This window comes from Streptomyces sp. SID13666, assembly GCF_010548325.1.
In the GTDB taxonomy this organism is placed as follows: domain Bacteria; phylum Actinomycetota; class Actinomycetes; order Streptomycetales; family Streptomycetaceae; genus Actinacidiphila; species Actinacidiphila fildesensis.
Window position 1 is genome coordinate 1 of record NZ_JAAGLX010000037.1, and the last position, 84,869, is coordinate 84,869.

Consider the following 84,869-nt stretch of genomic DNA (forward strand, 5'->3'; position numbering starts at 1 on the left):
CGCCTTCTCCATGGTGGTGGCGTCGGCGAGCGCCTGGGTGCGCAGCGACTGCGGCATGGGCGCGTAGCCGGGCGGCAGCTGGCCCGCCGACACGCCGGGCGTCTGGCCCGGCCCCGCCGCGTACCGCATGAGCCGGCTGTACGCCGCGCGGTCCGCCGCGGGCCGGCCGGTCGAGGCGGCGGCGTACGTGACGGTGGTCAGCGGGTACGCCCCGCCCCTGGCGCTCGCGGGGTCGGGGGTCAGCACCCCGGGGACGGCCGACGGCCGCATCGTGCCGACGCCCTTGGCGAGCGCGTCGTTCGTCGGCTTCACGAACGTGCCGTCGGCGGTGCGCAGCGCGGCGGTCCGCAGTCCGTACCGGGCCGCGGAGGCGGAGTCGACGAGGGCGATGACGGCCCGGTCGCCGGGCTTGGAGGCCTGGCTGACCAGCTTCGCCTTGTGGGCGTTGCTGTCGAGCTCGGCGACGATCGTCCGCCCGGTGTTGCCGCGCCGGGTGCGCTGGGCGCTGTCGTGCATGTCCTGGGTGTACGGGTCCAGGTCGGTGATCCCGTACTGGAGCGGGTCGTTCGGGGGTACGGAGAGCGCGGGCGACAGCGTCGGGTCGGACTTGGGGAAGTCGGTCAGGCCGGTGTCCTTGTCCAGGGTCAGGCTGCCGAAGTACGGATTGATCTTCGCGCCCCAGGGATCCGGCTTCCCGGCGAGGAAGTCCCTGGCCTCCGGGTCCGACCGCAGCCACTGCCAGACCAGGCGCGCGGTGTCGGTCTCGTCCAGCGGCACCAGCAGGGAAAGCGGCCGGGCCGCGTCGACCGCCCAGTTCTTGTACTGCGGATTGAGGGCGATGAATTCCGGGTCGTTGCGCAGGGACGCCGGATTCTTCGCCACATGTGCGGGCGGCTGCGCCAATTGCCAGCCCGGCACGTCACGGATATAGGAATGCGTGAGCATTTTCGCGACGAGCCGTGGCGTCAGTCTCATTTCCTGCAGTTCGCCGGAGCCCGGTGTCTCGATGTAGAACCCGAGGGTGAGGCCGGAGACCGCGACCGGCGCGTGCACGACGGGTGGCCCGCCTTCCGCGGCCTCCACCGGGTCGAGGGTGAAGGCCAGACCGGGGGCGTCGGCGGCGGCCGCCGTCACCTGGCGGCGGGCGTAGGGCTCGCCGCTCTGGCTGAACCCGAAGGTCGTACCAGTGCTCTGGCAGAGCGTGGGCTGCCAGGACGTGAGGGCGTCCGTCACCATCTCCGAACCGATGGTGCGGGACTCGGGCTGGCCGATCGGGCAGTAGGAGCCGGTGGCCAGGAAGTCCAGCCGGAAGACGAGCCGTTGTTCCCAGCTGGTGGTGGACAGCCCGGACGCGTCGACCTTGTCCCCGGCGGTCGCCGTCGTACCGTCCGTGTCGTGCGCCCCGCGCGGCACGACGACCAGCCAGCAGTGCCGCGGGCCGGCGGCCGTGGCGTCGCCGCAGCCGAGATGGGGCGCCTGGACGACGGTCTGCGCCTCGAAGACCGACTCCCCGGTGCCGTCGGCCCCGACGCGTACGAACGGCTGCTCGTTGGTGTCGATCGGCCCGAAGTAGGTGAAGTCCGTGGACGACTTGGTCGGCTTTCCCTTGACCGGGCGGAACGGCACGAAGGGGTTGTCGAAGGGGTGCGCCGGATCCAGGACGTACGTCTTCTCGCCTGGGTCGACCTGGTCGGGCAGCGCCCGCTGGCCGGCCCACCGGCCGCCGGTGCCGCCGATGCCCGAGGCACCGAACTCGCAGTTCTCCCGGTCGGGCCCGTTCCGGCCGTCCCCCCAGCACTGCATGATCTGCAGGTAGTTGGAGGTGAACTCGGTGTCGGTGGTCGGCGCCCCGCCGGTCCAGGTCACCCGGACGCCCTGTGCCCGCAGCTTCTTCGTCTGGTGGACGGTGACCTTCAGCGCGGAGAAGTCGTCGTAGCGGCCCTTGCTGCCGGAGAGCGTGACGGCCGACTCCTCGCCGTCGGCGGCGCTGGCCTGGGACGTGGTGACGGGCAGCGGCAGCAGGGCGATGACGAGGGCCGCGAGGAGAGCGGCGAACCCGAGGATCTGCCGGCCCGGACGCCTGCTCGCGCGCTTGCTGTTGAGCCTGTTCATGCGTCCGCTCCCTTGCCCGGGGTGCGGGCGGTGCGGCCGCTGCGCGCGCCCAGTGCGCGGGCGGCGATCGGCGGGCCGACGACCACACCGAGCAGCAGGATCGCGGAGAGCGCCATCAGCGTGGTGCGCAGCGCGCCCTGTCCGTCGGCGGCGAGCGAGACGGGGTTGCCCGCCACGGTCGCGTCGCCGCCACCGCCGCTGTCGGCCGGCAGCTGCTCCCCGGTGTCCGGGTCGATGGCCGTGGCGCCAGTGGTGCCGGTCGTCGCGCCCGCCGTCGTGGCGCCGGCGGTGGTCCCGCCCGCCGCGGTGCCGCCGGACGTGCCGGCAGTCGTCCCGCCGGTGGTTCCGGACGAACTGCCGGACGAACTGCCGGACGAGCTGCCGCCGTTGGCGCCGGACTTCACCGGCGTCTGCTGGTTCCTGGCACCCGCCGTGCCCGTCGAGCACTGCGTCGTCCCGCGCTTGTCGCAGGGCTGTGGGTACGGGGCGTTCTTGGCGAGGGTGTTGGAGCCGTCGGAGGAGAAGGTGGGGTTGCGGCAGCCCTTGATGTCGACGTTCTTGGCCTCGACGCCGGGGATCCGGCGGACCTGCGAGAGCCCGGCCTGCACCAGGTTGATGGGCAGCGGCGAGTAGCCGAGCTGGTCGGCCTGCTGCTGCCCCTCGCAGAGGAAGTAGTAGGCGAAGGCCCCGAGCGTTCTGCCCTTGTCCTCGGTGAACGGCGCCTCGTTCGTGGTCGGGACGATCATGTAGCTGTAGCTGGACAGCGGGTAGGCCCGGCGGTCACCGGAGCGGTAGACGTTGTCGAGGATCTGCGTCAGATAGTCCGTGGAGTTCTTGTCGTCGTTGATCCGGGCGGACATCAGGCCCACAGCGACGCTGGAGGCCGTCGGCTCGACGTAGTAGCCGCTGCTGTTGAGCAGCTTGGCGACGGGAAAGCCGGTCTTGATCGCGTACGAGTACTCGACGTACGTGATCGCGCCCTCCGCCTGGGGCTGCCGGACGTAGCCGGAGACGCCGAGCGAGCCGGACTGGGCGGTGAACCCGGAGCCGGGGATGACCGGGTAGTACGACGTCAGGCCGCAGGGCGTCGGCTTGCCGGCGCGGCGGCAGTAGTCGTTCCACAGGGCGCTCTGCTCCTTGGCCATCCAGGTGCTGAACTGCGCGGTGGTGCCGGAACCGTCGGAGCGGACGACGGGGATGACCCGGCGGGCCGGGAGCGTCAGGCCGGGGTTGTCGGCCGCGACCTCGGGTGCGTTCCACATGGTGATCTTCCCCGTGAAGATCTTGGTGAGCACCGCGCCGGACAGCCGCAGGTTGGTGACCCGCTTGCCGCCGATCTTGAGGTTGTACATGAACGAGGTGCCGCCCGCCACGATCGGCATATAGGCGTAGCCGCGCTTCGGCGGCGCCTCCTTCACGCCGAACTCGGTCAGCCCGTACGGGATTTCCGAGACGCCGAAGTCCGAGACCCCGTTCTTGAACTGCTCGCGCCCGACGGACGATCCGACCGCCGCGTAGTTCACCGTCATCCCGTACTGGGTGACGTTGCGGCGCCACTGGTCCAGCGCGTTGGAGCTCCAGGTGGACCCCGCCCCGCTGATCTTGGTGTACGAGTCGGCGTGTGCGGCGGGTGCCGCGGGCAGCTCGACGGCGAGCAGCACGCAGAGGAGCGCGAGGAGCGCGGCGACGGCGCGGGCGGCGCGGATGCGGCGGGCATCAGCGGGCGGTAGTACGGGTGCGGGTATCACGAAGCACTCCTGGTCGGGGCGGATGCACGGGAGCCGGAGTCGAGCTGTTCCTCGGCGCGGGCGGCGAACCGGGCCGCGTCGCGGCGCGAGGCCAGCACACGGCGGTGTTCCTGGCGGCGGGGCAGCCGGCCGGGGCCGCGCCCGCCGATCACCCGGGCGGCGACGAACAGCAGCAGGACGAGCGCCATCAGCACGGCGGCCGTGCCGAATCCGCGGGCGATCATCGTCGGCTCGGGCGACTTGATGAACTCGAACGTGGCCAGTGGCAGCGAGATCTGCGGCCCCGACAGCGGATCGGTGTTGGTGACGGCGGTGAATCCGGCGGTGAGCAGCACCGGCGAGGTCTCCCCGATGCCGCGCGCGGTGCCGAGGATCACGGACGTGGTGAGCCCGGACCTGGCGGTGGGCAGCACCACGTGCCACACCGTCCGCCAGCGCGAGGTGCCGAGGGCGTACGCGGCCTCGCGCAGCGGGCCGGGCACCAGCCGGATGACGACGTCGGCGGCGCGGATGATGATCGGCAGCATCATCACGGAGAGCGCGAGGGCGGCGGCCAGTCCTGAGCGGTCGAGACCGAGGGTGAGGATCGCGGTGGCGTAGATGAACAGGCCCGCGACGATCGACGGCAGGGCCGTCATGGCCTCCACGATGGTCCGCACGAAGCGCGCGAACCGGCCCGGCACCTCGTTGAGGAACACCGCGCACAGCAGCCCGGTCGGAACGGTGACCACCAGCGCGATCCCGATCTGCTCCAGCGTGCCGGTGATCGCGTGCAGGATCCCGCCCGCCGCCAGCGGGTCGAGGGGCCCGGCCGACGCCATGTCCTGCGTGTAGAAGTTCAGGTGCGGCAGCGCCTTGCGGCCCTCCCACAGGGTGTAGACGACGACGAAGGCGAGCGCGGCGAGCATCAGCAGGCCCAGGCTCTGGGCGAGGACGGCCGCCACCCGGTCGCGGACGGCGGGACCGTCCTCGTCGAAGGAGACCAGCAGCGCGTACAGCCCGAGGAAGAGCCCGTACGCCACGAGCGTGAAGCCGAGCCCGCCGCTGAACGGCAGCAGCCGGGTGAAGAGCAGCGCGGTGATGCTCAGCGAGGCCGCCGCGGCGCCCAGCACCGCGTACACATCGGTGGCACGCAGCAGCGCGAGCCGGCGGCGCGGCTCGCGGGGGCTCCCGGCGTCGGGTGACGTCGACTTCGAGGGAAGAGTGGTGCGCGGGGAGTTCTGGGCGCTCATGGCGTTGTCTCCGCGCGGCGGGGCGACGAGGGTCATCGGGCCTTCCTCAGGAGTCGCTGGCCGCGCCGGACCGGCTGCGGGCGACGATCGACGATGCGGCGAAGTTGACGACGAGGGTCATCAGGAAGAGCGCGAGGCCCGCGGCCATCAGCGCGGACATGCCGAACTCGCTGGCCTCGCCGTACCGCAGGGCGATCAGCGAGGAGACGGAGCTGGAGCCGTTCTGCAGGATGTGCGGCTGGACCACGAAGACCGGCGAGATGATCAGGTACACGCCGATGGTCTCGCCGAGCGCGCGGCCCAGGCCCAGCATCGTGCCGCCGATCATGCCGCCCTTGCCGAACGGCAGCACGACGCTGCGGATCATGCCCCAGCGCGTCGCACCGAGCGCGTAGGCGCCCTCCCGCTCACCGACCGGCGCCTGCGAGAAGACCTCCCGCATCACCGAGCAGGCGATCGGCGCGACCATCAGCGCGACGACGATGCCCGCGACGAAGGTGGAGGAGGTGTAGACGGTGGCGGTCGCGAGCGGGTCCGACGGGTCGGCGCCGTCGACCTTGAACAGCGGGAACCAGCCGAAGTACCGGGCGATCCAGCGCGCCGTGCCCAGCACGTGCCCCTGGAGGAAGAACAGCCCCCACAGCCCGTAGACCACCGAGGGCACGGCGGCCATCAGGTCGACCAGACTGATCAGCGTCTGGCGCAGCCGGGGCGGCGAGTACTCGCAGATGTAGAGCGCCGTACCGATGGCGAGCGGTACGGCGAAGCAGATCGCGACGAGGGCGATGAGCACGGTGCCGGTGAGGACGGCCGCGATGCCGAAGTTCCCGGCGTCGGGCTCCCACGCCTCCGTGGTGAGGAACGAGAAGCCGGCCTTCGACAGCGCCTGCCACGCCCGGTAGAGCAGAAACCCGCCGACCAGCAGCATCACCGCCAGCACGAACCCCCCACCGCCTCGGGCCACCGCCCGGAAGACACGGTCGGGCAGCCCGGGATCCGCGTGCAGCCGCCTCGGTACATCCTCGGCGGCGGCTGCCGCGGGTGGTCGGTCATGCGTTCGCGTCGTCACATGGCTGACGTTCACGGGGTGCGGTGGACGCGTGCGCAAGGCGATGTGAACGAGGGGCCCCGTAGAGGCAACTTCGGTTCACATGGCGTCAGTTACCGCACATCGACTCCTTCGGAGAGACCGTTGTCCACCTGTTCGGTCCCGGCGGCACCGATCTCGGCAAGCAGCGCGCGGAAGCGGTCGTAGGCGGTTTGGCAGGTCGAATGCCGCTCATAGGCCCGCGACGAGACGGCGACCGTCTGCCCGTCCGCACCGCGCAGCCGCCACACCCAGCCGTTGCTGTCGGCGGCGTGCTGCACTCCCCCGGGCAGCCCCTCCGACCCGGCACACAACCGCCCGAACGCCCGCAGGCACTCCCCGTAGTCCGGGTAAGCGGTTGCGCCGACCGCTACCGTCCGCCCGTTCTGGGCGGTGAGCCGCCAGGAGTGAAATCCCTCGTCATCGATGTCTATCCGACAGCGCGCACCGACCCCGGCCGCGCCCCCCGTGTCCCCTGCTGCCATCCCCCACCCCTGCTGGCCGTCTCAAGGAAGGCTGCATATGCGGCAGACATGCAGCACACGCAATGTAATGAGACTGCGCAGACAAAGGGCGTACTCACAGGAGCACCACAGCATGCCTTCACCACGAAGTTGCCCCTCGTTCACCCCACCCGAGCAAGCGCTCTCCGCCCTCCGGTTCAGCGGATCCCGGAGCGGACCCGCTGACGAAGTCGCTCATCGGCAAGGGTCGGCGCGTCACGCCAAGCGAAGTCGGTCACCTCTTCGGCCTGCAGTTCCCTCACATCGGCCGCGGTGCGGAAGAGGAACCGGAAGTCGATGTGCCGGTGGCCGGGTTCGCCCTTGGCGGCGTTGGCCGGGATCGGATGAGTATCGATGTGAACGGGCCGGTCGCCGACCGAGGTGACCGATTCCATGGCGATACCCGTTTCCTCGGTGAGTTCCCGCAGGGCCGCGTCATGCAGCGTGGTGTCCTGCGGTTCGAGGTGGCCGCCGGGCAGCAGCCACGTGTCCAGAGCCAGATGGTGAATGTGCAGGACCTCGCCCTCCCGGTTGACGAGAACCGCGCCGGCCGTGGCATGCCCGCGGAACTCCTGACGGCTGCTGAGGTCGGCCCCGTCGTCAAGCAGCCCGAGCACGACGGACAGCGCGTCCTTCTCCTCAGGGTGCGCGTCCAGGTACGCGTCAACGGTGGCACGGATGTGTTCGGACGTGATGGCCAAGTCGATCACCTGTTGAAGTAGTTGAGCCAGATCGCCGCGATGGCGGCGCGGTCGGTCGCGCTGACCTCGTGCATACCGGGTTCGAGATCACCGCGGGTGAGCATCCTGATGGCCGCCAGGATCTCGGCCTGCACCAGGAAGATGAAAGGCCCCACGCTGGCGCCGTGCAGAAAGTTGACGGCGTTGCCGCCGTTGGCCAGATAGAAGTAGTGGCCCGTGGTCCGGTAGCGGGTCACGTGCTCGCTCACCGTCGCTCGGGTGTAGACGTCCGGCAGTCCGAGCAGTTCCAATTCATCCTCACTGCTCGTCACGGTGGCGACGTACGCTCCATTGCGCAAATGCGGGAAGTCCTCCCCGCGTAACGAGATCGCGCCCGTGGCGCAGAGCACCAGCCCTGCCCCGTTCAGCGCGCTCTCCCGGTCCCGGGCGACGGTGAAGCCCTGAGACAGCGCCTGCGTCCGGCGGACGGGGTCGATGTCGAAGACGGTCACATGGACGCCCTTGGCGTGCAGCAGCCGGGCAATGCTCGATCCGAGCTTGCCGAACCCGATCACGAGGGCCGGGCGCCCGTGCAGGATGTCGCCCCGCCCGCGCATCACCGCCTCGGTGGAGAAGACCACGGATTGGCCGACCAGGAAGTCTTCGGGGTCCTTCAACGGTGAGCGGGCGACCGAGACGACCGGGCAGGGCAGTTTGGCCAGATCCTCGTACCGCCGGTGGCCGTTCTCGGTGTCCTCGATCACCCCGACGAGACGACCGGAGAAACGCTCCTGGAGATTCGGAATCGTCGGAGCGAAGTAGCCACCGACATCAAGGAGCGCGACCGCCTCTCCGGCGGCGCGTGACTCGAAGTACTCCAGTGCGCTGTCGGCGCCCGCGAACACAACTCGGGAGAGAACGTCACAGGCGAAGCTCCTCTCCACCTCTCGCCGGGCCGAATGATTCACGGACTTCGGCTTGGGCAGGACGGCACGTAACCGGGACATCGCGCCCACCGCCCGCACGAACGCGGGCCTCTCGGGCAGCAGGTGCGTCACCAGGAAGGACGACGCGAACTCGTCCGGGGCGAACCGGGCGGCAATCTTGGCGAAGTAGGCGTCCAGCCGAGCTCGCTCGAAGGATTCCATGGCAACCTCGCTCATTTCAGGGCCGGAAGGATGGAGTTGGATTCGGGGTCGGGCCGGGCGTCGGTGCTGGCGCCCGCTCCGGATTCGGACGCGGACTCGGCCCTGAATCGCGACCAGACCACCTTGCCGATCGGTTCGCGGTCCTCGACGCCCCAACCGTCGGAGAGCTCATCGACGATCAGCAGGCCGCGCCCGGAGATGTCCGTAGAGCCGGACCGCCGAATGCGCGGCACGGTCCTACTGCCGTCGTGGACCTCGATTCGGACCCACCCACCGGCGGCGGCCACCTTCACGAGAATTCCGCGGCCGGGGGCGGCGGCGTGGGTGAGGGCGTTGGAGGCGAGCTCGGAGACGCAGAGCCGTACGTCATCGGCTCGTCCTGACAGGCCCCAGGCCGCCAGAGTTGTGGTCGCGAAGTCGCGGGCTATGGCGATCGATGCCGGTACGGCGTCGAAGAATCGTTGCGCGGCCCCCGACGGGACGGGCTCGGAATGCATTGGGTCCATCGATCCCCCTGCAGCAGTGCCTCGCAAGGGTGTTGCGAAGCTCACAGCAAACCTTAAGGTGAATCGACTTAAGGTTGCAAGGTGTCAGCAACTCCGCCTCCACGGCTCCTGGCGATACGTTGGAGGTCCGCCGATGGAAGGAACGGCCCTTGACGAACGAGGAATGGGAGAGCGAATCGACGCGGTACCTGACTCCCCGTGGGCAGGGCCGGTCGGACGCGTGGACGGAGGAGGCCGCGGAGAACAACCGTCGCGGCGGACAGCGACTTCTCGCTGCGGGGATGGTCGTGCCTCCGCTTGAAGTCGCCCGGGCCCTACGCCTCCCGGAGGGCGAGCAGGTGGTCGTACGACGACGCCTGATCCTGCTTGATGGCCTGCCCGTGGAGCTCGCGGACTCGTACTACCCGGCCCGCATCGCGGCCGGCACCGAGCTCGCCGAGCAGAGGAAGGTGCCCGGAGGAGCAGTCACGCTGCTCGCCCGGCTCGGCCATGTGGCGGGGCACGTCGAGGAATCGGTCACCGCACGTATGCCCACCGAAGTGGAACGGGAAGCCCTTCAACTCGGCGAACAGGACCCGGTGATCCTCCTGTCGCGGCTTATCCTCTCCGGTGACGATCAACCGATGGAGGCCTGCGTGATGACCATGACCGCAAGCGATCGCGTGCTGCGCTACCGGCTCCGGCTCGGCTGACGCATGCCCCACTGGAACGACACCCGGCCCGCCCATCAGCAGATCGCTGCGGAACTGCGTGACCGGATCATGGCGCGCCGATTGGAGCCGGGCAGCAAGCTGCCTTCCACACAACAGCTCATGAACGAGTTCGGCGTGGTCGGCACCACCGTCCAGAAGGCGCTCCAGATCCTGAAGGCCGAGGGCTTCGCCGTCGGGCATCCCGGAAAAGGGGTCTTCGTCCGCGAGCAGCCGAACCACACCATTGTTCCGGCCTCGTACATCCCGCCGCCGGAGAGCGGCGCGCCGGATCGCTGGATGGAGCAGGCGGCAGCCCGTTCGCGGACCGGAGCGACCCGGATCCTCGATGTCGCGGAGGTTACGGCCCCGCATGATGTCGCGGAGGCGCTCGGACTGGCGGACGGCGGGACCGCCGTACTCCGGTCCCGGCTCATGCTGCTCGACGACGAGCCGTCGGAGCTCGTGCGCTCCTACTACCCGGTCGAACTGGCCCGGGGCACTCGTCTCACCGACCGCCGACGCATCCGCGGTGGATCACCGACGCTCCTCGCCGAGCTGGGCCATCCGCCCCGGGAGTTCGTCGACCGGGTCTCCGCGCGTCCGCCGACGTCCGAGGAATTCACCCTGCTGGAGCTGCCCGCCGAGGTGTGCGTGCTGCGCACCTTCCGGGTGGTCCACTCCGATGGTGGCCGCCCTATCGAGGCTTCCGTGATGGTGAAGGCAGGCCACCTGTACGAACTCGAATACCGCCTGCCCGTGATGCCCGTGATCTGACGCCGGCCGTCGGAGCGGCCGGGGGTCAGCCGATGGCGAGGAGGACGGCCAGGACGATGGCGCCGGTGATGATCGGGGCGATGACCTCGTAGGCCCAGCGGACGCTGACCTCGCCCTGGGCGCCGGGCTTGGCGGCGTTGGTCTCGGCGAGCTCGCGGAGTTCGTCGACGGCCTGGTCGGACCAGGCGCGGGGCGGGATCTCCGGGGCGTTGAGGGCGGAGGACTGGCGGGCCGTCGCGGTGGCGGCGCGGGCGGTCTGGCGGGCGACGCGCTTGCGGGCGCGCAGCGAGACCGGGATCGCCCAGAGTTGGAAGCGCTGGCCGCCGGCGACGACCTCGGTGGAGTAGCCGGCCCGCAGGTGTTCCACGGCCGACCACGGCACGGTGATCGTCCGGAAGGGATTGCGGATGCGGAGCCGTTCCTCGCCCGCGAAGACGGCGGGCCGGATCGTGAAGGCCGCCAGCAGGGGCAGGGCCGCCAGGAGCCCGGCGAGGGTCAGCCACGGGGTGCGTCCCGAGCCGCGGAGCACCGCGTCGCCGCCGAGCCACAGGGAGAGCGCGATCAGCAGCGCGCCGGTGACGATGCCGGCCACCGACCGGTAGGCGCGGTCGTCGTACTTCGGCCGGTCCGGCTGCGGGGTCGGCGTGGGGTCGTCGGAACTCGTCATAAGGCCCGATTCTGCCTGACGGGTGCCGCGCGGCCGGTCGCGCACAGGTTGCGGTACGGCATCGGGACAGATCGGTACGGCGTCGGCATGGATCGAGAGAACAGCGCGGCAGCAGGAAGCGGTGGTAGGAAAAGGGGCCGGCCATCCCCCCTGTGGCCTTGCGGCGCGGGCCCTGTGCGCCCACCCGGCCCCACGGCCGCCACGGCAGCCGACACCGCAGCGCACACAGCCCCGGAGGCACCCGCCCGCCCCGCCCCGAACACGCCCGGGTGTGGCGAACCAATCAGGGGGGTGGTGGTGACAGGTCGCTACGCGCGTAGATATGCTCATGTGGTGACCATGCCCACTGTTCCCGCTTTCGGCCCAGAAGCCGCGGCCCGGCTGGCGACGATGGCGGACGTGACCGCCTCGGACACCGCACTCCGCCGCTTCCTCCACGGACTGCCCGGTGTCGATGCCGTCGGCCTCGAAGCCCGCGCCGCCACGCTCGGCACCCGTTCGATCAAGACGACGGCGAAGTCCTACGCCATCGACCTGGCGATCTCCATGATCGATCTGACCACGCTCGAAGGCGCGGACACCCCCGGCAAGGTCCGGGCGCTGTGCGCCAAGGGCATCCATCCGGATCCCACCGACCGCACGGCCCCCAAGGTCGCCGCGATCTGTGTCTACCCCGACATGGTGAAGACCGCGAAGGAGGCGCTGCGCGGATCCGGCATCAACGTCGCCTCCGTCGCCACCGCCTTCCCGGCCGGCCGCACCGCGCTGCCGGTGAAGCTCGCCGACACCGCCGACGCGGTGGCCGCGGGCGCGGACGAGATCGACATGGTCATCGACCGTGGTGCGTTCCTCACCGGCCGCTACCTGCAGGTCTTCGAGGAGATCAGGGCCGTCAAGGCGGCCTGCGTGAGGCCGGACGGCAGCGCCGCCCACCTCAAGGTGATCTTCGAGAACGGCGAGCTGGCGACGTACGACAACATCCGCCGCTGCTCCTGGCTCGCGATGCTCGCCGGCGCCGACTTCATCAAGACCTCGACGGGCAAGGTCGCGGTCAACGCGACCCCGCCGAACACGCTGCTGATGCTGGAGGCCGTCCGCGACTTCCGCGACGCGGTGGGTGTACAAGTGGGAGTGAAGCCGGCCGGCGGCATCCGCACCACGAAGGACGCCATCAAGTACCTGGTGATGGTCAACGAGACGCTCGGCGAGGAGTGGCTGTCCCCGCACTGGTTCCGATTCGGTGCATCCAGCCTGCTCAACGATCTGTTGATGCAGCGCCAGAAGCTCAGCACCGGGCGTTACTCCGGTCCCGACTACGTGACGGTGGACTGACCGACATGGCATTTGAATACGCACCCGCACCCGAGTCCCGCGCGGTCGTCGACATCGCGCCGTCGTACGGGCTCTTCATCGACGGCCAGTTCTCCGAGGCCGCCGACGGCAAGGTCTTCAAGACCGTTTCGCCCTCCTCGGAGGAGGTCCTCTCCGAGGTCGCCCAGGCCGGGGCCGAGGACGTCGACCGGGCGGTGAAGGCCGCCCGCAAGGCGTTCGAGAAGTGGTCCGCGCTGCCCGGCGCCGAGCGCGCCAAGTACCTGTTCCGGATCGCCCGCATCGTGCAGGAGCGCTCCCGCGAGCTGGCCGTGCTGGAGTCGCTGGACAACGGCAAGCCGATCCGAGAGACCCGCGACACCGACCTGCCGCTGGTCGCCGCGCACTTCTTCTACTACGCGGGCTGGGCCGACAAGCTCGGCCACGCCGGCTACGGCGCCGACCCGCGCCCGCTGGGCGTGGCCGGCCAGGTCATCCCGTGGAACTTCCCGCTGCTGATGCTGGCGTGGAAGATCGCCCCGGCGCTCGCCGCGGGCAACACGGTGGTGCTCAAGCCCGCCGAGACGACCCCGCTCAGCGCCCTGTTCTTCGCGGACATCTGCCGCCAGGCCGGGCTGCCCAAGGGCGTCGTCAACATCATCACGGGCGACGGCGCCACCGGCGCGGCGCTCGTGGAGCACCCCGACATCAACAAGGTCGCCTTCACCGGCTCCACCGAGGTCGGCAAGGCCATCGCCCGCTCCATCGCCGGCACGGACAAGAAGATCACGCTGGAGCTGGGTGGCAAGGCCGCCAACATCGTCTTCGACGACGCGCCGGTCGACCAGGCCGTCGAGGGCATCGTCAACGGCATCTTCTTCAACCAGGGGCACGTCTGCTGCGCCGGCTCCCGCCTCCTGGTCCAGGAGTCGGTGGCCGAGGAGGTGCTGGACGCGCTCAAGCGCCGTATGCAGACGCTGCGCGTCGGCGACCCGCTGGACAAGAACACCGACATCGGCGCCATCAATTCCGCCGAGCAGCTGGCCCGCATCACCGAGCTCACCGAGGCCGGCGAGGCCGAGGGCGCCGATCGCTGGGCCCCGGCCTGCGACCTGCCGTCCGCCGGCTACTGGTTCCGCCCGACGCTCTTCACGAACGTCACCCAGGCGCACCGGATCGCCCGCGAGGAGATCTTCGGCCCGGTGCTGTCCGTGCTGACGTTCCGCACCCCGGCCGAAGCCGTCGAGAAGGCGAACAACACGCAGTACGGCCTGTCGGCCGGCATCTGGACGGAGAAGGGCTCGCGCATCCTGTGGATGGCGAACCAGCTCCGCGCGGGCGTCGTCTGGGCCAACACGTTCAACAAGTTCGACCCGACCTCGCCCTTCGGCGGCTACAAGGAATCGGGCTTCGGCCGCGAAGGCGGCCGTCACGGCCTGGAGGCGTACCTCGATGTCTGAGAAGTCTGAAAAGTCCGAGCGGCTCAGCGTTTTCAAGACGTACAAGCTTTACGTCGGGGGCAAGTTCCCCCGCAGCGAGAGCGGGCGGGTGTACGAGGTGACCGACTCCAAGGGCAACTGGCTCGCCAACGCGCCGCTGTCGTCCCGCAAGGACGCGCGGGACGCGGTGGTGGCCGCCCGCAAGGCGTTCGGCGGCTGGTCGGGCGCCACCGCGTACAACCGCGGCCAGGTGCTCTACCGCGTCGCCGAGATGCTGGACGGTCGGCGTGAGCAGTTCGCCGCCGAGGTCGCGGCGGCCGAGGGCATCTCGAAGGCCAAGGCCGCGGCGCAGGTGGACGCGGCCGTCGACCGCTGGATCTGGTACGCGGGCTGGACCGACAAGATCGGCCAGATCGTCGGCTCGGCGAACCCCGTCGCCGGACCGTTCTTCAACCTCTCCACCCCGGAGCCGACCGGCGTCGTGGTCGTCCTCGCCCCCCAGGCGTCGTCGTTCCTCGGCCTGGTCTCGGTGATCGCCCCGGCCATCGCCACCGGCAACACGGTGATCGTCGTGGCGAGCGAGAAGTCGCCGCTGCCCGCGCTGGCGCTGGGCGAGGTGCTCGCCACCTCGGACCTGCCCGGTGGCGTGGTCAACATCCTGTCCGGGCGGACGGCGGAGATCTCGCCGTCGCTCGCCTCGCACCAGGACGTCAACGCGATCGACCTGACGGGCGCGGACGACGGTCTGGCGAAGGATCTGCAGATCGCCGCGGCCGACAACATGAAGCGCGTCCTGCGCCCCCGCGGCGCGAAGGACGGCGACTGGTCCGCCGACCCCGGCCTGGACCGCCTCAAGGCGTTCCTGGAGACGAAGACCGTCTGGCACCCGATCGGCGTCTGACGGGCCTGCGCTCGACCTCAGGCGGAGATCCAGGCTCACGCACGCACCAGGGCGTGTGAGCAAGGTCTCCGTCCACCGGCACCCCTCGCGGGGCAGGCTTGACCCGCGGGGGGTGTTGCGTTTTCAGGTACCTGTTCACCGCGCCGCCGTGTCTCCCGCGTCAGTGCGCCACCGTCGGAGGATCCCTGTGTGGGACGGCTTCACCGGGGTTCTTCCCTACGTCGCCTTCAGCGCGTTCCTGTGCTTCCTGGTGCCGTCCGTCCCGGTGTGGCTCGGGCGCCGCAAGGCCCGCGCGATCGCCGCCGGCCGGCCGATACGGATCCGCAGCCGGCTGCGCGTCGACGAGCCGCCGTCCGCATCCCCTGACGCCGGCCCGTCCAGTACCTCCGAGCGCGGTGAACTGGTGGCGCTGCCCGGCGGGCCGCTGTACTTCCTGTCGTCGGACGGCCCGGTACCGGTGCTGGAACTGCCGCCCGGCGGCACCTTCGAGCGCACCCTGTACGCCCGCGCCGGCTCCGCGCCCGGCTCGGGCCGCCGGATCGTGCGGACCGCGCTCGTCCACCGCACGCCGTCGGGCGGCAGCCTGCGCGTCGAGACCGCCCGCGGCGACAGCCGTGCCCTGCGGGCCGCCCTCCAGGCGCCTCCCGCCGGACGGCCGGCCCCACGCGCCCTGCCGGCCCGGCTGCCGGTCTGGTGCGCCGTCCTGGCCGTCCTGGCGCTGCTCGGCGCCGTACCGGTGGCCTCGATCGCCGTGTTCGGCAAGCAGGTCACCGCCCATGTCACGTCGAACACCGGGGACGACTACTGCGGTGTCGGCTGGGCCGACCCCTGGGACGGCTCCCGCAGGGACGCCGAGGTCGACTGCATCCGGGCGGACGACGGGCACTACCGGCGCGGCGACACCATCGACGTCATCGCCCTGCCCCGGCCGCTGCGCGGCAACGCCTTCGACACCGACAGCCTGCCGATCCTCGGCGTGCTCTGCGCGGCCGAACTGCTGGTGAGCGCGCTGGGCTTCGGGCTCTCGCAGCTGCGCTGGAGCCGCCACTGGCGGCCCTCGGAAGCCGTCCCCGCCACCGTCACGACACCCGAGCAGCCCGAGCGGCCGTCCACCGACCCGGTGCTGTCGCTGGCCCGGCCCCTCGACCGGCTGCTGGCCCGCCGTCTCCATCTGCCGCCGGACTTCCACGACTCGCCCTGGTGGCGGGTTTCCGTACTGCGGAAGCTCGCCGTCCGCGACGGCGTCTCGTTCGGCGGCCTGACGCTCCTCGGCCTGGCCCTGGTGCTCCTGCGCGACCTGTGGACCCACGACAGCGACGCCACCGTCTGGATCATCGTGGCGGCGCTCACCGCTCTGGGGGCCGCCGCGCGCGTCGTGCACCGCGCCGTGGACGCCACCCGCGTCGTCCGCACCCTGCTGCGCGCCGTCCGCTCCGGCGACCCGCAGGAGGTCCGCTACGCCCTGCTGTACGTCGCGGAGGCCGCCGACACCAGCTGCCTGTGCCCGGACGACGCCGACGGCCGGCGCGCGGAAGTGGCCGTCGCGACGGCCTCGATCGGCATCGCGACCCCGGCCGCGGCCGTGCCGAAGGCCAGGAGCGGAGCGGGAGCGGGCACCGCACCCGGCCGGCAGGGGGCGGCGTACGTGGAGGAGGGTTCCTCAGCCGGGCAGGAGGGTGGACAGCTGGCCCACGAGCGGCAGCTCTGACACCGAATCCCCCTGGGAGAGCGGCCCGGTCACGGCGCCCGTCGACACCGGCTTGAAGTCCGCCACCTGCGGGGTGACCACGTTGTCCAGCGGGTCCACCCCGGTCTGCGCCAGCGGGTTGATCGTCAGGTGCTTGACCGGGCCCAGCGCGTAACCCAGGGCGGAATCGGAACCCAGCGTCGAGCCGACGGCCGCATCGGAGCCGAGGGCCGAATCGGTGAGGGCCGGCGCCGTGCCGGCCGACGCCGAGCCGCTCGCCGCGAGGGCGGCGGCCGCCGCGGCGACGGTGACGGTGGCCGCGGTGCGCAGCAGGGAGTTCAGCTTCGGACGGGCGTGGTTCGGCATGGCCACCTGCTTGGCATAGAAGTGCGGTGATCTGGTGGAACACGGCACGGGGACGCGTCCCGGCGACACCTCACGGCGCGGCACCGCGGAGGATCGCCATTCGACTACACAAGGTAGTTGGACGAGTGCACAGCGTCCAAACCTGCGCCCGGGGGGTCACCCGGTCGGCGCAATGCCGCACACTGTTCTCTCGTGAGTTCCTCTCCGTCCACCGCGCGCGTGATCCTGCTGGCCGGCCCTTCCGGGTCCGGCAAGTCGTCCCTGGCCGCCCGTACCGGGCTGCCGGTGCTGCACCTCGACGACTTCTACAAGGAGGGCGACGACCCGACCCTCCCGCAACTGGCGCACGGCGCCGGCACGGACTGGGACTCGGCGCTCTCCTGGGACGCGGACGCGGCGGTGGCGGCGATCAGCACGCTGTGCGCGACCGGCACCGCCTCGGTGCCGGAGTACGACATCGCGTCGAGCTCCATCACCGGCGAGATCCATGTCGAACTGACGGGCTCCCCCGTCTTCGTCGCCGAGGGCATCTTCGCGGCCGACATCACCGACCGCTGCCGCGAACTGGGACTGCTGGCGGACACCCTGTGCCTGCGCGGCAGTCCGGCCGTCACGGCCTGGCGGCGGTTCCGCCGCGATCTGGCCGAGGGCCGCAAGTCCGTGACGGTCCTGCTGCGCAGGGGCTGGCGGCTGATGCGCGGCGAGCGGGCGATCGTGGCCCGGCAGACCGCACTGGGCGCCTACCCGTGCGGCCAGGACGAAGCACTGCGCCGCATCACCGCGCTGCCGCCGCCCGCACCGCGCGCGGCGGCGGACCAGCCGACCGACATACCCGTGGACGCGTAACCGCCCCGAACGACGGCCCCGGCCCCCGCCCCGCACGCGCAAACAGGTGCGGGACCAAGCAGTCCCCCCGGACTGCCCGGTCCCGCACCCACCGCGCTCCCCCGACCGCGGCTTTCCCCCGTACCCCCCGGTTTTTCCCCCGCTCCCCGTTCCCCCGTATCCCCCGTATCCCCCGTTCCCCCCGCTTCCCCGTTCCCCCCACCGGTCCCCCGACCGGCGTTCTGTGGACGGTCCGAATCGTCAGGCCACCAGCTCGCCGAACGACTCCTCCTCGTCGCGGCCGAAGCTCAGCGCCTCGTCCTCGCGCATCCGGCGCAGCGAGCGCCAGATGCTGCTCTTGACCGTGCCGACGCTGATGCCGAGGATGTCGGCGATCTCCGGGTCGGTGCGGCCTTCGTAGTAGCGGAGCACCAGCATGGTGCGCTGGGTCTCGGGAACCTTGGCCAGCGCCTGCCACAGCACGGCGCGCAGTTCGGTGCCGCCCATCGCGTCCGACTCGCCCACCGTCTCCGGCAGTTCCTCGGTCGGGTACTCGTTGAGCTTGCGGCGGCGCCAGGCGCTGATGTGCAGGTTGGTCATGGTGCGGCGCAGGTAGCCGCCGACGGCCGCCTTGTCGCTGATCCGGTCCCAGGCGCGGTAGGTGGAGAACAGCGCGCTCTGCAGCAGGTCCTCGGCCTCGTAACGGTCACCGGTCAGGTGGTAAGCGGTGGCGTAGAGGGAGGCGCGGCGCTCCTTGACGTAGGCGGTGAACTCCGCCTCCGCCAGGCTGTCGTGCCGCGGTACCGGAATGGTGGCCGTTGCGGTGGCCGTGGCGGCCGGTGCACCGGCGCCGCCCTCGATCGCCGTCATGTACGGCGGCCGGTTGCGGGTCACCTGGCCGGTGCTCTGTGCCGTCTGTCGTCCGGTGCCGCGAGCGCACCCCCGTCCGTTCGCGGCACCGGACTTCCCGTCGTTCCGGCCGGCGGTGTGCTGGCGCGGCTGAAGGACTGCGGTGGTGGTGGTGCTGTGCAGTGCGTTCATGTCGCGCCCCCGTCGGTGGAACCGTCTTGGTGATATTCGGCGTCGGTCTCCGTGTGGATGCCGCTGCCTTAGGTCCATAAGACTGCCGGGCCAGTTTCATGGCGCTGTCCGCCGAGTGTCACAGGCCCGTCACAGAGACTTCCGGTACACGCAGAGTGAGCCCGGGGCCGATCCTTGAGGTGAGATCCCCCCGTGCTCGATACATGGGCATCCGGTAGGTCACAATGACCGGCGTGCCTTTCCTGTTGCTTATCGAGGATGACGACGCCATCCGTACCGGCCTCGAACTCGGCCTGTCCCGCCAGGGCCACCGTGTGGTTGCCGCGGCGACGGGCGAGGACGGCCTGAAGCTGCTCAAGGAGCAGCGCCCCGACCTGATCGTGCTGGATGTGATGCTGCCGGGCATCGACGGCTTCGAGGTGTGCCGCCGGATCCGGCGCACCGACCAGTTGCCGATCATCCTGCTGACCGCCCGCAGCGACGACATCGATGTCGTCGTGGGGCTGGAGTCGGGGGCCGACGACTATGTCATCAAGCCCGTCCAGCCCCGGGTGCTCGACGCCCGCATCCGCGCCGTGCTGCGCCGCGGTGAGCGCGACAGCACGGATTCCGCGGCCTTCGGCTCCATCGTGATCGACCGTTCGGCGATGACGGTGACGAAGGACGGCGAGGATCTGCAGCTGACGCCGACCGAGCTGCGGCTGCTGCTGGAGCTGAGCCGCCGGCCCGGCCAGGCCCTGTCCCGGCAGCAGTTGCTGCGGCTGGTGTGGGAGCACGACTACCTCGGTGACTCGCGGCTGGTCGACGCCTGTGTGCAGCGGCTGCGCGCGAAGATCGAGGACGTTCCGTCGTCACCGACCCTCATCCGTACGGTCCGCGGTGTCGGGTACCGCCTGGACACGCCGCAGTGACGGACCGGTTCTTCGGCTGGGCCACCGGCATGCTGCGCTGGACCAGCCTGCGGCTGCGGCTGGTCGCGGTGTTCGCCGCGGTGGCGCTGACGGCCGCCGTGTCCGCCTCCGGGATCGCGTACTGGCTGAACCGTGACGCGGTGCTGACCCGTGCGCAGAACTCCGCGCTCAACGACTTCCGCGACTCGCTGCAGCGCAACGCGGCCTCGCTGCCGGTCAACCCGCCGTGCGAGGGGCTGAAGGACGCCGCCGACGAGATGGGCGGCCCCGGCAGCTACGCGGTGCTGCTCATCGACAGGACCCCGGACAACGGGCCGTGCGCGGCGCCGTCCAGCCGCGACGTCTTCACCCTGGACGATGTGCCGAAGGCACTGCAGGACGCGGTGAACACCCGGCACAAGCAACAGGACAACAAGTACCACCTGCACTGGCTGCGGATCTCGCTGCACGGCACGCCGTACCTGGTGGCCGGCGCGAAGATCATGGATGACGGCCCGACCGGCTACATGCTCAAGTCGCTGGACGCGGAGCGCAAGGACCTCAACTCCCTGGCCTGGTCGCTGGGGATCGCCACGATGCTCGCGCTGATCGGCTCCGCCCTGCTGGCCCAGGCCGCCGCCTCGACGGTGCTGCGGCCCGTCCAGCGGCTCGGTGTCGCGGCGCAGCAGCTCGGCGAGGGCCGGCTCGGCACCCGGCTGAAGGTGTCGGGCACGGACGAGCTGGCGGAACTGTCCAGGACGTTCAACAAGGCGGCGGAGGCCCTGGAGACGCGGGTGGAGGAGCTGAGCGCGCGGGAGGCCGCCAGCCGCCGCTTCGTCGCCGACATGTCGCACGAGCTGCGCACCCCGCTCACCGCGATCACCGCCGTGACCGAGGTGCTGGAGGACGAGGCCGACTCCCTCGACCCGATGATCGCGCCCGCCGTGCGCCTGGTGGTCAGTGAGACCCGCCGGCTCAACGAGCTGGTGGAGAACCTGATGGAGGTCACCCGCTTCGACGCGGGCACCGCCCGGCTGCTGCTCGACGAGGTCGACGTGGCCGACATGGTGACGGCGTGCATGGACGCGCGGGCCTGGCTGGACTCCGTCGAGCTGGACGCGCCGCGCGGCATCTTCGTCCGCCTGGACCCGCGCCGGCTCGATGTGATCATGGCGAATCTGATCGGGAACGCGCTCAAGCACGGCGGCTCCCCGGTCCGGGTGTCGGTGCGGACCGCCGAGGACCAGCTGGTCATCACCGTCGCGGACAACGGTCCCGGCATCCCCGAGGACGTGCTGCCGCACGTCTTCGACCGTTTCTACAAGGCGGACGCGTCCCGCGCCCGTTCGGAGGGCAGCGGGCTCGGCCTGTCGATCGCGATGGAGAACGCACACATCCACGACGGCGACATCACCGCCGCGAACGCGCCGGGCGGCGGCGCCGTCTTCACCCTGTACCTGCCGGTGCGGCCCGCCGAGGCACTGCCCGAGGGCGACGAGGACGGCCGACCGTGACGACCATGACGTCCCTCCTGCGGAACGGCCTGCGCTCCTCGCGGGCCGGAACACTCCGCACCGCCGCGCTGCTCGCGGCCCTCGTCACCGCCGCCACCTGCGGCTGCGGCATCCGGACGACCACCGTGCCGGTGGACGCGGGACCCGCGCCCACCCGGGTGTCGTGCGCCGTGCCCCAGGCGACCGTCCCGCCGGAGACGCCCGGCGCCACCGTCGTGAAGGTGTACCTGGTGTGCAGCGCGCTGGCCGCGCAGGTCACCCGGACCGTCACCAGCTCCGACGTCACCGGGGCGCGCCCCGCTCCGGCGAGCCGGCTGGTCGCCGCCCATGAGCTGCTCGACCAGCTGAAGCGCCGGCCGTCGGCCGGGGAGGCGGAGGCCGGGTTCGCCACCGAGGTGCCCGGCAACCTGAACCTCACCGGCCCCAGGCCGGGTGATCCGAAGGACTCGCTGCGGCTGAACCTGTCGCTGGACGAACTGCCGTCCTTCGCGCTGGCCCAGCTGGTGTGCACCTTCACGGCCGCGCCCGGTGTCGGCCTCGCGGACCGCTCCGTACTGCTCGGCGGTCCGGATGCCGCGGACCCCGTCAAGCGCTACCTCTGCACGTCCGCACTGCGCACCAGGCCGGACGCGGCGGACACGGCGGGAACCGTCGTCAAGTGAATGGCGTCATTCCCCTCGTGCAGCCTGAAGCCCCGATCCTGAAGGCACGCGCGATGGGCCTGGTGCTCACCGCCGTGCATCTGTCCTTCGTCGGATGGCTGATGCTCCGGCCGCACTACGTTCCCTGGGTGGCGGCGCCCAATCTGCGGCCGCTCGACACCATCCACGCCGACCTGGCCATGAGCCCGTTCGAGGCGGCGCGGCGGCTGCTCGCGGGACTGCTGCTGCTCGCCCCGCTCGGTGTCCTGCTGCCGATGACGGGCGGCCGGATCCGCACCCCCGGGGTCGGCTCCTTCGCCCGCACGGTCTTCGCCGGACTGATGGTGTCGCTGTCCGTGGAGTTCCTGCAGACGGTGGTGCCGGGCCAGATCTTCGACATCGACGCGCTGCTGCTGAACACGGCGGGCGTCGCCCTGGCGTATCTGGCGGTCGTCCCCGCGGCCCGGCGGCTGCTGCGCCGCCGCGGGTTCGGTGCCCTCACCGGGCCCGGACCCCGGGCCCGGTCTCAGGGGTCGTCCCCGACGACTCCCAGGGTCGGGATCGCCCCGTAGAGCGATGATTCGACGGGATATGTACTCGTAGCGTTGGAGACATCGGAACACCGGAAACCTCCGGCATCCGACCTTCCGACAGGAGTACGAGATGAGCGCCCTCGCCCGCCCCACCAACGGCCGCATGATCGGCGGTGTCTGCGCCGCGCTGGCCAACCGGTTCGGCACCTCCGCCACGACGATGCGGGTGATCTTCCTGCTGTCGTGCCTGCTTCCCGGCCCGCAGTTCCTGCTCTACATCGCCCTGTGGGTGATGCTCCCGGCGGAGAAGTCCGCTACCGCCGCTTGGTGACCGGCGCGCCCAGCTTCTTCAGCTGCGCGGTGACCACGGCCGGCGGCACGTCGTAGCTCTTCGCCAGGGTGACGTCCGCGCCGCGGAAGATGCTGACGGTCGAGCGGGTACGGATCACGACGAAGTCCTGCCGTGCGCCGCTGCCGCCGGCCGCGAAGCCGAGCGCGAACCGCAGATCGTCGTCGCCCAGTTCGAGCGCGGGCCGCGGGGCGACCGCCACCGGCACTCCGGTGACGCCCCCGATGACCGGCTTGAACCCGGCCGCGCACGCGTGAACCGCGGTCCGCAGGGCCGCGACCGCCTTCTGCGCTCCCCCGCTGCCATAGGCGGAGAGCGTGACGGTGACGCCCGCGCCGGGCATCTTCTGCCCGGCCGGGGCGAGCGCCCTCGGGACGGTCTCCTTGGCACCGGCCGGCGGACGCCCGGAGAGCAGATCGGCGAGCGGCTGGCACGCGCGCTTGTCGGCCGCCGTGGCGTCGGCGGCCGCACCGGCGGCATCGCCCGCCGTCACCGTGAAGCCCGGCACGTCCCCCGGCACGAGCGCCGTCCGCTCCAGCGCCGTGCGCGCGGGCAGCACGGCCGGCGTGGTGGCGCCGGGCCCGGTGGAGGCCCCGGCCGTGTCGCCGCCGGACGATCCGCTGCAGGCCGTGACCAGCAACAGGGGCGCGAGCAGCGCGAACCCGGCGATCCTCTGGGGAATGTGCACGCGCGGAGCGTAGCAAGAGCGACGGGCCGTACCCCGCCGGGAAGGCAGGGTACGGCCCGTCGCCGCGTCACGATGCGCGTAGCGGTCGCTGGTCGGTCCGCGGCTGGGCACCGCGGGGTCGGTGCTGTGGTGCGGGAGGGTCAGCCGCCGAGCAGGCCGCCGGGCAGCGCGTTGGTGGCCACCGGGCCGGTCGGCAGGCTGTTGGTCGTCACGCCCTTGGCCACCGGCAGACCGCCGAGGAGGCCGCCGACCGGGTCCTTCTGGGCCTCCGGCAGCATGGAGCCACTTCCGGTGAGCACCGTCTTGGTGGACTCGGTGGCCGTGCTGAGGCCGGGCAGGGTGTCGGTGACCTGGCCGGTCGGCAGCTGGCCGGCGAGCTGGCCGACCGTGCCCAGGGCGTCGACGGCGGGGAGGGCGGCGGCCGAGGCGGAGCCGGCGGCAGCGGCGGCGAAGGCGACGCCGAGAGCGGCGGCACCAAGGGTCTTCATGGTTCGGGTCGTCATGGCTCCGGAACGTAGTCATGACATCACGAAGGGTGCAAGCGGGGAAAATATGTACGGGCGTGGCCGTAACCCGGGGGTCACGGCCACGCCCGAAGGTTTTCCGATCAGCCCTGCGGTGTGGCAGAACCGCTGGCCAGCGCCGGTGTGGCGGCGGCCTGCTGGAACAGCCACTCCGCCTTCAGCTCGGCGTATCCGGGCTTGATTACGTCATTGATCATCGCGAGACGTTCATCGAAAGGGATGAATGCTGATTTCATCGCATTGACCGTAAACCACTGCAGGTCATCGAGGGAGTACGCGAAAGCCTCGACCAGGTGCTCGAACTCACGGCTCATGCTCGTACCGCTCATCAGCCGGTTGTCGGTGTTCACCGTGACCCGGAAGTGCAGCCGGCGCAGCAGCCCGATGGGGTGCTCGGCGTATGAGGCGGCCGCCGCCGTCTGCAGGTTGGACGACGGGCACATCTCCAGCGGGATCCGCTTGTCGCGGACGTAGCTGGCGAGCGGGCCCAGCTTGACCGCACCGTCCTCGGCGACCTGGATGTCGTCGATGATGCGCACCCCGTGGCCGAGCCGGTCGGCGCCGCACCACTGCAGCGCCTGCCAGATCGACGGCAGCCCGAAGGCCTCACCGGCGTGGATCGTGAAGTGGTTGTTCTCCCGCTTGAGGTACTCGAAGGCGTCCAGGTGCCGGGTGGGCGGGAAGCCCGCCTCGGCGCCCGCGATGTCGAAGCCGACGACGCCGTGGTCCCGGTAGCGGTTGGCGAGTTCGGCGATCTCCAGCGAGCGGGCCGCGTGCCGCATCGCGGTCAGCAGCGCGCCGACGCGGATGCGGTTGCCGTCCTCACGGGCCCGGCGCTCGCCCTCACGGAAGCCCTCGTTGACCGCTTCGACGACCTCTTCGAGGGTCAGTCCGGCTTCGAGGTGCTGCTCGGGGGCGTAGCGGATCTCCGCGTACACGACACCGTCGGCCGCGAGGTCCTCGGCACACTCGGCGGCGACCCGCACCAGCGCCTCGCGGGTCTGCATGACCGCGCAGGTGTGGGCGAACGTCTCCAGGTACCGCTCCAGGGAGCCGGAGTCGGCGGCCTCGCGGAACCAGGTGCCGAGCTTGTCCGGATCGGACTCGGGGAGACCGGCGTAGCCGGATTCGCGGGCGAGATCGACGATCGTGCCGGGACGCAGCCCGCCGTCGAGGTGGTCATGGAGGAGCACCTTGGGCGCGCGACGGATCTGGTCCGGGGTCGGGGTGCTCGTTTTCTGGCTCTGCATTCACGAACGATACCGCCTACGCGCGTAGATCACCTCCCGGGGCGGATTATTTTCCGCACGGACATGTAGCGCACACCCCTCCGTCTGCCATCGTTGGGCCATGGCTTCGCAAGCATTAACGGCGCGGGATGCCCGGCTCGGCCGGCCGGTCGCGCCAGGACTCGTTCCCGCCCCGCGGCGCGAGACCGGAGAGACGGTCCGCGCCGTCGTCCTTGTCCTCCCCGGCGGTGACGCCACCAGCACCCGCCGCCGCTCCCCGCTGGCCGCCGCCCTCATGTGGCCGCTCGCCCGCCATCTGGTGCGCGAAGGCCGGGCCGACGGTCTCGCCGCCCATGTCGTCCACTACCGCTACCGCGGCTGGAACGGCGGCAACGCCCATCCGGCGGAGGACGCCGCATGGGCCGTCGGCGAGATCGTCCGCCGCTACGGCGACGTCCCGGTCTGCCTCGTCGGCATGGACATGGGCGCCCGCGCGGCGCTGCACGCCGCGGGCCACCCCGCCGTCAACTCCGTTGTGGCGCTGTCCCCTTGGCTGCCGCCCGGCGAGGAACCCGATCCGGTGAAACAGCTCATCGGCCGCCAGGTCCTCATAGCCCACGGCACCGACGACTTCGCCACCGATCCCGAACTCTCCTACCTCCTCGCGGAACGCGCCAAGAAGGTCAACCGCGACGTGTGCCGCTTCGAGGTCCACACCGACGGCCACACCCTCCACCAACACCGCGCCGAGATCTTCGCCCTCACCACCGACTTCACCCTGGGCGCCCTCCTCGACCGCCCCTTCGCCCGCCCCATCGCGGACGCACTGGCGGCACCACCACCGCTGGGCCTGCGAATGCCACTCGCCTCCGGCTTCGGCCAGTCCCTCCACCACTAGGGCCTGGCCCTGGGCCGCGGCCTACCGCGGCAGCAGCTGCCCCCGGCGCGACAGCAGGAACTTCTTGAACGCCGCCACCGGCGCCGTGTCCGGATGCCCGTCCAGCCACGCCACCCCGATGTACCGCACCGCGCGCGGCGCCGACACCGTCAGCTCGACCACCCCCGGCCGCGGCACCGCCGGCGGCGGCAACAGAGCCACGCCCAGCCCCGCCGCCACCAACCCGCGCAACGTCTCCGCCTCCTCGCCCTCGAACGCGAGGCGCGGTACGAAGCCCGCCTCGGCGCAGAGGTCGTCGGTGATCCGCCGCAGCCCGTAGCCCGGTTCGAGGGCGACGAACAGATCGCCCGCGGCCTCGTCCAGCCGGACCCGCTTACGGTTCGCCAGCCGGTGGTCGGCCGGGACCACCAGCCGCAGCCGCTGCTCGTCGAGCCGCCGGACCACCAGGTCCGGCGCGTCCGGCGGCGGCGACGTCAGGCACAGGTCCAGCTCGCCGGCGCGCAGCCGCTCCAGCATCGCCTCGGCGTAGTTCTGCACCAGCTGGAACTGCACGCGCGGATAGTCCGCGCGGAAGCCGCGCAACAGCGACGGGACGGTCTCGGACCCGAGCGTGTGCAGAAAGCCGAACGCCACCTTGCCCGTATGCGGATCGGCGTCCACCCGTACCGCCTCGGCGGACCGCTCCACCTCGCCGAGCGCCCGCTCCGCCGACGCCAGGAAGGTGTGACCCGCGCGGGTCAGCTGGACGTTGCGGCCCCGGCGGGCGAACAGCGCGACCCCCAGATCCTGCTCCAGCCGGACCATCGCACGGCTCAACGTCGACTGCGGCATCCCGAGTTGCTGCGCGGCGCGCGTCACGTGCTCGTGCCGCGCCACGGCGGCGAACTGGGCGAGGCGCGGCGCCAGCACCGCCGCCCAGGACTCGCCGTCCAGGTCCGCGACGGTCGGCGCCGCGACCGGCGGCCGGCCTGTTACGGAAGTGTCTTTTCCGTTGCGGGGCGATGACATCGACCCAGCTGACCTCTGCTCATGCGTCACAGCATCAATACTGCACTGTTTGTGCATTGGACGCATAAAACCGGCGGTCCTAGATTCATGGCATGCCTCCCGCCGATACGGAGGCGTCCGCCGCACTGCGCGCGGGCGCCTCTGCTCCGCCGTCCCCCGACACCACCGCCAAGCTCAGCCCCGGCAGCCCCGGGTACCGCCGCGCCAACTTCGCGCTCTTCGCCGCCGGTCTCGCCACGTTCGCGCTCCTGTACTCCACGCAGGCACTGCTCCCCGCGATCTCCGCCGACCTCGCGCTGACCCCCGCACAGGCGAGCCTCACGGTCACCGCCACCACCGCCGCCCTCGCCATCGCGCTGCTGCCGGTGAGCGCGCTCAGCGAGAAGTACGGCCGTACGGCGGTCATGACCGCCTCCGTCTTCAGCGCGGCTCTCCTGGCCCTCGTGATCCCGTTCGCCCCGGACCTCACCACGCTCGTCGTGCTGCGTGCCGTGCAGGGCGTGGCACTGGCCGGGCTCCCCGCGACCGCCATGGCGTACCTCGCCGAGGAGATCCACCCCAAGGCGGTGGCCTCCGCGATCGGCCTGTACGTGGCGGGCAACAGCATCGGCGGCATGAGCTCGCGGGTGTTCTCCGGAGCGGTCTCCCAGGCACTCGGCTGGCGCACCGCCCTCTTCGTCGTCGGCCTCGTCGCGCTCGCCTGCGCCGCCGCGTTCCGCGTGCTCATCCCGAAGGCCCGGCACTTCCAGCCCGGCCCGGTGAACCCGCGCGCCCTGTGGCGCACCATCACCGGCCACCTCGGCAACCCGCTGCTGCGTCGGCTCTACGCGATCGGCCTGCTCTTCATGGCCGTGTTCGGCGCGGTCTACACGGTGCTCGGGTATCGGCTGATGGCTGAGCCGTTCGGGCTCTCGCAGACCGCGGTCGGCCTGATCTTCCTCGTGTACCTGGTGGGAACGGCGGCCTCGGCGGGCTCCGGTGCGCTTCTTGGCCGGGTCGGCCGCCGGGGGTCGCTCTACGTCGCGGTGAGTCTGGCGGCGGCCGGCCTGCTGCTGACTCTGTCGACGTCGCTGGTTCTGGTGCTTGCCGGCCTCGTACTGATCACCGGTGGCTTCTTCACCGGCCACGCCGTGGCGTCGTCTTCCGTGAGCCGGACGGCGACGACGGGTCGGGCGCAGGCGTCGGCGCTGTACCTGACGGCGTACTACATAGGGAACAGCGTGGGCGGCACGGTGGGCGCTTCCGCTTTCAACGCGGCAGGGTGGGAGGGGACGGTGGCCCTCAGCCTTTCGGCGCTGGTTGGGGTGGCGGGGATCACCCTCTACGCCACGCGGCGCGCTGTGCTTACTGCTCGGGCCGGTGGTGGGTCGGGGGCCGGGCCTTCCGGTGCAGGGGTCCGAAATCGACTATTTACGGGCGTGGCCGCCCACAAATAGCTCGGCAGCATTTCGGACCCCTGCACCTCCAGCCCCGTCCCCCTCACGTCCAAGCCCCGGCGTCGGCTGAGCCCGGCATCTAGCCGACGGGGAACGATCCCGTCGCCAGCGTGATCCCGAACGGCGCGGGCAGCTCGATCGGATCGCCGAACTTCACGGCGTGGTGAGACCGGTAGACATCACCCTCCGGCTCGCTGAACAGGGTGACGGTCGGACCGCCAGGTGCCCAGGAGTCGATCAGCAGATACAGCGGCACCCCGGCGCACGCGTAGGCGGCGGGTTTGCTGATCCGATCATGACCCGGGTTGCTCGGCGAGGTGATCTCGGCGATGAGCCGGGCCTCACTCGCGGCGATGAAATGACCGGGCCTCTGCAGCGCCGCCTTCGGCACAACCGCCAGGTCAGGGATGAAGAGGCCCTTGCGCGACGGCACTGCGAGCCCCTGCGTTTGAAAGATGCCCCAGTCTCGGGGGATCACCCGATACAGCTCACGTTGCAGATCATCCGCAATGTTGTTGTGGTCATTGGCGCGCGGTGGTGCCACGGTGACGATCCCCTCGATGATCTCCACCGTGCAGCCCTCGGGTACGTCCGTCTCTTCCCAGATACGGACGAGGTCGTCCCAGCCGTAGCCGCTGTGCGACTCCGGCTCGACGTTGAGTGCGCTCATGGTGTGCTCCTCGTTCGGTACGTCACCGATCCCAGCATGCCGAACGGGATCGGTGGACGTCCACCGATCCCGTTCACCCAAACGAGGAAACCGCAGGCCAGGGCCTCATCAGCGGCGGCTGGGGTCGGCGGCCACCTGGGCCCAGACGAGTTTGCCGACGCCCTGGCGGGTGTTCACGCCCCAGCATCCGCGGGTGAGCTCCTGCACCAGCGCGAGGCCGCGCCCCCATTCGTCGTCCTCGGACGGCTGCCGCATCTCCGGCCGCTTCCCGTTCGCGTCATGCACCTCGATGCGCACGCCGCCGGGCAGACGGATGACCCGCGTCTCGACCCGTCGCCCCGGCACCCGTCCGTGCACCACGGCATTCGTCATCAGTTCGGAGATGACGAGCACAGCCGGTTCGGCGAGGCCTGCCAATCCCCAGTCGTTGAGCGTCTCCTCCAGCAGGTGCCGGGCTTGGCCGACCGAGCGGGGTGAGGACGGCCACCGCGTTGTCACCACGGAGGCCCCATCGCGAACTCCGCCCCTGGGCGGTACCTGTTGCATCGTCGTGCCTCCGTCATCCCGGAGCCGTTACTCTCGGCGAAGTCGTGCGTGCTCTATGTGAGCAACCGCATGCAAGCGTGGCACTCCCGGCGCTACGGTGATAGCGCTCCAGCGGAATTCTGCCGTCAACTTTTCGCGTGAACTTCGTTGTCCCACCAGGGATTTCACACCCCACGACGACATCTCCCGCTGTGGCGCAGAAGGTTCCTTGCACGCGCGGAACCTTCCCCCACACACTGGAACACTGCGCGGAGGAGAAGCAGATGATCACAGACGTGGAGGCGGCAACGCCCGCTCTCTGCCGCCTCCAGTTAGGCAGCGAACTGCGCCAACTGCGGCTGGCCGCCGGCCTCAAGGGTGCCCAAGTGGTCAAGAAGCTGATCTGGAGCCCCTCGAAGCTCACCCGGCTGGAAACCGGGGAGAATTCGTCTGTCGAGACCGCTGATGTGATGGCCCTCTGCGAGATCTACGGAGCTGATCCGGAGACCCGGGCTCGGCTGCAGGGCTACGCGGGCGTCACGAAGACGAAGAAGGATTGGTGGCTGACGCCGGAATACCGGCCGGTCATCCGGCCCGGCTTCAAGGCCTACCTCGATCTGGAGGCCACCGCCGCGGTACTCCAGAACTACGAAGCCGAATTCGTCCCTGGCCTGTTGCAGACCGAGGCATACGTCCACGCGATCTATCAGGCGGACGCGGCCCTCTCGGCCGATGACATCGATCGACTGGTCGCCATTCGGACGACCCGGCAGGAAGTTCTGCACCGTGCGAAGACACCGCTGAAGTTCACGGCGATCATCAACGAGGCCGTGCTGCGTCGCTGCGTCGGCGGAGCGACGGTCATGCGGGAGCAACTCACCCACATCGTGAACGTCACGGAGTCCCGGCCCAACGTACGGGTGCAGATCGTGCCGTTCCGGGCCGGGGTTCATTCGGGAATGAGCGGGTCGTTCTTCGTCCTGCACTTTCCTGAACGGCTCGCCCTGAAGCCGATGGCCTACATGGAGAACCTGACGGACGCGGTCGTCAAACGCAGCGACGGTGCCGTCGAGCGATACGCGGACGCGTTCTCCGAACTGCAAGCCCTTGCTCCGGGACCGCAGGAGTCCCTGAGCATGATCAAGGAAGCGATCAAGGAGCATTGATACAGATGACCACCAAGGCCGACACCCTCAACGATGCCGCCTGGTTCAAATCCAGCTACAGCGACAACCAGGGCGGCGCATGCGTCGAGGGCGCCCGCCTTCCGGACGGCTCGATGGCCGTCCGCGACTCCAAGGACCCGCACGGCCCCGCCCTGATCTTCACCGCCGACGCATGGCAGTCGTTCGCGTCCGCGACCCAAAACGGCGAGTTCCCCGCAGCTTAAGGAGCATTGATACCGATGATCATCAAGGCTGCGGCCCTGAGCGGCGCCGAGTGGTTCAAGTCGAGTTATAGCAATGACCATGGCGGCGACTGCGTCGAGGCCGCCCGCCTTCCGGACGGATCGATGGCCGTCCGCGACTCCAAGGACCCGCACGGGCCCGCCCTGGTCTTCACCGCCGACGCATGGCGGTCATTCGCGGCCGCAGTCGGGTACGGCGAGTTCCCCGACGCCTGAGTACGGACGGAGGGGGACGGGGGCGGAGGGGGTGGGGTTCGAAATGCTGCCGAGCTATTTGTGGGCCGCCAGGCCCGTAAATAGTCGATTTCGAACCCCACCCCCGGAGTCACCGGCCCCCGGCCCGCCCACGCACCCGCAGGTCAGGCGATCCGGTCCAAGACAATCGGCTTGGGCTCGAACGCCGCGCCCGGCGCCCCCACCAGCACCCCACCGTCCAGCGCGTCCAGCGCGTACGCGAACTTCTCCGGCGTGTCCGTGTGCAGCGTCATGAGGGGCTGGCCCGCCACGACGGAGTCGCCCGGCTTGGCGTGGAGCTCGACGCCCGCGCCGAGCTGGACCACGTCCTCCTTGCGCGCGCGCCCGGCGCCGAGGCGCCACGCCGCGATGCCGACGGCGTACGCGTCGAGGACTTCGAGGACGCCGCTCGTCGAGGCGTGCACGACGTGCTGTTCCCGCGCCACCGGCAACGTGGCGTCGGGGTCGCCGCCCTGGGCGGCGATCATGCGGCGCCAGACGTCCATCGCGGAGCCGTCCGCGAGGGCCTTTGCCGGGTCGGCGTCGGGCAGACCGGCCGCGTCGAGCATCTCGCGCGCCAGCGCCAGCGTGAGCTCGACGACGTCGGAAGGCCCACCGCCCGCCAACACCTCGACAGACTCCCGCACCTCCAGCGCGTTACCGGCCGTGAGGCCGAGCGGCGTGGACATGTCCGTCAGCAGCGCGACCGTGCGCACGCCGTGGTCCGTGCCGAGGCCGACCATCGTCGACGCCAGCTCGCGCGCGTCCTCGATCGTCTTCATGAAGGCGCCGGTGCCGACCTTCACGTCGAGCACGAGCGACCCCGTGCCCTCGGCGATCTTCTTCGACATGATCGAGGAGGCGATGAGCGGGATCGCCTCGACGGTGCCGGTGACGTCGCGCAGCGCGTAGAGCTTCTTGTCGGCGGGGGCGAGGCCGTCGCCCGCGGCGCAGATGACGGCGCCGGTGCCGCGCAGCACGTCGAGCATCTCGGCGTTGGTCAGCGACGCGCGCCAGCCCGGGATGGACTCCAGCTTGTCGAGGGTGCCGCCGGTGTGGCCGAGGCCGCGGCCGGACAGCTGCGGCACGGCCGCGCCGCAGGCGGCCACGAGCGGGGCCAGCGGCAGCGTGATCTTGTCGCCGACGCCACCGGTGGAGTGCTTGTCGGAGGTGGGGCGCGGGAGGGAGGAGAAGTCCATCCGCTCACCGGAGTTGATCATCGCGGCGGTCCAGCGGGCGATCTCGGCACGGTCCATGCCGTTGAGGAGGATCGCCATGGCGAGCGCGGACATCTGCTCGTCGGCCACGACACCGCGCGTGTACGCGTCGATGACCCAGTCGATCTGCTCGTCGCTGAGGCGGCCGCGGTCGCGCTTGGTGCGGATGACGGAAATGACGTCCATGACAGGGGTTTCCTTAGCGGTTCAGGTCTTCGGAGCCGAAGGCGTCCGGCAGGACTTCGCTCATCGGGACGACGCCGCGCGGCGTGTCGACGAGGAGGCCGGGGCCGCCGTTCTCCCACAGCAGCTGGCGGCACCGGCCGCACGGCATGAGGAGGTTGCCGCGCAGGTCCACGCAGGTGAAGGCGGTGAGCCGGCCGCCGCCGGAGGCGTGCAGCGCGGAGACGAGTCCGCATTCGGCGCAGAGCGCGACGCCGTAGGAAGCGTTCTCGACGTTGCAGCCGACGACGACACGGCCGTCGTCGACGAGGGCGGCGGCGCCGACCGGGAAGTGCGAGTACGGGGCGTAGGCCCGGGACATGATGTCCCGGGCCTGCTTCCGCAAGCCCTCCCAGTCGACGGAGTCGACGGCCCCGGAGCCGGCCTCGGCACCAGCACCGGCCTCGGCACCAGCACCCGCACCAACACCGGCACCGGCACCGGCACCGGCACCCGCAGGCTCGTCGAAGCCCTCGGCAGGAGGATGCGTCACTTGCCCTGGCCCTTCCGGTACGGCTGGCCGTCGGCCGCCGGCATCCGCAGTCGCTGCGAGGCGAGCGCGAGCACCAGCAGGGTGACGATGTACGGCGTGGCCCCGACGAGCTGGTCCGGGACCGTGTCGGTCAGGGAGTACCAGACGACCAGCAGCGCGGCGACGGCGCCGCCCACCACGGCCGGCAGGTACTTCTTCTGGTAGAGCCGCCAGGCGGCCAGCGCGGCCAGGCCGACCGCGAGGGCGAGCAGCAGGGCGTGCACGGTCTCGCCGCCGTTGCGGAGCTGGAGGCTGTCGGAGTAGCCGAACAGGCCCGCGCCCATGGCGAGCCCGCCGGGCCGCCAGTTACCGAAGATCATGGCGGCGAGGCCGATGTAGCCGCGGCCGCCGGTCTGGCCCTCGTTGTAGATGTGCGAGGGGACGATGGCGAGGAACGCGCCGCCGAGGCCGGCGAGACCGCCGGAGGCGATGACCGCCAGGTACTTGTACTTGTAGACGTTGACGCCCAGCGACTCGGCGGCGATCGGGTTCTCACCGCAGGAGCGCAGCCGCAGACCGAACGCGGTCCGCCACAGGACGAAGAACGTGGCCACGAAGAGCGCCGCGGCCAGGATGGTGAGCGACGACAGGTCCGTGACGAGGCCGCCGATGATCCCGGCGATGTCCGAGATCAGGAACCAGTGGTGGCCTTCGAGGGTGTGCATCCAGTCGGAGAGGCCGGGGACGGTGAACGACTTGATGTCGTCCATCGGCGGCGACTGCTTGGGGCTGCCACCCGCGGCCGCGGCCTTGCCCATGCTGAACCAGATCTTGGCCAGGTACTGGGTGGTACCCAGCGCCAGGATGTTGATCGCCACACCGGAGACGATGTGGTCGACGCCGAAGGTAACGGTCACGACGGCGTGGATCAGGCCGCCGGCCGCGCCACCGAGGATGCCGGCGAGGACGGCGAGCCACGGGTTGGTCTGCCAGCCCGCCCATGCTCCGAAGAACATGCCGAGCATCATCATGCCCTCGAGGCCGATGTTGACGACGCCGGCCCGCTCCGACCACAGGCCGCCGAGTCCGGCGAGGCCGATCGGCACGGCCATGGTCAGGGCGCCGGAGATCTGCCCGGAGGATGTCATGTCGTTGGCGCCGGTGATGGCGCGTACAGCGGAGATGAGGATCAGCGCGCCCGCGATGATCAGCAGCACACGGGAGAACGTGAGCTTGGCGCGGATCTTCGCCGCGGGGCTCTTGGCGGTCTTGCCGGGGGTAGCCGTGGCGCTCACGCTGCCGCCTCCTGCTTGGTGCGGGCCTGGGCGGCGAGTTCTTCGCCGACCTTCTGTTGCTGGCGTTTGATGCCGTAGCGGCGGACGACCTCGTAGGCGATGACGACGCAGAGCACGATGATGCCCTGCATGACGCCGACGATTTCCTTGTCGTAGTCCTCGAACTCCAGCTTGCTGGACGCGATTTCCAACCAGCCCCACAGCAGCGCGGCCAGCGCGATACCGATCGGGTGGTTCCGGCCGAGCAGCGCCACGGCGATGCCCGTGAAGCCGATACCGGCCGGGAACTCGGTGCTGAACTGGTGCGCGTCGTTGAGCAGCACCGGCATGCCGACAAGACCGGCGATGGCGCCCGAGAGCAGCATGCTGGTGATGATCATGCGCTTGACGTTGACCCCGCTGGCGCCGGCCGCGGACTCCGAGCGGCCGACCGTCCGCAGGTCGAAGCCGAAGCGGGTGCGGGAGAGGCCGAACCAGTAGAGGACGCCGACGAGGACGGCGATGACGATGAAGCCCCAGATCGTGCCGTCCGTGCCCATGTCGAACCCGAAGAAGTGCCCCGAGGAGGGGATTTCCTTGGTGGAGACCGAGTTGGTGTCCGCGTGCAGCTGGGCGAGCCGGCCGGGGATCATGAAGTAGCCGATCACCGCGGTGGCGATGGCGTTCAGCATGATCGTGGTGATGACCTCGCTGACCCCGCGGGTCACCTTGAGCACACCCGCGATGCCCGCCCACATCGCGCCGACGAGCATCGCGGTGAGGATGATCAGCGGGATCTGGATGACGGAGGGCAGGTTCACCGCGCCGCCGACGACGGCCGCGAAGAAGGCCGCGAGGCGGTACTGGCCGTCGACGCCGATGTTGAACAGGTTCATCCGGAAGCCGATGGCCACCGCGATGCCGGCGAGGTAGTACGGCGTCGCCTTGTTGAGGATGAAGACCTGGCTGTCGCTCGTCAGGCCCTTGTCGAACATCACGTTGAACGCGTGGAACGGTTCCTTGCCGGTGGCCAGGAGCACGAGCGCGGTGAGGACGAAGGCGGCGACGATCGCCAGTACGGGAGCGGCCAGGCCGAGGATCAGCCGATCCTTGTCGAACTTCTTCATCGGTCCTCTCCTTCGGCGTCCGTGTGCTCGAGGTGGCCGGAAGCGGCGCCGGTCATGGCGGAACCCAGCTCCTCAGGAGTGATCGTGGCGGGGTCGGCGTCCGCGACCAGGTGGCCGCGGTACATCACCCGCAGGGTGTCGGACAGGCCGATCAGTTCGTCCAGGTCGGCGGAGATCAGCAGCACGGCGAGGCCCTCGCGGCGGGCCTGCCGGATCTGGTCCCAGATCTGCGCCTGCGCGCCGACGTCCACACCGCGGGTCGGGTGCGCGGCGATCAGCAGCTTGGGCAGGTGGCTCATCTCGCGGCCGACGATCAGCTTCTGCTGGTTGCCGCCGGAGAGGGACGCCGCGGTGACCTCGATGCCGGGCGTACGGACGTCGTACTCCTTGACGATCCGTTCGGTGTCGCGGCGGGCCGCGGTCAGGTCCAGCAGCGCGCCGCGGCTGTTGGGCTTCTCGGTGACGTGGCCGAGGATGCGGTTCTCCCACAGCGTGCCTTCGAGGAGCAGGCCGTGCCGGTGGCGGTCCTCGGGGATGTACCCGATGCCGTCCTCGCGCCGCTTGCGGGTGGGGGCGGTGGAGATGTCGGCGCCGTCCAGGGTGATCACGCCGGCGTCGGGGGTCCGCATGCCCATGATGGCCTCGACCAGTTCGGCCTGGCCGTTGCCCTCGACCCCGGCGATGCCGAGCACTTCGCCCTTGTGGATCGTCAGGCTGACGTCGCCGAGCACGGTGCGCTCGATGCCCTCGGCGTCGACGGCGGCCAGCTTCAGCCCCTTGACGTCCAGCAGGACCTCGCTGGTCACCGTGGACTCGCGGGTCTCCGGCGACGGCAGTTCACTGCCGACCATGAGCTCGGCGAGCTGCTTGACGGTGACCGACTTCGGGTCGGCGTCGCCGACCGTCGTACCGCGGCGGATGACCGTGATCGCGTCGGCGACCGAGAGCACCTCGCCCAGCTTGTGCGAGATGAAGATGATCGTCAGGCCCTCGGACTTGAGCTCGCGGAGGTTGGCGAAGAGCGCCTCGACCTCCTGCGGCACGAGGACCGCGGTCGGCTCGTCCAGGATCAGGGTGCGGGCGCCGCGGTAGAGGACCTTGAGGATCTCCACGCGCTGCCGGTCGGCCACCCCGAGGTCCTCGACGAGGAGGTCGGGGCGGACGCCGAGGCCGTAGGCGTCGGAGAGCTCCTTGATCTTGGCGCGGGCCTTGCCGCCGATGCCGTGCAACTGCTCGGCGCCGAGAACGATGTTCTCCAGCACGGTGAGGTTGTCGGCCAGCATGAAGTGCTGGTGCACCATCCCGATGCCGAGCCGGATGGCGTCGGCCGGGGTGTGCAGGTCCGCCTTCTCGCCGTCGAGGGTGATGGTCCCCTCGTCGGGGCGCTGCATCCCGTAAAGGATCTTCATGAGGGTCGACTTGCCCGCGCCGTTCTCGCCGACCAGGGCGTGGACGGTGCCACGGAGCACGGTGATGTCGATGTCGCGGTTGGCGACGACGCCGGGGAAGCGTTTGGTGATGCCGCGGAGTTCGACGGCGGGGGGACTGCTGGACGCGTTGATGACGCACTCTCCTCGCGGGGCAGAGCGGAGCGATGGGGGTGAACGTATCGCGAGGATCGGACTCTACGCGCGTAGCGGCGCCAGATCCACAGTTGTCGCGGGATACATACGGCACGGTGGCCGCACAAGGCACGAGGCCCGGCAGGGAGCGTGACGTTCCCTGCCGGGCCTCGCGTCGGTGATCAGCTGGTCGGAGTCGTCCGGACCGTCAGCGTGCCGTCGGTGATCTTCTTCTTCGCGGCGTCGAGCTGGGCCTGGATGTCATCGATGTAGCCACCGGAGGTGGCCAGGCCGACGCCACCCGCCTTGAGGTTGTAGACGTGCGTGCCGGTCAGCGGCTTGCCGTCCTTGACGCTCTTGATGACGTCGTAGACCGAACCGTCGACGTTCTTGACGGCGGAGGTCAGGATCGCGGTCTTCCACTGCGCCAGGCCCTTGTCCTGGTACTGGTCGCCGTCGACGCCGATCGCCCAGGTGCCCTTCTTGCCCGCGACGGCCTCGATGGCGCCGGCGCCGGAGCTGCCCGCGGCCGCGTAGATCACGTCGATGCCGCGGTCGAGCATGCCCTTGGCCTTGGCCTTGCCCTCAGCCGGCTTCGCGAAGCCGGAGAAGTCGCCGCCCTGGGTGATGTACTCGATGTCGACCGAGACGTCGGGCTTGGTGTCCTTGACGCCCTGCTGGTAGCCGGCCGCGAACTTCTTGATCAGCGTGGTGTCCACGCCGCCGATGAAGCCGACCTTGTTGGTCTTGGTCTTCAGCGCCGCGGCGACACCCGCGAGGTAGGAGCTCTGCTCCTCGGTGAAGTTGATGCTGTCGATGTTCGCGCCCTCGACCACGGAGTCGACGATCGCGAAGGTCGTCTTCGGGAACTTCTTCGAGACGGCCTTCACCGAGTCGGCATAGGCGAAGCCGACACCGATGACCGGGTTGTAGCCCGCACCGGCGAGGTCGTTGAGCTTCTGCTCGCGGTCCGCCTCGGTGTCGGTGTTCTTGGCGGTGAGCTCCTTGCTGCCCAGGTTGAACTCGGCCTTGGCCTTGTCCAGTCCCTTGGCGGCGGAGTCGTTGAAGGAGTGGTCGCCTCGGCCGCCGACGTCGTAGGCGATACCGACGCCCTTGTCCTTGCTGTCGTCGGAGCTGCTGCTGCCACACGCGGTGGCGGTGAGGGCGAGGGCCGCGGACGCGACACCCGCAGCAACGATCTTGGTAACCCGGCGCACGAGGGTCCCCTTCATTCGAAAGCGCCCCGTCCGGCGCTGGCTAAGCGGGAGCTTAACGCGCGTAGATGTCAGGTAAAGGCTGAATGAAGACCTGTTATCGGATCGACGCATTTCGGCCAGGTGAACCACCCGTAAGCACCACGCCACCCACCGTCAGACCAGCAGCGCAGCCCCTGCGAGCAGCTCGGCGCCGATCACGACCGGGTCCTCGGCGTCCTGGGATTCACCCGGATGGACGCCGTGTCGCGCCGGCCCGTCGGCGGGTCGCAGACCGAGCCTGGCGAGCGCTCCCGGCACGTGCTCCAGGTACCAGGCGAAGTCCGCGCAGCCGAGGCTCTGACCGGTGTCCTCGACGGCGTGCGCGCCGCGGCTCAGCGTGATCGCCTCGCGCAGCAGCTCCGTCGACTCCACCTCGTTGACGACCGGCGGGACGACCCGCTGGTACCGGATCTCGCACTTCGCCCGGTACATGCCGGCCACCTGGTCGATCACCTCGTGCACCAGGTCGGGCGCGTCGTTCCAGGCCGCCAGGTCCAGGCAGCGGACGGTGCCCTCCAGCTCCGCGTGCTGCGGGATCACGTTGCAGGCGTGGCCGGCCTCGATGCGGTCCCACACGACCCGGACGCCGGAGCGCGGGTCCATCCGGCGGGCCAGCACGGCCGGCAGTTCGGTGGCCATCTTGGCGGTGGCCATCACCAGGTCGGTCGTCAGATGCGGGCGGGCGCTGTGGCCGCCCGCGCCGTCGAGCTTCAGGACCAGACGGCCGACGGCCGCGGTGATCGGGCCCTGCCGCAGACCGATCCGTCCGGCGTCGGTGTCCAGGTCGCCGTGCACGGCGAGGATCCGGCCGACGCCCTCCAGCACCTCCGCCTCGATGGCGCCGAGCGCTCCGCCCGGGGTCGCCTCCTCCGTCGGCTGCAGGATCAGCCGCACCGGGCGCGGCAGCCTGCCCTCGCGTTCCAGGGCGGCGAGCGCCAGAGCGGCGCCGAGCAGCACCGCGTCGATGTCGCTGTGCAGTGCCAGACGCGGACGGGCGGGGTCGGTGGCGCCGATGTCACAGACGATTCCGGTTCCGCCGGGCAGTACCCGCGGCCGTAGACCGTCCTGCTCCAGCCGGGCCAGAACGGCCGCGGCGGCGGCCTCGGCGTCGTGGGAGTCCGGCCGGCCCGTTGCGGGGCGGCGGCTCAAGTCCCGGCGGAACGCGATCAGTTCAGCGCGCAGCCCGGCGGGCAGCGCGCCGGATGGCACTGCGGGTGAGTCGTTCACCTCCGACAGCGTAGGCCCCATGGGAGATCCTCCAGCGTTGATCGAGAGAAATTCATTCCTGTTGAAGGAGAAGAAATCACCCGATCGGCGCATACCCAATCCCTCTGGGGGGTATCTCAGCCTCTTGGGCCTTCACCACCCATCCCATCCTCGCTCAACGATCCATCGATCGCGAGGCAACGGCTCCGGCGCAGGGGGTGTCCCGTGCCACACCGGGGTCCGGTGGCCCGGAGCGTAGGGGCCGGGCATCGCGGCCCACTGGATCCGCGGGGGGATCCGGGCCTGGACACAGCCCCCTAAGCGGTCGCGGTGACGGAGGTCAGGCCGTGCAGGTCCCTGGCGGTGCCGGTGATGCCGGAGAGGAAGCCCTGCGCGCGGGGTGAGGCGGTGTGGGTGAGCCAGCCGTCGTCGATGTCGCGGACGACGACCTTGACCCCGGTGCCGGCCAGCGCGAGCGGCAGCGTGTGGACGACCGTGGACGGGAAGCTGAGCACGGTGTGACCGATCGGCCCCCGGCGGGCGACCAGTTCCAGCGGCAGGTCGGGGCGGACGATCTCCAGCCCGGTCTGGACGGCGAGCCGGTGCAGCTTGGCCGTGTCCTCGCGGCGGTGCGCGAAGTAGCGGGTGGCGCCGTGGGATTCGGCGAGGGTGGCGACCGCGGCGAGGTAACGGTCGAGGTCGACGACCCCGGTCTCGACGAGGGACGTGCCGATGATGTCGGTGCCGGCGGTGATCCGCGGCGGCCCGAAGCGCGACCGCGTCCACGCGAACCGGTTGGCGCGCAGCGCCATCCCGGCCGGCGGTGTCGCGGGCATCGCGCTGAAGAGTTCGACGGTGCGGCGGCGGCCGGGGGTCAGCCGGCGGCGGGCGGCCGAGGCGAAGACCGCGAAAGCCGCGTCGACGGGCGACCGGCGGCCCGCGCGATGCCAGCGCACCAGACGGCCGCCCCTGCTCAGGATCTCGGTGAACTCCATGGTGGCGGTGCCGTCGTCGACCACGGTGATCTCCCGGGCCCGGCACAGCGGCAGGAGCACCTGCACCAGCCGGGAGAACGGATCACCGATGACGAGGTGGCGTACGCGCAGCAGCAGCGGCGCCAGGGTCATGGCGGTACGCAGCAGGCCGAGCCGGTTGCTGCGGGCCTCGAACCAGCGGACGGTGACGCCGTCGTCCCGGGCGAGCTCCGCCATGCGGCGCAGCTGCCCGCGGCTCATCGGGTCGCGGGGCGAGAGCACCACGACGGTGAGCGGGCCGGTGACCGGGCCGCCACCCGGGGCGGCCGGAGCCGCCCCGGGACGCGGCGCGGCGACCGCGGTCGGGGGGTGTATGTGCGACCACTCCAGGACGTTGAGGAGCTGGACAGGGGACTCGACCAGTGCGAGCGGTCCCCGGCCGGTTGCGGGCGCGGTCATCCCGTACTCCTCGTTCTCATGGTTCGCGTGGTGCGCGGTGCCCTCGGGTCATGGGGGCGTGCGCGGGGCCCGGCCGCTCGGGCCGGAGTGGCGCGGTCCGTCAGACGGAGGCGGTGGCGCGGTCCGAGCCCGACGCCTCGGCCTCGGCGACGACGCCGGGAACGCGGCGGAGCTTCTTCATCGGGCCGAGCTCGCCCTCGTAGACCTTCTTGACGCCGTCGCCGAGCGAGGTCTCGATGATGCGGATGTCGCGGACCAGGCGCTCCAGTCCCTGGGACTCCACGGAGGCGGCCTGGTCGGAGCCCCACATGGCGCGGTCGAGGGTGATGTGGCGCTCGATGAAGACCGCGCCGAGGGCGACGGCGGCCAGCGTCGTCTGGAGGCCGACCTCGTGGCCGGAGTAGCCGACGGGCACGTTCGGGTACTCGGCCTGCAGGGTGTTGATCATGCGCAGGTTGAGCTCTTCGTGCTTCGCCGGGTACGTGGACGTGGCGTGGCACATCACGATGTTGTCGCTGCCGAGCACCTCGACGGCGTGCCGGATCTGCTTCGGGGTGGACATCCCGGTGGAGAGGATGATCGTCCGGCCGGTGGCGCGCAGCGCGCGCAGCAGGTCGTCGTCGGTGAGGCAGGCGGACGCGACCTTGTGGGCCGGGAGGTCGAACTTCTCCAGGAACGCGACGGACTCGACGTCCCACGGGGACGCGAACCAGTCGATGCCGCGCTTGCGGCAGTAGTCGGAGATGGCGTTGTAGTCGTTCTCGTCGAACTCGACGCGGTGCCGGTAGTCGATGTACGTCATGCGGCCCCAGGGGGTGTCGCGCTCGATCTCCCACTGGTCGCGCGGGGTGCAGACCTCGGGGGTGCGCTTCTGGAACTTCACGGCGTCGCAGCCGGCCGCGACCGCGGCGTCGATGAGCGCGAAGGCGTTCTCCAGGTCACCGTTGTGGTTGATGCCGATCTCGCCGGTGACGTAGACGGGCTGTCCGGTGCCGATGTAGCGGGTGCCGACCGGACGGAGGTTCTTCGGGGTCAGGGGGGTGCTGGTCACTGGGAGAGATCCTTTGCGGAGAGAGGTGCTGAGGGGACTGCTGTGAGGGGTGCGTAAGGAGGGTCGGTAGGAGGGGCGGCCAGATTCGGGCCGAGAATCCACCCGGCGATCTCGCGGATCGCGCCGCGGCCGCCCGGGGTGGAGGTGATGGAGCGGGCCGAGGCCCGCACGACGTCGTGGGCGTTGGCCACGGCGACGGGCCAGCCGGCGAGCGCGAAGCAGGGCAGGTCGTTGACGTCGTTGCCGACGTACAGGACCCGCTCGGGGGCGATCGTCTGCTCCTCGCACCACTGCTTGAGGGCGAGGTCCTTGCGGGCGATGCCGTGGAGCACGGGCACCTGGAGCTTCCTGGCCCGTGCCGCGACGACCGGGTTGGTCTCCGAGGACAGGATCAGTACGGGGAGTCCGGCGCGGCGCAGTGCCGCGATGCCGAGCCCGTCGCCGCGGTGCACCGCGACGGTCTCCCGTCCCTGGGCGTCGACCAGCACCGTGTCGTCGGTCTGGGTGCCGTCGAAGTCGAGTACCACCGCGTCGATGTCGTCGAGGGTGGGGGTGGAGCCGGCGTCGAGGAGCGGCGCGAGAGCGCGGGCCCGGACGAGGTCGTCCGGCTCGTCGATCTCCAGGACGCGGGCCGGTTCGGTGCGGACCAGTGCGGTGCGGCCGAAGAACCGGTGGCCGGCGGCTCGGAAACCGGGGGCGCGCATGGCGTACGCGGCGCCGGTCTCCAACAGGTCCTGGGGGCGGTCCTGGCGGCGCGGGCGGGTGGCCTTGTCGTGGTTGACCCCCTGACCGCCGTCCTCGCCCTCACGCCAGACGAAGCCGTGGAAGGGGGCGACGGTGTGCGCGGTGTCGGCGCCGTCCTCGATGACGGCGGCGGCGACGCCGTCGACCTCCTCGCGGGTGAGGAAGGGGCTGGTGCACTGCACGAGCAGAACGACGTCGAGAACGCCGCCGCGCATCGCCTCGTAGGCGTCCATCGCGTGCAGGACGGCGGCCTCGCTGCTCGCCGTGTCGCCCGCGATGGCCGCGGGCCGCAGGACGACCTCGGCGCCGGCGGCGCGGGCCGCCTCGGCGATGGCGGGGTCGTCGGTGGACACGGCCACGTCGGTGACCAGCCGTGCCGCGAGGCATTCGCGCACCGCCCGGGTCACCAGCGGGACGCCGCCGACGGGCGCGAGGTTCTTGCCGGGGACGCCCTTGGAGCCGCCCCGGGCGGGGATGACGGCGAGGACGCGGGCGCCCGCGGGAACGGGAACGGGAGTGGGCGCGGACAGTGGGGTGGTCACGGGTGCTCCGGTCGGTCGGTTCGTCACAGCTGGCCCCAGCGGCGGATGACGGGCGCGACGCGCTGCACGCCCTGCCGGTAGGCGGTACGTGCGGAGTTGCGCGCGGCGTCCCGCAGCGCCCGGCGCAGGGCACTGGGCTCGCGCTCGGCGACCGCGCCGGGCAGCGGCTCGCCCTTGGCGTCGAGGCCGTGCCGGGCCAGCACGCCCGGCAGATAGCCGGGGGCGGTCAGCGGGGTGTAGTACGGCGCGGGCGGCGGCAGTTCGCCGGCCGCGACAAGGGTGGTGACGCGCTCACGCAGGGCCCCGAACGGGTCTTCCGAGGCCACGCCCTGGGCGGCGAGCCAGCCGGGGTCGGCCTGCGGGACATGGCCCTCGTCGAGCTGGTCCCAGGAGGCGAAGCAGCCCGAGCCGAGGAAGTGGTGGTTGCCGAGGGACTCACGGATGCCGAGGTCGGTGAGGACGGCGGTGGGGACGGAGCGGTGCAGGGACTCCAGGGCCGCGGTGGAGCTGACGGTCACCAGGAGGTCCGTGCGGTCCAGGACCTCGCCCATGTGCCCGTAGACCAGCCGCAGGTTGTCGGGCGGGCCGAGCTTGGCGACGAGCTTCTGGTACGGGTGCTCCTCGATGTGCGTGGTGTGCTCACCGGGCTTGCTGCGCAGCTTGACCAGCACCTCGCGCTCCGGGTGCCGCCGGGCGTGCTCCACCGCGCGGCGGGCCAGATAGGTGCGGTCCGTACGGCCTTCCGGCGCGGACGGCTGCACGGCGAAGGTGACGGTGAACGGCCGCTCGTCCGACGGCCGGTAGGGCGCGCCCTCCAGGAACGGCAGCGCGGTCTCGACGATGCCCGCGGTGTCCGCGCCGACACCCGCGTAGGTGTCGCGGAACCGCTGGGCGTCGTGCGCGCTGTTGGCCAGCACCACATCGGCGCCGGCCCGCAGCAGCAGGCCGTCGGCGAGCTTCTCGTAGACCACGCCGACGTATCCGGTGACGACCACCGGGCGGCGGGTGCTGCCCTCCCAGGCGCGGGCCAGACCGTGCAGCATGGCCTGGACGGTGCCGCCGACACAGGCGAGTACGACCACGTCGCAGCCGCCCTCGGCGTCCCGGCCGTGGCCGGCCTCGCTCAGGAACTCGGCGGCGGTGACCTCGCGCATCGACTCCGCGGGTATGCCGATCTCGGCGAGCTGGCGGCTCGTCGGAGTGGCCCGGCCACGGAGCAGACGGGCATCGAGCCGGACATCGGACGAAATACGGCGCGCTGTCAGCGCACCCCATTTCCAACGGGTGTCCGAATCGGCGAGAACGGTGATCCGCAACGGACCGGAAGAACTTTTCGGCACGACGCAGACGCTAGGAATCCGTTCCGAGCAGCGTTCCAACGTTGAGCCAACGGACGGTAAACAGCGTGCCGCGAATTGCCCAACCATGCTTAAGGGGCGGCTGCTTCATGGTCCCGACATGTGCCGTTCACCTGAGGGTCCGCGCAATGTCGGCCGCCGAGTCCGGTCGGCCCCTAACGTTCAGCAGGTGGTCAAGCTCTCCGTCATTGTGCCGTTTTACAACGTGCAGGCATTCGCACCCGACATGCTCCAAAGTCTTCGTGCGAACTCCCGCCCGGATTTCGAATTCATCCTGGTCGACGACCGTTCGACGGATGACACCCCGAAAATCCTGGAGCGGGCGACACGCACCCTTCCCGGCTCCGTTCTCGTGGCGCGCGAGACCAATGGCGGCCTGGCCACCGCCCGCAACACCGGAATCGACGCGGCGCGCGGCGAGTTCCTCACCTTCCTCGACGGCGACGACTGGCTGGCCCCCGGCTATCTGTCGCAGCTGCTCGCGGCCATCGAGGAGCTCGGTACCGACTTCGTCCGTACCGACCATGTGCAGTGCACCGACCGGGTCCGCGTCATCACTCATGTGCCGCACGGCCGGCGCGGGGTGGTGCTGAACCCGCGCGAGGCGATCCTGCCCGCCGCGCGGCCGACCTCCGTCGACTATCCCTTCGCCTGGGCCGGGATCTACCACCGCCGGCTCGCCGACGCGGGGCTGCTGCACTTCCCCGACGGGCTGCGGACCGCCGAGGACCGGCCGTGGATCTGGCGGCTGCACCGGGAGGCGGCGTCCTTCGCGGTGGTGGGCCTGCTCGGGGTCTTCTACCGGCGCGGCATCGCCACCTCGCTCACCCAGATCGGCGACGTACGGCAGCTGGACTTCATCCGCTCCTTCGACCAGGTGCTCGCGGAGACCGCCGCCGACCGGGACGCGGACCGCTTCCTGCCGAAGGCGGTACGGACCTACTGCGCGATCATCGCCCACCACCTCAACTCCATCGAACGCTTCGAACCGCAGGTCGCACGCCAGTTGAAGACGATGAGCGCCGCCGCCCTGAAGCGGATGCCGCAGGACATCCTCATGGAGGCGCTGGACTCGATGGGTGTCGACCGCAGTGTCCCGCTCCGCCGCCTGCGAAGGCGGCTCACCTCCTCGACCGGGACGGTGGCCGCCTGATGGCCCGCGCACGCACCCAGATCCATGTGGCGTCGACGCTGTACGGCGCCGCCACCATCGCGGCGGCCCTGGACGCCGGGCTGTTCGGCCCCGCGGACCGGCGGCTGCTGCTGATCAGCAACAACTCCGCCGTTCCGGAGACCACGCCCGCCGTCGACGAGGCCCCCGGCTTCGGGGCGCTGCGCGGCCGGTTCGACCGGGTGCTGTCGTGGAACGAGACCATCGCGCCGATGCACCCCAGCGACTGGACGCCGCGTCCGGAGGACGTCCCCATGTGGGAGCGGTATCTGCGGATGCTGTGGGACCTCGGTGACGACGATGTGGAACTGATCGTCGAGTCGATCCAGGTCAAACCCGCCGCCGCGCTGGTCCGGCTCTTCCCGGCCGCGCCGATCGAGGTCTACGCGGACGGCCTCATGTCGTACGGCCCGACCCGCGACAAGCTCGAACCGCTGGTGACCACCCGCATCAACCAGTTGCTCCACCTCGACCTGGTGACCGGACTGCGGCCGCTGCTGCTGACCGAGTACGGCATCGAACCGCGGATCGTGCCCGCCGCGGAGTTCACCAAGGTGCTGGCGGAACTCGCCGACGCGAGCGACGGGCCGGACGAGGCCGAGCTGTCCGCGGTCCCCGAGGACGCGGCGCTGCTGCTCGGCCAGTACCTGTCCGCGCTGGGGATCCTCACGGCCGTCGAGGAGGAGGAGCTGCACCTGCGGATGCTGCGCGGCGCGGCGGCCCTCGGGCACCGGCGGATCGTCTTCAAGCCGCACCCCATCGCCCCCGCGCACTGGTCGGAGCCGCTGGAGCGGGAGGCGGCCGCGCTCGGTGTGGAGCTGACGGTGCTGGACTCCCCCGTGCTGGCCGAGGTGCTGTACCAGCGGGCCCGTCCGGCGCTGGTGGTCGGCTGCTACTCGACGGCGCTGCTCACCGCCTCGGCGTTCTACGGGATCCCGGTGGCGCGGACCGGTACGGAGATGCTGCTGGAGCGGCTGTCGCCGTACCAGAACAGCAATCGCGTCCCGGTCACCATCGTCGACTCCCTGCTGCCCGATCTCGACGACGCCGAAGCCGTCCGCACCTGGTCCCCGCCGGCCCCCGAACGGATCGCCGGGGACCTCACGCCGCTGCTGCGCGCCGTCGGGTTCTGCATGCGGGCCGAGCTGTACCCGGAGTTGCGCGAGGAGACCGTCTCCTATCTGTCGAAGGAGCTGAACGCCCGTACCTGGCGGTACTTCAAGCGCCGCCGGCTCGCTTCGCTGGCCCTGCCGGGCGTGGTCCCTGCCCAGCTGGCGTTCCTGCCCCGCAATCCCCTGCTCCGTCGCGTCGCCCGCCGCGCACGCGCCTTGAAGAAGGCTGCCATCGGATGAGTCTCCAGCTCCAGCAGGTCACCGCTCAGGACCCGGCACCGGATGCCGCACCGGACGCGGTGGTGGCCGCCGCACCGCGGCCCGGCCGGCTGCGGGCGCTCGACGGGCTGCGGCTCGTGGCCGCGCTCATGGTGTGCCTCTACCACTACGCGGGGCGCGGCGGCGATGCCTGGAAGGCCTGGGGGCAGACGCCCGCGCTGGTCTTCCCCGAGCTGTCGAAGGTGGCCGTCTACGGGCCGCTCGGCGTCCAGATCTTCTTCGTGATCAGCGGGTTCGTCATCTGCATGAGCGGCTGGGGGCGCACCCTCAAGGGCTTCGCGGTCTCCCGGGCGACCCGGCTGTACCCGGCCTACTGGGCGGCCGTCCTGCTGGTCACCGCCGTCTTCGCACTGCCCGGTGTGGTCTGGAAGACCGTCTCGCCGAGCGATCTGCTCACCAACATGACGATGCTGCAGATGCCGGTCGGGGCCGACCGGGTGCTCGGTGTGTGCTGGACCCTGTGGGCGGAGCTGCGGTTCTATCTGCTCTTCGCGCTGGCCGTCGTGTGGCCGGGCGCCACCCGCCGCCGGGTGCTGGCGTTCTGCGGGCTGTGGACGATGGGCGCGGTGCTCGCGGACGCGTCGGGCGAGGCGTTCCTCAAGACCGTGCTGATGCCGGAGTACGCGCCGTTCTTCATCGGCGGCATCGGAATCTATCTGGTCCACCGCTTCGGCAACGACCCGCTGTCCTGGGGTGTCGTCGGGGTCGGCTGGCTGTTCGGCCAGCACTACGCGGTCAAGGGGCTGATCCCGAACGCGCATGCCGCGCACGTCTTCCAGCACCGCTCCGAATCGGTGATCATCCTCATCGTGACCCTCGGCTTCGCGGCGGTGGCGGCGGTCACCCTGCTGCCCCGGGTCGCGGGCGTCGACTGGCGCTGGCTGACGACGGCGGGAATCCTGACCTATCCCTTCTATCTGGTCCATGAACACCTGGGCTGGGTCGTCATCTTCCAACTGCACCAGCGCCTGCACATGCCGTCGTACGCAGTGCTGCCGCTCACCGCCGGGTCGATGCTGGTGCTGGCGTGGCTGTTGCACCGGTTCGTGGAACGCCCGCTGGCCCCCCGGCTCAAGCGCTTTCTGACGATGGTCCCGAAAGCTCCCGTCCGCTGACCGAACCTTGACCGTTTTCTCAAATCCCCATGAAGCAAAGGGTCTTGGCGTCCGGAACCCGTCGGTACGCTCTGTCCGCATGGCACCCAACAGCGCCCACGACGTGGACGTACTCATCGCCGGAGCAGGCCCCACCGGTCTGGCGCTCGCGGTCGACCTGGCCCGCCGGGGGATATCCGCCCGCCTCGTCGAACAGTCGGACCGGCTCTTCCCGGGCTCGCGCGGCAAGGGCTTGCAGCCGCGCACCCTGGAGGTCCTCGACGACCTCGGCGTGATCGACGCCGTCCTCGCGTCCGGTGGCCCGTACCCGCTGATGATGGGCTGGCAGGACGACCGGCGGCTCGGTGAGTGGGACCTGCTGGAGCGCTTCGCGCCGACGCCGCAGGCCCCGTACGGCGAGGTATGGATGCTCACCCAGTGGCGCACCCAGGAGATCCTCCACGAGCGGCTGCGGGAACTCGGCGGCGGCGTCGAGTTCGGGACCGCGCTCACCGGCATCACCCAGGACGCCGACGGGGTCGACGCGGCACTGTCCCTTCCCGACGGCACGGCCGGCACCGTCCGGGCCCACTTCCTGGTCGCCGCCGACGGCGGACGAGGCACCGGCCGCCGGGCGCTCGGCGTCGGGATGACCGGCGAGGCCATCGACCCGGACCCGATCCTGATCGCCGATCTGCTCCTCGGCGGCATCGACCGCGACCACTGGCACGTCTGGCCCAAGGCGGAGGGCGGCACCGTCATGCTCTGCCCGCTGGCCGGCACCGACCACTTCCAGCTGCTCGCCCAGTACACGGACACCGGCAGCGAGCCGGACGGCACCGTCGAGGGGATCCGCGAGCTCATCGGGGCCCGGACGCCGATCGGCGCCGAGCAGGTCCACGAGGTGCTCTGGTCGTCCGCCTTCCACCCCAGCGCGGCCATGGCCGACCGCTTCCGCGTCGGCCGGGTGTTCCTCGCCGGCGACGCCGCGCACATCCACTCACCGGCCGGCGGGCAGGGCCTGAACACCGGCGTCCAGGACGCGTACAACCTGGGCTGGAAGCTCGGCCAGGTACTGCGGCACGGTGCGGGACCCGAGCTCCTCGACAGCTACGAGGAGGAGCGGCTGCCGATCGCCGCCGACGTCCTGGGCCTCAGCACCCGGCTGCACGGTGCGACCCGCGACGGCGACGACACCGCCGCCCGGCAGCGCGGCACCGACACTCACGGCCTGGAGCTGAACTACCGGGGTGGGCCGCTCACCCGGGAACTCCGGCCCGCAGCGCTACCCGGGGGAACGCTGCCTGACACGGCGCCGCGCGCGGGCGACCGGGCCCCGGACGCGCCGCTGGCCGGCGGCGGCCGGCTCTTCGACCTGTTCCGCGGCCCGCACTTCACCCTGCTCGCCCTGGGGACCGCCCAGCTGCCGCCGGACCCGGGGGCGTGGGCGGGCCCGGGGGCGTGGACGGGCCCGGGGGCGGATCCGGGCCTGGTGCACGCGCACCGGATCGACGACGCCCCGGAGCACGGCGCGAACAGCGCGTACGCGGTCTACGGCGACGGGCTGTTCGTCGTCCGCCCCGACGGTTACCTCGGCCTGGCCACGGAGGATCCGGCCGATGTGGCCGGGTACCTTGCCCGCTTCACCGGCTGACCCTGCGGTGAAATGGGTCACGATCCACCATAAAGGTGAGTTTGCCCCTGTACAGCGGGCGAAAGGCCCCCGCATCCTGGGCAGCTGCGGGGGGCTTCTCATCGGCGGACGACAGGACTGGCAATGGCGGAGATCGCAGCGGCGCGTACCGGTACCGGCGGGCCCCAGGAGGGCCGGAAGATCGTCGAGCACATCGTCGGCTGGACGCTCTGCATCGTCGTGGCGATGCTGATCACGCAGCTCCACCTGCTCTGACCGGCGGCCTCCGACCTCCAGGGCCCGCCTGCTCAGAACGCGTCGGTCGGGACGTACGTCCCCCACACCTCGCGCAGCGCGTTGCAGACCTCCCCGACCGTGGCCCGCGCGCGCAGCGCGTCCTTCATCGGGTACAGGACGTTGTCCGTGCCCTGGGCCGCCTTCTGCAGCGCCGCGAGCGCGGTGTCGACGGCGCCCTGGTCCCGGGTGGCGCGCAGCGTCGCCAGCCGCGCGGCCTGCTGGGCCTCGATGGCCGGGTCGACGCGCAGCGGGTCGTACGGGTCCTCCTCGTCGAGCTGGAAGCGGTTCATACCGACCACCACGCGTTCGCCCGCGTCCTGCTCCAGGGCGATGCGGTACGCGCTGCGCTCGATCTCGCCCTTCTGGAAGCCGTGCTCGATCGCGTTGACGGCGCCGCCCAGGTCCTCGACCTTCCGCATCAGGTCCAGCGCGAGGGCCTCGACCTCGTCGGTCATCGTCTCGACCACGTAGGAGCCCGCGAACGGGTCGACGGTCGCGGTCACATCGGTCTCGTAGGCGAGCACCTGCTGGGTGCGCAGCGCCAGCCGGGCCGACTTGTCGGTGGGCAGCGCGATGGCCTCGTCGAAGGAGTTGGTGTGCAGCGACTGCGTGCCGCCGAGCACCGCGGCGAGGCCCTGGATGGCGACGCGGACGAGGTTGACCTCGGGCTGCTGCGCGGTGAGCTGCACGCCTGCGGTCTGGGTGTGGAAGCGCAGCATCTGCGATTTGGGGTTCTTCGCGCCGAACTCGTCCCGCATCACCCGCGCCCAGATCCGGCGGGCGGCGCGGAACTTCGCGACCTCTTCGAGGATGGTCGTGCGCGAGACGAAGAAGAACGACAGGCGGGGCGCGAAGTCGTCCACGTCCATGCCCGCGGCGACGGCGGTGCGGACGTACTCGATGCCGTCGGCGAGCGTGAAGGCGATCTCCTGCGCGGGCGAGGCGCCGGCCTCGGCCATGTGGTAGCCGGAGATCGAGATCGTGTTCCACTTCGGGATCTCGGTGCGGCAGTACTTGAAGATGTCGGCGATCAGCCGCAGCGACGGCTTCGGCGGGAAGATGTACGTGCCGCGCGCGATGTACTCCTTGAGCACGTCGTTCTGGATGGTGCCGGTCAGCCGGTCGGCCGGGACGCCCTGCTCCTCGCCGACGAGCTGGTACATCAGCAGCAGAAGCGCGGCGGGTGCGTTGATCGTCATCGACGTGGACACCTTGTCCAGCGGGATGTTCCCGAAGAGCACCTTCATGTCGTCGACGGAGTCGATGGCGACGCCGACCTTGCCCACCTCGCCGCTGGAGATCCTGGCGTCGGAGTCGTGGCCCATCTGTGTCGGCAGGTCGAAGGCGACGGACAGGCCCATCGTGCCGTTGGCGATCAGCTGCTGGTAGCGGGCGTTGGATTCGACCGCCGTGCCGAATCCGGCGTACTGCCGCATGGTCCAGGGCCGGCCGGTGTACATCGACGGGTAGACGCCGCGGGTGAACGGGTACTCCCCCGGCTCGCCGAGCTTCTCCGCGGGATCCCAGCCGTCGAGTGCCTCAGGCCCGTAGACCGGCTCGATGGGCAGTCCACTCTCGGTGGACCGGGCGGTGTCCGTCTCGCGCGCCATGGTTCACGCCTCCGCATCGCTGTCGCGTTACTGGTGGGTAATATCCTGTCTCCGGCACGGACTGTAGTTGCGGGCGTGCGAGCCGTGGAGGGGCCCGCGCTGGGAGCTTCCTCACAGTCTTGTCTCTCCGATGTCACGAAACAGTCTTGCTCCGGATCCGTGCAACTGCACGGGCGGGTTGAGTGTCTAGCCGGGTAACTGCAGATTCTGGGGGGCAAAGGGTGACTGTCTTGCGTACGAAGAGAACTCCGATAGCGATCGTGGTGGCCGCTCTGGCGGCAGCGGCTCTGGTGGGCTGTGGCCCGCAGGACAAGCCCACCTCGGGCGCCAAGCCGACGCCTGCCGCGTCGACCACCGCGAGTCCCACCGACTCCGCGAGCCCGAGTGACTCACCCTCACCCTCGGCGTCGAGCTCGACCACGGCCTCCGCCACCCCCAGCGCTTCCGCGACCACGTCCAAGCCCCCGGTCGTGCCCGCCGTCATGAAGCAGGGCTCCACCGGCGCGCAGGTCCGTGAGCTGCAGGCCCGGCTGGGCCAGCTCAACCTGTTCAGCCGTACGCCCACCGGCACCTACGGCTCGGTCACCGCGAACGCCGTGAACGACTTCCAGGAGCGTTACGGCCTGCCGATGACCGGCAGCGTCTCCGCGCAGACCTGGACCAAGCTGCGCGGCGTGACCAAGCAGCCGACGCACGCGGCGATGTACCCGCCCACCACCCAGCCGGCCAGCGCCAAGCTCGACCCGCGCTGCATGACCGGCCGTGTGCTCTGCATCAGCAAGACCAGCCGGTCACTGTCCTGGGTGATCAACGGCAAGGTGCAGACCACGATGGACGTGCGCTTCGGCTCCCAGTACACCCCGACCCGCGAGGGCCAGTTCAAGGTGGACTTCAAGAGCCGTGACCACGTCTCGACGATCTACCACTCGTCCATGCCGTACGCGATGTTCTTCAGTGGCGGCCAGGCCGTGCACTACTCGTCCGACTTCGCGGCCCGCGGTTACGCCGGCGCCTCCCACGGCTGTGTGAACGTGCGCGACAAGGCCGCCATCGCCTCCCTCTTCGACCAGGTCAAGGCCGGCGACAAGGTCGTCGTCTACTGGTGACCCCGGGCCGGCCTGACGTGAGGTCCGAGAACAGGACCTAACGGCCGCTGTCCACGACGGGCTCTGTTCCGGATATCCGGGACAGGGCCCGTCGGCATGCCAGGAGCAGTTTCTCGTCGGCGCACACATCGAGGGTGCCGTAGTGGTCGCCCTCGTTGTTGTGCCGACGGACGGCCGCCAGTTCGTCGCGCAGCAGCGGGGCGGCGCCGGCCGCGGCGGGACCTATCCCGGCGAGGCAGCCGGCGATGACCGTGCGGGTGTGCACGTTCTCCGCCCAGGCGGACCGCAGGACGGGCAGCACAGGACCGGCGTCGCCGGAGACCCGCCACAGCGCGACCGCCGCGTCCACCCGCATCCACACCGCGGGGTCCGCGAGCAGCTCCCGCAGCCGCGGCGCCGCACCGGCCGCCGCGGGGCCCAGCTCGCCGAGCGCCTCGGCCGCCGAGCGCCGGGTGTGCGGGCTGTCGCTGTTCAGGTGCGCGAGCAGCACCGGCAGGACCGCGGTGTTCCGCTCGATCGCCCAGAGCGCGGACGCGGCCTCCAGGGCGATACAGGAGCCGGGATCGGCCACCAGCGCGCGCAGATCGGGCAGCGCGTCGCGGGCGGCGTCACCGAACCGGGCGAGCGCGCGGATCGCCGAACACAGCAGCCAGTCCCGGCGGGCCTTCGGCGCCCCGCGCAGAATCCGCAGCACCTCGGGGAACGCCTCGGCGGCCGCGATCGCGGCCACTCCCCTGAGCAGCGGCTCCGCCTGGTCGTACGCCTCCTCGTCGTTCAGCGTCACCTCGGCGAGCCTGCGGCGCAGCAGGGGTGCGAGCGGGACCGCCGCCGCGCCCAGGTGCTCGATGGCGAACCCCAGGTCCTGGGGTATGTCCGGCCGGTCCAGGGCCGAGGCCAGCGCGGGCAGCGCCCGCGGGTCGCCCAGCCGGGCGAGGGTCTTGACCATGCCGCCGAGGCTCGGCCGCCCCTGCGACCACTCCTGGACCCAGCTCCCGGGATCCGCCGCGACCGCCTCGGCGAGGGCGTCGGCTGCGGGTGCGGACAGTTCGTACAGGTTCTCCAGCACCGAGGCGGCGCCGTCGCGCAGCCGCTCCTCGGGGTCGGCGAGCTGCTGCCCGAGCAGGACGACCAGCTCCTCGTACGGTCCGCGCCAGCCGCGCACCAGGCCGCCGCTCATCCACACGGCGTCGATCCGCCGGCCCCAGTCCGGGCTGCGCAACTGGTCGATGACGAGCGCGATGCGGTCGGCGACCCGGTCGTCGAGCGCGGTGTGCAGCGTACGGAGCAGGTCGGCGGCCCAGGGCGCGGAGCGGCCGGCCTCGGCCCGCTCGCGCAGCTCCCGCAGATGGCCGACGAAGGTGGCGGGCACCTGGCGCTCGGCGGACACCTCCAGGGGGGACCGGCTGCCCGCCTCCTCGCCGCGCACCGCGCGGAGCAGGGCGACGGCGGTCGGCACGATGTCCGCCGGCAGTCGTTCGGGCGCGCAGCGGGCGAGTTGGGCGAGCGCGGCCAGCCGCAGGCCCGGGTCCGCGGAGAGCGATCGGCTGTCGGACGAGCGGTCGGCGGGGCCGTCGGCGCGGTTGCCGGCGAGCCGGGCCAGCCAGTCGGCGGCCTCGGCGGCCGGGCCGCCCGGGCGCAGCGCGAGGGTGCCGACGGCCTCGACGAGGGCCAGCCGGGTCTCCGTGTCCCGCTCCACCGGCAGCCGGTCGCGCAGGACGTCGAGTATCCGCGCGGTCTCCCCGTGCAGCGCGCCGAGCGCCACCGGGACCGCGCGCCGTACATCGGGATCGGGGTCCGCGACGAGCTCGGTGAAAACTTCCGCCTGGGCCCGTACGGCGGTGACGGCCATCGCGTAGTTGGCCCGCCAGGCGGCCGCCTCCGCGTCTTCGGAGGCCGCGGCCTCTTCGGCGTCCAGCAGTCCGAGGATGTCCTCGTCGTCCAGGGCGTCCGTCGCATCGCCGGACCCGTCGGAACCGGTGCCGGGAGCGTTTCCGGAACCGTCCCCCAGCGCGCTCCACGAACCTCCCGCGACCGGGCCCCCGGCCTCGATCACGATCTCGTCCAGGTACTCCTCCGCGACCTCGTCGCCGCCCCCGATGCTGGTCAGCAGGAGCACGATCCGGCCCCGGTCCCGCACCGCCGGATCCGCCACCAGCTCGAAGAGAAAGGGGATGCAGGCGAGCGTCGAGTCGTACACATCGCCCTGGTGATGAACGGCCCCGTACATCGCGTCGAGGGCGGCCTCCCGCTCCCCCGCGTCCGCCGAGGCCAGCCCCCGCAGAAGTTCGGGGACCTCCTCCGCCGATCCGTAGGCATGCCCCATAGCCGCCCAGTCGATCTCGTACAGTCCTGCCAACATGGCGTACCTCCCCCGGTTTTGCTCTCCCAACCGAGTCTGCACCACGGCACCGACATTCGGCCGGGAGTTATCGGCCGACCGCCAGGACCCGCCACCGGCCGCCGCGGACCGCCACCAGCCACTTCCGGCCACCGCCATGGAACACCCGGCGGGCGCGGCCGGGTAGGGGGAATGCACCCGGCCGCGCCCTGGGCGCGGACCCACCCGGCACGGGGAGCACCGGGGTCCGCCGGGCCGATGACCAGTCGACCCATTACTTAAAGCGTCAACCAGCTGGAAAGTGTCACCGGACGCTTCCGGGCCCGCAGGTCAGACGGTCCGGAGAGCCGGGAATACGGTCGCCGGCGAACCGGCAGAACCTAGTCGTTCCGGCCGTCGCCCTTGGTGTGACCGCCGCTCGTGCCACCGGACTTGCCGCCGTCAGCGTTTCCGGCACCGCCGGATCCGGCCACGTAGGCGGCGGCCAGCACCCGCGCGCAGTATTTCGGTACGTCCCGTTTGCTGCCCGCCGCCGCCACGAGCCGGTCGGACGACGCGCCGTCCAGCCGGCCGCCCGCCTTGATGTAGGCGCGGCACAACTCCACGTTCTGCCGGTCGCGTTCCCCGTGCGTCCCCTGCGGTGCGAGCGAGTGGGCGGACGGCGGCGGCGTCGCGGACGGGTTCGCGGGCGAGGCCGGCCGGCCGGGGGACGGCGTCGCCCCGTGCCCCGGTTCCGATGACGCGCCCTTTCCGTGCGGTGCGTCGGCCGTCCCGCCGGTGAGCGGCGAGGACCCGCCGTCCGGGCCCGCGGTGCCGGAGCCGTCCGGCGTGGCGGAGCTCGGGGCGCCGCTGCGCACCGGCGCGGAACCGACGTTGTCGGCGTCGAACGGCAGCGGCAGGATGCCGGGGCTCGCGGCGAGCACCGCGGCGCACAGGGCCATGGCGACCACCAGCGCGCCGACCGACGCCTTCAGCGACTTCGGCGCTCCGGCCACCTTCCCCCGACCTTCGGCCGGGGGTGCCCCCAGCCGCCCGGCCCTGGCGGTCAGTGCCGTGCCCGGTGCGGTGACCGGCCGGCCCAGCCGGACCACCGACAGGAAATCGGCATCCCCTGAACCCTGCTCGGGACCGGCGCCGGAACCGTCCCGGGGGCCGGCCTTCGGAGCCGCGTCGAAGCTCGTCAGGAAGGCGGCGACCGCCGCCTCCTCGCGCTCCGGATCGGCCGCCGCCGGCGCGGCGGCTGCCGCCAGCAGCCGGGCCAGGCGGGCCGCCCCGGCACCGCCGGACATGACGGACTCGCCGCGCAGGAGCCGCTCCGCGGCGTCCTCGTCGAGCCAGTCGTCGTCACGATGTCCGTCGCATCGCCGGTTTTCCGTCATCTCATATCCTCAAAGCGTCTTCGCCGCCGAAAACGTCACACCCGCGGTGCGGCTCTCGTCGTCCAGCAGTTCGGCGAGCCGGCGCAGCCCCCGGTGGGTGGCCATCCGCACGGACCCCGCGCGCTTGCCCAGCACCTGCGCCGCGCTGCTGGAGTCCAGCCCCATGACGACCCTCAGCAGGACCGCCTCGGCCTGTTCGCGCGGCAGCGTCGCGATGGCCGCGAGCGCGCGGTCGGTGGCCACCGCGTCCAGGGCCTCGCCCGCGGTGTCCGTGTGCGCCGGCATGTGCAGCAGGGCGTCGACGCCGGCCGCGGTGACCGGCCGCCGGCTGCGTGCCCGCAGGTGGTCCAGTGCCCGGTTGCGGGCGATCCGGGCCGCCCAGCCGCGCACCGCGTCGCCGTCACCGGTGAAGCCCGGCAGGTCGCGGGCGATCTGCAGCCACGCCTCCGACGCCACGTCCTCGGCCTCCGCCGGTCCGACCAGGGTCCTCACGTACTGCAGCAGTTGTGGCTGCACCGCCCGGTACAGCACCCGGAACGCGGCGTCGTCGCCCTCCTGCGCGGCACTGACCGCGGTCCCCAGATCCACCGCTCGCTCCACCCCCTCGAACACCGGCACCATCCTGCCCCATTGCCGCGGTGACACTTCCGGCGCCCGCGACGCTGTAATAGACGGCGGCCGGGGACGCTCCTGTGGGGGGAGGCGGCCCCCGGCCGTCCCAGCTCGTGCCCCCACACCGATGGAGCCCACCGATGCCCCTGGCCCGTCTCCCCGACGGCCTTCCGCCCGGCCGGTTCCTGCCCGGTGACTCCCCCGGGTTGTGGCTCTCCTACGAACCCGTCGTCGCTCCCGGCCGGCTCTGGGCCCGCTTCCAGGCGCAGCAGGACGAGACGGGCTGGTGCCCGGTCCTCATGGCCTGGCCGTGCGCGACGGGCCGCGGCCACCGCACCGAGGACATCGACGGCGTGGACGTCGAAGCAACGATGACTGATTCCTGGCGGTCGTACCAGGATTTGCGCTCATTGCGGCCGCCGCATCCCGCGATCGACGAGGTCTGGCCCGAGGACGTCGCCCTGCTCCTCGACGACCCGGGCCCGCCGTTCACCCGCTGGCCCGGCCTCGCCCGCACCTCCCCCGCGCACCAGGGGCCCCCGCCGGACGCGGTCGCCCGCCAGACGGTGGGTCAGATGCTGCACTACTTCACCACCCGCTTCATCGCGCACATCGCGCTGGTCCCGACCCGCCGCAGCGCCGATGTCCCGGCCCTCCTCGGGTGGGAGTCCGACGCGCCGGCCCTGGAGTTCTCCGCGCTGCTGCGCACCTGGGAGACCCGGTTCGGCGCCCGCGTCATCGGCTTCGAGGGCTCCTCCGTCTTCCTCTCCGTCGCGTCCCCGCCGCTGACGTCGGAGCACGCCGCCCATGTCGCCCTCGAACACGTCCTCACCGGCGCCTCCCACCTCAACGACGGCACCTTCCCCTTCCCCGACTACGCCGAGGCGCTGCGCGGGGAGCGGCTGTGGTCCTTCTGGTGGGACTGACCACAACACTGGGGCCGACCGCACCACCTGTGGCCGGACCGTCCGTCAGCCCACCTTGTCGGCCAGAGCTGTGAAGGCCGGCCAGGAGAGGGGCGGCGTCCCGGGGTACCAGAGCTTCTGCGCCAGCGCGTTCAGCGGCAGCCGGATGCCCCGCGCCACCTCGTCCTGCGACTGCGCGTCCGCCTGGTCGCACCAGACGGCGAACCGGCCGCCGAGCACCCGGTCGGGCGTCGCCAGCGAGGCGGCCACCGGGCTGGTGCCGCGCAGGACGGCGGGGGTCCACTCCTTGTAGATGCGCTCGCCCGTCGGATAGGTGAAGTCGTTCGGCTCGCCGAGCACGTAGTAGAGGTACTCGTCGTTGAGGTTGACGACCTTGCGGCCGGCTTTGAGGTATTCCTCCGGCTCGCGGGCGCCCAGTTCCTTCCCCGTCCAGTACTCGACCTCGCGGTCGCGGTCGGGCACGGCGCGCGGGGTGGAGAGGAATCCGTCGTTCCACGCCTTGGTCCGCTTGCCGAACTTCTTCGCCACCGCCTCGCGGTCGTTGAGCCAGCGGGTCGTCGCCTCCGCGACGGTCCCGCCGGGCGGGACGAGCTGCGGATACGAGCTCTCCGGGTCGCTGACGACCAGCGCCTGGTACTCGTCGCCGCCCAGGTGCCAGTAGGGGCCGGGGAAGAGTGGCGCGAACTCACGGGTCAGATCGTCGACCATGCGGGCCGAGGCGGCCTTCGAGATGTCGATCGCCCCGGGCAGCGCCCGGCCGGAGGCGTTGACCAGCTGAAGGTCCGGGTGGGCCCTGATGACGGCGCCGAGGTGCCCGGGGCTGTCGATCTCCGGGATGACGGTGACGTGGCGCTGCGCGGCGAGGTCGATGATCGCCCTGAGGTCCGCCTTGCTGAGATGGTCCCGCGACACGATCTCCGGGTGGCTGCTGCTCTCGATGCGGAAGCCCTGGTCATCGCTGAAGTGCAGATGCAGCTGGTTGAGCTTGAGGTCGCCGAGCTGCCGGATCCGGTCCTCGATCCAGTCGCGTGCGAAGGGCTTCCGCGCGATGTCGAGGAGCAGGCCGCGCTGCGGCCGGTCCGGGGCGTCCTTGATGACGCCTTCGGGCAACCCGGTGCCGGCGCGCAGCGTCTGCAGGAGGGTGCGGGTGCCGTAGAACGCCCCCGCGTCGGTGGGCGCGTCGATGGTGACCTGCCCGTTCCGTGCGGTGAGGACGTACGACTCGTTCACGTTCGCGGCGTTCTTCGTGGTGCCGGCGCCGGGACCGTCGATCCGCAGCGTGATGTCTCCCGTTCCGGCCGGCCCGTCCCCGTCGCTCCTGTCGTCGTCGAACCCGAAGGGGACCTGCAGCTGTCCGGCGAGCAGCCGCGCCTCGTCCTCGACGGCGCTGCCGCGCCCGGCGCGCACCCGGGTCCCCGGACCGAGGTGGAAGACGCCGGATCCGGCCGGCCGGAAATCCCGTACGGAGGGGATGACCGGCAGTGTCCGGGTGGCCGGTGCCTCGTTGGGTGTGCCGACGGCCGGTGTGAGTACGGCGAGCGACAACGCCAGCCCTGTCCAGATTTTCCCCATACCGGACGTTATGGCAGACCATCCCCGTTCCGTCGTCCACTTCGTGACATATTTCGATCCCGTACGGGTGAAATCCACTCATCCGTCGGACGGAGTCGAACATGCCCCACTAACGTGTACCGCTTCCCCGCTTTTCCGACAGGAGTTCAGCGCTGTTCCCCGACACTCCGGCCCAGGGGCCCGTCCCCGCCGCCGGGCTCTCCCGGCTCAACGAGGCCCCCTTCGGCGCGGCGGAAGCCGCCCTGCGCGACTGCTGCGGAAGCCACCGCTGGGCCCGGAGGATGGCCCTGCACCGCCCGTACCCGGATCTTGACGCCCTACTCGCGGCGGCCGACGAGGCGGCGTACGACCTCACCCCCGGCGACCTCTCCGAGGCGCTGGCCTGCGAGGCCGCCACCCCGCTGCCGCACCGCGGCGGCCTGGCCGCGCACACCGCGCTGAGCGCCGCGCAGGCCGCGTACGAGAACAAGTTCGGCAATGTCTTCGTCATCGCCCTCAAGGGCGACGACCCGGCCAGCCTCCTCAACCAGGTCCTGACCGGAATCCGCGCCCGGCTCGCGAACGACGAGGACGAGGAACGGGTCGTCACCGCCGACGAGCTGCGACGCATCACCCGGGCGCGGCTCGCCCGGCTGGTCTCGGAACGATCGAACGCACAGACCACGGCGGAACTGCACCGCTAGCTCCGGGGAACAACACCTCCGCAGGCGTCTCCACCCGTACGCCCACCGGCCTTTGGCCCGCACATCCGGTCGCCCGTTCATTCGTAGGTTCCCCCAGACGTTCACCCAGTCGTGCGGGATCAATCACACCTGGCCTACCCGGGCATACGGAGCCGACAACGCGTCGCTACGATGGCCAGGGCCGGTGGACCGTACCCGGCCGGGCCCGTCCGACACCGAAGCCGGCTGGCCCCAAACCGCTCCCGGAGGGTTTTCCGTGCCGGCAGGAACGCTGTACCGCGGCCGGGAAGGCATGTGGTCATGGGTGGCTCATCGAGTCACCGGTGTCCTCATTTTCTTCTTCCTGTTCGTCCATGTCCTCGACACCGCACTCGTGCGGGTCTCCCCCGAGGACTACGACAAGGTCGTCGCGACCTATAAGACCTGGCCTGTCAGCCTGCTGGAGTACGGCCTCGTCGCGGCCATCCTCTTCCACGCTCTCAACGGGCTCCGCATCATCGCCGTCGACTTCTGGTCCAAGGGCCCGAAGTACCAGAAGCAGATGCTGTGGTCCGTCCTCGGCATCTGGATCCTGATGATGGTCCTGGCCATCTACCCGGTTCTCGGGCACGCCGCACGCATTCTGTTCGGGAGCTGAGAATGTCTACTGACTCCGTGGAGCTCAGCTCCTCCAGTGCCTCGTTCAGCCCGGAGAACCCGGCGCCGTTCATCGAGGCCCCGCGCGCCCGTACCAAGCGCACTCCGCGTGCCACCCGCACCAACTTCGAGCTGTACGGCTGGCTGTTCATGCGCCTGTCCGGTGTCGTGCTCGTCGTCCTGGTGCTGGGCCACCTGCTGATCCAGCTGGTCCTCGACGGCGGCGTGACCAAGGTCGGCTTCGCCTTCGTGGCCGGCCGCTGGGCCTCGCCGTTCTGGCAGGGCTGGGACCTGGTCATGCTGTGGCTGGCCATGCTGCACGGCGGCAACGGTCTGCGCACCGTCATCAACGACTACGCCGAGCAGGCGAACACCCGGTTCTGGCTGAAGACGCTGCTGTTCACCGCAACGGCGTTCACGATCGTGCTCGGCACGCTGGTGATCTTCACCTTCGACCCGAACATCCGCTAGGCCAGGGACGGACAGGGAAACAACCCCATGCAGATCCACAAGTACGACACCGTCATCGTCGGCGCCGGCGGCGCCGGAATGCGCGCGGCCATCGAGTCGACGAAGCGCAGCCGCACCGCCGTGCTGACGAAGCTCTACCCGACCCGCTCCCACACCGGCGCCGCCCAGGGCGGCATGGCCGCCGCCCTCGCGAACGTCGAGGAGGACAACTGGGAGTGGCACACCTTCGACACGGTCAAGGGTGGCGACTACCTGGTCGACCAGGACGCCGCCGAGATCCTGGCGAAGGAGGCCATCGACGCGGTCCTCGACCTCGAGAGGATGGGCCTGCCCTTCAACCGGACGCCCGAGGGCAAGATCGACCAGCGCCGGTTCGGCGGGCACACCCGCAGCCACGGCGAGGCCGCCGTGCGCCGCGCCTGCTACGCGTCGGACCGCACCGGCCACATGATCCTCCAGACGCTGTACCAGAACTGCGTCAAGGAGGGTGTGGAGTTCTTCAACGAGTTCTACGTCCTGGACCTGCTCCTCGCCGAGGTCGACGGGGTCCAGCGGACCGCCGGCGTCGTCGCGTACGAGCTGGCCACCGGCGAGATCCACATCTTCCAGGCGAAGGCCGTCATCTTCGCCTCCGGCGGCACCGGCAAGTTCTTCAAGGTGACCTCCAACGCGCACACCCTGACCGGTGACGGCCAGGCCGTCGCGTACCGGCGCGGGCTGCCGCTGGAGGACATGGAGTTCTTCCAGTTCCACCCGACGGGCATCTGGCGGATGGGCATCCTCCTCACCGAGGGCGCCCGCGGCGAGGGCGGCATCCTCCGCAACAAGGACGGTGAGCGCTTCATGGAGAAGTACGCGCCCGTCATGAAGGACCTCGCCTCCCGCGACGTCGTCTCGCGCTCCATCTACACCGAGATCCGTGAGGGCCGCGGCTGCGGTCCCGAGGGCGACCACGTCTACCTCGACCTCACGCACCTCCCGCCGGAGCAGCTGGACGCCAAGCTGCCCGACATCACCGAGTTCGCGCGGACGTACCTCGGCATCGAGCCCTACACGGACCCGATCCCGATCCAGCCGACCGCGCACTACGCCATGGGCGGCATCCCCACCAACGTCCAGGGCGAGGTGCTGAGCGACAACACCACCGTCGTCCCGGGCCTCTACGCCGCCGGCGAGGTCGCCTGCGTCTCGGTGCACGGCGCCAACCGCCTCGGCACCAACTCGCTGCTCGACATCAACGTCTTCGGGCGCAGGTCCGGCATCGCGGCCGCCGAGTACGCGGCGACCACGGACCACATCGAGCTGCCGGAGGACCCGGCCTCCCGGGTCGTCGCCCAGGTCGAGGGCCTGCGCAACAACACCGGCACCGAGCGGGTCGCGGACATCCGCAAGGAACTGCAGGAGTGCATGGACACCAACGTGATGGTGTTCCGTACCGAGCAGACGATCAAGACGGCCGTCGAGACGATCGGCGCCCTGCGCGAGCGCTACAAGAACGTGTCCGTCCAGGACAAGGGCAAGCGCTTCAACACCGACCTGCTGGAAGCCATCGAGCTGGGCAACCTGCTCGACCTGGCCGAGGTCATGGCCGTGTCCGCGCTGGCGCGCAAGGAGTCCCGCGGCGGTCACTACCGCGAGGACTACCCCAACCGCGACGACGTCAACTTCCAGCGGCACACCATGGCGTACCGCGAGACGGACTCCGCCGGCAACGAGTCGATCCGTCTCGACTACAAGCCGGTCGTGGTGACCCGCTACCAGCCGATGGAGCGTAAGTACTGATGAGCACCCCGACGCTCGACAAGTCCTCCGGACACTCGGAGGCCCTGGACGCCGCCGAGGCCGCCGCAGGTCACCTGATCACGGTCACGATGCGGATCCGCCGGTTCAACCCGGAGGTCTCCGACGCGGTCGAATGGGTCGACTACCAGTTCCCGATCGATCCCAAGGAGCGCGTCCTGGACGCCCTCCACAAGATCAAGTGGGAGCTGGACGGCACGCTGACGTTCCGGCGCTCCTGCGCCCACGGCATCTGCGGTTCCGACGCCATGCGCATCAACGGCCGCAACCGGCTGGCGTGCAAGACGCTGATCAAGGACCTCAACCCGGAGAAGCCGATCACGGTCGAGCCCATCAAGGGCCTGACGGTCCTGAAGGACCTGATCGTCGACATGGACCCGTTCTTCCAGGCCTACCGCGACGTCATGCCCTTCCTGATCACCAAGGGCAACGAGCCGACGCGCGAGCGCCTGCAGTCCGCCGAGGACCGCGAGCGCTTCGACGACACCACCAAGTGCATCCTGTGCGCCGCGTGCACGTCGTCCTGCCCGGTGTTCTGGAACGACGGCCAGTACTTCGGCCCGGCCGCGATCGTCAACGCGCACCGCTTCATCTTCGACTCGCGCGACGAGGGCGGTGAGCAGCGGTTGGAGATCCTGAACGACAAGGACGGCGTCTGGCGCTGCCGCACGACGTTCAACTGCACCGACGCATGCCCCCGCGGCATCGAGGTCACGAAGGCCATCCAGGAAGTGAAGCGCGCGCTCATCACGCGCCGCTTCTAGGACGTCCCGCAACTGAGGGCCCTCTCCGCCACGGCGGACGGGGCCCTCAGCCGTTCCCGCCGGCGGTTACTCCCACTCCCAGCGCAGGGCCTGGAAACCGGGCTGCGGGTCCTCGACGGAGAACAGCGCCCGGCCCGACGCGCTGATCCAGACCGGTTCGACCGCGGGCAGCGGCCCGCCCGCCGTGGTGCCGACACAGCGGTGGCTGCGGAACGGCACGGCGTCCGGATGGAACTGCACTTCGAGCGTGTAGAGCCGGATGGGCACCGGAAAGCCGCGCCCGCACTCGGTGGTGCGGGCGCCCACCGTCGGCATGCGGTACGTGTACTCGACGACCTCGGTCTCGCCCTTGGCGAGCACCCGGTCCAGCAGCAGTTCGGCGACGACCAGCGGTACCGAGCTGTCGATGCGGACCCGGCCGGGGCGGGCGTTGCGCACCCCGGTGAGGACGGGTAGCTCCCGTTCCGGGTCATCGCCACGGGTGATGATCATGCAACGGTCCACCCGTTCCTGCTCGGCCCGCAGGACCAGGGTCGTCGTCCAGGTCGCCTCACAGCCGTTCGCGTCGATCTCGTAGCGGTCGTGCACCGCCAGCCGGGCGAGCCCGTCGTCGGCGGAGCCCATCTCGCCGAGCAGTCCCGGCAGGCTCTCGTACTCCTGCCAGAGCCGGGCGGCGTCGAGGTTGGCTGGCGGGCGGTTGACCCAGCGGCCGCGCGGGCGTTGCGGGCCGAGCAGGGAGACCAGGGAGTCGGAGGGGAGGGCGAGCAGCTCTTCCAGCAGGCGTACGGCCTGCCGGGACTGGGGGCGCTCGGGCCGGCTGCGGCCGCGGCGCCAGTAACTGAGCGTGGTGACGCTCACCTGGACGCCCCGGGTGTCGAGCCGGTGCCGGATACGTTCCATGCTGAGTCCGCTGGCCCGGACGGCGGCGTCGAGGGCGGCTTCGAAGGGGCCGGTGCGGAGCGCATCGGCGATTTCTGGAGGCAGCGGTCTATAGGTCACAGGGGGTGGTCATCCGTCCTGCGTGCCGGGTGTGGGGGAGGCACATGTTAGCGACCGGCCGGGAAACGGCCGGTGACGCGCATCACGCTGTGAACAGTCTTACCCAAAGATTTAGCGTTCACAGAGGTTGCACAGCTTGTGGGCCAGGCTTTAACGAGTTGTTGTAACTCCCGCAATTAAACAGAGTTGGGAGTTCGTTGCCCCGGGTCACCAGGCGCCGCCATGCTCCCTGGCCATGAAACGATCTGTACTCGCCAGCACCCTCACCCTCGCGGTCAGCGGGCTCCTGATAGCCGGGGCGGGCACCCCCGCCAGCGCCGCGAAGAACCCCCGGCCCATCCCGCCGAAGGCGAGCGAAGCTCAGGCACTGCGCGACGCGAACTCCGCCGTCGCGGCCCACCCGCAGTTGGTCAAGGCCGGCGCTCACGACGTGTTCACGTCACGCGACGTGACCGTCGACGCCGACGGCTCGCGCCACGTGCACCTCGACCGCACCTACCAGGGCCTGCCGGTCCTGGGCGGCGACGTCGTCGTCCACTCGGCTCCGGACGGAACCGCGCGCGACGCCTCGCTGACCCTGGCGGCGCCGCTGAACCTGTCGGTCACGCCGAAGATCACCGCCAAGCAGGCCATCGCCACGGCGGCCAAGAAGTTCAAGGGCGTCAAGCACGGCAGCACGGCCAAGCTGGTCGTCGACGCCACCACGGCCACCCCGACGCTGGTCTGGCAGGTCGTCACCAACGGCACCGCCCCCGACCAGTCGCCGAGCCACCTGCACGTCCTGGTGAACGCGCAGACCGGCGCCGCCGGCCAGTCGTGGAACAGCTTCATCAGCACGGCCGTCGCGGGCCAGAACCCGGCGACCGCCCCCGCCACGACCGTCGCGGGCGCCGCCGCCTCCGGCACCGGTCACGGCTACCAGGTCGGCGACGTCACGCTGGGCACCAGCAGCGTCAGCGGCGGCTACCAGCTGCTGGACCCGACCCGCGGTAACGGGGAGACGCGGGACGCCCAGAACAAGACGACGACCAACGACTCGCCGCCGGCCGGCTGGGGCGCCGCGTTCACCGACACCGACAACGTCTGGGGCGACGGCACCCTCACCAACCGCGCCACCGTCGCCGTCGACGCCCACTACGGCATCCAGGCCACGTGGGACTACTACAAGAACGTGCACGGCCGCAACGGCATCAAGAACGACGGCGTCGGCGCCCGCTCCTTCGTCCACTACGGCGTCAACTACGGCAACGCCGGCTGGGACGACGACAGCTTCTCGATGATCTACGGCGACGGCGCGGTGGGCGACAAGCCGTTCACCGAGCTGGACGTGGCCGGCCACGAGATGAGCCACGGCGTCACCGCCGCGACCGCCGGCCTGAACTACTTCGGCGACGCGGGCGGCCTCAACGAGTCCACCAGCGACATCTTCGGCACCCTGGTCGAGTTCAACGCCAACAGCCCGGCGGACAAGCCCGACTACCTCATCGGCGAGAAGATCAGCTCCACGCCGCTGCGGTACATGGACGACCCGAAGAAGGACGGCGTCTCGCAGTCCTGCTGGACCACCGGCACCAAGAACCTCGACCCGCACTACTCGTCGGGCGTCGGCAACCACTTCTTCTACCTGCTGGCCGTCGGCTCCGGCTCCTCCACGTACGGCAACAGCCCGACCTGCGGCGGCGCTCCGGCCGTCACCGGCATCGGCAACGCCGACACGGGCAAGATCTGGTACCGCGCGCTCTCCACGTACATGACGGCCGCCACCGACTACCCGGGCGCCCGCACCGCGAGCATCAAGGCCGCCAAGGACCTCTTCGGCGGCAGCAGCGCCCAGTGCGCCGCGGTCGAGAAGGCCTGGACGGCAGCCGCCGTCGCCGCGACCTCCACCACCTGCGGCGGCACCGGCACCACCCCGCCGCCGGACGGCACCAACCTGCTGGCCAACCCGGGCTTCGAGTCCGGTGCGACCACCTGGGCCCAGACCAGCGGCGTCATCACCAATGAGACCGGCGCCACCCCGCACGCCGGTTCGTACTACGCCTGGCTCAACGGCTACGGCACCACCCACACCGACACCCTGTCCCAGTCGGTGACCATCCCGGCCAGCGCCGCCGCCCCGAAGCTCAGCTTCTGGCTCGGCATCACCACCAAGGAGACCGGCTCCACGGTCTACGACACCCTCAAGGCCCAGGTCGTCTCCGGCACCACGACGACCACCCTGGCGACGTACTCCAACGTCACCCCGAGCGGCTACGTCCAGCGCACCCTCGACCTGTCCGCCTTCAAGGGCAAGACGGTCACCATCAAGTTCCTGGGCGCCGAGGACTCCTCCGCGGCCACCAGCTTCCTGATCGACGACACCGCCGTCACCAACGGCTGACCCACCTGCCCCCCACGGGGTGGCGGCCCGGACGGAACGGCATAGGCCTTCCGCCCGGGCCGCCGCCGTTTCCGCTTCCGGCAGCCGGACGGGCACCTGACGAACGGCGCGTTCAGTGCTCCGGGTTGTTCTCCGCCCGGTCGGCGAAGACCTCGCGGGCGGCGGCGATGCCGTTGAGGGCGGCGGGGAAGCCCGCGTAGCCGGCCATCTGGGTGATGATCTCGACGGTTTCGTCCTCGGTGCCGCCGACGTTGAGGAAGCCGTGGATGTGGACGTGGAGTTGCGGGGCGGCGTTGCCCAGGGCGGTGCACATGGCGACGCTGGCGAGCTCGCGGGACTTGAGGTCGAGGCCGGTGCGGGAGTAGATGTCGCCGAAGCTGTACTCGATCAGGTATCGGGCCAGGTCGGGGGCGATGTCCTGGAGCGAGGCGACGACGGCTTCGCCGGCGTGGCCGTCGATGCGGGCCAGCGCTTCCAGGCCGCGCTCGTAGCGGGTGGTGCCCGGCTCGCTGGGGGTGGCCGGTGCGACGGGGCCGGCGGCCGGGTCGTCCGACTCCTTGCGCGCGGCGAACGCCTCGCGGGCGACCGTGAGGGCGTTGAGGGCGGCCGGGAAGCCCGCGTAGACGCTGGCGTGGATGAACGTCTCCACGATCTCCCGCCGGCTGATGCCGACGTTGAGCGCGCCGTCGATGTGGAAGCGCAGCTGCGGAGCCCCGTTGCCCATCGCGGCGAGGGCCGAGATGGTGGCCAGCTGGCGCTGCGGGAGCGTCAGGCCGGGGCGGGAGATGATGTCGCCGTAGCCGAACTCGACGGTGAACCGGGCCAGGTCGGGGGCGATGTCGGCGAGGCTGTCGAGCACGGCGGGCCGCTCGGTGCCGGCGATCTGCTGCAGTACGGCGAGGCCGCGCGCGTAGCGCTCGGAAGGGGCGTCGGCGGCGGCGGTGTTCTTGTCTGTGGTGGCCATGGCATCGAACGTACGGGTTGGAGTGGGCTCTAACGCAAGCTCTGCACGTCCTCCGCCGCCAACAGGATCCGGCGCAACAGGTCGGACAGCGTGCGGCGTTCGCCGGCGTCGAGCGCGCCGAGCAGCCGGTACTCCTCGTGACCGAGCACGTCCATCGAACCGAGCCAGGTCGCCCGGCCCTCCTCGGTCAGTTCGATGTCGACCCGGCGGCGGTCCGTGGCGGAGGGGGTGCGGCGGACGAAGCCGCGGTGGGCGAGCGTGTCGAGCCGTCCGGTGACGGAGGCGGGCGCCATGTCCAGGTCGCTGGCGAGCTCGGAGGGGCTGGCCTTGCCGCCGCGGCCCGCGAGCGCGTGCAGGGTCTCGAACTCGTGCCGCTGGAGGTCATAGTCGGCGAGCGACTGGTCCCGGAAACGGCGCAGATGGTGGGCGATCATCTTCATCCGGGTGACCGCGCCCTCGATGTCGGGGTCGAGGTCGGGGAGGACGGGCAGCCAGCGCTCGACGTGCTCGTCGGTCCGGTCCCGGTCTCCACTGCGACCGCTGCCGCCGCCGGCGTCACTAGGGCTCATGTCGTCACTCTACGCCCGTTCCGTCGGCATCGAATTATTCGTTGACGAAAGGTTCGGTACCGAAATACATTCTCCGCGTGACCCAACCACCCACGCACCCCCTCCGCCTGCACGCCTTCCGGCTGCTCTTCATCGGCCGCACCCTGTCCGCCCTCGGCGACGCCGTCGTCCCCGCCGCGCTGGCCATCGCCATCACCCGGGCGACCGACGGATCGGCCACCGCGCTCGCCGTCGTCCTCGGCTGCTCGATGGTCCCGAAGTTGCTCCTGCTCCCCCTCGGCGGCGTGTTCGGCGACCGCTTCGACGTCCGCAAGGTCGCGCTGACCACCGACCTCGTCCGGTGCGCCGCCCAGCTCTTCGTCGGCGCCGAACTCATCGGCAGCGACCCGCAGCTGCTGCACATAGCCGCCGCCGAAGTGGTCGGCGGCATCGCCTCCGCGTTCGCCATGCCGACCGCGTCGCCGCTGATCACCGGCACCACCGAAGGACCGGAACGGCAGAAGGCCAACTCCCTGATGGCCGCCGCGCGCAACGCCGCCTTCTTCGGCGGGCCCGGCGTCGCCGGGCTGCTGGTGTTCACCGCGGGGCCCGGCTGGGCCTTCGTCCTGGACGCGGCGACCTTCGCGGCCAGTGCGGCGCTGCTGGCCGCGATCCGGGTCCGGCGCACGCCCATCCCCCGCCGCTCGATGCGCGCCGACCTGGTCGAGGGCTGGTCCGAGGTGCGGTCCCGTGACTGGTACTGGACGAGCCTGATCGCGCACGCCACCTGGAACGGCGCCGCCGCCGTCCTCGCCACCCTCGGACCGATCGTCGCCCGCGAGCGGCTCGGCGGGGACGACGTCTGGATCTATCTGCTCCAGGCGGGTACCGCGGGCCTGGTCGTCGGCTCCCTGCTGGCCGGCCGCGCCAAGCTCTCCCGCCCCGTCCTGGTGGCCAACCTCGGCCTCGCGACCTACGCACTGCCGCTGATCCTGCTCGCCCTGGCCGCGCCCGCCCCGCTGCTCATCGCCTCCTACGGCCTCGCCCTCTGCGCGCTCGGCTTCCTCAACCCGGTCTGGGAGACCACCGTCCAGCAGGCCGTCCCGGCCGGCGTGCTGGCCCGCGTCACGTCCTACGACTGGCTGCTCTCACTGGCCGCGATGCCGGTCGGCTACGCCGCCGCGCCGCTCGCCGCCAACGCGTGGGGGACGGCGACCCCGCTGGCGGTCGCGGCCGGACTGGTGGCGGCGGCCTGCCTGGGGACGGCGCTGGTGCCGGGGGTGCGGCGGGTCGGCCGGGCCCCGGCGACGGCCGTGCAGCCGGTCCCTTCGACGGCCGGGTGAGCCGGAGCGGGCCTTCGGCGACACGACCTAACGTCCCGGCGCCGCCTCGCTCTCCACCACGAGTTCGGCCGGCCGGGCCGACGGGAGGGTGACGTGGACCGTGAGGCCGGTGCCCGGGGCGGTGTCGAGGCGGACGGAACCGTGGTGGGCGTCGACGGCGGCCTGGACGATCGACATGCCGAGGCCGGCGCCGCCGGTGTCCCGGGCCCGGTCGGGGTCGGCGCGGAAGAAGCGGTCGAAGGCCCGGGCGGCGTCCTGCGGGGACAGGCCGGGGCCGGAGTCGGTGATCCGCAGCAGGACGTCCTCGTCCCGGCGGATGACCTCCACGGTCACCGGGGAGTCCGCGGGGGTGTGCACGCGGACGTTGCTGAGCAGGTTGCCGAGGATCTGCCGCAACTGCGCCTCGTCCCCCAGCACTTCCACACAGCCCGGCAGGATCAGTGCGATGGGCCGCTGCGGCTGCTGCATGGCGAGGTCGGCGACACCGTCCCTGACCAGCTGCGTGAGGTCGACAGGGCGCGGCACGAGCGCCGGCCGGTCCTCCAGCCGGGCGAGGGCGAGGAGTTCGTCGACGAGGCGGCTCATCCGCAGCGCCTCGGCGGAGACCCGGGTCAGGGCACGGTCCTTCTCGTCGGGGTCGAGCATGCCCTTCTCGTAGAGCTGGAGATAGCCGCGGACGGAGGCGAGCGGTGTGCGCAGCTCATGGGAGGCGTCGGCGAGGAACTGCCGGAGCTGGGCGGTGGCGCGCTCGCTGGTGGTGAGCGCCGTCTCGATCTGCTGGAGCATCGCGTTGAGGGCGGCGCTGAGCTGCTCGACCTCGGTGCTGCCGTGCGAGGCGGTGGCGATCCGCCGGGAGAGGTCGCCCTCGGAAATGGCGGACGCCGTCTCGACCATGTCCTCCAGCGGCTGCAGCCGCCGGCGGGCGGCGGTCAGCGAGCCCATGGCGAGCAGGCCCAGCAGCACGACGCTGTCGATGACCTCGACGATGAGGAGATGGCCGACCGCGCGCCGCACCCCGTTGAGCCGCATCCCCTTGACGACCATGGTGCCGTCGCCGAGCCGGGAGACCATCACCCGGTAGTAGCTGCCGTCGCTGTGCACGGTCGCGGCGTCGCCGGACGCCGCGAGCTCCTTCGGGTCCGGCATGGCCGCCGCGAGACTGCGGCGCTCCTCGCCGAGGTTCGCCACGTTGCCCTCGCACACCGTGGAGATCCTGCCCTGGGGGTCGAGCACCAGGAAGAGGTCCTGGTCGAAGGCCTGGGCGACGACCTTGTTCCCGTCGGTGGTCTGCAGCATGCCGGCCATCGTGCAGAGCTGCTGCAGACCGCCGCTGGTGAACGGCGCGGAGGACAGCGCCTTCTGGGAGGTCTTCAGCGAGTCGTCTATCTCGCCGATCAGCATGGTGTACATGCCGATGAGGCTGGCGGCGCCCGCCATCACCAGGCCGATGGCCAGGAACGTGACGTTGGCCATCGTGAACCGCCCGCGCAGCGAGCGGGGGCGCGGCCAGAAGCAGCGCTTGCCGTCCAGGCGCGGCTTTCCACCGCCGTGACCACCACCTCCACCGTCGCGTCCACCGTCACGCCCACGGCCGCCTCCACCGTCGTACGTGCCGTATCCGCGCCGCGTTCCGGCTTCGCCCGCGCCGAACCCGAACGTCCCGAACCCGAGTCTCATGCCAGCGCCCGCAGCCCGTAGCCGATGCCGCGCCGGGTCTCGATCAGCGGCGGCCCGAGCCGGTCGAGCTTGCGCCGCAGGTAGCTGATGTACGTCTCGACGACGGTCGATTCGACGACCGTGTCGTACTGCCAGACGTGCTGCAGCAATTGCTCCTTGGTGACGATCCGCCCGGCGTTGCGCAGCAGATGCCGCAGCAGGTTGTACTCGGTGGGGGTCAGGTCGACCGGCTCGCCCGCACGGCGGACGCTGTACGTCGTCTCGTCCATCTCCAGGTCGCCGTGGCGCAGCACCGGGTCGACGGCCTCCGGTTCGCGCCGGGTCCTGCGGAGCACCGCGTGCACCCGGGCGACGACCTCGTCCACGCCGAACGGCTTGGTGATGTAGTCGTCGCCGCCGAGGGCGAGCCCGCCGACGACGTCGCGCGGTGCGTCCCGGGCGGTCACGAAGATCACCGCGAGGTCGTCGCGTTCGGCGCGCAGCGTGCGGCAGACCTCCCAGCCGTTGCCGTCCGGCAGCATCACATCGAGCAGCACCAGATCGGGCCGGTGCTCGCGGGCGGCGATGACGGCCTGCCGGCCGGTGGCCGCGGTGTGCACCGTAAAGCCATGGTATTTCAGGGTAATTCGGAGAATGTCCGCGATGCCCGGCTCGTCTTCGACGATCAGTACGGTGGCCGGGCTCTCGGGGTTCTCCATGACTCGATTATCAGCAGTGCCGGCCCACAGACCCACTGGAGACAACTTGGGAGTTCCCTGAGAGATCCCGATTCACCTTGTAACGGCCCGGTCCCGGCACGGAGGCTGAACAGACTGCGGGAGATCCAACTCCGGCGGTGGACGTCGGCAGCGAGTGAAGGAGCTGGGACCGTGGCCTCATTGGCACGATGGTGCTTTAGGCGCAAGTGGCTGGTGATCGGGTTGTGGGTGCTCGTCATGGCCGGCTTCGGCGGCGCGGGCGGCGCCGCCGGGAGCGCCTACGCCAACGTCTTCGAGCTGCCGGGTACCGAGTCCGCGCAGGTTCTGAAGCTGATGGACAAGGCCTTCCCCGCTCAGGCGGGCGAGACCGACAACATCGTCTGGCACGTGGACCAGGGCTCCGTGCGGGACGCCGCGGTCCAGCAGAAGATGACCGCCGCTCTCCAGAAGATCAAGAGCGACGTGGCCGACGTCGGCACGATCGCGAGTCCGTACGCGCCGGAGGGCGCCGCGAAGATCAGCAAGGACGGCAGGACCGCCTACGCGGCCGTCACCTTCACCAAGCTCGGCAACGAGCTGGACAAGGAGGAGGTGAAGCAGCTCGTCGACATCGTGCACGACGCGGGGGGCAGCGGCCTGGAGGTCGAGGCCGGCGGCCAGGCGATCCAGATGGCCGAACAGCCTCCGCAGGGGCTGAGCGAACTGGTCGGCGTCGCGGCCGCGGCCGTCGTCCTCTTCCTCGCGCTCGGTTCGGTCTTCGGCATGCTGATGCCGATCATCACCGCGCTGTTCGCCATCTTCACCGCCTCGTCCGCGATCCTGCTGCTCAGCCACGGCATGGCCGTCGCCGACTTCGCACCGGTCCTGGCCATGCTCGTGGGCCTGGGCGTCGGGATCGACTACGCGCTGTTCATCGTCACCCGGCACCGCAAGGGCATCCTGCGCGGGCTGACCCCGGAGGAGGCCGCCGTGACGGCGGTCAACACCTCGGGGCGCGCCGTGCTGTTCGCGGGCGGCACGGTCTGCATCGCGCTGCTCGGCATGTTCGCGATGGGTCTGAGTTTCCTCAACGGCGTCGCCATCGCCGCCTCGCTGACCGTCGTCCTGAGCGTCGCCGCGGCCATCACCCTGCTGCCCGCGATGCTCGGCGTCCTCGGCAACCGGGTGCTCTCCCGCCGCCAGCGGCGCAAGCTGGCCGCCAACGGCCCGGAGGCGAAGCTGGCCACCGGCGCCGCCGCCCGCTGGTCGTCGTTCGTGGAGCGGCACCCGCGGGTGCTCTCCGTGATCGCGATCGCGATGATGGTCGCCCTGGCCGTGCCGGTGCTCTCCCTGCGCCTCGGCTCCTCCGACCAGGGCAACAACAAGGACACGACGACGACCCGCAAGGCGTACGACCTCCTCGCCGGCGGGTTCGGCGCGGGCTTCAACGGTCCGCTGACGATCCTCGCCGAAGTGAAGTCGGACACCGACAAGGCCGCCGTACAGACCCTGGTCGGCAAGCTCAACGCGACCAAGGGCATCACCTTCGCCGCGGCGCTGCCGATGCAGCCGGGCGCCGACATCGCCGTCATCCAGGCGGTGCCCGACACGTCACCGCAGGACAAGGCGACCTCGGACCTGATCGACCATCTGCGCGACGACGTCGTACCGGCTGCCGAGAAGGGCAGCACGATGCAGGCGTACGTCGGCGGCCAGACGGCGATGTACAAGGACTTCGCCTCAGTGCTGATGGGCAAGCTGCCGGTCTTCGTCGCGGTGATCATCGCGCTGGGCTTCGTCCTGCTGCTGATCGCCTTCCGCAGCCTCGTCGTTCCCCTGACGGCCGCGGTGATGAACCTGGCCGCCGCCGCCGCGTCCTTCGGTGTCCTGGTCGCGGCCTACCAGTGGGGCTGGGGCGGTGATCTGCTGCTCGCCAGCCGCGAGGGGCCGATCGAGGCGTTCCTCCCGGTCATCATGCTGTCGCTGCTCTTCGGTCTCTCCATGGACTACCAGGTCTTCCTGGTCAGCCGGATGCACGAGGAGTGGGTGCACACCAAGGACAATGCGCGCGCGGTACGCGTCGGCCTGGCCGAGACCAGCCGGGTGATCAACTCGGCGGCCGTCATCATGATCTGCGTCTTCACCGCCTTCGTCCTCAACGGGGAACGCGTCATCGCGATGTTCGGCGTCGGCCTGGCGGGAGCGGTCGCGCTCGACGCGTTCATCCTGCGGACCGTGCTCGTCCCCTCGCTGATGCACCTGTTCGGCAACGCCAACTGGTGGCTGCCGGAGTGGCTCGACAAGCGGCTGCCGCACCTGGCGGTCGAAGGTGCGCCGGACGAGGCCCCCGACGCTCCGGGAGCGGGTGTCGTCGTCCCGCTGCAGAAGGCCGGCGGCCCGTCCGTGCGCGGCACCGTCCGCGGGTCCTCAGGACTGCCGATCCCGCGCTCGGAGCTCACCCTGATCGCCGCCGACGGCCGCCAGGTCGGCCGGATCACGGCGGAGGAGGACGGTACGTACAGCCTGCCGACGCCCGGCAGCGGTTCGTACGTCCTGGTCGCCAACGCCGAGGGGCACCACCCGCAGACGGCGAGCGTCATGACGTCCGACCGTCCGGTCGAGTGCGATCTGCGGCTCAGCGGCACCGGGACCCTCACCGGCACGGTGCGCACCGCGAACGGCGAACCCGTCGACGACGCGCGGGTCGTGCTCCAGGACGCGGACGGCAAGGAGGTCGGCGTCGTCCACACGGGCAAGGACGGCGGCTACGCCTTCGCCGACCTCTACCCGGGCCGCTATACCCTGCTGACGATGGGCTACCCGCCCTTCCCGGCCACGGTCACGGTGGGCAGTGGTGAGGACGGCGACGGGGACGACAACCTCGACCTGGAGCTGAGCCACTCGCGCGACTGACCGGCTCCTCTCCTCTCTCGTAGAACCTCTCCGCAGAACCTCTCCGCAGAACGCCGGGCGGGCCTGATTCCTCAGGCCCGCCCGGCGTTCCTCGTTGCGCCGGAACTCGTGGTTGAACACGTTCAAAAATAGGTCTACAGTCATGCCTGTCAGAAGTTTTGAACACGTTCAAGTCTCTCGCAAAGGGATGGACCATGGACCTCACGGTCGTCGCGTACGTCGTCTACCTGCTCATCAGCATCGGGCTGACCATCTGGGTCGCGCGCACCCTCAGCACCAACGGGCGGATCTTCCTCGCCGACGTGCTGCACGGCAACGAGAAGCTCGCCGACGCCGTCAACCACCTCCTGGTGGTCGGCTTCTACCTCGTCAACTTCGGGTTCGTCGCCCTCTACCTCAAGAGCGCCGACGCGGTCGAGGACGCCCGCGGGCTCTTCGAGGCACTGTCGGTCAAGCTCGGGGTCGTCCTGCTCGTCCTCGGCGTCCTGCACCTCGGCAACGTCTTCATCCTCAACAAGATGCGCCGCCGGGGCATCATGGAGAAGGAGCAGATGCCGCCGGTGCCGCCGCAGGGCTGGGCCACCCCCGCCACCCCGGCGCTCTGACCACCATGACCGCCGACGCCACCCACGGCGCCCGCACCACCCACGCCGCGGAAGCCGCCCCGCAAGGGGCGGCGGCCCCCGCACCGGTCCGCCGGGACGCCCGTGTCCCGGTCCGCCGGCTGACCGTCCTGTACGACGCCGACTGCAGGCTCTGCACCTTCGTACGGGGCTGGCTCGTACGGCAGCGGCAGCTCGTCCCGCTGGACCTCGTCCCGGCCTGCTCCCCCGAGGCGCGCGGCCGGTACCCGGACCTCGACCACGCCTCGACCCTGAGCCGGATCACCGTCATCGGTGACCAGGGGCAGCTCTACACCGGCGACGCCGCCTGGATCGTCATCCTGTGGGCGCTCTCCGAGTACCGGCCGATGGCGCACCGCTTCAGCACCCCGGTCGGGGCGCCGCTCGCCCGGGCCGCGGTCCTGGCGGCCGCCAAGTACCGGGCGGCGACCAGCCCGTACGCCGGTTGGGGCCCCGCCCAGAACGGCCCGGGCCCTGCCCAGAACGGCTGGGGACCGGCCAGGACCGCCTGGGCACCGCCCAGGACGGACTGGGGGCGGGCCCGGAACCCCAGCACCGGAAGGCCGGTCATGCCGGCCCACGAGGACTGCGGCGATGCGTGCCGGCACGGCGGTTAGGCTCACCCTCGTGGAAGACACTGACCGCCGCCCGTCCGACGACGCCGCCCCGGCCGCCGAACTGCCAGGCGGCCGGGCGCGACCGAAGACCGACAAGAGCGAGCTGACCCGGGCGCTCATCCTGGACACCGCGATGCGGATGTTCCAGGAGCGGGGCTACAACAAGACGACGATGCGGGCGATCGCGACCGAGGCCGGGGTGTCGGTCGGCAACGCCTACTACTACTTCGCGTCGAAGGAATACCTGATCCAGGGCTTCTACGACCGGATGACGCACGAGCACGCGGCCGACGCCCACGCCAAGATGGCCGGCGTCACCGACTTCTCCAAGCGCCTGGAGATCGCCCTCACCTCGTGGGTGGACTGCGCGGCGCCGTACCACGAGTTCGCGTCGCAGTTCTTCCGCACGGCGGCCGACCCGGACAGCCCGCTCAGCCCGTTCTCGAACGAGTCGCACCCGGCCCGCGCCACCGCCGTCGCCATCTTCGACGAGGTGCTGAACGGTTCGGACCTGGCCCCCAAGCTCGACGCCGAACTGGCCGAACTCCTCCCGGACCTGCTGTGGCTGCACCTCATGATCGTGGTGCTGTACTGGGTCTTCGACCGCACCGACGACACCGAACGCACCCGGAACTTCGTCAAGCGGTGCACCCCGCTGGTGGCGAAGGTCGTCAGCCTCTCGCGCTACCGGGTGTTCCGGCCGCTGGTCAGGGACGCCAAGGGGCTCATCCACGACTTCATCCTGCCGACGTTCATCTCGGCCCAGAAGTCGTCGGGAGGCGGCGGGGACGCGAAGACCTCCGGTACGGCCGGCACCGAAGCTCCCGCGGCCGGCACCGGACCCGCAGCCGCCGAACCCGTCGCGAAGGCACCCGTCAAGCGGGCGGCGAAGCGCGCCGCGAAGCGGGCGTCACGCGCGCAGTGACACCAGCTTCACGATGGTGATGTCCGACGGCGCCCCGACCCGTACCGGCGGGCCCCAGGCGCCCGCGCCGCGGGTCACGTACAACTGGGTGTCGCCGTACCGGTCGAGCCCCGCCACCGTGGGGTTCGCCAGCTCCGCGATGTAGTTGCCGGGCCAGAGCTGGCCGCCGTGCGTGTGTCCCGAGAGCTGCAGGTCCACGCCGTGCTTCACCGCTTCGTGGATCATCACCGGCTGGTGCGCCAGCAGGACGGCGGCCCGGGTGCGGTCCCGGTCACCGAGCGCCTTGCCGTAGTCCGGCGCGGCGTGGTGGTCCGCGCCGGAGATGTCGTTGACGCCCGCGAGGTCGAAGCCGGGCAGCTCCACCCGGGCGTTCTCCAGCGGGTGCACGCCCAGTTCCCGGACGAAGTCGACCCACGGTGCCGCGCCAGAGAAGTACTCGTGGTTGCCGGTGACGAAGAACGAGCCGTGCCGGGCCCGCAGCTGGGCGAGCGGCTCGGCGGCCGGCCCCAGGTCGGCCACGGTCCCGTCGACCAGGTCGCCGACGATCGCCACCAGGTCGGGGCGCGCGCCGTTGATCGTGTCGACGATCCGCTGGGTGTGCGCCCGCCCCAGGATCGGGCCGAGGTGGATGTCGCTGACCACCGCGATCCGGTAACCGTCCGCCCGTGCGGGCAGCTTCGCGAGCGGTACGGTCACGTTCTTCAGCCGGGGACCGCGCAGGACGCCGTACGTGCCGTAGCCGACGGTTCCGGCGGCCGCGGCACCGGCCGCGACGGCGACGGTGCGGGCGACGAACTGCCGCCGAGTGGCGGCGGCGGGCTCGTCGGTTACTGCCGGGACCGCCGGTGGAGCTGTGGCCGTCGCTTCCGGTGCTGGTGCCGTTGCCGTTGCCGGTACCGCCACCAGAACCGCTTCCTCCGGTGCTGTCCGGGCCGCCCGGCGGTCGAGTGCGCGCCGCAGCAGGGGCCGTACCGCCTCGCCCACCAGCAGCGCGAACGTCAGATAGATCAGCACCGCGAGCCACAGATAGCCCGGCCAGGCCAGCCACCGCTCGCCCGCCAGCGGCAGGGCGCGGCCGCCGATCAGCGCGCCCAGGCTGGTCAGCGGGAGGACGAAGGCGAGCACCGTCCCGATCCGCCGGTACCGGCCGCGGGGTGCCGACACATCGCGGACCAGGCGCCGCCACAGGTAACGGTGCAGGGCGGCGAAGAGCGCCAGGACGGCCAGCCCGCCCAGGACGAAGACGACGATCACTAAACGGCGGCCGTGTCGGAGGGGTGCCGCCCGGCATCGGACCCGGCATCGGACCCGGCGGCCGTACCGGCATCGGACCCGGCGGCCGTACCCACATGGGTCCCGGTGGCCGTACCGGCATCGGTCCCGGCCGTGGTCCCGGCGGCTTCGCGCTTCAGGATCCGCAGCGACCGCAGCCCGAGCGCGCCGATCGCCGTTCCCAGCAGGAACGAGGTGATCGCGAGCGTCAGATGCACCCAGAAGTACGCGGTCGGGGAGCCGTTGTCGAAGGCGAGCCCGCTGACGTCCTTCCACAGATTCTTGACGAAGGTGGTCCAGACGATCCAGGACCACACGCCGAAGGCGACCAGGAACCAGGAGACGGGGCGGTTGAGCTTCATACACCCAGTATGGAGACTCCCGCACGGCAACGGCCGAGGGGGTCCGGATGGTTCCACGTCAGGGGCGTGCGAATCCTCACCCGTCCGCAGGACAACCGAAGGGCGCGCGTTCCGCCACCAGGACTGTACGTTCGCCTGGTGTCCAAGCCTGCACCCGCCTTCCGCCGTTCCCTGCTGGTCCTGTGCGCCGCCGCGCTGGTGTCCGGCCCGCTCCTCGCGTCCCCTGCCCACGCGGACGGCAGAACGCAGGAGCCGGTGCCTCCTGCCACCATGTCGAAGGTCGGCGGCGACCGGCTCGGGGTGCCCGGCACCCAGGTGGAACCGGACGCCGGCAGTCCGCCGCTGCCGAAGCTCACCGCCCGTTCGTGGATCGTCGCGGACGCGAAGACCGGTGAGGTGCTCGCCGCGCACAACGCGCACTGGCAACTGGCTCCCGCCAGCACCCTGAAGATGCTGTTCGCCGACACCGTGCTGCCCAAATTCGAGAAGACCCAGGTGCACACGGTCGCCGACTCCGACCTGAGCGGCATGGGCGAGGGCAGCAGCCTCGTCGGCATCAAGGAGAAGCTCAGCTACACGGTCCACGACCTGTGGCTCGGGGTCTTCCTGCACTCGGGCAACGACGCCGTGCACGTCCTCGCCACCATGAACGGCGGCGTCGACAAGACCGTGCAGGAGATGAACGCCCAGGCCAAGGAGTTGCAGGCCGACGACACGCATGTCGTGTCGCCCGACGGCTACGACATGCCGGGGCAGGTCAGCAGCGCCTACGACCTCACGCTCTTCGCCCGGTCGGGGCTGAAGAACCCGGACTTCCGCGAGTACTGCGCGACGGCTGTCGCCAAGTTCCCCGGCGAGTACAAGGACCTCAAGACGGGCAAGCCGTCGAAGACGCGCTCGACCTTCGACATACAGAACACCGACCGCCTGCTGACCGGCCTGGGCGTCCGCCGCTACCCGGGCCTGCTCGGGGTGAAGAACGGATTCACCACCAACGCGGGCAACACCTTCACCGGCGCCGCCGAACGCGACGGGCGCACCCTGCTGGTCACCGTGATGCACCCGGCCGCGGGCAGCAACGAGGTCTACAAGGAGACGGCCGCCCTGCTGGACTGGGGCTTCAAGGCCGCCCCCACCGTGAAGCCGGTCGGCACCCTGGTCCCGACGCGGAGCGCCGCCAAGGCCAACGCCCCCGCCCCGGACCCGGACACGAAGGGCCCCGCGCAGGCCACGGTCGCCGGCACGTCCAGCTCGCACGGCGTGTGGACCTTCGCCGGCATCGCCGCCGGGGCGCTGGCCCTGATCGCCGCCGCCGTCCTCCTGGTACGCCGCCGCCGCGCCACCCCGGCCCTGACCCTCCCGGACGACTCCCGCCCCTCCCGCCGCAAGTCGCGCGACGGAACCACCGACTGACCCCGCCCCCCGGGATCGGGGGGTCAGGCCTGCGGGCGGAGGAACTCGTCGCGCAGGCCGGCCCATTGCAGGGAGTGGCGGATGCCGTCGGTGACGGAGTACTCGGGCTGCCAGTCGAGCAGCCGGCGCGCGCGGTCGCTGCGGGTGTGGGCACCGACGACGTCACCGGGGCGGCGCCCGGTCTCGACGACGGTGACCGGGGTGTCCACGACGGCGTTGAACGCGTCGGCGAGCTCCCGCACGGTCGTTCCGGTGCCGGTGCCGAGGTTGATAACCGTGGACCTGGTCGTGCCCGTGAGAAGGGTGTCGAACTTCCGCAGGGCGGCGACATGGGCGGCGGCGAGATCCCAGACGTGGATGTAGTCGCGGATGCCCGACCCGTCACGCGTGGGGTAGTCGGTCCCGGTGACCTCGAAGGGGACGCCCTCCTCCAGGGCCCCGATCATCTTGCCCAGCGCGTGGCTGGGGCGCCGCAGCTGGAGGCCGGTGCGCATCTTCGGATCGGCGCCGATGGGGTTGAAGTACCGCAGGGAGAGCGTCCGGATCGGCTGGGTGGCGGAGATGTCGGCGAACATCACCTCGCACACGGCCTTGGTCCGCGCGTACGGGCTCTGCGCGTCGATGGCGGAGTCCTCGTCGACGGTCAGATCTTCACCGGCCCGGTAGATCGAGGCGGAGGAGCTGAAGATCAGCCGCTCGCAGCCGTTGCGCAGCAGGTGCCCGACGAAGTCCAGGCTCTTGGTGACGTTCGCCCGGTAGTAGCCCACGGGGTCGCCGACGGAGTCCGGGACCACGATCAGCGCGGCGCAGTGGACGACGGCGTGGATGTCGGGGTGCTCGGCGAACACCCGGTCGATCAGCGGGCCGTCGGCGATGTCGCCCTCGTAGAACGCGCGGCCCGCGGCGAACTCCCGGCGGCCGGTCACGAGGTTGTCGACGATCACCGGAGTGATCCCGGCATCCTGGCACGCGGACGCGATCGTGCTGCCGATGTAGCCGGCTCCGCCGGCGATCAGGACCTTCATGCGCTTCCCCGTCCGTGGTGCTCGCCGCCCGGTCGCGGCCGGGCGCTGCCTGCCTGGGAGCGTATCCGGACCAGGTGGGACGGCCCCGGGCGGGACGGTCCGGGCCGGCGGGTTCTGGCCGGGCGGCTCCGGGTTCAGGCGGGGTGGACGGCTCCGGGGTGGTCTTCCGTGGGCTTCGGCTCGGTGGCGGGCTCCGGCGCCGTCGCGGGGTCGTCCTTGGGCGGGACGGCTGTCCAGGAGGCGCAGAAGAGGAGCAGTTTGGCCATGAAGTTGAACCAGAGGAGCAGCGCGACGGGGACGCCGAAGGCGCCGTACATGCTCTTGGCGGCGACGTTCTGCAGATAGCCGCTGAGGACCAGCTTGAGGATCTCGAAGCCGAAGGCGCCGATGAGACCCGCGACGACGACCCGGCGGCGCGGGGGTTCGACGCCGGGCAGCAGGGTGAGCAGGACGACGATGAGCACGAAGTCCGCGACGACGGCGATGCAGAAGCCCGCGGCGGTGAGGAGGAACCGGCCGGGGCTGCTGTGTTCGAGACCGAGCGCGTCGGCGGCCCACCCGACGGCGGCGGTCGCGAAGGCGGAGGAGGCCAGCGACACGATGGCGGCGGCGCCGAGGCCGAGCAGGATCCCGCCGTCCTTGAGCCGGCCGATGACCGGGTTCTCGTCCTCGTCGTCCTTCTCCCAGACCGCGCGCAGGCAGTCGCGGAGCGACGCGACCCAGCCGAGGCCGGTGAAGAGCAGCAGCGCGCCCGCGATGAGGCCGACGGTGGCGGCGTTCTCCACCAGGCCGTTGATGTTCAGCTGGTCGGAGATGCCCGGGACCTGCTCGGAGACCTGCTTCTGGAGGTCCTGGAGCTGCTGGTCGGAGAGCAGGGCCGCGCCGATCGCCGCGGCGACGGTGATCAGCGGGAAGAGGGAGAGGAAGCTGGTGAACGTGACGGCCGCGGCCAGCCGGCTCCAGTGCACCTCCTGGAGGTGCTCGAAGGAACGCCAGGCGTGGGTGCGCATCAGCCGGGCGATCCACGGGCCGATCCACCGCAGTTTCGTCAGCCACTCCATGTGATCCACTCCATGTCTGCGCGCCTACCCTCCGTCAGCGCGCGCATTCCCGGGACGGGGCCGGGGCCGCGGACGGTCCCGGCCGTCCGAAGACGAAGGTCCGCGTCCCCCAGAAACGCAGCGCGGTGGCCAGTGCCATGCCGATGCCGGCGCCCGAGATCACGTCCGCGCGCGGGGTGGTGAGCCCGAGGACGTAGTGCGACAGTGCCAGGCACAGGAGCTGTACCACCGCGCCCGCCACGTTGAACGCGAAGAAGATGCCGTACTGCCGGGCGCGGCTCACGGACGGCGGGCGGCCGCGGTAGGTGCCCAGCGCGTTGCCGGCGTAGGCGACCGTGCAACCGGCGAGGAAGGACAGCGCCTTGGCGGTGAGCGGGCCGAAGCCGCCGGGGCCGCGCAGCCAGATGAACAGCCCGAGGTCGACGGCGTAGGCGGCGGCGCCGGCCAGCGCGAATCCGAGGATCTCGGAGCGCAGGACGGAACCGGTGCCGCGCTCGGTGCCGTGCTCCGCTCCGCGCCGCGGCCCGTCCGTCACAGCTCGGCCACCGCGAGGGCGTAGAGCGCCGCCCAGCCCAGGGCGATGACGAGCATCGGGCGGTCGTGCAGCACCACGTCCTCCGGCGCGCCGGCCGCACCCGCGTCGGCAAAAACGGCGTAGCGGAGCACGGAGAGGATGAAGGGGATCATGGACAGTTGCCGCCAGGGCAGCGAGCCGGTGGCGACGGCGCCGGTCTCCATCGCCCACATGCCGTACGCGAGGACCGCGACGCCGGCCGCCAGTTGCCAGACGAACCGCAGATAGCCGGTGGTGTACGCGGTGAGCAGGGACCGTGAGGCGCCGGCCTCGCCCTCGGTGCCGGACATCAGGATCAGTTCGGAGTAGCGCTTGGCGGCGACCATGAAGAGCGCGCCGAACCCCGAGGTGATCAGGAACCAGCGGGACAGGTCGATGTCGAGGGCGAAACCGCCGGCCATGGCGCGCATGAGGAAGCCGGTGGTGACGACGACGAGGTCCACGACGAGGACGTGCTTGAGCCGCAGGCAGTACGCGAGCTGCATGACGAGGTACGCGGCGAGCAGCCCGGCGGTCGCCGCGTTGCACAGCACGTACGCGGCGACCGGCGCGAGGACGCCGAGCAGCGCGCCCGCCGCGTAGGCGACCGGCACCGGGAGCCGGCCGCTGGCGACGGGGCGGTGGCACTTGACGGGGTGCGCCCGGTCGGCGTCGGCGTCGCGTGCGTCGTTGACGAGGTAGACGGCGGACGCGCAGGCGGTGAAGAGCACGAAGACGATGCCGAGCTGGACCAGCCCGTGGTGGGAGAGCAGCCGCCCGGCGGCGACGGGGGCGGCGAGCACCAGGCCGTTCTTGACCCACTGCCGCGGCCGGGCCGTTCGGACCAGACCGCCCGGCAGGCCCGCGACGGTACGGAGCATCCCGGCGGCGGGGACGGCGCGCGGTGGCCTGGGTACGTCGTCGAGTACCGCCGAGGTGGGCTCAGCCATCGAGTCCTCCGCCCCGCAGCGACCAGGCCCGGCCCATCCGGGCGGTGGCGGCGCCCAGCATCGCGCCGGCGGCGACATCGCTCGGGTAGTGCACGCCCACGACCAGCCGTGCCGCGCACATCCCGGCGGCCAGCGGCGGGAACGGGCCGAACAGCCGGAACGGTCCCGGCAGCAGCGCCCCGAAGGCGACGGCCGCGGCGGCCGACGACGCCGCGTGGGAGCTGGGGAAGCTGTGCCGGCCCGCGGTGTTCACCAGGGGCCGCGCGCCGGGCAGTCGGGGACGGGGCCGGCGGACGACCCGCTTGACGCCCATGCTCGCGACGTGCGCGGCGCCGACCAGGGCGGTGGCGCGCAGCC

At 71.0% G+C, this 84,869-nt stretch carries 80 protein-coding genes and 1 pseudogene; 36 read left to right on the forward strand and 45 right to left on the reverse strand.

Features of this window, described 5'->3' with window-relative positions; all coding sequences use genetic code 11:
• From G3I60_RS33045 to G3I60_RS33080, 8 genes are all read right to left on the reverse strand, one after another.
• The coding region (locus G3I60_RS33045; RefSeq protein WP_164608097.1) for a hypothetical protein at positions 1-2,112 on the reverse strand (2,112 nt) is incomplete at its 3' end.
• The gene (pstS, locus tag G3I60_RS33050) at positions 2,109-3,860 is read right to left on the reverse strand and encodes a phosphate ABC transporter substrate-binding protein PstS (RefSeq protein ID WP_343241242.1); all 1,752 of its coding nucleotides are present in this window, start codon (positions 3,858-3,860) and stop codon (positions 2,109-2,111) included. The genes G3I60_RS33045 and pstS, both read right to left, overlap by 4 nt.
• Complete coding sequence (pstA, locus tag G3I60_RS33055) at positions 3,857-5,128, reverse strand: phosphate ABC transporter permease PstA (protein WP_203674497.1); 1,272 nt, start codon at positions 5,126-5,128, stop codon at positions 3,857-3,859. The genes pstS and pstA overlap by 4 nt, the downstream gene beginning before the upstream one ends.
• 10 nt (positions 5,129-5,138) lie before the next feature.
• The gene (gene pstC, locus G3I60_RS33060) at positions 5,139-6,161 is read right to left on the reverse strand and encodes a phosphate ABC transporter permease subunit PstC (protein ID WP_164294921.1); all 1,023 of its coding nucleotides are present in this window, start codon (positions 6,159-6,161) and stop codon (positions 5,139-5,141) included.
• Between the two features lie 92 nt (positions 6,162-6,253).
• Entirely contained in the window at positions 6,254-6,664 is a 411-nt protein-coding gene (locus G3I60_RS33065; RefSeq protein ID WP_164294922.1) for a DUF1508 domain-containing protein, read from the reverse strand.
• Between the two features lie 176 nt (positions 6,665-6,840).
• A complete protein-coding gene (locus G3I60_RS33070) occupies positions 6,841-7,392 on the reverse strand; it encodes an NUDIX domain-containing protein (protein ID WP_307811155.1) in 552 nt (183 codons plus the stop codon).
• Positions 7,389-8,510, reverse strand: a complete 1,122-nt coding sequence (locus G3I60_RS33075; RefSeq protein ID WP_164294924.1) for an adenosylhomocysteinase — start codon at positions 8,508-8,510, stop codon at positions 7,389-7,391. Before G3I60_RS33075 ends, G3I60_RS33070 begins: the two co-directional genes overlap by 4 nt.
• 11 nt (positions 8,511-8,521) lie before the next feature.
• Complete coding sequence (locus G3I60_RS33080) at positions 8,522-9,016, reverse strand: ATP-binding protein (protein WP_239070564.1); 495 nt, start codon at positions 9,014-9,016, stop codon at positions 8,522-8,524.
• A gap of 149 nt (positions 9,017-9,165) precedes the next feature.
• Between G3I60_RS33080 and G3I60_RS33085 the strand changes: the two genes are divergently transcribed.
• Together G3I60_RS33085 and G3I60_RS33090 are read left to right on the forward strand one after the other, a co-directional pair.
• Positions 9,166-9,708 (forward strand): GntR family transcriptional regulator, encoded by a 543-nt coding sequence (locus G3I60_RS33085; RefSeq protein ID WP_164294925.1) that lies wholly within the window; start codon positions 9,166-9,168, stop codon positions 9,706-9,708.
• A gap of 3 nt (positions 9,709-9,711) precedes the next feature.
• The gene (locus tag G3I60_RS33090; RefSeq protein WP_164294926.1) at positions 9,712-10,482 is read left to right on the forward strand and encodes a GntR family transcriptional regulator; all 771 of its coding nucleotides are present in this window, start codon (positions 9,712-9,714) and stop codon (positions 10,480-10,482) included.
• A gap of 25 nt (positions 10,483-10,507) precedes the next feature.
• On the opposite strand, the gene G3I60_RS33095 is transcribed toward G3I60_RS33090, so the two are convergent.
• Complete coding sequence (locus tag G3I60_RS33095) at positions 10,508-11,149, reverse strand: PH domain-containing protein (RefSeq protein WP_164294927.1); 642 nt, start codon at positions 11,147-11,149, stop codon at positions 10,508-10,510.
• A gap of 339 nt (positions 11,150-11,488) precedes the next feature.
• On the opposite strand from G3I60_RS33095, the gene deoC reads away from it, so the two are divergent.
• From deoC to G3I60_RS33115, 4 genes are all read left to right on the forward strand, one after another.
• Positions 11,489-12,481 carry a deoxyribose-phosphate aldolase gene (gene deoC, locus G3I60_RS33100; protein ID WP_203674511.1) on the forward strand — a complete coding sequence of 331 codons (993 nt, stop codon included), beginning with the start codon at positions 11,489-11,491 and terminating at the stop codon, positions 12,479-12,481.
• Between the two features lie 5 nt (positions 12,482-12,486).
• On the forward strand, positions 12,487-13,917 hold the full coding sequence (locus tag G3I60_RS33105; RefSeq protein ID WP_138352204.1) for an aldehyde dehydrogenase family protein: 1,431 nt from the start codon (positions 12,487-12,489) through the stop codon (positions 13,915-13,917).
• On the forward strand, positions 13,910-14,797 hold the full coding sequence (locus G3I60_RS33110) for an aldehyde dehydrogenase family protein (RefSeq protein ID WP_164294928.1): 888 nt from the start codon (positions 13,910-13,912) through the stop codon (positions 14,795-14,797). The genes G3I60_RS33105 and G3I60_RS33110 overlap by 8 nt, the downstream gene beginning before the upstream one ends.
• A 187-nt stretch (positions 14,798-14,984) precedes the next feature.
• Entirely contained in the window at positions 14,985-16,505 is a 1,521-nt protein-coding gene (locus tag G3I60_RS33115; protein ID WP_164294929.1) for a hypothetical protein, read from the forward strand.
• On the opposite strand, the gene G3I60_RS33120 is transcribed toward G3I60_RS33115, so the two are convergent.
• Positions 16,458-16,850 (reverse strand): hypothetical protein, encoded by a 393-nt coding sequence (locus G3I60_RS33120; protein ID WP_138352207.1) that lies wholly within the window; start codon positions 16,848-16,850, stop codon positions 16,458-16,460. The two genes, G3I60_RS33115 and G3I60_RS33120, sit on opposite strands and share 48 nt — an antisense overlap.
• Positions 16,851-17,042: 192 nt before the next feature.
• On the opposite strand from G3I60_RS33120, the gene G3I60_RS33125 reads away from it, so the two are divergent.
• Positions 17,043-17,696 (forward strand): hypothetical protein, encoded by a 654-nt coding sequence (locus tag G3I60_RS33125; protein ID WP_343241243.1) that lies wholly within the window; start codon positions 17,043-17,045, stop codon positions 17,694-17,696.
• 240 nt (positions 17,697-17,936) lie between these two features.
• On the opposite strand, the gene G3I60_RS33130 is transcribed toward G3I60_RS33125, so the two are convergent.
• Positions 17,937-18,716: a SigE family RNA polymerase sigma factor gene (locus G3I60_RS33130; protein ID WP_164294930.1), complete on the reverse strand. Its 780-nt coding sequence runs from the start codon at positions 18,714-18,716 to the stop codon at positions 17,937-17,939.
• 233 nt (positions 18,717-18,949) lie between these two features.
• Here G3I60_RS33130 and G3I60_RS33135 point away from each other — a divergent pair, with 233 nt between their 5' ends.
• The 5 genes from G3I60_RS33135 to G3I60_RS33155 all read left to right on the forward strand — a co-directional run bounded on the left by G3I60_RS33135 (position 18,950) and on the right by G3I60_RS33155 (position 22,625).
• Entirely contained in the window at positions 18,950-19,627 is a 678-nt protein-coding gene (locus G3I60_RS33135; RefSeq protein ID WP_187144990.1) for a response regulator transcription factor, read from the forward strand.
• A 29-nt stretch (positions 19,628-19,656) separates the two neighbouring features.
• On the forward strand, positions 19,657-21,120 hold the full coding sequence (locus G3I60_RS33140; protein ID WP_138352279.1) for a cell wall metabolism sensor histidine kinase WalK: 1,464 nt from the start codon (positions 19,657-19,659) through the stop codon (positions 21,118-21,120).
• A gap of 5 nt (positions 21,121-21,125) precedes the next feature.
• The gene (locus G3I60_RS33145; RefSeq protein WP_239070574.1) at positions 21,126-21,782 is read left to right on the forward strand and encodes a hypothetical protein; all 657 of its coding nucleotides are present in this window, start codon (positions 21,126-21,128) and stop codon (positions 21,780-21,782) included.
• A gap of 17 nt (positions 21,783-21,799) precedes the next feature.
• Entirely contained in the window at positions 21,800-22,333 is a 534-nt protein-coding gene (locus tag G3I60_RS33150; RefSeq protein WP_307811157.1) for a VanZ family protein, read from the forward strand.
• Positions 22,334-22,424: 91 nt separating this feature from the next.
• Positions 22,425-22,625 carry a PspC domain-containing protein gene (locus tag G3I60_RS33155; RefSeq protein ID WP_138352210.1) on the forward strand — a complete coding sequence of 67 codons (201 nt, stop codon included), beginning with the start codon at positions 22,425-22,427 and terminating at the stop codon, positions 22,623-22,625.
• On the opposite strand, the gene G3I60_RS33160 is transcribed toward G3I60_RS33155, so the two are convergent.
• The 3 genes from G3I60_RS33160 to G3I60_RS33170 all read right to left on the reverse strand — a co-directional run bounded on the left by G3I60_RS33160 (position 22,609) and on the right by G3I60_RS33170 (position 25,105).
• Positions 22,609-23,331, reverse strand: a complete 723-nt coding sequence (locus G3I60_RS33160) for a hypothetical protein (RefSeq protein ID WP_164294931.1) — start codon at positions 23,329-23,331, stop codon at positions 22,609-22,611. The two genes, G3I60_RS33155 and G3I60_RS33160, sit on opposite strands and share 17 nt — an antisense overlap.
• A gap of 140 nt (positions 23,332-23,471) precedes the next feature.
• A complete protein-coding gene (locus G3I60_RS33165) occupies positions 23,472-23,834 on the reverse strand; it encodes an ATP-binding protein (protein WP_164294932.1) in 363 nt (120 codons plus the stop codon).
• Positions 23,835-23,938: 104 nt separating this feature from the next.
• Positions 23,939-25,105 carry an adenosine deaminase gene (locus tag G3I60_RS33170; RefSeq protein WP_138352213.1) on the reverse strand — a complete coding sequence of 389 codons (1,167 nt, stop codon included), beginning with the start codon at positions 25,103-25,105 and terminating at the stop codon, positions 23,939-23,941.
• 100 nt (positions 25,106-25,205) lie between these two features.
• Here G3I60_RS33170 and G3I60_RS33175 point away from each other — a divergent pair, with 100 nt between their 5' ends.
• Positions 25,206-25,982, forward strand: a complete 777-nt coding sequence (locus G3I60_RS33175; RefSeq protein WP_138352214.1) for an alpha/beta hydrolase — start codon at positions 25,206-25,208, stop codon at positions 25,980-25,982.
• 21 nt (positions 25,983-26,003) lie between these two features.
• Here G3I60_RS33175 and G3I60_RS33180 read toward each other — a convergent pair whose 3' ends face one another.
• Positions 26,004-26,990, reverse strand: a complete 987-nt coding sequence (locus tag G3I60_RS33180; protein ID WP_138352215.1) for a LysR family transcriptional regulator — start codon at positions 26,988-26,990, stop codon at positions 26,004-26,006.
• A gap of 92 nt (positions 26,991-27,082) precedes the next feature.
• Between G3I60_RS33180 and G3I60_RS33185 the strand changes: the two genes are divergently transcribed.
• A complete protein-coding gene (locus tag G3I60_RS33185; RefSeq protein WP_138352216.1) occupies positions 27,083-28,426 on the forward strand; it encodes an MFS transporter in 1,344 nt (447 codons plus the stop codon).
• A gap of 79 nt (positions 28,427-28,505) precedes the next feature.
• On the opposite strand, the gene G3I60_RS33190 is transcribed toward G3I60_RS33185, so the two are convergent.
• Complete coding sequence (locus tag G3I60_RS33190; protein WP_164294933.1) at positions 28,506-29,096, reverse strand: Uma2 family endonuclease; 591 nt, start codon at positions 29,094-29,096, stop codon at positions 28,506-28,508.
• Positions 29,097-29,204: 108 nt separating this feature from the next.
• On the reverse strand, positions 29,205-29,597 hold the full coding sequence (locus G3I60_RS33195) for an ATP-binding protein (protein ID WP_343241244.1): 393 nt from the start codon (positions 29,595-29,597) through the stop codon (positions 29,205-29,207).
• Positions 29,598-29,905: 308 nt separating this feature from the next.
• On the opposite strand from G3I60_RS33195, the gene G3I60_RS33200 reads away from it, so the two are divergent.
• From G3I60_RS33200 to G3I60_RS33210, 3 genes are read left to right on the forward strand one after another with little or no spacing between them, the layout of a single operon-like run.
• Entirely contained in the window at positions 29,906-30,787 is an 882-nt protein-coding gene (locus G3I60_RS33200; RefSeq protein WP_164294987.1) for a helix-turn-helix transcriptional regulator, read from the forward strand.
• A 5-nt stretch (positions 30,788-30,792) separates the two neighbouring features.
• Positions 30,793-31,011 (forward strand): DUF397 domain-containing protein, encoded by a 219-nt coding sequence (locus tag G3I60_RS33205; RefSeq protein WP_164294935.1) that lies wholly within the window; start codon positions 30,793-30,795, stop codon positions 31,009-31,011.
• A 15-nt stretch (positions 31,012-31,026) separates the two neighbouring features.
• Positions 31,027-31,245: a DUF397 domain-containing protein gene (locus tag G3I60_RS33210; protein ID WP_164294936.1), complete on the forward strand. Its 219-nt coding sequence runs from the start codon at positions 31,027-31,029 to the stop codon at positions 31,243-31,245.
• A gap of 143 nt (positions 31,246-31,388) precedes the next feature.
• On the opposite strand, the gene G3I60_RS33215 is transcribed toward G3I60_RS33210, so the two are convergent.
• From G3I60_RS33215 to G3I60_RS33265, 11 genes are all read right to left on the reverse strand, one after another.
• Positions 31,389-32,666, reverse strand: a complete 1,278-nt coding sequence (locus G3I60_RS33215; protein WP_138352221.1) for a thymidine phosphorylase — start codon at positions 32,664-32,666, stop codon at positions 31,389-31,391.
• 13 nt (positions 32,667-32,679) lie between these two features.
• Positions 32,680-33,195, reverse strand: a complete 516-nt coding sequence (locus G3I60_RS45900) for a cytidine deaminase (protein WP_164294937.1) — start codon at positions 33,193-33,195, stop codon at positions 32,680-32,682.
• Entirely contained in the window at positions 33,192-34,418 is a 1,227-nt protein-coding gene (locus tag G3I60_RS45905) for an ABC transporter permease (RefSeq protein WP_269287428.1), read from the reverse strand. The genes G3I60_RS45900 and G3I60_RS45905 overlap by 4 nt, the downstream gene beginning before the upstream one ends.
• Positions 34,419-34,465: 47 nt before the next feature.
• On the reverse strand, positions 34,466-35,575 hold the full coding sequence (locus tag G3I60_RS33230) for an ABC transporter permease (RefSeq protein WP_138352223.1): 1,110 nt from the start codon (positions 35,573-35,575) through the stop codon (positions 34,466-34,468).
• Entirely contained in the window at positions 35,572-37,137 is a 1,566-nt protein-coding gene (locus G3I60_RS33235) for an ABC transporter ATP-binding protein (RefSeq protein WP_244809846.1), read from the reverse strand. Before G3I60_RS33235 ends, G3I60_RS33230 begins: the two co-directional genes overlap by 4 nt.
• A gap of 182 nt (positions 37,138-37,319) precedes the next feature.
• Positions 37,320-38,354 (reverse strand): BMP family ABC transporter substrate-binding protein, encoded by a 1,035-nt coding sequence (locus G3I60_RS33240; RefSeq protein ID WP_164294938.1) that lies wholly within the window; start codon positions 38,352-38,354, stop codon positions 37,320-37,322.
• 153 nt (positions 38,355-38,507) lie between these two features.
• Positions 38,508-39,641, reverse strand: a complete 1,134-nt coding sequence (locus tag G3I60_RS33245) for an amidohydrolase (protein WP_164294939.1) — start codon at positions 39,639-39,641, stop codon at positions 38,508-38,510.
• Positions 39,642-39,916: 275 nt separating this feature from the next.
• On the reverse strand, positions 39,917-41,032 hold the full coding sequence (locus G3I60_RS33250; protein WP_164294940.1) for a hypothetical protein: 1,116 nt from the start codon (positions 41,030-41,032) through the stop codon (positions 39,917-39,919).
• 100 nt (positions 41,033-41,132) lie between these two features.
• Positions 41,133-42,068 carry an N-acetylneuraminate synthase family protein gene (locus G3I60_RS33255; protein ID WP_138352285.1) on the reverse strand — a complete coding sequence of 312 codons (936 nt, stop codon included), beginning with the start codon at positions 42,066-42,068 and terminating at the stop codon, positions 41,133-41,135.
• Positions 42,069-42,079: 11 nt separating this feature from the next.
• On the reverse strand, positions 42,080-43,369 hold the full coding sequence (locus G3I60_RS33260; protein WP_244809362.1) for an acylneuraminate cytidylyltransferase: 1,290 nt from the start codon (positions 43,367-43,369) through the stop codon (positions 42,080-42,082).
• A 23-nt stretch (positions 43,370-43,392) separates the two neighbouring features.
• Positions 43,393-44,709, reverse strand: a complete 1,317-nt coding sequence (locus G3I60_RS33265; protein ID WP_164294941.1) for a DUF6716 putative glycosyltransferase — start codon at positions 44,707-44,709, stop codon at positions 43,393-43,395.
• A gap of 187 nt (positions 44,710-44,896) precedes the next feature.
• Here G3I60_RS33265 and G3I60_RS33270 point away from each other — a divergent pair, with 187 nt between their 5' ends.
• The 5 genes from G3I60_RS33270 (at position 44,897) to G3I60_RS33290 (ending at position 50,292) form a co-directional block, all read left to right on the forward strand.
• Positions 44,897-45,880: a glycosyltransferase family 2 protein gene (locus G3I60_RS33270; RefSeq protein WP_164294942.1), complete on the forward strand. Its 984-nt coding sequence runs from the start codon at positions 44,897-44,899 to the stop codon at positions 45,878-45,880.
• Positions 45,880-47,250 (forward strand): polysialyltransferase family glycosyltransferase, encoded by a 1,371-nt coding sequence (locus tag G3I60_RS33275; protein WP_164294943.1) that lies wholly within the window; start codon positions 45,880-45,882, stop codon positions 47,248-47,250. Before G3I60_RS33270 ends, G3I60_RS33275 begins: the two co-directional genes overlap by 1 nt.
• On the forward strand, positions 47,247-48,404 hold the full coding sequence (locus G3I60_RS33280) for an acyltransferase (protein WP_138352231.1): 1,158 nt from the start codon (positions 47,247-47,249) through the stop codon (positions 48,402-48,404). Before G3I60_RS33275 ends, G3I60_RS33280 begins: the two co-directional genes overlap by 4 nt.
• A 79-nt stretch (positions 48,405-48,483) precedes the next feature.
• Positions 48,484-50,037: an FAD-dependent monooxygenase gene (locus G3I60_RS33285; protein ID WP_164294944.1), complete on the forward strand. Its 1,554-nt coding sequence runs from the start codon at positions 48,484-48,486 to the stop codon at positions 50,035-50,037.
• 123 nt (positions 50,038-50,160) lie between these two features.
• Positions 50,161-50,292 carry an SCO1431 family membrane protein gene (locus G3I60_RS33290; RefSeq protein ID WP_138352233.1) on the forward strand — a complete coding sequence of 44 codons (132 nt, stop codon included), beginning with the start codon at positions 50,161-50,163 and terminating at the stop codon, positions 50,290-50,292.
• Positions 50,293-50,324: 32 nt separating this feature from the next.
• Here G3I60_RS33290 and G3I60_RS33295 read toward each other — a convergent pair whose 3' ends face one another.
• Positions 50,325-51,923, reverse strand: a complete 1,599-nt coding sequence (locus G3I60_RS33295; protein ID WP_164294945.1) for a methylmalonyl-CoA mutase — start codon at positions 51,921-51,923, stop codon at positions 50,325-50,327.
• 230 nt (positions 51,924-52,153) lie between these two features.
• Between G3I60_RS33295 and G3I60_RS33300 the strand changes: the two genes are divergently transcribed.
• Positions 52,154-53,029 (forward strand): L,D-transpeptidase family protein, encoded by an 876-nt coding sequence (locus tag G3I60_RS33300; protein WP_203674505.1) that lies wholly within the window; start codon positions 52,154-52,156, stop codon positions 53,027-53,029.
• A 37-nt stretch (positions 53,030-53,066) separates the two neighbouring features.
• Here G3I60_RS33300 and G3I60_RS33305 read toward each other — a convergent pair whose 3' ends face one another.
• The 3 genes from G3I60_RS33305 to G3I60_RS33315 all read right to left on the reverse strand — a co-directional run bounded on the left by G3I60_RS33305 (position 53,067) and on the right by G3I60_RS33315 (position 57,334).
• Positions 53,067-55,388, reverse strand: a complete 2,322-nt coding sequence (locus G3I60_RS33305; protein WP_164294947.1) for a HEAT repeat domain-containing protein — start codon at positions 55,386-55,388, stop codon at positions 53,067-53,069.
• A gap of 359 nt (positions 55,389-55,747) precedes the next feature.
• Positions 55,748-56,746 (reverse strand): hypothetical protein, encoded by a 999-nt coding sequence (locus tag G3I60_RS33310; protein WP_164294948.1) that lies wholly within the window; start codon positions 56,744-56,746, stop codon positions 55,748-55,750.
• A gap of 9 nt (positions 56,747-56,755) precedes the next feature.
• On the reverse strand, positions 56,756-57,334 hold the full coding sequence (locus tag G3I60_RS33315) for an RNA polymerase sigma factor (RefSeq protein WP_307811166.1): 579 nt from the start codon (positions 57,332-57,334) through the stop codon (positions 56,756-56,758).
• Positions 57,335-57,498: 164 nt separating this feature from the next.
• Here G3I60_RS33315 and G3I60_RS33320 point away from each other — a divergent pair, with 164 nt between their 5' ends.
• A complete protein-coding gene (locus G3I60_RS33320) occupies positions 57,499-58,284 on the forward strand; it encodes a DUF4253 domain-containing protein (protein WP_164294949.1) in 786 nt (261 codons plus the stop codon).
• 45 nt (positions 58,285-58,329) lie between these two features.
• Here G3I60_RS33320 and G3I60_RS33325 read toward each other — a convergent pair whose 3' ends face one another.
• Entirely contained in the window at positions 58,330-59,856 is a 1,527-nt protein-coding gene (locus tag G3I60_RS33325; protein WP_164294950.1) for a glycoside hydrolase family 20 protein, read from the reverse strand.
• 152 nt (positions 59,857-60,008) lie between these two features.
• Between G3I60_RS33325 and G3I60_RS33330 the strand changes: the two genes are divergently transcribed.
• From G3I60_RS33330 to G3I60_RS33350, 5 genes are all read left to right on the forward strand, one after another.
• A complete protein-coding gene (locus G3I60_RS33330; protein WP_138352241.1) occupies positions 60,009-60,539 on the forward strand; it encodes a 2-oxo-4-hydroxy-4-carboxy-5-ureidoimidazoline decarboxylase in 531 nt (176 codons plus the stop codon).
• 256 nt (positions 60,540-60,795) lie between these two features.
• Entirely contained in the window at positions 60,796-61,176 is a 381-nt protein-coding gene (sdhC, locus tag G3I60_RS33335; protein ID WP_164294951.1) for a succinate dehydrogenase, cytochrome b556 subunit, read from the forward strand.
• A 2-nt stretch (positions 61,177-61,178) separates the two neighbouring features.
• Complete coding sequence (locus G3I60_RS33340; protein ID WP_138352243.1) at positions 61,179-61,646, forward strand: succinate dehydrogenase hydrophobic membrane anchor subunit; 468 nt, start codon at positions 61,179-61,181, stop codon at positions 61,644-61,646.
• A gap of 27 nt (positions 61,647-61,673) precedes the next feature.
• Entirely contained in the window at positions 61,674-63,428 is a 1,755-nt protein-coding gene (gene sdhA / locus G3I60_RS33345; RefSeq protein WP_164294952.1) for a succinate dehydrogenase flavoprotein subunit, read from the forward strand.
• The gene (locus G3I60_RS33350; RefSeq protein WP_138352245.1) at positions 63,428-64,210 is read left to right on the forward strand and encodes a succinate dehydrogenase iron-sulfur subunit; all 783 of its coding nucleotides are present in this window, start codon (positions 63,428-63,430) and stop codon (positions 64,208-64,210) included. The genes sdhA and G3I60_RS33350 overlap by 1 nt, the downstream gene beginning before the upstream one ends.
• Positions 64,211-64,276: 66 nt before the next feature.
• Here the strand turns inward: G3I60_RS33350 and G3I60_RS33355 are convergent, their stop codons facing one another.
• Entirely contained in the window at positions 64,277-65,209 is a 933-nt protein-coding gene (locus tag G3I60_RS33355; protein WP_138352246.1) for a hypothetical protein, read from the reverse strand.
• Between the two features lie 235 nt (positions 65,210-65,444).
• Here G3I60_RS33355 and G3I60_RS33360 point away from each other — a divergent pair, with 235 nt between their 5' ends.
• Positions 65,445-67,589, forward strand: a complete 2,145-nt coding sequence (locus G3I60_RS33360) for a M4 family metallopeptidase (RefSeq protein WP_164294953.1) — start codon at positions 65,445-65,447, stop codon at positions 67,587-67,589.
• Positions 67,590-67,701: 112 nt separating this feature from the next.
• Here G3I60_RS33360 and G3I60_RS33365 read toward each other — a convergent pair whose 3' ends face one another.
• Positions 67,702-68,553: a carboxymuconolactone decarboxylase family protein gene (locus G3I60_RS33365; protein WP_164294954.1), complete on the reverse strand. Its 852-nt coding sequence runs from the start codon at positions 68,551-68,553 to the stop codon at positions 67,702-67,704.
• Between the two features lie 29 nt (positions 68,554-68,582).
• On the reverse strand, positions 68,583-69,122 hold the full coding sequence (locus G3I60_RS33370) for a MarR family winged helix-turn-helix transcriptional regulator (RefSeq protein WP_164294955.1): 540 nt from the start codon (positions 69,120-69,122) through the stop codon (positions 68,583-68,585).
• 77 nt (positions 69,123-69,199) lie between these two features.
• On the opposite strand from G3I60_RS33370, the gene G3I60_RS33375 reads away from it, so the two are divergent.
• Positions 69,200-70,444: an MFS transporter gene (locus tag G3I60_RS33375; RefSeq protein ID WP_138352250.1), complete on the forward strand. Its 1,245-nt coding sequence runs from the start codon at positions 69,200-69,202 to the stop codon at positions 70,442-70,444.
• Between the two features lie 27 nt (positions 70,445-70,471).
• On the opposite strand, the gene G3I60_RS33380 is transcribed toward G3I60_RS33375, so the two are convergent.
• Both G3I60_RS33380 and G3I60_RS33385 read right to left on the reverse strand, forming a co-directional pair.
• Positions 70,472-72,121 (reverse strand): HAMP domain-containing sensor histidine kinase, encoded by a 1,650-nt coding sequence (locus tag G3I60_RS33380; RefSeq protein ID WP_239070571.1) that lies wholly within the window; start codon positions 72,119-72,121, stop codon positions 70,472-70,474.
• Positions 72,118-72,819 (reverse strand): response regulator transcription factor, encoded by a 702-nt coding sequence (locus tag G3I60_RS33385; RefSeq protein WP_164294956.1) that lies wholly within the window; start codon positions 72,817-72,819, stop codon positions 72,118-72,120. Before G3I60_RS33385 ends, G3I60_RS33380 begins: the two co-directional genes overlap by 4 nt.
• Before the next feature lie 171 nt (positions 72,820-72,990).
• Between G3I60_RS33385 and G3I60_RS33390 the strand changes: the two genes are divergently transcribed.
• The 4 genes from G3I60_RS33390 to G3I60_RS33405 all read left to right on the forward strand — a co-directional run bounded on the left by G3I60_RS33390 (position 72,991) and on the right by G3I60_RS33405 (position 77,876).
• Positions 72,991-75,711: an MMPL family transporter gene (locus G3I60_RS33390; RefSeq protein WP_164294957.1), complete on the forward strand. Its 2,721-nt coding sequence runs from the start codon at positions 72,991-72,993 to the stop codon at positions 75,709-75,711.
• A gap of 194 nt (positions 75,712-75,905) precedes the next feature.
• Positions 75,906-76,316 (forward strand): hypothetical protein, encoded by a 411-nt coding sequence (locus G3I60_RS33395; protein WP_138352253.1) that lies wholly within the window; start codon positions 75,906-75,908, stop codon positions 76,314-76,316.
• Positions 76,317-76,435: 119 nt separating this feature from the next.
• Complete coding sequence (locus G3I60_RS33400; RefSeq protein WP_232484743.1) at positions 76,436-76,951, forward strand: thiol-disulfide oxidoreductase DCC family protein; 516 nt, start codon at positions 76,436-76,438, stop codon at positions 76,949-76,951.
• Positions 76,952-76,961: 10 nt separating this feature from the next.
• Positions 76,962-77,876: a TetR family transcriptional regulator gene (locus tag G3I60_RS33405; protein ID WP_343241245.1), complete on the forward strand. Its 915-nt coding sequence runs from the start codon at positions 76,962-76,964 to the stop codon at positions 77,874-77,876.
• Here the strand turns inward: G3I60_RS33405 and G3I60_RS33410 are convergent.
• Both G3I60_RS33410 and G3I60_RS33415 read right to left on the reverse strand, forming a co-directional pair.
• Positions 77,862-79,130, reverse strand: a complete 1,269-nt coding sequence (locus tag G3I60_RS33410; RefSeq protein ID WP_164294959.1) for a metallophosphoesterase — start codon at positions 79,128-79,130, stop codon at positions 77,862-77,864. The two genes, G3I60_RS33405 and G3I60_RS33410, sit on opposite strands and share 15 nt — an antisense overlap.
• 146 nt (positions 79,131-79,276) lie before the next feature.
• Positions 79,277-79,510 (reverse strand): annotated as a pseudogene (locus G3I60_RS33415) (SCO4848 family membrane protein); the annotation flags it as partial.
• A gap of 138 nt (positions 79,511-79,648) precedes the next feature.
• Between G3I60_RS33415 and G3I60_RS33420 the strand changes: the two are divergent.
• Complete coding sequence (locus tag G3I60_RS33420; RefSeq protein WP_343241246.1) at positions 79,649-80,923, forward strand: D-alanyl-D-alanine carboxypeptidase; 1,275 nt, start codon at positions 79,649-79,651, stop codon at positions 80,921-80,923.
• A gap of 23 nt (positions 80,924-80,946) precedes the next feature.
• On the opposite strand, the gene galE is transcribed toward G3I60_RS33420, so the two are convergent.
• The 5 genes from galE to G3I60_RS33445 all read right to left on the reverse strand — a co-directional run.
• Positions 80,947-81,948, reverse strand: a complete 1,002-nt coding sequence (galE, locus tag G3I60_RS33425; RefSeq protein ID WP_164294961.1) for a UDP-glucose 4-epimerase GalE — start codon at positions 81,946-81,948, stop codon at positions 80,947-80,949.
• 134 nt (positions 81,949-82,082) lie between these two features.
• Positions 82,083-83,009, reverse strand: a complete 927-nt coding sequence (locus G3I60_RS33430) for a YihY/virulence factor BrkB family protein (protein ID WP_138352258.1) — start codon at positions 83,007-83,009, stop codon at positions 82,083-82,085.
• Positions 83,010-83,043: 34 nt separating this feature from the next.
• Positions 83,044-83,484: a GtrA family protein gene (locus tag G3I60_RS33435; protein ID WP_232484747.1), complete on the reverse strand. Its 441-nt coding sequence runs from the start codon at positions 83,482-83,484 to the stop codon at positions 83,044-83,046.
• 56 nt (positions 83,485-83,540) lie between these two features.
• Positions 83,541-84,443, reverse strand: coding sequence for a decaprenyl-phosphate phosphoribosyltransferase (locus tag G3I60_RS33440; protein WP_239070585.1), 903 nt, complete (start codon positions 84,441-84,443; stop codon positions 83,541-83,543).
• A 61-nt stretch (positions 84,444-84,504) separates the two neighbouring features.
• Positions 84,505-84,869: phosphatase PAP2 family protein (locus G3I60_RS33445; protein WP_164608100.1), on the reverse strand; the 365-nt coding region annotated here is incomplete at its 5' end.

Excerpts from the sequence above, each read along its gene's own strand:
- pstA (WP_203674497.1), bottom strand. The coding sequence starts at position 5,128 with ATGACCCTCGTCGCCCCGCCGCGCGGAGACAACGCCATGAGCGCCCAG.
- G3I60_RS33065 (WP_164294922.1), bottom strand. The coding sequence starts at position 6,664 with ATGGCAGCAGGGGACACGGGGGGCGCGGCCGGGGTCGGTGCGCGCTGT.
- G3I60_RS33075 (WP_164294924.1), bottom strand. The coding sequence starts at position 8,510 with ATGGAATCCTTCGAGCGAGCTCGGCTGGACGCCTACTTCGCCAAGATT.
- G3I60_RS33080 (WP_239070564.1), bottom strand. The coding sequence starts at position 9,016 with ATGGACCCAATGCATTCCGAGCCCGTCCCGTCGGGGGCCGCGCAACGA.
- G3I60_RS33090 (WP_164294926.1), top strand. The coding sequence starts at position 9,712 with ATGCCCCACTGGAACGACACCCGGCCCGCCCATCAGCAGATCGCTGCG.
- G3I60_RS33095 (WP_164294927.1), bottom strand. The coding sequence starts at position 11,149 with ATGACGAGTTCCGACGACCCCACGCCGACCCCGCAGCCGGACCGGCCG.
- deoC (WP_203674511.1), top strand. The coding sequence starts at position 11,489 with ATGCCCACTGTTCCCGCTTTCGGCCCAGAAGCCGCGGCCCGGCTGGCG.
- G3I60_RS33105 (WP_138352204.1), top strand. The coding sequence starts at position 12,487 with ATGGCATTTGAATACGCACCCGCACCCGAGTCCCGCGCGGTCGTCGAC.
- G3I60_RS33110 (WP_164294928.1), top strand. The coding sequence starts at position 13,910 with ATGTCTGAGAAGTCTGAAAAGTCCGAGCGGCTCAGCGTTTTCAAGACG.
- G3I60_RS33120 (WP_138352207.1), bottom strand. The coding sequence starts at position 16,850 with ATGCCGAACCACGCCCGTCCGAAGCTGAACTCCCTGCTGCGCACCGCG.
- G3I60_RS33130 (WP_164294930.1), bottom strand. The coding sequence starts at position 18,716 with ATGAACGCACTGCACAGCACCACCACCACCGCAGTCCTTCAGCCGCGC.
- G3I60_RS33140 (WP_138352279.1), top strand. The coding sequence starts at position 19,657 with ATGCTGCGCTGGACCAGCCTGCGGCTGCGGCTGGTCGCGGTGTTCGCC.
- G3I60_RS33145 (WP_239070574.1), top strand. The coding sequence starts at position 21,126 with ATGACGTCCCTCCTGCGGAACGGCCTGCGCTCCTCGCGGGCCGGAACA.
- G3I60_RS33155 (WP_138352210.1), top strand. The coding sequence starts at position 22,425 with ATGAGCGCCCTCGCCCGCCCCACCAACGGCCGCATGATCGGCGGTGTC.
- G3I60_RS33165 (WP_164294932.1), bottom strand. The coding sequence starts at position 23,834 with ATGACGACCCGAACCATGAAGACCCTTGGTGCCGCCGCTCTCGGCGTC.
- G3I60_RS33170 (WP_138352213.1), bottom strand. The coding sequence starts at position 25,105 with ATGCAGAGCCAGAAAACGAGCACCCCGACCCCGGACCAGATCCGTCGC.
- G3I60_RS33175 (WP_138352214.1), top strand. The coding sequence starts at position 25,206 with ATGGCTTCGCAAGCATTAACGGCGCGGGATGCCCGGCTCGGCCGGCCG.
- G3I60_RS33180 (WP_138352215.1), bottom strand. The coding sequence starts at position 26,990 with ATGTCATCGCCCCGCAACGGAAAAGACACTTCCGTAACAGGCCGGCCG.
- G3I60_RS33185 (WP_138352216.1), top strand. The coding sequence starts at position 27,083 with ATGCCTCCCGCCGATACGGAGGCGTCCGCCGCACTGCGCGCGGGCGCC.
- G3I60_RS33190 (WP_164294933.1), bottom strand. The coding sequence starts at position 29,096 with ATGAGCGCACTCAACGTCGAGCCGGAGTCGCACAGCGGCTACGGCTGG.
- G3I60_RS33200 (WP_164294987.1), top strand. The coding sequence starts at position 29,906 with ATGATCACAGACGTGGAGGCGGCAACGCCCGCTCTCTGCCGCCTCCAG.
- G3I60_RS33205 (WP_164294935.1), top strand. The coding sequence starts at position 30,793 with ATGACCACCAAGGCCGACACCCTCAACGATGCCGCCTGGTTCAAATCC.
- G3I60_RS33210 (WP_164294936.1), top strand. The coding sequence starts at position 31,027 with ATGATCATCAAGGCTGCGGCCCTGAGCGGCGCCGAGTGGTTCAAGTCG.
- G3I60_RS33215 (WP_138352221.1), bottom strand. The coding sequence starts at position 32,666 with ATGGACGTCATTTCCGTCATCCGCACCAAGCGCGACCGCGGCCGCCTC.
- G3I60_RS33230 (WP_138352223.1), bottom strand. The coding sequence starts at position 35,575 with ATGAAGAAGTTCGACAAGGATCGGCTGATCCTCGGCCTGGCCGCTCCC.
- G3I60_RS33245 (WP_164294939.1), bottom strand. The coding sequence starts at position 39,641 with ATGGGGCCTACGCTGTCGGAGGTGAACGACTCACCCGCAGTGCCATCC.
- G3I60_RS33250 (WP_164294940.1), bottom strand. The coding sequence starts at position 41,032 with ATGACCGCGCCCGCAACCGGCCGGGGACCGCTCGCACTGGTCGAGTCC.
- G3I60_RS33275 (WP_164294943.1), top strand. The coding sequence starts at position 45,880 with ATGGCCCGCGCACGCACCCAGATCCATGTGGCGTCGACGCTGTACGGC.
- G3I60_RS33280 (WP_138352231.1), top strand. The coding sequence starts at position 47,247 with ATGAGTCTCCAGCTCCAGCAGGTCACCGCTCAGGACCCGGCACCGGAT.
- G3I60_RS33285 (WP_164294944.1), top strand. The coding sequence starts at position 48,484 with ATGGCACCCAACAGCGCCCACGACGTGGACGTACTCATCGCCGGAGCA.
- G3I60_RS33290 (WP_138352233.1), top strand. The coding sequence starts at position 50,161 with ATGGCGGAGATCGCAGCGGCGCGTACCGGTACCGGCGGGCCCCAGGAG.
- G3I60_RS33295 (WP_164294945.1), bottom strand. The coding sequence starts at position 51,923 with ATGGCGCGCGAGACGGACACCGCCCGGTCCACCGAGAGTGGACTGCCC.
- G3I60_RS33305 (WP_164294947.1), bottom strand. The coding sequence starts at position 55,388 with ATGTTGGCAGGACTGTACGAGATCGACTGGGCGGCTATGGGGCATGCC.
- G3I60_RS33310 (WP_164294948.1), bottom strand. The coding sequence starts at position 56,746 with ATGACGGAAAACCGGCGATGCGACGGACATCGTGACGACGACTGGCTC.
- G3I60_RS33320 (WP_164294949.1), top strand. The coding sequence starts at position 57,499 with ATGCCCCTGGCCCGTCTCCCCGACGGCCTTCCGCCCGGCCGGTTCCTG.
- G3I60_RS33325 (WP_164294950.1), bottom strand. The coding sequence starts at position 59,856 with ATGGGGAAAATCTGGACAGGGCTGGCGTTGTCGCTCGCCGTACTCACA.
- G3I60_RS33340 (WP_138352243.1), top strand. The coding sequence starts at position 61,179 with ATGTCTACTGACTCCGTGGAGCTCAGCTCCTCCAGTGCCTCGTTCAGC.
- sdhA (WP_164294952.1), top strand. The coding sequence starts at position 61,674 with ATGCAGATCCACAAGTACGACACCGTCATCGTCGGCGCCGGCGGCGCC.
- G3I60_RS33350 (WP_138352245.1), top strand. The coding sequence starts at position 63,428 with ATGAGCACCCCGACGCTCGACAAGTCCTCCGGACACTCGGAGGCCCTG.
- G3I60_RS33360 (WP_164294953.1), top strand. The coding sequence starts at position 65,445 with ATGAAACGATCTGTACTCGCCAGCACCCTCACCCTCGCGGTCAGCGGG.
- G3I60_RS33365 (WP_164294954.1), bottom strand. The coding sequence starts at position 68,553 with ATGGCCACCACAGACAAGAACACCGCCGCCGCCGACGCCCCTTCCGAG.
- G3I60_RS33370 (WP_164294955.1), bottom strand. The coding sequence starts at position 69,122 with ATGAGCCCTAGTGACGCCGGCGGCGGCAGCGGTCGCAGTGGAGACCGG.
- G3I60_RS33380 (WP_239070571.1), bottom strand. The coding sequence starts at position 72,121 with ATGAGACTCGGGTTCGGGACGTTCGGGTTCGGCGCGGGCGAAGCCGGA.
- G3I60_RS33385 (WP_164294956.1), bottom strand. The coding sequence starts at position 72,819 with ATGGAGAACCCCGAGAGCCCGGCCACCGTACTGATCGTCGAAGACGAG.
- G3I60_RS33395 (WP_138352253.1), top strand. The coding sequence starts at position 75,906 with ATGGACCTCACGGTCGTCGCGTACGTCGTCTACCTGCTCATCAGCATC.
- galE (WP_164294961.1), bottom strand. The coding sequence starts at position 81,948 with ATGAAGGTCCTGATCGCCGGCGGAGCCGGCTACATCGGCAGCACGATC.
- G3I60_RS33430 (WP_138352258.1), bottom strand. The coding sequence starts at position 83,009 with ATGGAGTGGCTGACGAAACTGCGGTGGATCGGCCCGTGGATCGCCCGG.
- G3I60_RS33440 (WP_239070585.1), bottom strand. The coding sequence starts at position 84,443 with ATGCTCCGTACCGTCGCGGGCCTGCCGGGCGGTCTGGTCCGAACGGCC.